The sequence below is a fragment of the Pantoea sp. SGAir0175 genome (genome assembly GCF_043547855.1).
The window spans coordinates 1,380,708-1,496,050 of sequence record NZ_CP028081.1 but is presented as its reverse complement, the minus strand read 5'-3'; the positions used below and the strand labels follow the sequence as shown (position 1 = coordinate 1,496,050).

Sequence of the window (115,343 nt, the reverse complement as noted above, 5' to 3'; positions counted from 1 at the left end):
ACATCTTTTATATTCAGGTCTCTTACAAACTTACTCATGAGCTATACTCCGCTATTGAAAACAATACTTACCTTGTCTCAAAAATAAATATATGGTCAATTGAAATATTTAGCATGAGTAATGATTCAAAGCATTTCACTAAAAATTAAAAAATTAACATGATTATAATTAATTCATTTATCTTAATTTAGTTTTTTATTTTGCAAAATTCAGAACAGTTGCTTTTACATCAAAGCCTCTTACCCCTTCTCTTTCTACGAGTTCCAGATGGCAAATTTGACAACATCGATTTTTCGTATTTAACCCTTTCTGCCTGATAGATTCCCTCAGCCTCCTGCTCGTTTTCAATCGCATAGTGAATGAGATACCTAAAGAAGTATGTTAGCTCATGCTCAAACCCTAAGGTATCAATGATACGCTTTGAGCTACATTTCAGTGCATTTGAAAGCATTGATATTATAGTAAAGCGATCAATTGTGCTGTTCATCTGATCGGGAAGATAGTATTTGATATAATAGCCTACGCAGAAGAGCCACATGTAACGCACAATTCTACTGTGATCAAAGCCAGACTGTTTTAATTTTTCAACATATAGTTGTAAAAGAAGAAGCAATTTCTCTTCTTTTGTAAGAGTATTATAATTTTTCATAGTTGCATCCTTGCAATAATCGTCGTCCTGACGATTAAAAAGTAACATAAAACTTTAACTAGTCAATAGGTGAAATCTATCAAGATTAGTTTAATATCATCTTTGTTTTACATCGCTCTCACGTATATTGTGTTTGCCACAAAAAAACAGTAGCTTATTTATATATTCTCTTTGAGCATCTATAGTTTTAGCACTGTCTTCGAGTTTCTTTTCAAGCCGTTCAATCCGCTCAGCAGCAACCTGGAGATTTCCTGGACGCACCTGGCACTTTAACTTTGATTTGATAACATCTTTCTTAACTTCAAATGCACCTACGATGTCTTTATGCATATATAGTGCTTGTCGAGTTGGACGTCTGCCAATCTTCTTGGTTACACTATCGCACAATCCTTCCCAAGTTATTTTATCTGATAAAGACCAGGAATTTATAGAATCAATTATTTTTCTTTTATCATTGTTTGTAAGTCTTCTTGCCATGTAAGCCGCCTATAATTTACAAGTTTTAAATATTAATTCCTCATTCGCCCACTTATCCGCACCGTAGACACCAGAACTACTATCTTTATCTGATGTTTTTATTAAATATTCAAATTTTTCTTTCAAAAATTTATTATTTTTATCAAACCCCGGATACTTTCCACATGGAGCCATTGCATAATCATGCTCACAATAACCATTGTCCATAATCATAAAAGCCCCGTGACTCTGATCAAAATCTAGGTCCGGTTCTTTCACACACTCCTCTTTATTATTTTTTAAGTCTAATAGAGTGTCATTCTCAGAAAGCCCCTCTGGTATATTCTCCATGAAATCCATAGCGTGTTCTTGTGAAACATGGTTATAACTATTATTTTGAGAAACATTTTTCCTTCCAGACCAGCGAGCTATATCAAAATCTGTCATTCCACCTAAATATGCAATTGTGTTTAATAAATGACGAGCCTGGTGAGAATTAACAAATAAACTTTTATTTTCTGAATCATAGTATTTGTGCCTAGCAAATATATTATTTTTGTTATAACATGAAATATCATTATTAAACTCAACTGCATTTGCAACTCTAAGAGAAAAATAGTCTGTTTTTCTCTTAGAACTAAAACAATACTTGTGCTGTAAGCATAACGCATTAAATTGCTCAGGTTTAAATCCTTTCGCCAGTCCATATTTAATGGCAGAGCTTTTGTTTTCGAAGTTATTACATTCTAACTCTTTTGCCAGCTTACGTGCATTCTCAGATAGTTTTTTTAAACGCATTATAGCTTTCTTAGCTATTGGAACCATAATGGTCGGTATCCATTTTATATTTGCTCCATATCCTTTTAGTGAGAACAACCGAAGTCCATATCTCATTACCCCATTGTGATCCTCTGAACAGAGTTCACAATCAAAAGGCAATGACAGTATCTCTGTTATACGTGAAGGTGCACACATGAGTAAAGCAAACACTGAACTTGTAAATAAATCTTGCTCACTTAAAAGGCAATCGTCTTTTGCAAAGATTGCAGCTAAAGCCTCTATTGATTTCAAACCAGACAATTTCCCTTCGGGACTTATCAGACACTCAAAACTTTCATACAGTTCAGGTGAAGGTTGTCTGGTTTTATTCTTCCAGCAAAAGTAGTGTTTATTTAGAAATCCCTTTTGAAAGATAATTTCAGAAATCTTTTCCAGATTAACTGATATCTGAAATACAGTATTCCTTTTATATAACTTCTTTGCTCTTTGATAAGCATAATCGAACACATCCTCGTTAATCAAGCAAACGTCTGCACAATTGCATTTCTTATTTAGAGAGAATTCTAAAAGCCTTAGAGCAGCTATCAAAGCTGTATAGCTCTTGGAGGGATTTAAAATGTGCTTGTGAATAATAATTGCTTTACTAAAGTCACAAAATTTTTCATTCATATATGTCAATTTATTGGGTTTTGAATCTTCATCTTTTAACGATTTAAAAGTACAGAATCCATTCCATTTGTTTTCTTCCCAATGGAATGGGAATTTGAAACGCTCAAATATTTTCTTGGCGTCAGTAATATAATTGTCCAACCTTTCTAATGGGTTGCGATTTTTATCAACGACATCAAAATTATTTTTCATTCTAGCCTCCATGGATTAAACCTTTTACAGCCATGGCAAGGGTTAGAAACCTTCTCGCTTTTGATATTTTTAAGAGAATCAGGCTTTAGAGCATTCATTAAAACGTCGCCACTAAAAGGCCTAATCCCCATAAAGACCTCCGCTATATCTTTAAGATAAGGAGTAACTGCTTTATCAATCACTTCAGCATTCCCAGGCTCATTTTTAACATATATTGCTGCACATGCTGTTGAGGTATGGTCTAATGCAACTGCTATTTCTTGAACACTAGCCCTATTCCTAGCCATTTTGGTACCCAATGTATATCTAAATCTATTAGAGTTCAGTTTAATAATTTTATTTGTTCTTTCTGAAATTACATTATGAACACTTGCAAATTTGTTTAATTTATAAATCAAGTTTGACTGCCCAATCGTCAACTGATTGAACGAGTGTTTTAAAGAATTATTCATTAGTAATTTTTTATTTAAAAACAACGGGGCCTTTCCAAGTTCACTTAAAGGAATATCCTTGAATCCATGCTTCTTTAAGAAATCAAGATTATCTCTTACATGCCTGTTAAGTTGATTACAAAGTTTTTTTGATACTTTGACTGTCCTGTACAACTCTCTTGAACCTGGTCTCTGTTTCGCCCTCTGTATACTTAGAATTCTCACTCCACCTTTTTTAGATATATCTTTCATTCTGAGGTTAAGTACTTGTGATATTCTTCTGCCGGTAGTTAATAGCAACTGAATTATTAGATAACATTCGTTATCTATACTTTTTTCCCTCCGTGCTTTTTTGGAAATAAGAGATATTTGCCTTATCTCCTTATCTGTAAATGGTCCTCTTTCAGGATCCATAGATCCAACTACTTGACCAGGTGGTTTCCCTTTTGATTTCATTTCCTTGAAGAAGGTATATGCTTCATCATTTACACCAGCTAATCCAAGATCGAACCATTTGATCATGAAAATTTTCGTATTTACTGTATATCTATAGTTTTTAATGTTAAGATTTGCTTTTAAATCCCATGCAAATTCTTTGTTAATTTCTTTTGGAGAAAAAAATTTAAAAACATAGAGTAAGCTTTGAAAAATACTTTTTAGGTATACCAAAGAATAATTTTCCGCATAAAAAATCAAAGTTTCAATCATTCCTGCCTGCAAATCAAAATGCACTTTTTCAAGCAAGCTTGTCACGTCCCTCTTAAGATAATTGCTCAAATAACTGATTTGTTCTGTAATCGCTTCGTTATTTTTATTATCGTCTTTAGACAGTTCCATTTTTCCTTTTAACTTATTCATTTACAAGCTCCTTTAATTCATTTTGAATTCTATCTTGAACTAACGATAAAATTCTGTTGGCTTGTTCTCGAACGTATGTAGCATTATAAACATTCGACATTTGTGAATAAGGGGTCCAGCCCATTGCATAAGATCTAATTAACTCTGTACTGAGACCATTCAACGAGAAGTTTAATTTTTCGATTTTCACTGAAAACTCATAGTTCCAGGTGTGTCTAAGCGAATGACCTGAAAATTCTTTCAAGATAGGGTCATGCTCTCTGATTTTTTGAATAGTTTTTTCATACGAACTAACGGACATAGGCAATCCCGCTTGTTTTCCACCCTTGTGACTTATAATTAAAAAATCATGCGGTTTCTTGCCAATATAATTTCTTCTCTCTGTTTGTATGTACTCAATAACTTTTCCAATGACCCATTCATTCACCTTCATTTTTCTACTCAATGTTTTAACTACGGGCTGATTAACCCTAGTATCAAATATATCCCCATGCCTTCTCATAATTGAAATGGTGCTTTTATCAAAATTAATATCGCTAATTCTTAAATTCAGCAACTCACCTTTTCTCATACCGAGTGAATAAAGCAAAATGATAATAAGCTCATTTCTTTTCCTGACGTTTTCACTATAAATATTGCTTGAAGAATTAGCGCCAACATATCTGAATAAAACTTTTTTCTGAGTACTGTCAATTGCTTTTCCATCGTCCATATAATAGGTATCTGCGATCTTCTTTCTGGGTGTATATCCATTCAACATTTTTAGAAATAGTCTTGCCTGACTGTCATTGTGAGCTTCGCTTCCTATTAAATACTCACATAACCATTTGATATATTTAAATGCTACTTTTACTCTATAGCATTTAGTCCCTGAACCTACCTCTCTGTGATTAAACTCGTATATATTACCTTTAGTTTTTCTTTTAGACATATAAGTAATAATGTCTTTTATGTCTTCTCTTGCCAGAAAACACTTGTCGTTGATTACCTTTTCAAGATCGATATTCTTTTTTTCAAAAAAATCTAATAACATTATTATGACTTTTGCTACTGCTAGTCTTGTAGAAGCGGTGTATTTGTCATTTACTATTTCACTTACCAGATACAAATTAGGATAAACTACAGGCTTTAAACTACTGTGTATTATTTGGCATGATCTCGTACCGTCATTCATTATAAAACTTTTAATTACATACTTATTCATTTCAACCTCCCGGTTTACGTTTTAATTAACTCCGGGAATCTATATTTTATTATTTTTAACTTTGCAAATTTTTTTCTTATTAAATTATCTCGAATTGCATTCTCATTGCTTTTTTCAAGTCTAATTTTACGTTTCATTATTCACTCAGATAAATATCACTTCTCCTGAGTAAATACCATAAATATCTTTAAACCCCTTGAGAATAAAGGATTCTTTTCTTGCATTTTGAAAATATGTAAATTTCAACATACTTAAAATGCTATTATTTACGTTTTATTTTTCAACCGAAAAAAAATTTTACATCGACCATTCGATTTTTATCATAGCTATATTTAAGTCAAATTTCTTTGTGTGCTTTTTGTACTAAACTTATAGTTGCTTTGTCCCTCAAACTTTTCATTAAACTTTTATAAGTAGGGAAGCCTATGAACATCTTCATTAGTTCACTGATATCTGGGTTTGAAGAAAATCGAATTGCAGTTAAACGAGCCATTTCGATTCTTGGTCATAAGCCTATCATGGCCGAGGATTTCGGTGCGCGTTCTGACTCTCCCCAAGTCACTTGCCTCAGAGGAGTCCGAGAAGCAGACGCTGTAATCTTGATACTCGGCTCTCGCTATGGAGCACCACAGCAAAAAGGTTTGTCTGCTACTCATGAAGAAGTACTAGAAGCTCGCACCACTAAGCCACTGATTATATTTCTCGAAGCAAATATTCATCCTGAGCCCGAACAAGAAAATTTGCTAAATGAAGTGAGTACCTGGGAAAAAGGACTATTCCGAGAGGAATTCAGTTCCGCAGAGGATCTGTTTGAGAAATCCCTTAAGGCCATTAGTCAGTTACAGCTTGCTCATGCACAATCACCAGTTGACCCAGAAGGGTTGAAAAAGCGAGCCATAACGAATTTACCTAAGGAAAATCAGAACTATTTCCATAGCTCAGTCAGACTCCAAATCTCCATAGCAGCAGGCCCTGACACGACAATTATCCGTCCAGCTCAAATGGGTTCCAAAGCACTGATCGACATCATGTCGCAGGAAGCTCTTTTTGGAAACAATTCGGGAATCGGACCAATTTTCGACAGGCAGTCTGGAGTTAACGATAGTTTAGATAGCGACTCGTTATGTATCAGCCAGAGTCAAAATCGCGACGTGCACAACTTGGTCAAGCTTTCCCCCTCAGGGGACATACTTCTGATCCTTTCCATGCCAATGCAATCAGGTGGTTTGCCGGTAATACTCGAGGAAACCGTACACGAAATCTTGTTAAAGGGCTTTGACTACGCCTCATGGCTTCTGGCAGAGATAGATAAAACGCAACGGCTGACTCATGTTGTTCCCGCCGTGAGCATAGCAGGAGCTTCCTCCGCTGGCTGGCGCGCCATTGCTGAACACCAGGCTAGTCCAAACTCAATGCAGTCTTTCGGTATGGGTCAAAGCAAGGAACCTGTGCTTTTAAGTCCTGCACACATTGTCAGACAGTCATTTGCTTTGTCGTCAGATCGGAATACTTACGTTGAAGACTTCGTAGCCCTTCTGAGACGTATGTGGAAAGAACAAAGGTATTAAGATTGCAGCCGACCCTATGTCTGAGGCGAGGAAAAATGCATGTCCGATCTTAAGGCCAAGTAATGGGCCTAGCGTCAGAAAATCAAAATTTGCATTTTCTGATATAAATCATTGATTTATTGAAACTAGCTCCAGTGATCTCGTGCCGACCAAAATCCCAAAGAAAGCAGCCTTTATGGCTGCTTTTTTATTTTCTGCTGTAAAATCGCGGTGTTAAGCACAGCGCGGTAATAAATCCTAACGCTTTCCTTCATTGCATAATGACCAATCCTTTCCAGGCTTAAACGGTTAATCACCAATGCAAGGAGGAAACATGCTTGATGAATATAAACGCTGCGTGGAGGCTTGTTATCTGTGCGCAGCCGCGTGCGACCACTGCGCAACATCCTGTCTGGATGAGGAAAATGTGGAGATGATGCGCGAATGCATCAGGCTGGATATGCAGTGCGCCAATACCTGTCGCCTCACGGCGCAGTTCATGGCGCTAAACAGTGCATCGGTGCAGCAGCTCTGTCAGTTCTGCGCCGACATCTGCCAGCAGTGCGCGCAGGCGTGCCAGCAGCATCAACACCAGCACTGCCAGCAATGCGCTCAGGCCTGTCAGCGCTGTGCAGAAGAGTGCCGTAAAATGGCGGCATGATGCCAGCCGGATTGAGATTCGCTGCGGCGAATCTCAATCGTTGACGCTGAGTGAAACCTCAGCCTCGCAGGGTTGCACCAGAATCAGTGGGCATTTCTTCACCTTACACGCCTGCGAATAAGCCAGCTCGCACACTTCGCAGATATCGCGTACGTCCGACTCATATTCATACTCCATGAAGTAGCGAAACGTACCGCTGCGCGTGTCACTGCGCCAGAAGCGTTGCGGTTCCAGTATTTCATCCAGCTGCCTGAAGGTCAGGGCTGAGGGGTTGTGAAAACCCACTCTTACACGATATTTAGTCATGCCCTGATAATTATCGAGTTTCCGCTGCGTTGCCAGCCGGAAACAATTCTCGCTGGGATAGGGAAAATCTTTGCTGTGGATAACGCATCGGGTGCCGCAACCAAACGCGCGACGATCGCGGCACAGATGAACGGCTAAACCGTCAGCGTTTGATTTTTAAATCATCATCCCAGCGGTCTGCCGCCGCGTGCGCGGGATCGTGATCCTGCAGCAAAAACTCGCCGTTTTGCTGGGCGATCTGCTCACCGGTATCGGTAATCGCGTTTTGAATAAATACCTTTGCCTGCGCGCCATTCACAAAGGTGAGCTGATGGAAGGCGGTTTTGTTGCCCCAGTCTTTTGACGGCGTTGAAATATAGCGGATGGTGTAACTCTGGTCCTCAACGCTGCCCTGCATCACGTAGAGGCCATAATGATTTTCGCCCTGCGACAGGATCTTATACACCCCGTTGCTGTAGTAATAAATCACCGCATCCGGGAACGGCTTTTCATCATAGAGTTTACGGTAGTGCAGTTTATGCACAAAGGTGGGTTTGCCGGGCACTACTTCAATATTGCCCTGCGCATTCTGGAAGCTGAGATCTGCTGCCTGTGCAGCGCCTACGCTCATGCAACCCAGTAACATTATGCCAGCCAGTTTTTGCATCGTTCGCTCCTTAGCCTCTTCGTCAGCCACCAGCATGTTACGCCCACGCTTTATCCCGCTTAAACGAAGCGGCTATCGATGTGTGATGGGCTTCATAATACAGCCACCACAGGAAGGATAGAGATGGAAAATGACGGCGCCATTACCGCGCCAGACGCGGCTATTCGTCACCACTGCGACAGACCCTGACCTTACTGTTTAGGGTGCAAAATCCTGCAGTATAATCTTGCATCACACTTCATTCATGCTGCGAATCAGGCACTTAACTGAAGTCAGCAAAGCCGACCGGGATCACGTTTTTACTGATTTGTGACAGCAATTCATTAAAGTGAAACAAAACTGTCACAGATTTCCCCTACCCTAAAGCTCCCGTTTATTTGATGGAATCTCGTTATGGTCATCAAAGCAAAAAACCTGCAGGATGCGGAAGAACTCCTGCACTCAGGCATCAGCAAAGTGGAGCTGGCGTATGATATTGGCAGCGATGATTTCTTCCGCCTGGCGAGCCACTGGTGTGACCGTGGTGCACGCATTACCAAAGGCCACCACCATTTTGTGGTGCAGATGAAGAGCTTCGCTATCCCGCCAAATCGCTAACCCGCAGCAGCCTTTTCGGCTTGCTCTGCCCGCGGCTGACTGGTAAAACACGCTTTTCCATCAGCCGTTACTCGTTATGTTCTCAGCCGAAACGCCCCTGCCGCTGCCCGCTTGTGGTTTTATCACCGCCGCTGGCCACACCGCTGAATCGCTATCGCTGGCGTGGTGCCGCTTTGATCGGCAACAGTGGCACGCCGCTTTACCTGCGCAGTGGCAACTGCCGCTGCCGTCCGCGCTACAGCAGGCAGCCAGCAAACGCAAAATTGAATATCTCGCCAGCCGCTGGCTGGTGCGGCAACAGCTGGCGCAGCTGGGAATCACTGATTTTGTGCTGCACAACGCGCCGGATCGCTCACCGTGCTGGCCGGCAGGCATCCGTGCTTCACTGTCGCACAGCCATGACTGCGTGGTGCTGGCCGCGACGCGTGAGGCATTGTATGTGGGCATTGATGTTGAGCAGGTGATGGCAGAGGAAACCGCGCAGGACACGGCGGAACTGCTGATGAACGCGCAGGAGCGCGCGCTGCTTGAGAGCCAGCCGCTGCCCTTTGCGCAGACGGCAACGCTGCTGTTTTCGCTGAAAGAGAGTCTTTATAAGGCGTTATGGCCGCGGCTGCATCAGCCCATGGCGTTTCATCAGGCTGAGCTGATCGAGCTCGACCTGCCGCAGCAGCGCGCCAGGCTGCAGCTGTGTCAGGATTTCAGCGCGGAATTTACCCGCAGCACCGTGCTGGACGCACGCTTCTGGCTGCAACCGGCGCGCGTGGTCACACTGCTCACTCACCCGGCCTGCACGCAATAAAAAACCGGCGCGGAATGAGCCCGGGCCGGTGACAACACAAGACGACAGAAGTGTTCCAGGGAGGCAGAGACGAGGATCTCTGCTGCCATTCACTGTATCCCGCTGACAACGTCTTGCCCAATAAGGGTTTTTGCTAAGCTTTGCCGCCAGCCGTCAATGGCCGGTATCGGTGCGTTTGACGGCATCCAGCGTGGCCATTTCGCGCTCGCGGCCGGTCAGCTCGCTTAACTGCCCATCGCGCATTTCCAGCAGCCGGTCGGCATGAATAAAGTAGTGATCGTCATGGCTGATGGCGAACACGGTTTTGCCGGATGCCTGAAGCCACGGCAGCAGCTCGCGGTAGAAGATGCGGCGGAAGTGCGGGTCCTGATCGGCCGCCCACTCATCGAGCAGCAGGATATCGCGCTCCTCTGCCGCCGCCAGCAGCAGAGCAAGCCGCTTGCTCTGCCCTTTCGACAGCTGCAGGTTGAGTACCCGGTTGCCTTCCAGCTTCAGCTTGTCCTGCATTTTCAGCCGCTCCAGCCACTGCTGCACCAGCGCCGGATTAGCCGGCTCACCACCGCGACGAATCAGGCGATCAAACAGGTGCACGTCAGTGAACACCGCCGAGAAGAGCTGGCGATAGGCATCAAGGTTATGCCAGTCCACCTCTTTACCGTCCAGCAGCAGGCGGCCTGAGTGCGGCTGATACAGGCCGGTCAGCAGCATCGCCAGCGTGGATTTACCGCTGCCGTTACCGCCAATCAGAAACACCAGTTCACCGCGGCGCAGCGTCAGGTTGATCGGCCCGACGGCAAAACCGTGCTCGCCATAATGGAAACAGACGTCGCGCAGCTCCAGCGTCTGCCAGTCGCTCACCGTCGGCAGCGCTTTGAAACCGGCGCTATAGGGGGCCAGATCGAAGGTATTAATTTTCCGCAATGCCACCTGTGCGCTGAGCAGCGTCGGCAGCGCGCCAACTGCCGCCAGCAGCGGCGTGCGCAGGAACAGCAGCGTCAGCGAATAGGTCGCGGCGACAGCGGTATTGGCCCAGCCCAGACCGTTGGCCATGAAGAACACAATACCAATCGCGCCGAGCATCATAATGTTCGACCAGTTCACCGCGCTGAGATGGAAGGTATCGGCGCGCACAATGTGACGACGATAGTCCGTGGCATTTTCCTGATACACGGTGTCGTAAATCAGCCGGGCGCGCTCGCGGTTAAGCTGCAGCTCTTTGCGCCCTTCAATGATGGTCTGAAAATCGCGGTACAGCTCGTCCTCGATGTCGCGCAGCTTCGCCATGTGCTGATAGACGCGCGACACCAGCAGCCAGCCGCCGATCAGCGTCACCACCAGCCATAGCGTGGTGATCAACAGCATTTGCGGTGACAGCCACGCCAGATAGATCGCAGAACCCAGCGTAATAATGATGCCCTGAATCAGCTCCGGCAGGCGCACAAACGCGATAGTGATGGCACGCACGTCGCTGGTCAGGCCGGCCAGCAGCTGAGCGTTACCAATCTGCTCAATGCGTTCAACCCGGGTATCCAGAATACGTTTGATAAACTCACCGCGCAGCCGCCAGACAAAATGGTGGCCGAGCTGAGTCAGCGCCAGCTGCGACGCCAGCGTAACCGCCATCAGCAGAAACAGCTGGGCGAGAAAGCCCGGCAGCACGGTGAGCGAGGTATTGACTGCTACGATCAGTTCATTATTGATGTAGGCGATTAGCCCGATACCCAGCGCGGCGCTGAGCAGCGTCAGCACAATCACGCCAATAAACGGCCAGCGGTACTGGCGAAAAACAACCTGAAGCAATGCCATTAAAAATTATCCAGAGGTCAACCAGGCAGCCTGCAGTTTAATGGCGCTTCGGGTGAAGGCAAGAATAATTCTCATCCGTTTTTACGGTTACTGGGCGCGGCGGAAGGTCAGGTTGTAACGGAACGCGCCAGCCTGCGGATGGATGCCCGCTTTTAGCGGCAAAATGCCGTGATAGCGCAGGCGCGACGGACCGCCCCACACCACGATATCGCCGTGCTCCAGCAGCACGCGCTGCGTCGCATCGCCGCGCTCAAAACCGCCAAACTGAAAAACGGCCGGCAGGCCAAGCGATACCGAGACAATCGGCTGGCGTAAGTCTTTCTCATCCTTATCCTGATGCAGCGTCAGTTTGGCACCGGGCTCATAGCGGTTAATCAGGCAGGCGTCCGGATTGAAACCGGCAAAGCCGGCCTCCTGCGCGGTCTGCTGCGCCAGCGCGCGGAACAGCGCGGGCATCGGCGGCCATTTACGGCCGCTGCTGACATCCTGTTCGGTGTACTGGTAACCGCGCGAATCGGTCGACCAGCCGAAATCGCCGCAGTTGGTCATGGCGACTGACATGCGATGTCCACCCGGCGTGATGCGATGGGCAAACGGGTTAAGGGCCGCGACGTCATGAATTGCCGCCAGCAGCGCATCGGCCTGCTCGCGCGCCCGGCGACGCAGAATCACCGCGCCCTCGGCCAGCGGCTCCTGCCATGGCGCGTCTTCACTAAATAGATCCAGCACAGTTACCTCCTGTCAGGTCAGGGCTGATCGATAAGAAACGATTTGAACTGTGGCGACATCCAGTGGCTGAAACCGTCGCCCTGCTTCGTAATCAGATACACCGCCAGATGCTGTTTCAGCGCCAGCGCTTTGGCACGCTCGGTGCCGAGCACCATCAGCCCGGTGTCCCAGCCGTCGGCTTCCAGCGCGGTGGTGGCAATCACCGTGGCTGAGACCAGCCGGTGATCGATGGGTCGGCCGCTGGCCGGATCGATCACGTGCGAGATGCGTTTGCCATCCAGTTCATAATAGTTGCGATAGCTGCCAGAGGTGCTGATTCCGTGCCCCTGCAGATCGACGCGTGCCTCCACCGCGTTCTCGCGATCGGTCGGTTTCTGGATGGCGACCCGCCACGGCTGCTGGCTGGCATTCAGGCCGCGACTCAGCACTGCCCCGCCCACCGACACCAGATAATTAGTGATGCCCTGCTGCTCCATCAGCCGCGCCAGGTGATCGGTGGCGTAGCCTTCGCCCATGGTGGAGAGATCGACATACAGGCCAGGCAGATCTTTCTGCAGCCACTGGCCGTTCACCGTTTCAATCACGCGCAGGTGCTGCAGGCCGGTCTGCGCTTTGGCGGCAGCGATGGCGGCATCCGATGGCGTATGCGCCGGCTGCTGCGCCGGGCCAAAGCCCCACAGATTCACCAGCGGTCCGACGGTAATGTCCATCGCGCCGCCGGTCAGCTGGCCGATGCGCAGCGCGCGGGTGACGATATCGGCCATATCGGCACTGACCGGCTGGGGATCCTGTCCCTGATACTGGTTGAAGCGCGACAGCACCGAGTCCTCTTTCCAGGTGGAGAGTTCGCCATCGTCGCGATCGAGCTGCTGCTGAATCGCCTGCTGCAGCGCGGCTTTACGCTGAGAATCCACGCCCGCCAGACTCACGCGCCACACCGTGCCCATGGTTTTGCCTTCCAGCACCAGCGCCTGCTGCGCCGGTTTTTGCTCGCACCCGCTCAGCAGCAGTGCTACCATGCCTGTCAGCAGAATGTTCTGAAAATTCATCAATTCCTCGTCTGTAACTCATTACTACAGCCTATTACAAAGCATAACTCGCTTGTAAAACCGTCTAAAGCTGCTTGAAGTTGATCGCTGGCTGGCACAGCATACTGCGTTCCTGCACGAGAATCCTTACAGGAGCGACAGATGATTTATATGATTCTTGCTATTACCGCCGGGTTATTTGCTTACGGAAGCTTCCGTTGCTGGCAGCACTATCGCCACCGCCTGATTCAGCACTATCCGTCGCGCCGACGTTAAGGCATTGCACCAGCGTCGTGCATCCTGCACCGCTTCAGCGCTGGCGCAGTGTAGCAAAGCGGCCACGGGGCGCGTGGCGCTGAGAGCGGTGGCATGGCATGAATTGTGCAGCGTTGATGGTGGGTTGAACATCAGCGAGGTGCAAGATGAGTAAGGCAACAGAACAACAGGATAAATGGCAGCGCTGGCTGAGCTTTTCCGCCTTCACGCTGGCGGGCGTGGCGCTGGAAGGCAGCCTGCCGCCTGCTACTACTTCCCCGCAGCAGGCGGCAAAGGCCAGACGCTGGCGCAACGCGCCGTAAATTACAGACCCAGCTCGCTCAGGCCCGGATGATCGTCCGGGCGTCTGCCAGCCGGCCAGTGAAACAGCCGCGCTTCAGCGCTAATCGGCAAATCGTTGATGCAGGCGAAGCGCTGAATCATCAGACCATCGGCACCAAAGTGCCAGTTTTCATTGCCGTAGCTGCGGAACCAGTTGCCGCTGTCATCGCGCCACTCATAGGCAAAACGCACCGCCAGCTTATCGTGGTGCCACGCCCATAACTCTTTAATCAACCGATAATCCAGCTCGCGGGCCCATTTGCGCTGCAGAAAGGTCACGACGTCCGCGCGGCCGTTAACGAATTCGCTGCGATTGCGCCAGCGGGTATCTTCACTGTAAACCTGCGACACGCGCTGCGGATCGCAGCTGTTCCAGGCATCTTCCGCCATACGCACTTTTTCTAAGGCACTTTGATGATCGAACGGGGGGATGAGCATTTTTTATCTCCTGATGATGTAGACAGGTCTGTCTACTTGATTCATCCTGCCGTATGTAGACAATTCTGTCTACCCCCGAAAACAGGAATTTTTTCTTATGCTCGCCCCCCTGCTGTTTGATGCCAGCGCCAGCGCGCGCGATCGCATCCTGCTCAGCGCGCAACAGCTGTTTTATGCGCAAGGCATCCGTGCTACCGGCATCGATAAAGTGATTGCCGCGGCTGGCGTGACCAAAGTGACCTTCTACCGCCACTTTCCAGCCAAAAATGACTTAATTCTGGCGTTTCTGCAGCAGCGCCATCAGCGCTGGATGAGCGGCTTTCGCAGCGCGCTGGCGCAGCAGCCTGCCATCAACGTGGCGCTGCCGGCTGCGTTACTGAGCTGGTTTCAGGAGGAGGATTTCCGCGGCTGTGCGTTTATTAATAGCGCGGCAGAACTGGCTGATACTCTGCCGGAAGCGAGCGCACTGATTCGCCAGCACAAGCGGGAGATGGCGGCCGCCATTGCCGAAAGACTCAGCGCGGCGCAGCAGGAAAAAACCGGGCAGATCGTGTTGCTGGTGGATGGTGCAATCGTGCAGGTTCAGATGGGGGAAGCGGCGCAGCAGGTGACGGCAACGCTGCAGGCGGCGCTGAACGCGCTGCTGGAGAGCAGAGCGTGACCCGCAGGCCACGCTCTCCGGCTTAGAACTGGTAAACCAGGCCCAGGGCAACGATGTCGTCGGTGTTGATACCGGCCGCATCGGTGAAGTTGTTGTCGTCCAGCAGGTTGATCTGGTAATCAACATAGGTCGACATGTTTTTGTTGAAGTAATAGGTCGCACCCACGTCGACATATTTTTTCAGGTTCTGGCTGCCGTAACCTTCGATATCGCTGCCGCGTGAGGAGACGAAGGCCAGCGACGGACGCAGACCGAAGTCAAACTGATACTGTGCCACCAGTTCCCAGTTGTCCGCTTTGTTGGCATAGCCGTACGCAGCGGAATTCACCGCGCCGAAGCGGGTTGCGTTGTAAGAACGGGTATACATCGCCGCCAGATACACGTTGTTAGCGTCATATTTCAGACCGCCGGTGTAGGCTTCGGCTTTATCACCGCGACCAAGAATGCCTGGCGCGTTGCCGTTCTGATTGTTGGTCCGGTCAGACTGGAACATCGCCGCACCCAGACCGAAGCCGGAGCCCAGATCGTAGGTGGTGCTCAGCCCCCAGCCGTCGCCGTTCTCACCCAGGACATCACGACCGGAAGAGGATTCGGTTGGGTTGTCGTTTTTGCCCTGATACTGCACGGCAAAGTTCCAGCCATCCACCAGGCCGAAGAAGTTGCTGTTGCGGTAAGTCGCCAGGCCGTTGCTGCGCTGGAACATGAAGTTGTCCGCGCCGTAGGTGTCACCACCAAACTCCGGCAGCACGTCAGTCCAGGCGCCGATGTCATACAGTACGCCGTAGTTACGGCCGTAGTCGAACGAGCCCGCATCACCGAATTTCAGACCGGCGAAGCCGACACGGGTGTAGCTGTTAGCGGTACCCTGCGATTCTGCGGTGTTCAGCGCAGCCTGGTACTCCCACTGACCGTAGCCGGTCAGCTGGTCGGTCACCTGAGTTTCACCTTTAAAACCAAAACGCAGGTAAGACTGGTCACCGTCCTGGCCATCGTTGTCCGAGAAATAGTGCAGGCCGTCTACTTTGCCGTAGAGGTCTAATTTGTTGCCATCTTTGTTATAAATTTCAGCTGCGCTTGCTGAGCCTGCCACCAGCAATGCAGGAATCATCAGGGAGAGAACGCGACGTTTCATTTTATTACCCTCTGTAATGTGCCTTTTATATGTGCCACTGCTAACTGAATGCTTAAAAAATCAGCCGGCAAGCCATTGTTATTTTATGGAGAGCAATAATCTATCACGAAAATGATACTAAATTTCCGAAAGTGTTTCATTGTATTAAATAGTTATTTCTAAATGTAAATTTCGCGGAACTAATAATCAGCACACATCGGCAAAAAATATCGCACTAATTGATAAACCGAATTTTATTCATTTAAATACATAGAGATAAGATGAGATAAGCTGCCGCACTGAATGATAAAACTTAACGCCACTCAGCGCATACAATTACTCCCGCTATCATCATTTATTTCATTATTACCTTCATTCACCCCGAATGAGAGATTTACCCTAATTCCCGCCGGACATGATTGTCCGGCATTTTTTTGCCTGCCATTTTTCTTCCGCTGTGTAATTTTATGTAAACCTGTTTACTGAGGTTAAATTAACCGCCACTCAGGACGCCATTATTTGTTCGTTTTCGCACTTTTTGTTCATTACTTAGCCATGATTGCACAATGTTAATTTCCGGGCGTAATAAAGTTGAACAGGAATATAGCCGATGCGTTTCCCCAACCGTTTGCGGAATATTCTTTACCACTATTCAGTCAGTTAGCGTTGCCGCAGTAATCGATTTTCACCCCAACTTAAGCCAAATTTTCACTGAATCTGTCGGTTTACTAAGAGCCAGAGAGCTTATGAAGTCCAGGAAATGTCTGGAAAAGCGCAGCGCCTGGCAAAAGATAGGTAATATGCTCGTTTCTGGCGACCATTTTTGCCCTGCTCTTCGCCTTCATTGAGCGGTGCCGCGCCAGCTTTAATGCTAAACTTCGTCGCTCGAACGACTTATGACAACGACACCTTTATGACAGCACTGGACGCCGCACAGCCCAACAAATTGCATCAGCGTGTCAATCTGGGAACACGCCTCGTTTTTCTCATCGCCGGTTTAAGCATGTCTGCGTGGGCACCGCTGGTGCCGTTTGCCAGCCAGCGTCTCCAGCTGACGGGCGCGTCGCTGGGCGGCCTGCTGCTGTGTCTCGGCATTGGTTCACTGGCGGCAATGCCGGTGACCGGTGCGCTGGTGGCACGCTTTGGCTGCCGCCGCGTTATGCTGTGCTCCACGCTGGTGGTGCTGGCAGTACTGCCGCTGCTGGCGACGCTGGATGTGATGTGGCTGATGGCCGCTACGCTGATGGTGTTCGGTGCCGGGCTCGGCATGCTGGATGTGGCCATGAATGTGCAGGCGGTTGAGGTTGAGAAAGCGGCGGCGAAGCCGATGATGTCCGGTTTCCACGGTTTCTTCAGCCTTGGCGGTATTCTCGGCGCCGGCGCGGTCAGCCTGTTACTTGGCGCGGGTCTGACACCGCTGCAGGCAGTCGGCGTTATCATGCTGCTGATGGTGCTGCTGTTGCTGTGCAGCCTGCCGACGCTGATGACAGAGCGCCTGCATCAGCCCGATCAACCCTGGCTGGTGATCCCGCGCGGCTGGGTCGCCTTCCTCGGTTGCCTGTGCTTTATTCTGTTCCTTGCGGAAGGCGCGGTACTCGACTGGAGCGCCCTGCTGCTGCTGCAGAGCCCGGGCATGAGCGTGGCGCACGCCGGTCTGGGGTACGCCATCTTCTCCATCGCCATGACCATAGGTCGTCTGACGGGCGATAAAGTGATTCAGCGCTTTGGCCGCTATCCGGTGATGCTGACCGGTGCGCTGGCGGCGGCAGCCGGCATGACGCTGGCGGTGCTGCTGCCGTGGCCGCAGGCGGCGCTGCTGGCCTTTTTGCTGGTGGGCTTTGGCCTGGCCAATACCGTGCCGATGCTGTTTAATGCCGCCGGTAATCAACAGGATATGCCGGCCAATCTGGCGATTTCCGCCATGACAACGCTCGGCTATGCGGGTATTCTTTCAGGCCCGGCTTTAATCGGCTTTATTTCCCAGTGGCTCAGCCTGAGCGGCGCGTTTTTACTTATCGCCCTGCTGCTGCTGGCGGTTGCCGCCAGCGCCCGGCTGGTCGCGCGTTAATTGCAGGATCCTGAGACACCTATGCTGCCTTATAAATTTCCGCTGACCTCCGGCAACGTAACGCGCTTTTTCGTGGTGTTTAACCTGGTGCTATTTCTCGCGCTCGGCGCCATGGTGCATAACAGTGTGAATGCGTGGATCATGGAAAAGCGCTACGCCATGACCGACCTGGCGCGCGCGATGCAAAAACGCATTGATGCTTACCGCTTTGCCACCTGGCAAATCTATGAAAATCTCGCCACCAGCGCCGCGGGCTCGACGCCGAGCAGTAGCCTGCAGGAGACGCGCCTGCGCCCGGATGTTTACTATCTGGAGAAAACCCGCCGCAAGACCGAAGCGCTGATTTTCGGCTCGCACGACAGCAGCACGCTGGATATGACGCTGCGCATGTCCAATTATCTCGATACGCTGTGGGGCGCTGAAAATCCGGCGTGGTCGATGTACTTCCTCAATGGTCAGGACAACAGCCTGATCATGATCTCGACCCTGCCGCTCAAGGATATGGCGACGCGCTATAAAGAGAGCGCGATCAATACGCTGGTGGACAGCCGCCGCGCCGAAATGCTGCAGCAGGCCAATGCGCTCGACGAACGCGAAAGCTTCTCGCCGCTGCGCCACTTTGCCTGGCAGAACGATCACTACTTCACGCTGCGCACCACGTTTAACCAGCCAGGTCATTTAGCCACGGTGGTGGCGTTCGATCTGCCGGTTAACGACTTGATACCGCGCAGTATGCCGCTGGAGAACTTCCAGCTGCGCCAGGATGCCAGCCAGCCCGGCAGCGCCACCAGCGATGACGCCAGCAGCGAAAGCACCGCGGTGACGCTGGTTAACCCGAACCTGGAGATTGCCGCCACGCTGCCCAGCACCTCGCTCCAGCTGGTGTACCGGGTGCCGCTCGCCAGCCTGGCGATGGATACCCTGCACAACCTGATGTGGCCGCTGCTGATCAATCTGTTGCTGTTCCTGCTGTCTATTGCCGGCATTACGCTGCTGCGCCAGCAGTCGCTGCGACCGAATGAGAACCAGAGCGCCGAGCTCGATTCGCTGCGTATGCTGAATGAGGAGATCGTCGCCAGCCTGCCGGTCGGGCTGCTGGTGTATGACTTTGGTACCAATCGCACCCTGTTGAGCAACAAAATCGCTGAGCATCTGCTGCCGCATCTCAATCTGCAGAAGATCATCAATATGTCCGATCAGCATCAGGGCGTGCTGCAGGCCACCATCAATAATGAAGTCTATGAGATTCGCCACGCGCGCAGCATGCTGTCGCCGCACACCCAGCTGTTTATGATGCGCGATCAGGATCGCGAGCTGCTGGTGAATAAGAAGCTGCAAAAAGCGCAGCAGGTGCTGGATCGCAACCACCAGATGCGCCAGCAGCTGATGCAGAATCTTGGCCATGCGCTTAATCGTCCGCTGCAGAGCATGGTGACGCAGCTGGTGCAGCTCAGCCAGCGCGATGACGACGAGAGCGTGCTGGATCTGCTGGATGAGAGCCAGGGTCTGGCGCGGCTGGTGGACGATATCGTCCTGCTCAACCGGCTGGAAGCCCACGACTGGTCGCCGGATGCGGGCGTGTTTAACCTGCAGGATCTGCTCGATGAGATTGCGCTGGAGAGCCTGCCGCTGCTGCGGCGCAAAGGGCTGACGCTGGTGGTCAACAATCAGCTGGCCAACGACGAGATGCGTTTTGGCGATCGCCGCGCGCTGCGTAAAGTCCTGACCACGCTGATGCACTACGCGCTCACCACCACGCAGTGGGGCAAGATTTCCCTTGATATCAAAGCCAGCGACAGCAAAGCCAACAGCGTGCTGTTTCAGCTGGTGGATACCGGCTCAGGCCTGACCGGCGACGAGCTGGCCAACGTTGATTTCCCTTACCTTGGCGAAACCACGCAGGACCGTTACGGTCAGGCGTCCGGCATGGCGTTTTTCCTGTGTAAGCAGCTGTGCAAACAGATGGGCGGCCAGCTGGAGATTATCGCCAAACCGGATATCGGCACGCGCTACAACATTCAGCTGCCGCTGGCGCTGGAACAGCAGAGCGAGCAGGAAGAGAAACTGCTGGAAGGCGTGACGGCGCTGGTGGATATCGCGGTTGAAGACGTACACAAAATTGTCTGCCGCCACCTCGAGAACTGGGGGGCAAACTGCCTGACCTCGGACGAACGCTTGTCCGGGCAGGAGCATGATGTGCTGGTGACGGACGATCCGGCGCGCCTGCACGGCTGGGCGCTGTTGCTGGCGGGCGACGAAATGGGGCATCACGCCCTCAACGACCAGCAATTCCGGGTCAATTTCAATCTCAGCAATGCGCTGCTTGATGCGCTGCTGGCCCTGATTGAGAAGCAACTGGCTCACGATTCGATAGAGGAGAGCGACGACGATGAGGCTGCCACGCCGCTGCTGAGCGGCGGCTATTTCCAGCTGTTTACGGAGACAGTACCGCCAGATGTGAAGAGACTGTATACTGAGTCGGCGGAGAAGGACTATCCCTCGCTTGCTCAGACAGCGCATCGCCTGAAAGGCGTGTTTGCCATGCTCAATTTACTGCCGGGTAAACAGCTTTGTGAAGAGTTAGAACAGCACATTAAACTGTGCGACGATTTAACCATTAAAAATACCACCAGTGAAATTGACGCGTACGTCAACCAACTGCTGCAGCAAGGTAACCAATAAGATGAATAACCTGAATGTAATTATTGCCGATGACCATCCAATCGTTCTGTTCGGTATCCGTAAATCTCTGGAACAGATCGAATGGGTGAATGTGGTAGGTGAGTTTGAAGACTCAACAGCACTGATCAATAGCTTGTCCAAACTGGATGCCAACGTCCTGATTACCGATCTGTCGATGCCGGGCGAAAAATACGGCGACGGCATCACGCTGATCAAGTACATCAAGCGTCACTATCCGGATCTCTCCATTATTGTTCTGACCATGAACAATAACCCGGCGATCCTGAGCGCGGTACTGGATCTGGATATCGAAGGCATCGTGCTGAAGCAGGGTGCACCAACTGACCTGCCAAAAGCGCTGGCAGCCCTGCAGAAAGGGAAAAAGTACACGCCAGAAAGCGTGGCCAAACTGCTGGAGAAAATCAGCGCCGGCGGCTACGGCGACAAACGTCTGTCACCGAAAGAGAGCGAAGTGCTGCGTCTGTTCGCCGAAGGTTTCCTCGTTACTGAGATCGCCAAGAAGCTGAACCGCAGTATCAAAACCATCAGTAGCCAGAAGAAATCAGCAATGATGAAGCTGGGCGTGGATAACGATATCGCACTGCTGAACTACCTCTCTTCCGTCAGCGCCACTCAGGTCGACAAAGAGTAATCCCTGCGGCGGTGCTTCGGCACCGCCTCTCCTCTGCCCTGCTTATCCTTCCCGGCTTTTGCGAACACGTTCGGCATACAGCGCCAGCGTGGTTTTCAGTACATCCAGCGTCACCGGTTTTGACAGGCAGTTATCCATGCCGGCATCCATACAGCGCTGTTTCTCTTCCGCCAGTGCGTTAGCGGTCACCCCAATCACCGGGAAAGCATGCCCCAGCTGGCGCAGACGCTGCGTCAGCCGGTAGCCGTCCATGTTTGGCATGTTGACGTCGCTCAGTACGATATCGATATGGTTACGGCTGAGCACGTTGAGCGCATCCACGCCGTCCTGCGCCGTTTTGGTCTGATAGCCCAGCGTGCCAAGCTGTTCAGACAGCAACATGCGGTTAATCGGATGGTCATCAACAATCAGCACCATGATGTCTTCATAGCTGGAGGCCTGCTGCGGCACCGGCAGTTCCAGCGTGGTCGCCGTTTCGCTGTCGATGGCAATGCGATAAATCCGGCCCAGTAGCAGCGGCAGATCGTGCAGCGTCGCGCTGCTGTGCACCCACTGTCCCGGCGTCGTTTCCTGCGGCATATCGATGTGTTCACCGCAGATACGGATGCGCGCGCGTACCGTCTGCGCTGGCGCGTCGTGGTGATCGCAGATCATCACATCGTCTGCCCCAGCCCGCCCCTGATAGTGCGCAACCTGGATGCCCTGCTGCTGGAGCAGACGCAGCAGGAAGGCCGCCAGATAGTCGTTGCGCAGGTCGAGCCAGATGGCTTTTTCCTGCAGACCATCCAGCAGCGGCGGCGCGGGTTGCTGTCCGGCGTAGATCGGAATACGCACCACGAACTGGCTGCCCATGCCCGGTTCAGAGTCGACTTCGATGTCGCCATCCATCATGTTGATGAGCTTTTCACAGATCGCCAGTCCCAGCCCGGTGCCCTGGAAATTACGCTGCACGCCGGAGCCGACCTGGAAGAACGGGTCGAACAGGCGCGTGATCTCTTTTGCCGGGATTCCCACGCCGGTGTCGCGCACGCGAAACGCCAGATACCCCTCTTTGACATAGGCGTGCAGGATAATGCAGCCGGTGTGGGTGAACTTGATGGCGTTGTTCAGCAGGTTGGAGATCACCTGCTGCAGGCGCAGCGGATCGCCATCCAGCGCCAGCGGCACATCGTTCTCGATAAACACATACAGCGTCAGGCGCTTGCGCACCACCAGCGACAGGTAGTTGCTGGCAATATGGTTGACCACCTCACGCGGCGAGAAGGGACGCGGCTCAATCTTCAGCTGCTCGGACTCGATCTTCGAGAAGTCGAGAATATCGCTGATGATTTTCAGCAACAGGCTGGATGAGTTGTTCATCGCCGTGACCAGCGAATCCACGCCCTTCGGCAGCGATTTGGTCTGCAGCAGATCGAGGTTACCGATAATGCCGTACAGCGGCGTCCGCAGTTCATGACTGACGGTGGCAAGAAACATCGACTTGGACTGGCTGGCCTGCTCGGCGGCGTGCGCCATCTCCTGCAGCGACTGCTCCATGCGCACGCGCGCCGAGACGTCGACCAGCACGCAAATCGCCACGTTCTCGTTGCGGTAGCGCGAATGCACAAAGCTGATTTGCAGGTTAGTGTTACTGCCGGTCAGCATATCGACAAAATTAACCTGCTGGCCGCCGATGATTTCGTTCAGCCGCAGGCGATCTTCCTGCGTCAGCAGCGTCAGATAGTTATGCGCCAGTTCATTACTGAGGATGTTGGTGCCATCGCTGGTACGCAAAATACAGATGCCGACCGGCGCTGACGCGACAATCTTGCGGTTGAACTGCTCGTGCTCCTCCAGCCGGTGGGCGTTGTCTTCCGCCGGCAGGAACATGCGGCGTTCAAACACCCACGCCAGGGTAAACAGAATCAGCGCGCTGAGGATATTGAGCAGCAACGCGTTGATCAGCATCAGCTTGAGCTGATCCATTAGCACATCGGTCGACAGCGACCACACCACATTGAGGCTGGACGGCGGCAGCGGCTTTTTCAGCACCAGCTGACGATAGCCGTCAAGATAACCAAACCAGGTGCTGTTATCCGGCAGATCGTCCAGCGAATAACCGGGTCCGCCGCGTCGTGAGCTGATCAGCGGGCGATAGTTTTCATCGGTGATGGTGGCCACCAGCGGCAGCCCGCCGGGCTGAATAAATTCATCCAGGCGAATGTTCTGTTCCACGCCGAGCAGCGCCTGCAGTTTGTTGGCGACGTAAACCGGCACCACCATGTAGAAGTTGCCGATGCCTGGCTGGCTGCTGTTGGTAATCCAGTACATCGGATTACGCCGCTCTTCCTCGTTGCCGCTGCGGTAGTGCAGCACGTTTTCGCGCAGCGCCTTCAGGCTGCGTTCGCGATCGACCGGATTATTGTTACCGATGGTGAAGTCTGCCAGGCACTGATTTTCGCCGCCGATAAAGAACACCCGATTGAGTTCATAGGCTGAGGCAAAATTGCTTTTCCAGTAGTTAATGAAATAGCTCAGGGAATCGAGCGAGTTACGCCAGGTGTTGCTCATTGACGTGCAGTCACCGTCGGTAAACAGCGGCGTAAACTGCGGCAGCGTGCTTTTGCCGCCCGGCATGCCGTTGAGCATATCCAGCCCGTTGACGCTGCTGCTCAGGCGATTCTCAGTGATGTACTTCAGCTCGCGCATCACATCCGCGGAGTGGCGCACATACCATTCGGCCTGACCATAATTGGTGGCAAACTCCTGGCGCACCGCGTTCTCTTTCTCGTGCAGCACATTGATGATGTAGAAAGTGGTCAACAGTGCACCCAGCGACCAGAGCAGCAGTGCCAGCGCACGAAACAGGTAGCGCGAGATGCGAAGCGTGGTGCGAAAGGAGACGAGATATTTCAAAAGAGACTCACTGGCGGCAAGGGTTATCGGGACGTTGAAAAGTTCTCATACACTAGCTTTATCAGGGCGAAAAAGCCAGTTGGCACGCGACTTTGGGAGTGAAAGTCAGACAAAAAAAACGGCAGGTCGGTTGCCCTGACCTGCCGCTTGTGACAGACAACGAACGGTTACTCTTCGTCGTCTGTTTCCGGTGCGTCGTCGTCGCTGTCGACTTCCGGCGCGATATCGTCTTCGCCTTCTGCCACGCTGCCGTCGATGGCGTCGAGTTCTTCCTCTTCCACCGGTTCAGCGACGCGCTGCAGGCCGACCACGTTTTCATCTTCTGCGGTACGAATCAGGATCACGCCCTGCGTATTACGGCCCACCACGCTGACTTCCGACACGCGGGTACGCACCAGCGTACCGGCATCGGTGATCATCATGATCTGATCGCTATCCACCACCTGTACCGCGCCAACCACTGGCCCGTTACGCTCGGTGACTTTAATCGAGATCACGCCCTGCGTGGCGCGCGATTTGGTCGGATACTCGCTGTTGGCAGTACGCTTGCCGTAGCCGTTCTGCGTTACGGTGAGAATCGCGCCCTCTTCACGTGGCACAATCAGCGACACCACTTTGTCGCCTTCGGCCAGCCTGATGCCGCGTACGCCCGAAGCCGAACGGCCCATGGCGCGCACCGCGCTCTCCGCGAAGCGCACCACTTTACCGGCGGCAGAGAACAGCATCGCTTCGTCGTTACCGTTGGTCAGCGCCACGCCAATCAGCTCATCGTCTTCACGCAGGTTGATGGCAATGATGCCGGCACTACGCGGACGGCTGAACTCCTGCAGCGCCGTTTTCTTCACAGTACCGTCTGCGGTCGCCATGAAGATGTTGAAGCCTTCGGTGTATTCGCGCACTGGCAGAATCGCGGTGATACGCTCGTTGGCTTCCAGCGGCAGCAGGTTGACGATTGGACGACCGCGCGCGCCACGGCTGGCTTCCGGCAGCTGATAGACCTTCATCCAGTAGAGGCGGCCACGGCTGGAGAAGCACAGAATGGTGTCGTGGGTGTTGGCCACCAGCAGACGATCGATAAAGTCTTCTTCTTTAATGCGCGCCGCCGATTTGCCCTTACCGCCGCGACGCTGGGCTTCATAGTCTGACAGCGGCTGGTACTTGACGTAGCCCTGATGCGACAGGGTGACCACCACATCTTCCTGGTTGATCAGGTCTTCGATGTTGATGTCAGCGCTGTTAGCGGTGATTTCCGTACGGCGCGCATCGCCAAACTGATCGCGCATCGCCACCAGCTCTTCACGGATCACTTCCATCAGGCGCTCGGCGCTCTGCAGGATGTGAATCAGTTCGGCGATCTGGTCCAGCAGCTCTTTGTACTCGTCGAGCAGTTTTTCATGCTCAAGGCCGGTCAGTTTCTGCAGACGCAGATCAAGAATGGCCTGTGCCTGCTGCTCAGTCAGGTAGTAGCGACCATCGCGAATACCAAACTCCGCTTCCAGCCACTCCGGACGCGCGGCGTCGTCACCGGCACGTTCCAGCATGGCGGCGACGTTGCCGAGATCCCACGACTGCGCCAGCAGGCCGCTTTTCGCTTCGGCTGGCGTCGGAGCCCGACGAATCAGCTCGATAATCGGATCGATGTTGGCCAGCGCAATTGCCAGACCTTCAAGGATGTGCGCACGATCGCGCGCTTTACGCAGTTCGAAGATGGTACGACGCGTCACCACTTCACGGCGGTGGCGAACGAAGGCTTCAATGATCTCCTTCAGCGTCATGATCTTCGGCTGGCCCTGATGCAGGGCAACCATGTTGATGCCGAAAGAGACCTGCAGCTGCGTCAGCGAGTAGAGGTTGTTGAGCACCACTTCGCCGACCGCATCGCGTTTCACTTCAATGACGATACGCATGCCGTCTTTGTCAGATTCGTCACGCAGGCCGCTGATGCCCTCAACGCGCTTCTCTTTCACCAGCTCGGCAATTTTCTCGATCAGGCGCGCTTTGTTCACCTGATACGGGATTTCATTGACGATGATGGTTTCACGACCGGTTTTGGCGTCGGTTTCGATCTCGCCGCGCGCGCGGATGTAAATTTTACCACGCCCGGTGCGGTAGGCTTCTTCAATGCCACGACGACCGTTGATAAAGGCGGCGGTCGGGAAATCCGGCCCGGTAATGTGCTCCATCAGCCCTTCGACGCTGATGTTTTCATCTTCGATGAACGCCAGGCAGCCGTTGATCACTTCCGTCAGGTTGTGAGGCGGAATGTTGGTCGCCATGCCGACGGCAATACCGGAGGAGCCGTTGATCAGCAGGTTAGGAATTTTGGTCGGCAGGACTTCTGGGATCTGCTCGGTGCCGTCATAGTTCGGCACAAAGTCGACCGTCTCTTTTTCCAGGTCAGCCAGCAGTTCAGAGGAGATCTTCGCCATGCGCACTTCGGTATAACGCATCGCTGCGGCGGAGTCGCCGTCGACCGAACCGAAGTTACCCTGACCGTCGACCAGCATGTAGCGCAGGGAGAACGGCTGGGCCATGCGCACGATACTTTCGTACACGGCGGAGTCACCGTGTGGGTGATATTTACCGATAACGTCACCGACCACACGGGCAGATTTTTTATAGGGTTTGTTCCAGTCGTTACCCAGTTCGCTCATGGCAAAAAGCACACGGCGATGCACCGGCTTCAGGCCATCACGTACATCGGGTAAGGCTCGGCCAACGATGACCGACATGGCGTAATCGAGGTAGGAGTTTTTCAACTCTTCTTCGATATTGACCGGTGTAATTTCTCTCGCAAGGTCGCTCATGGAGCCGCTATCCCTCTACATAATCCCGGATTTTAAAGGTGCGAAAGTATATCACATCGCTTGCGTGCGGTGAACGTAAAGCAGGGTTTTGTGGCGCTTTTCCTTTGCGCTGAGAGATGCCTCGCAGGGTTTATGCGTTTATACTGGTGGCATATTTTGTCAGGAGTCATGATTCAATGAATGAACAACCGCAGGAAAGCCGCCAGAACGTCGACCACGCCGAAATTGCTAAGTTTGAGGCGGTTGCATCACGCTGGTGGGATTTAGAGGGTGAGTTTAAGCCGTTGCACCGCATTAATCCCCTGCGTCTTGGCTGGATTGCCCAGCACAGCCATGGGCTGTTCGGTAAGAAAGTGCTGGATGTCGGCTGCGGCGGCGGCATTCTCGCCGAGAGCATGGCGCGTGAAGGGGCGGAAGTCACCGGCCTGGATATGGGCGCCGAGCCGCTGGAGATCGCGCGTCTGCACGCGCTGGAGAGCGGCGTGAGCGTCAATTACGTGCAGCAGACGGTTGAAGCGCATGCGGCCAGCCATGCCGGTCAGTACGACGTGGTGACCTGTATGGAGATGCTGGAACACGTGCCGGATCCGCGTTCCGTGGTGCTGGCCTGCGCGCAGCTGGTGAAACCGGGCGGCGAGGTGTTCTTCTCCACCATCAACCGTAACCCCAAAGCCTGGCTGCTGGCGGTGTTTGGTGCTGAATACGTGCTGCGCATGGTGCCGCGCGGTACCCATGACGTGAAAAAATTCATTCGTCCCGCCGAGCTGCTGAACTGGGTGGATGAGACCGCCCTGCGTGAACGCAATATGACTGGCCTGCACTACAATCCGCTGACTAACCAGTTCCGCCTTGGCCGCGGGGTGGACGTCAATTATATGGTGCACACCCACCGTCAGGCGTAAACGACCTGTTTCGCCTGCCTGCCCGTGGGCAGCGCTGTGGTAGCGGCGCGATGTATTACGCGAAAAATCGCGCCGCTATGGAATCTACGACCAGCAATTTACCCAACTGAACGGCATAACGCTCTACAAACTGCCAGTCCTCCTTTCACTTCCGACCGCACCCGTTTTATCACGCGCTGGCCCTATCCAGATCAATTTCCTTTTAGACGCTGCGATGCGCTTTTTGTAAGGTGAAAAGGTCATAAAAAATTCATAAGCAAACGCAGATAAGTTCGCTGCTGACGGAGCGGCGCGGGCTTTTTTCGCCTGGGAAATTTCCCGAATCGCAGCGGTTGAGCAATAAACACGCGCTCGATCAAAAATTGAAAAAAAACCTGTTATCCGTTGACACCAGGTGCAGGCCTTGTGGCGTGGGGATCCAGGATTTTCGCCACCCCCCAGGGCGTAAAATTTTGTGAAAATCAACTCTTGTGATGATCCGATTGCTGACTAGAATACTCACCATATTGTTGTTCAAACTTTCCGCACCCCCTATATATAGTGTTTATCCACAGGCTTACTCACAATGAGCCGCCTGTGAATAGACGGGGGATAATTTTGTATTTCATGGACAGGTAAACACGCGACATGAACCAAAGTCTGCTCGTTACGAAACGCGATGGCCGCCAGGAGCGCATCGACCTCGATAAGATTCACCGGGTGCTGGACTGGGCAGCTGAAGGGCTGAACAATGTCTCCGTCTCGCAGGTTGAGTTGCGTTCGCACATCCAGTTTTACGATGGCATCAAAACCTCGGACATTCACGAGACCATCATCAAAGCGGCTGCCGATTTGATCTCCCGTGACGCGCCTGATTACCAGTACCTGGCCGCGCGTCTGGCGATCTTCCACCTGCGTAAAAAAGCGTACGGTCAGTTTGAGCCACCGAAGCTGTACGACCAGGTAGTAAAAATGGTCGAGATGGGTAAATACGATCGCCATCTGCTGGAAGACTACAGCACCGAAGAGTTCGAGCAGATGGACGGCTTCATCGACCACTGGCGCGACATGAACTTCTCCTACGCGGCAGTGAAGCAGCTGGAAGGCAAATATCTGGTGCAGAACCGCGTCAGCGGTGAAATCTACGAGAGCGCCCAGTTCCTGTATATTCTGGTCGCCGCCTGCCTGTTCTCCGGCTATCCGCGCGATACGCGCATGGATTACATCAAGCGTTTCTACGATGCGATCTCCACGTTCAAGATCTCGCTGCCTACACCTATCATGTCCGGCGTGCGCACTCCGACCCGTCAGTTCAGCTCCTGCGTACTGATCGAATGCGGCGACAGCCTGGATTCCATTAACGCCACCTCCAGCGCTATTGTGAAATATGTGTCACAGCGTGCCGGCATCGGTATCAACGCGGGTCGCATTCGTGCGCTCGGCAGCCCGATCCGCGGTGGTGAAGCGTTCCACACCGGCTGTATCCCGTTCTATAAGCACTTCCAGACGGCGGTGAAATCCTGCTCGCAGGGCGGCGTGCGCGGCGGTGCGGCAACGCTGTTCTACCCGATGTGGCATCTGGAAGTGGAAAGCCTGCTGGTGTTGAAAAACAACCGCGGCGTCGAAGGCAACCGCGTACGTCATATGGATTACGGCGTGCAGATCAACAAGCTGATGTACACCCGCCTGCTGAAAGGCGAAGACATCACTCTGTTCAGCCCGTCCGACGTGCCAGGCCTGTATGACGCGTTCTTCGCCGATCAGGATGAGTTTGAGCGTCTGTATACCAAATATGAGAAGGACGACAGCATTCGCAAGCAGCGCGTGAAAGCCGTCGACCTGTTCTCGCTGATGATGCAGGAACGTGCTTCAACCGGCCGTATCTACGTGCAGAACGTTGACCACTGCAACACCCACAGCCCGTTCGATCCGGCCATTGCGCCAGTGCGTCAGTCTAACCTGTGCCTGGAAATTGCGCTGCCGACCAAACCGCTGGAAGACGTCAACGACGAAAGCGGCGAGATCGCGCTGTGCACCCTGTCCGCCTTTAACCTCGGCGCGATTGAAAGCCTGGACGATCTGGAAGAGCTGGCGACGCTGGCAGTACGCGCGCTGGATGCCCTGCTCGATTACCAGGACTACCCGATTCCGGCGGCAAAACGCGGTGCGATGGGCCGTCGTACCCTGGGTATTGGCGTGATCAACTACGCCTATTACCTGGCGAAACACGGTGTGCGCTACTCCGACGGCAGCGCCAACAACCTGACGCACAAAACCTTTGAAGCCATTCAGTACTGGCTGCTGAAAGCCTCCAACGAGCTGGCGAAAGAGCAAGGTGCCTGCCCGTGGTTTAAAGAGACCACTTATTCGCAGGGCATTCTGCCGATCGATACCTACAAAAAGGATCTCGACAGCGTATGCAATGAGCCGCTGCACCTTGACTGGGAAGCGCTGCGTGAGTCGATTAAAACCCACGGCCTGCGCAACTCTACACTGTCTGCACTGATGCCGTCTGAGACCTCTTCGCAGATTTCGAACGCCACCAACGGTATCGAGCCGCCGCGCGGTCACATCAGTATCAAAGCGTCGAAAGACGGGATTCTGCGCCAGGTGGTACCGGAGTATGAGCGTCTGAAAGATCAGTACGAACTGCTGTGGGAGATGCCATCAAACGATGGCTATCTGCAGCTGGTGGGCGTGATGCAGAAGTTTATCGATCAGGCGATTTCATCGAACACCAACTACGATCCAGGCCGTTTCGCCAATGGCAAAGTGCCGATGAAACAGCTGCTGAAAGATCTGCTGACCGCATACAAATTTGGCGTGAAGACCCTGTACTACCAAAACACCCGTGACGGTGCCGAGGATGCGCAGGACGATCTGGCGCCGTCTATTCAGGACGATGGCTGCGAAAGCGGCGCCTGTAAAATTTGATCGAAAGGCGCCTGCGGGCGCCTTATCGTGTCTGGGCCAGCAGCGGCTGGCCCGTTTCACTTTTGGACTTAGTCATGGCTTACACTACTTTCTCACAGAACAAAAATGACCAGCTGAAAGAGCCGATGTTCTTCGGCCAGTCAGTGAACGTTGCCCGTTTCGACCAGCAGAAATACGACATCTTTGAAAAGCTGATCGAAAAGCAGCTCTCTTTCTTCTGGCGTCCGGAAGAGGTTGACGTCTCGCGCGATCGAATCGACTATCAGGCGCTGCCGGAGCACGAGAAGCACATCTTTATCAGTAACCTGAAGTATCAGACGCTGCTGGATTCCATTCAGGGCCGCAGCCCGAACGTGGCGCTGCTGCCGCTGATCTCGATTCCCGAGCTGGAAACCTGGGTAGAAACCTGGGCGTTCTCCGAGACCATCCACTCACGCTCGTACACCCACATCATCCGTAATATCGTCAACGATCCGTCACTGGTGTTTGATGACATCGTGACTAACGAGCAGATTCTGGCGCGCGCGCAGGATATCTCGAAGTATTACGATGATCTGATCGAGATGACTAACTACTGGCATCTGCTGGGTGAAGGCACGCATCAGGTGGCGGGCAAGAGCGTGACCGTGAATCTGCGTGCGCTGAAGAAGCAGCTGTATATCTGCCTGATGAGCGTTAATGCTCTGGAAGCGATTCGCTTCTACGTCAGCTTTGCCTGCTCCTTCGCCTTCGCCGAGCGCGAACTGATGGAAGGCAATGCCAAGATTATTCGTCTGATCGCCCGTGACGAAGCGCTGCACCTGACCGGCACTCAGCATATGCTGAATCTGATGCGTACCGGTGAAGACGATCCTGAAATGAAAGAGATCGCCGCTGAGTGCCGCGACGAGTGCTTCGACCTGTTTAAGAAAGCGGCCGAGCAGGAAAAAGAGTGGGCTGAGTATCTGTTCAGCGGCGGCTCAATGATTGGTCTGAACAAGGACATTCTGTGCCAGTACATTGAGTACATCACCAATATCCGCATGCAGGCGGTGGGCCTTGATCTGCCGTTCCAGACGCGTTCTAACCCGATTCCATGGATTAACTCGTGGCTGGTGTCAGATAACGTGCAGGTGGCGCCGCAGGAAGTTGAAGTGAGCTCCTATCTGGTGGGTCAGATCGACTCCGAAGTAGGCGAAGACGACTTCAACGATTTCCAGTTGTAAGCATGAGCCGTTCCGTGGTAATCCTGCGCAGCTCCGGCTCCCGGCTGGAGTGCGCAGACGAACACCCTAATCTGCTGACGACGCTGGAAGCACATAATGTGTGCGTCGAGTTTCAGTGTCGCGAAGGCTACTGCGGCTCCTGCCGCATGCGTCTGCTGAAAGGCGAAGTGGATTATGCGGAAACCCCACTGGCGTTTATTCAGCAGGGCGAGATTCTGCCCTGCTGTTGTAAGGCCAGAGGGGAGATTGAGATCGAGCTGTAACCTGCCGCTACACCAAACCCAAAAGTCCTTTAATGCTGCAACATCCATACAGGTCGTCAGAGAGGTTGCCGCTTGCTGCACCGGCGTAAATCCATCCCTGGAGCCTGCCGCCGCGCCGTCCTGGCGCGGAGGCTGCTGCAAGCGGCAACCTCCCCCACGCCCTATCAGGCTTCTTCATTGCGGTAACAGAACGTCACCCTACAGCGACACCAATGCTAACGGGAAGAGGGGATGTTGAGCTAAGCCGGACGTCACGCGGCAAGGATGCCGCGTGTCGAGGCCCGCAGGGAGCGGGTTTTGCCGTTCCGGGCGTGCTCAACTTCCCCTCTGACCTTGCTGATGATGACCGCCAGCACAATCGGGTTAGCTCTTCACCGTCTCCAGGACATCAATCCAGCCGTGACCGGTACTGACTTCACTGCCGTGCAGCCAGCGGCGCAGCATATTCATCGCCATCATCGCTACCACTTTCTGCCGGGTTTCCAGATTGTGTCGCCCGTGGGTAAATTTCACCCGCTGGCCCCAGCTGGCTTCCGGTGTGTGCAGCGCAATCGACACTTCCCCTTCCTGCAGATCGCCAACCGACAAGGCCAGCACTGTACCCTGCTGAGCGGCTAACTGACGCGTGCGCGTAACCTGCGCTTCCAGCGACTCCTCACGTGCCGGCAGCAGCTCAGCGGCGCTAAGCGGCACCTGCGCGGCGGCCAGCTGCCAGTGCAGCAACCCGGCCGTGTATTGTTCGCTCAGAGCAAGGCGGAAGCCGCGATCGTACAGTTCCCGCGCCAGCACGGCCGGCAATCCTTCAAAGCCTTCAAAAATGGTGCACTCGGCCAGCAGTAACTTAACCTGCTGCCACACCTGCTCCATCGCCACGCGCTGGCTGGCCGGGCCGGTCAGTTTAATCTCAATGATGGGCATCGACGAACGGTAGCCCATCACCACGCCTTCCGGCAGCGGCAGCGGTTCAAGCTCGGCGGCGATATCGCTCTCGCCGCGGCCAAAGGTGGTCAGACGCAGGCACAGCGGGGGTTCTGGCAACGTAAAACGCGCCTTAAGACGCGGAATAATCTGCTGCTCAACCATCACTTTGAATTCTGACGGCACGCCGGGCGTAAAGAAAATCCAGCAGCGATTAAGCTGCAGGGCAAACCCACAGGCGGTGCCGACCGGGTTATCGATCAACTCGGCATTGGCCGGAATCTCCGCCTGCTTGCGATTACTGGGTGCCATGAGCCGCCCGCGGCTGGCAAACCAGGCTTCCATCTTCTCCAGCCACGCCTGTTGCAGCACCAGTTCGCTGCCGCTGGCGGTGGCCGCTGCCTGCGCGCTGAGATCGTCGCTGGTCGGCCCGAGACCGCCGTTCACGATCAGCACGTCGGCAATCTGACTGCGGCTCTGTAGCGCTTCAACCAGCGAGCTCATTGCATCGCCGACCGTGCTGCGACTGGTCATCGGCAGGCCGTGCTGAAACAGCATATCGGCCAGCCACGCGGCGTTGGTATCGACAATCTGCCCATGTAACACTTCATCGCCCGTTGAGAGCATTTCGACACGTATCACGATCTCTTCTCCTTATCCCTGTGGCTTTCACTGTAGGGAGCGCGCAGGCGAAACACAATCGCCGCCGGTGCGAAATAGCGGGTTAATCGCGATGCGGAAAGGAAACAGCGGCAAAGCAGGAATCGGGCGCGACGGACATCGCGCCCACGGGGATTAACGGCGCGCCAGCAGCAGGCCAACAAACAGACCGGCAGCCGCACCGATACCAATGCCCTGCCACGGTTTTTCATGCACGTAATCGTCGGCACGATACGCTGCCTGTTTGGCACGATAGTAATAGCTGTCGGACGCCTGGCTCACGCGATTCTTCACGTCTTCCAGCGCCTGCTCGGCTTTCTGCTTCAGTTCGATATATTTCTGGTCCGCCGGATCGCCCGAGGAGCGCAGCACTTCTTCCAGCGTTTCCGTCAGCAGCGCCAGATCGTCATCAAGACGGGTTTCAAATTGATCGGTAGATGACATGTTCACAATCCTCCATGTTTAAATGCGGTGTCGATTAACTATAGTCATAAATTGCGTTTTTGCGCCGCGCCGTCATCCGCTCACTACGCTTTTTGCCGCGCTGAACGCAAAGTTATGTCATCCGGGGCGTTGCACGCGGAATTGTGCTTCGTTTATTTGATTAATCTGATAAATTTTCAGCGGACTGAATTTTTTATTTTCGCCACTGTCGTAACCCCCTGTAGCCTGACGCTAAATGTCTTGCGACAGCCTCAATACACCCGAGCAGCTAAGGAAAAGATTTCCGGCATGAATCGTAGAAAATTTATGAAAGCGTCCATGGCCCTCTCTGCCGTTAGCGGCATGACCGGGCTCTCCTCGCTGTTTGCGCAGTCCGCCTGGGCCGATGATGGCATCGCCGACGGAACCGCCGTGCGCTTCGATTTCGATGTGCTGAAAAAGAAAGCCGCGGCGCTGGCCAAACAGCCCTGGGGCGGCGCGCCCGGCCCCCTGCCCGCGACCCTGGCCAATCTGACACCGCAGGCGTATAACGAAATTCAGTACGACGCTAACCACTCACTGTGGAACAACATCGCCGACCGCGAGCTGGATGTGCAGTTCTTCCACGTTGGCATGGGCTTTAAGCGCCGCATTCGCATGTTCTCCGTGGACGCCGCCAGCCGCGAGGCGCGGGAAATCCACTTCCGTCCGGAACTGTTTAATTATCACAACGCCAACGTGGATACCCAGCAGTTGGTGGGTAAAACCGACCTGGGCTTTGCCGGTTTCCGCGCCTTTAAAAAGCCGGAGCTGGCGCGACGCGACATCGTTTCTTTCCTCGGTGCCAGCTACTTCCGCGCGGTAGATGAAACCTACCAATATGGCCTGTCAGCCCGTGGCGTCGCGGTTAACACCTTCAGCAATGGCCAGGAAGAGTTTCCCGACTTCACTGCCTTCTGGTTCGAAACACCCAAAGCTGAAGACACCACCTTTGTGGTGTATGCACTGCTGGACGGGGCCAGCGTCACCGGTGCCTACAAGTTCACCATCCACTGCGAAGAAAAACGCGTAGTGATGGAGGTGGAAAACCACCTGTTTGCGCGCAACGAGATTCGTCAGCTCGGTATTGCGCCAATGACCAGCATGTTCAGCTGCGGTACCAACGAGCGCCGCATGTGCAATACCTATCATCCGCAGATTCATGACTCCGATCGACTGGCAATGTGGAGCGGTAGCGGCGAGTGGATTGCCCGTCCGCTGAATAACCCACAGCGCCTGCAGTTCAATGCCTATCAGGATGAAAACCCGCGCGGCTTCGGTCTGCTGCAGCTGAATCATGATTTCAAAGATTATCAGGATGTGATTGGCTGGTATGACAAACGCCCCAGCCTGTGGGTGGAGCCGATCGGTAAATGGGGTAAAGGCGCCATCAACCTGATGGAGATCCCGACGACCGGGGAAACGCTGGATAACATCGTTTGCTTCTGGCAGCCGGCCGAGCCGGTCAAAGCTGGCAGCGAATTTAATTTCCAGTACAAACTCTACTGGAGCCAGCTGCCGCCGGTACGCAGTGGTCTGGCCCGCGTTGATGCCACGCGCACCGGTATTGGTGGCTTCCCGGAAGGCTGGGCACCGGGCGAACACTTCCCGGACCAGTGGTGCCGCCGCTTTGCTATCGATTTCATTGGCGGCGACCTGCAGGCGGCCGCGCCGAAAGGCATCGAACCGGTAATCACCGTGTCGTCCGGCACCTTCAAACAGGTGGAGATTCTCTACGTCGAACCGCTGAAAGGGTACCGTATCCTGTTTGACTGGTATCCGAACAGCGACTCAACCAAACCGGTGGATATGCGCCTGTTCCTGCGCACCAAAGATGAGACGCTGAGCGAAACCTGGCTGTATCAGTACTTCCCGCCACCGCCCGATCAGCGCAAGTACACCGACGACCGGCAGATGACGCCGGGCTAACCTGCACGGCGAGGCCAACACCTCGCCGTTAGTTTTTCTGCATGCCGACGTGCGGAATATTATCTTCCAGATAAACGTCCGTGACCGCCCGGAAGCCCAGGCGACCATAAAAGCCTTCCAGATGCGCCTGCGCGGACAGATATACCGCCCGCTGCGGCCAGTGCTGTTCGCAGCTGTTCAGCGCCTGCTCCATCAGCCGATAGCCCAGTTTCAGGCCGCGCGCCTCTTCCGACACAATCACCCGACCAATGGTCACCGGCGAGGAAGCCAGCGCGGGCGTCAGCAGACGCGCATAGGCCAGCAGTTTGCCATCAAGAAAGCCCAGCAGATGGCGATTATCAGCCGTCAAATCCTGGCCATCTATATCCTGATACGGACAGGCCTGTTCGACGATAAACACCTGATTGCGCAGCGCCAGCACGGTATACAGCTGCTGCGCGGTCAGTTCACTGTGGTGGCAATCAAGCCATTGCATATCCATCGTGCTTCCTTGTCTGAGCGAAAAAAGTGATCTTCACAGCCTATCACAGCGCATGCGCTAAACGCAGTGGGCAGCACGTAACAGGGGCGGACACGCGAAGCAATGTGATCAAACTCTCAAATTGAAGGCAAAAAAATCAGGCCCGCAGGCCTGATTATGAAGATGACGCACTGTTTACATCAGCGGCTGAGCCAGCTGCACCAGCGTGATGAGCGGCTGCGGATAAACACCGAGCAGCAACACGAGGATGGCGGAGATCAGCACCACCACACCACCGGCGGTGAACGCCCAGTTGGCTGGAGTATCACGAGTGTGCAGTTCCGGCGGGCTGAGGTACAGGCTCACCGTAACGCGCAGGTAGTAATACAGACCAATGGCGCTACCGGCGACAACCGCCGCGGTCAGCCACCACAGATGCGCGTTAACACCGGACGCGATGACGTAAAACTTACCGATAAAGCCCAGCGTCATTGGGATACCGGCCAGCGACAGCATCATCACCGTCATCACGGCGGAGAGAATCGGACGATGCCAGAACAGACCACGATACGAGTAAAGCGTATCCGCATCCGGACCACGGTACGGGCTCGACATCAGGCTGACCACACCGAAGGCGCCGAGGCTGCTGAACAGGTAACCGGCCAGATAGACACCGGCGGTTTCCAGTGACAGCTGATGGGTTTTCACCGCAATCAGCGCCACCAGCAGATAGCCAAGATGCGCGATAGATGAATAGCCGAGCAGACGCTTGATGTTGCTCTGCGAAATCGCCATCAGGTTACCGAACAGAATCGAGACGAAGGCAATCACACCCAGCACGGTGCGCACCGCTTCACTGTCGGTTACCGGTGCGTACATGAACAGACGCATGATGACCGCAAAGATAGCGATTTTGCTGGCGGTGGCGAGGAAGGTCGAGACCGGAGCCGGCGCGCCCTGATAAACGTCTGGCGTCCACAGATGGAACGGCACCAGCGACAGCTTAAAGCCAAGACCGATGATCATCATGCCCAGCCCGACCAGCAGCAGCGGCTGCTGAATCATGCTGTCATTCAGACTCTTGCCGAGCTGCACAAAGCTCAGGCTGCCGGAATCGGCGTAGACCAGCGCAATACCGAAGATCAGGAACGAGGAGGCCGCAGCCGACAGAATCATGTACTTCAGCGCCGCTTCCAGCGAGCGCTTCTGACGGAAGGCGTAGCCGATGAGACCAAACAGCGGCAGCGACAGCAGTTCGATACCGATGAACAGCGCCGCCAGATGGTTGGCGCTGGCCAGCACGATCCCGCCCAGCGCCGCAATCAGCACCAGCAGATAGAACTCATCTTTGTTGTCCGGGAAACCGGCCAGCCACGGATAAGCAAAGGTGCAGGTTGCCAGACTCGCCAGCATCACCAGCGCGGTATAGAACATCGAGTAGCCATCCACGCGCAGCAGCGGCGTGACATCCATGGCGCCCACGTGGCCCACAAACCACAGCGACAGCAGCGCGAGGTTAAGACCGATGACCGTCAGCGTGGCATTAACAAAGTGGTTGCGTCGCCACGCAATGGACAGCATCACAACCACCACCGTCAATCCGACGATTAACAGCGGTAGCAACGCGATCAATTGTTGAGGAGTTATTGTCATGGCGAATTACGGCCTTGTAGTTGAAATTGAAGCGGTAAACCACTGCTGAATATTGCTCATCGCAGCATGGGACGTGTCGAGGATTGGCTGCGGATAAACGCCCAGCAGCACCAGCAGCACGACCAGTACACCGATGGTCAGGAATTCGCGCGGCGACATTCCAGCCAGCGGCTCTTTTGATTTGGCTTCGCCGTAGTAAGCGCGCTGCATCATGATCAGCGAGTACACCGAGGCAAATACCAGGCCGAAGGTGGCAATCACGATAATCAACGGCACCACCTGATAGCTGCCGGTCAGAATCATGAACTCACCCACAAAGTTACCGGTGCCCGGCATACCGAGGTTGGCCACGGCAAAGAACAGCGACAGGCCCGGAATCCACTTGATGCGCGACCACAGGCCGCCCATCTGGCGCATGTCACGGGTATGCAGACGCTCATACAGCTGACCGCACAGGATGAACAGCGCCGCGGCCGACAGGCCGTGCGCAATCATCTGCACCACCGCGCCCTGGAACGCCAGCTGGCTGCCGGTGTAGATGGCAATCAGCACGAAGCCCATGTGCGAAATCGAGGTGTAGGCGATCAGGCGTTTGATATCGGTCTGCGAGAACGCCATCCACGCGCCGTAGAAGATACCGATGATGCCGAGCCACATGGCGATCGGCGCGAACTCCGCCGACGCATTCGGGAACAGCGGCAGGCTAAAACGCAGCAGGCCGTAAGCCGCAGTTTTCAGCAGGATACCGGCAAGGTCAACCGAACCAGCGGTCGGTGCCTGGCTGTGGGCATCCGGCAGCCAGCCGTGCAGCGGCACCACCGGCATTTTCACCGCAAAGGCGATGAAGAAGCCGAGCATCAGCAGATACTCAACGGTGTGTGACATTGGCGTTTTCAGCAGCTCTTCATAGCTGAACGTCCAGACGCCAGTGGCGTTGTAGTGCACAAACACCAGCGCCAGAATGGCAATCAGCATCACCAGACCTGACGCCTGGGTATAGATGAAGAATTTGGTTGCCGCGCTGATACGGGTTTTCCCGTCAGACGCTTTGTGACCCCAGAGCGCGATGAGGAAGTACATCGGCACCAGCATCATTTCCCAGAAGAAGAAGAACAGGAACATGTCGATGGCGAGGAACACGCCGATCACGCCGCCGAGAATCCACATCAGGTTGAGGTGGAAGAAGCCCTGATACTTTTCGATTTCATTCCACGAGCAGAGAACCGCCATCAGACCCAGCAGGCCGGTCAGCACCACCATCAGCAGCGACAGGCCATCCAGCGCCAGATGGAAATTAATGCCAAAGCGTGGGATCCACGACACCAGGAAAGTCGACTGCCACTGCGGCAGGCCCGCAGCCTGCGTCAGCGAATAGCCGCCCTGCAGCCACAGCTGCAGGCCCAGCGCCAGCGTCAGCCCCATGGTGATCAGGGCAATCCAGCGCGGCACCTTCGCGCCAAGGCGCTCAGCCAGCCAGCAAAGCAAGCCCCCAACAAAGGGTATAATTATTAGCCAAGGTAATAACACGGCGTACATTCCCTATTTTCGTCTTCGTTCAGGCTATCGGACGCGCCTGTTTCGCCTCGCCCGCGCGGGCAACGTTCACGTATTACTACGCGCCGGTTGCTGCGCTGACGAACACCAAACTGACTGCGTTGATCTCACCCGTGCATCAGACAATTTTGAACATTCTTACGTGGGGCGCTAAACCATCGCGCGCCCCGCTCATCAATCGTTAAATCACCAGCATCAGCGCCAGCACCACCACGGCACCGACGCTCATCGACGCGATATACCAGCGCAGATAGCCGTTCTCACTCACCACCAGACCTTTATTACCGATGCGCGACAGCAGCGCCGGCAGGTTCATCAGTGAATTGAGCGGATCGCGCTGCAGCAGCCAGGCAATGCCAAGGTACGGTTTAACAAATACCTTGTCGTACAGCCAGTCGAAGCCCCAGGCCGCAAACCACCAGGTGCCGAAGAAACGGCCCGGCGCGCTGTTGGCGATGCGGGTGACCAGCTGACGTTTGCCCAGCCACAGCGCGGCGGCAATCAGGATTCCGATAATCGCCACGGCACCCGAGGTGATTTCCAGCGCCACTTTGCCGGTTTCACCAAACTCGTTCTGTGGCAGCACGCCCGCCAGCGGAGGCGTAATCAGCGCGCCAACGAAGGTCGAGAGTACCAGCAGCACAATCAGCGGCAGATGATGCGTAATGCCTTTACCGGCATGCGCATGAATTTTCTCTTCGCCGTGGAACACGATGAAGATCATGCGGAAGGTGTAGATTGAGGTAAGGAATGCACCCACCAGACCGGCGACCATCAGATTGATGTGACCGTTAGCCAGCGCACCGAACAGAATCTCGTCCTTACTGTAGAAGCCGGCGGTAATCAGCGGCAGCGCGGCCAGCGCGGCACCGCCCACCAGGAAGCAGACATACACCAGCGGGATGCTCTTACGCAGACCGCCCATTTTGAAAATGTTCTGCTCGTGATGACAGGCCAGAATCACGGAACCGGAAGAGAGGAACAGCAGCGCCTTGAAGAACGCATGGGTCATCAGGTGGAAAATCGCGGCGTCCCACGCCTGTACGCCCAGCGCCAGGAACATGTAGCCGATCTGACTCATGGTGGAGTAAGCCAGCACGCGTTTGATGTCGGTCTGCACCAGCGCGGCGAAGCCCGCCAGCACCAGCGTAATCGCACCAACGATACCCACCAGATGCAGCACTTCCGGCGTCAGCAGGAACAGACCGTGGGTGCGGGCAATCAGATAGACGCCTGCGGTTACCATGGTGGCAGCGTGGATCAGCGCGGAGACCGGCGTCGGACCGGCCATCGCATCGGCCAGCCACGTCTGCAGCGGCAGCTGAGCCGATTTACCCACGGCACCGCCCAGCAGCATCAGCGTCGCCCACTGCAGCATGTGGTTGTCCGCCGCGAAGTGCGCCGGGGCCAGCTCCATCAGCTCGCGGAAGTTCAGCGTACCCAGCTCGTTGTAGAGAATGAACAACGCAAAGGCGAGGAACACGTCACCGACACGGGTGATGATGAAGGCTTTCATCGCCGCTTTGCCGTTTTCCGGATTGCTGTAGTAGAAGCCAATCAGCAGGTAGGAACACAGCCCTACCCCTTCCCAGCCAAGGTACATCAGCATCAGGTTATCGGCCAGCACCAGCACCACCATGCTCGCGATGAACAGGTTGGTGTAGGCGAAGAAGCGTGAATAGCCCTCTTCACCGCGCATGTACCAGGAAGCGAACATGTGGATGAAAAAGCCGACGCCGGTAACCACCGACAGCATGGTCAGCGACAGACCGTCCAGCACCAGGTTCACTTTGATGTCAAAGTTACCCACGTGCATCCAGGTCCACAGCGCCTGGGTAAATGGCTGCTGGCCGTGACTGAAGAAGTCCACACCCACAAATACGGTGGTCAGCGCCGCAAGGCCCACTGAACCCATCCCCACCGCAGCCGACAGGTTCTCCGACCAGCGACCACGGGAAAACGCTAATAGCAGGAAGCCAATCAGCGGAAATAATACGGTTAAATAGAGAAGATTCATCCGCGCATCTCGCTCACTGTGTCAATGTTCAGCGTCTGACGACGACGATAGAGCTGGAGCAGCAGCGCCAGACCAATACTGGCTTCCGCCGCCGCGAGGCTGATTGCCAGGATGTACATCACCTGGCCGTCGGCTTGTCCCCAGTAGCTGCCTGCCACCACCAGCGCCAGCGCCGCGGCGTTGATCATGATCTCCAGACCGATCAGCATAAACAGCAGGTTGCGGCGCAGTACCAGCGAGGTCAGGCCGAGAACAAACAGCACAGCAGCCAGAATCAGGCCGTGTTGTAACGGGATCATGCGTGCTCCTCCTTATTGGCCGCCGCGTCTGACACGCGGTTGCTCAGCACTTCGCCCTGACGATCTTCACGTCCGATATGGAACGCCACCACCAGACCGGCCAGCAGCAGCATTGACGCCAGCTCAACCGCCAGAACATACGGGCCAAACAGACTGATGCCCACCGCTTTGGCATCGATGACGGTGCCATCAATACCCTGGTCGGTTGCGGTCAGGATGGCGTAGATCATCACCACCAGCAGCAGCAGCGAGACAATGCCCGGACCGATCCACAGCGACGGCTTCAGCCATTCGCGCTCCTGATCCTGCTGGGTTTTACCCAGGTTGAGCATCATCACCACGAACACAAACAGCACCATGATGGCACCGGCATAGACGATGATCTCCAGCGCACCGGCAAAATAGGCACCCATGGAGAAGAACACGCCGGCAATCGACAGCAGCGAAACAATCAGGTACAGCAGCGCATGTACCGGATTGGTGTGGGTGATGACGCGCAATGTCGTCAGCACCGCCACCAGTCCGCAAAGATAAAACGCAAATTCCATACCTGGCTCCTTAAGGTAATAAGCCTTTAACGTCGATCGGTTTGGCTTCGTTTTCCGCGTCGCCTTTGTCTTTACCGTCGATCGCCATACCTGCCATGCGGTAGAAGTTGTACTCCGGATATTTACCCGGGCCGGAAATCAGCAGGTCTTCCTTCTCATACACCAGATCCTGACGCTTGAACTCACCGAGTTCGAAGTCCGGCGTCAGCTGAATCGCGGTGGTCGGGCACGCTTCTTCACATAAACCACAGAAGATGCAGCGCGAGAAGTTGATGCGGAAAAATTCCGGATACCAGCGGCCATCCTGCATCTCCGCTTTCTGCAGCGAAATACAGCCGACCGGGCAGGCAACGGCGCACAGGTTACAGGCCACGCAGCGCTCTTCGCCGTCCGGATCGCGCGTCAGCACGATACGGCCACGGTAGCGCGGCGGCAGATAAACCGGCTCTTCCGGATACATCTGGGTTTCGCGCTTGGCGAAGGCATGCATGCCAATCATCCAGATACTGCGCACTGTCGTGCCGAAGCCAACGACAATATCTTTTAAAGTCATCTCAAAACCCCTTACTGCGCGTTGTACAGAATCACTGCGGCAGTGGCCAGCAGGTTCAATAACGTCAACGGCAGACATACTTTCCAGCCGAACGACAGCACCTGGTCATAGCGTGGACGCGGCAGCGCAGCACGAATCAGGATAAACATCACCATAAAGAACGCCGTTTTCAGGGCGAACCAGATGAACGGCGGCAGGAACGGACCGTGCCAGCCACCGAAGAACAGGGTGACGATCAGCGCCGATACGGTAGTAATGGCCACGTACTCACCGACAAAGAACAGGCCGAACTTCATCCCGGCATATTCGATGTGGTAACCGTCGGCCAGTTCCTGCTCCGCTTCCGGCTGGTCAAACGGATGACGGTGGCATACCGCGACACCGGCAATACAGAAGGTCACGAAGCCAAAGAACTGCGGGATGATGTTCCACAGGTGCGTCTGGCTCTCAACGATGGCGTTCAGGTTAAAGGAACCCGCCTGCGCCACCACGCCCATCAGTGACAGGCCGAGGAAAACTTCGTAGCTCAGGGTCTGCGCGGAGGCACGCATTGCACCGAGCAGCGAGTATTTGTTGTTACTCGACCAGCCCGCGAACAGTACGGCGTATACCGCCAGACCCGCCATCATCAGGAAGAACAGCAGACCGATGTTCAGATCGGTGACCATCCAGCTCGGCGAAACCGGCACAATCGCAAACGCCAGCAGCAGCGAAACGAAGGCGATGACCGGTGCCAGGGTAAAGATGAAGCGATCGGTAAACGGCGGAACCCAGTCCTCTTTAAAGAACATTTTGATCATGTCCGCTGCCAGCTGCAGCGAGCCGCCCCAGCCTACGCGGTTCGGTCCATAACGGTTCTGCCACAGGCCGAGCAGACGACGCTCGGCAAAGCTCATGAAGGCACCACAGGCCACCACCACCAACAGGATCACAATGGCTTTCACCACCTGCAGGATGATGTCAATAACGTCCGGTGTCAGCCAGCTCATTGCGCTGCCTCCTGCAGTTTGTCAATTTGCGCACCCGCGAGGAACGGCGGTACACCCGGCATGCCGAGCGGCAGACCCACCTGCCCCGCCTGCAGTGCCGCAGAGAAGCGCACCGGCAGACGCAGCGTTTCACCGGCGCAAACCAGCTCCACGGACGCACCGTTATTAACGCCCAGCTTCTCAGCATCTGCCGGGTTGATCACCAGCGTGGCCGCTGCCATGCGTTTCTGGAAGGTTGGCGAACGCTGAGTCATCTCTTCACTACCAAACAGCTGATAGTAAGGTGCCACGCGATACTGACTGCCGCCCACGAAGCGTGCCGGAACCTGGCTGAACCAGTCCAGTGCACTTTCGCTGGCTTCAAACAGACGCACGCCCGGATCGCCATGACGCAGTTTACCGCCCACTTCCGCCTGGAACTTGTTCCACGCCTGCGGTGAGTTCCAGCCTGGTGCCCAGGCAAAAGGAATCTGCGAACGCGGTGCCGACGGCTGGTTGTTACCTTCCATGGAGAAGGCAAACATAGTGTCTTTATCCTGCGGCTGACGCGGTTCGTGCACGCTGATGTTGGCGCGCGCGGCGGTACGGCCACTGGCACGATGCGGTGAACGCGCCAGTTTCTGACCACGGATGCGGAAGCTGGCGTCCGGCGCCGCGTCCTTAATCCCTTTCAGCTGCGGCAGCGCCACAATCGCGGCATCAATCACGTGATCGAGCTGCGTCCAGTCAATCTGGCGGCTCTCTACAGCGCTGTGCAGCGAATGCAGCCAGCGCCAGCTCTCCAGCATCACCACGCTATCGTCGTAATAGGCCGGATCGTAAACCTGGAAGAAGCGCTGGGCGCGACCTTCATGGTTGATGGAGGTGCCGTCGCTCTCGGCAAAGCTGGCGGTGGAGAGCACCAGACCGGCTTTCTCCAGCGTGGCGGTACGTTGATGGTCAACCACAATCACGTGCGCGGTGTTGTGCAGTGCCGCATCGACGGTGGCTTTCGGCGCGTGACGGTAGAGATCGTTCTCCAGCACCACCAGCGCTTCCGCTTCGCCTTTATCCAGCTGCTCCAGCGCGCTGTCCAGCGACTGGCCGCCCATCAGGCCGAGACCAAAGCTGTTGGCCGCGCCGGCGAGGAAGGTGATACCGACGTCGGCACCGCGCGCTTTCAGCGCTTTAGCCACGTTGGCTGCCGCTTCAATCATTGCCGTGCTGCCCGAGTGGGTACCGGAAATGATCAGCGGTTTTTTCGCGCCGGCCAGCGCCTGTACCACCACGTCCAGCTTGCCGTTCAGGCTGCTGTCAAAGTCGCTAACCGCCGGTGCGCTGTCATCCAGCGCGTGCGCGATGGCGAAGCCCAGGCGTGCCTGATCTTCCACCGGTGCGCGATAGCTCCACGCGGCAATATCATCGAGACGGGTTTCATCAACGTTAGTGACAAACAGCGGATGTTTGGCGTGCTGACCAATGTTGAGGATGGCGGCGATCTGCCAGTCCGCAACTTTCTGAGCGGCGGCCATTTCGCGAGCTTTGCCTTTAACGGCCTGACGCACCGACAGCGCCACGCGGGCACCGACCTGAGTCAGGTCTTCACCCAGCACCAGCACGGCGTCATAGCTTTCAATTTCACGCAGCGATGGCGTGTAGATGCCGCCCTGCTGCAACACTTTCAGCATCAGCTCAACCCGCGCCTGCTCAACTGCCGGCATACCGGTTGAGAAGTTTTCTGCGCCCACCAGTTCGCGCAGCGCGAAGTTGCTTTCGATACTGGCGCGTGGCGAACCGATACCGATCACCTTCTTCGCCTGACGCAGGATATCCGCGGCGGCATTAACCGCCTGTTCTGCGTTCAGCGTGATCCGGTCGCTGCCACGCAGCTGTTCCGGATGACGCGGACGATCTTTACGGTTTACGTAGCCATAGCCGAAACGGCCACGGTCGCACAGGAAGTAGTGGTTCACCGATCCGTTGTAGCGGTTTTCGATGCGACGCAGCTCGCCATAGCGCTCGCCCGGGCTGGTGTTACAACCCACGCTGCACTGCTGGCAGATGCTCGGCGCAAACTGCATATCCCACTTACGGTTATAGCGTTCAGAGTGGGTTTTATCGGTGAACACGCCGGTCGGGCAGATTTCTACCAGGTTACCGGAGAATTCGCTCTCCAGCGTGCCATCTTCCGGACGGCCAAAGTAGACGTTGTCATGCGCGCCGTACACGCCGAGATCTTTGCCATCGGCGTAATCTTTGTAGTAGCGCACGCAGCGGTAACAGGCGATACAGCGGTTCATCTCATGCGAGATAAACGGCCCGAGATCCTGATTCTGATGGGTACGCTTGGTAAAACGGTAGCGACGGAAGCTGTGTCCCGTCATTACCGTCATATCCTGCAGGTGACAGTTACCGCCCTCTTCGCACACCGGACAGTCGTGCGGGTGGTTGGTCATCAGCCACTCCACCACGCTTTCACGAAACTCTTTCGCTTCGCCATCGTCGATGGAGATAAAGGTGCCGTCAGACGCAGGCGTCATGCAGGACATGACGAGGCGACCACGGGTATCTTCGGCATTCTGGAATTGCTTCACCGCGCACTGGCGGCAGGCTCCCACGCTTCCCAGCGCCGGATGCCAGCAAAAATAAGGAATATCAAGGCCCAGAGACAGACACGCCTGCAGCAGGTTGTCCGCTCCGTTCACATCATATTCTTTACCGTCTACATGGATTGTAGCCATAGTGAACATGCTTCCGTAAGGCTCGTCCGCAGACGAGCGTTAAACATCTAATTCCTGCCCCGCAGCCTCAGGCCCGGGCGATTCCGTGCACGACGGCGGCTTACCAGCGCGCTTTCAGCAGGTTAGGCTGAATCCCGCCAATGGCGCGGGTATTGCCAAACACCTGCGGCGCAATGCCAGCTTCAAACTCATCACGGAAATATTTAATCGCGCTCTGCAGTGGCTCAACGGCACCCGGTGCGTGGGCGCAGAACGTCTTGCCCGGACCGAGCTGGCGGCACAGTTGCAGCAGGGTTTCGATATCCCCCGGCTGGCCTTTTTTCTGCTCCAGCGCACGCAGGATCTTCACGCTCCACGGCAGACCGTCACGGCACGGCGTACACCAGCCGCACGACTCGCGCGCAAAGAACTCTTCGAGGTTGCGTACCAGCGACACCATATTGATTTCGTGGTCGACCGCCATCGCCAGCGCGGTACCCAGACGGCTGCCGGCTTTGCCGATGCTGGCAAATTCCATCGGCAGGTCGAGGTGCTGCTCGGTCAGAAAGTCGGTACCGGCTCCGCCCGGCTGCCAGGCTTTGAACTTCAGGCCATCGCGCATTCCGCCGGCATAATCCTCGAGGATTTCACGCGCGGTGGTACCAAACGGCAGCTCCCACACGCCCGGATTTTTCACCCGACCGGAGAAGCCCATCATCTTGGTGCCAGTGTCTTCGCTGCTGGAGATGTTTTTGTACCACTCCACGCCATTCAGGAAGATCGCCGGGACGTTGGACAGCGTCTCAACGTTGTTAACGCAGGTCGGTTTGCCCCAGACGCCAGCACTGGCCGGGAACGGCGGCTTGGAACGCGGGTTAGCGCGGCGCCCTTCCAGCGAGTTGATCAGCGCGGTCTCTTCGCCGCAGATATAGCGGCCCGCACCGGTGTGAACAAACAGCTCGAAATCGAAGCCGGTACCAAGAATGTTTTTACCGAGATAGCCCGCGGCAGTGGCTTCGGCGATGGCACGACGCAGATTTTCCGCGGCTTCGATGTATTCACCGCGCAGGAAGATGTAGCCACGGTAGGCTTTCAGCGCAAACGCACTGATCAGCATGCCTTCCACCAGCTGGTGCGGCAACTGCTCCATCAGCAGGCGGTCTTTATAAGTGCCTGGTTCCATCTCATCAGCGTTACACAGCAGGTAACGGATGTTCATGGATTCATCTTTGGGCATCAGGCTCCACTTCAGACCGGTGCTGAAGCCCGCACCGCCGCGCCCTTTCAGACCGGAGTCCTTCACCGCGGCGACGATCTCGTCCTGGCTCATGCCCTTCAGCGCTTTATCGGCACCAACGTAGCCGTTTTTACTGCGGTATTCATCGAACCATACCGGCTGTTTGTCGTCACGCAGACGCCAGGTCAGCGGATGGGTTTCCGCAGTACGAATGATCTGTTTAATGGTCATTGATACTGCTCCAGCAGGTTGGCGATGCCTTCCGGCGTCAGGTGAACGTGGGTATCTTCATCCACCATCATGGTCGGGCCTTTGTCACAGTTGCCGAGGCAGCAGGTTGGCAGCAGCGTAAAGCGGCCATCCGGCGTGGTTTGTCCCGGCTTAATGTTCAGGTTCTGCTCCAGCGCCGCCTGAATGCCCTGGTAACCGGTGATGTGGCACACCACGCTGTCGCAGTAGCGAATCACGTGGCGGCCAACCGGCGTACGGTAGATCTGGCTGTAAAACGTCGCCACACCTTCTACGTCGCTGGCCGGAATGCCCAGTACCTCAGCAATCGCGTTGATGGCACCGTCCGGCACCCAGCCGCGCTGCTTCTGCACGATCTTCAGCGCTTCAATCGACGCCGCGCGCGCATCTTCGTAGTGATGTTTTTCATGCTCAATAGCGTGGTGCTCGGCCTCGCTCAGCACAAAGACCTCAGTCGGGTCGATGGTTTGAATGGCAATTTTTTGATCGTGCATAATTAGCGGTCCACGTCTGACATAACAAAATCGATACTACCGAGGTACACGATCAGGTCGGATACCAGGCTGCCGCGGATCACCGAAGGGATCTGCTGCAGATGCGGGAAGCTCGGCGTACGCACGCGGGTGCGGTAGCTCATGGTGCTGCCATCGCTGGTCAGGTAGTAGCTGTTAATCCCCTTCGTCGCTTCAATCATCTGGAACGATTCGTTGGCCGGCATTACCGGGCCCCACGAAACCTGCAGGAAGTGCGTGATCAGGGTTTCAATGTGCTGCAGCGTGCGCTCTTTCGGTGGCGGCGTGGTCAGCGGATGATCGGCCTTAAACGGCCCTTCCGGCATGTTTTTCAGACACTGCTCAAGGATACGCAGCGACTGCCACATCTCTTCCATCTTCAGCTGCACGCGGGTGTAAGCGTCGCTGATGCCGGCGCCGACCGGCACCTCGAAGTCGAAGTTTTCATAGCCGGAATAGGGACGCCATTTACGCACGTCGAAATCCAGACCGGTGGCGCGCAGACCGGCACCGGTGGTGCCCCACGCCAGCGCTTCGTCCATGTTATAAGCGGCCACGCCCTGCGAACGGCCCATCAGTACGGTGTTGCGCAGCGCAGCTTTGTCGTACTCTTTCAGACGCTTCGGCATCCAGTCGAGGAACTCGCGCAGCAGACGTTCCCAGCCTTTCGGCAGATCGTGCGCCACACCGCCGATGCGGAACCACGCCGGGTGCATACGGAAACCGGTGATCGCTTCCACTACGTCATAGATTTTCTGACGGTCGGTAAAGGCAAAGAACACCGGCGTCATGGCACCGACGTCCTGAATAAAGGTGGAGATGTACAGCAGGTGGCTGTTGATACGGAACAGCTCTGACAGCATCACGCGAATCACATTCACGCGATCCGGCACGGTGATGCCCGCCAGCTTTTCCACCGCCAGTACGTACGGCATTTCGTTTACGCAACCGCCGAGGTACTCGATACGGTCGGTATATGGAATATAGCTGTGCCACGACTGACGCTCGCCCATCTTCTCCGCGCCGCGATGGTGGTAACCCACGTCCGGCACGCAGTCGACGATCTCTTCGCCATCCAGCTGCAGAATGATGCGGAACGCACCGTGCGCTGAAGGGTGGTTCGGACCGAGGTTGAGGAACATGAAGTCCTCATTGGTGGTGCCACGCTTCATGCCCCAGTCTTCCGGCTTGAAGGTCAGTGACTCCATCTCCAGATCTTCTTTCTGCTTAGTCAGCGTGAAAGGATCGAACTCGGTGGCGCGCGCCGGGTAGTCTTTACGCAGCGGGTGCCCTTCCCAGGTCTGCGGCATCATGATGCGCGTCAGGTGTGGGTGGCCGTTGAAGGTGATACCAAACATCTCCCAGGTTTCGCGCTCGTACCAGTTGGCGTTGGCGAAAATTTTGGTGATGGTGGGCACATTCAGATCGTTTTCAGACAGCGCCACCTTGAGCATGATGTCGCGGTTGCGTTCAATCGACAGCAAGTGATAGAAAACGGAAAAATCCGCGGCGGGCAGACCGGCGCGGTGAGTACGTAAACGCTCATCGAAACCGTGCAGGTCATAGAGCATGACGTACGGCTTCGGCAGCTTACGCAGGAATTCAATGATTTCCAGTAGCTGTTCACGCTTCACCCAAACGACCGGAATGCCGGTGCGGGTGGCCTGAACGGTAAAGGCATCCGGCCCAAAACGGTTACGCAGCTCGCCGATCACCGGATCATCCAGGTGATCCCGGGTTTGCCATGCAGGCTGAGCGAGATCTTGCGTGGTTAAATCTGTCATACGTTACTCACCATTCCGGCCTGTAATCAGGCACTCAAAAGAAGGCGTCAGGATGGCGGCACACACTACGTTGTCATTATCTGCTGCGGCCGTGGCTCCATCCGTGTACGGGGTGCTTAAACTTCGTCTGGGGTTCTCAGGTTGGTGACGGCAATACGCTCACCACGCTTTCTTTCACGCTCAGACTGCATATTGGCGCGATACACGCCCTGATCGCCAACCACCCACGAGAGCGGACGACGTTCTTTGCCGATGGACTCACGCAGCAGCAGCAGCGCCTGCATGTAAGCTTCCGGACGTGGCGGACAACCCGGGATATACACATCAACCGGCAGGAATTTATCCACACCCTGCACCACCGAATAGATGTCATACATGCCGCCGGAATTGGCGCAGGCCCCCATCGAAATCACCCATTTTGGTTCCAGCATCTGGTCATACAAACGCTGAATCACCGGCGCCATTTTGGTAAACGGCGTACCGGCGATCACCATAAAGTCAGCCTGACGTGGCGAGGCGCGCATTACTTCCGCACCGAAACGCGCCACATCATGTACTGCGGTGAATGACGTGGTCATTTCCACGTAGCAACAGGAAAGGCCGAAGTTATACGGCCAGAGAGAGTTTTTACGACCCCAGTTCACCATGTCATGCAGGGCGTGCTCGAGCTTGCCCATATAGACGCTGCGATGAACGTGCTGCTCCAGAGGATCGGTAACAATCTCCTGTTTCTGCAGGGGATAACGGTCGTTATCGCCCCCGTTCGGGTCTACGCGTGTCAGCGTGTAGTCCATCTTATTGCCTCGCTTTTACTGCTTATGAGGGTTGGTGTGACTGTGGCTGACCGGGCTCGATTTGACGACTACGCGACGACGCGCAGGCGCCCAATCCAGCGCACCGATGCGCACCAGATAAACCAGGCCTGCCAGGAGCACCAAAATGAAAATTGCGGCTTCGACAAAGCCGACCCAGCCGCTTTCGCGAATGGAGGTCGACCATGCGTATAGATAGAGGGCTTCGACGTCGAAAATGACGAAAAACATCGCAACCAGATAGAATTTTGCCGAGAGGCGGATATGGGTATCACCGACGGATTCGATACCGGATTCAAACGGCGTGTCTTTATGACGCGCGCGTGCACGTCCACCTAACAACCAGCCACCGGTTAACATAAAGGCACACAGGCCAAACGCGATAACAATGAAAACAATAAACGCCCAGTGATGAGCGATGACTTCTGTGGTTGTTGACATACTCTTTGCTTACTCATCAAAAGTGGCGATGGCATCCTGCACTGTCGCAGCAAACACACCACATCGATTCAAGGGAAGGATAAAAAACCTTATAAACTTTGCTGTCTTTATCAATTAAGCAGCAATTTTATGGGGTTTTTTACTCCTTTCTATAACCTTTTGTCAACTTTGACAAAAGTATCCAAACATTAATTTACACCCGCATCATATTATTAACATATGCACCCCTGAGCGCCAGCTAAATCGCTTCAGTTTGTACGGTTAATTTCAGTGTAGCGGGTATTCACATGCATGGATCGTGCGTTTAACAATCATAGTTTGACAGGTCTTGCGCGGATTTCCCCCCCCTTATCGGGGGTATTTTTTTGATCCAGAACACATATTGACGTTTTTTGCTGGAAAAACCGGCAGGCGGTCTGACGAAAGACGGAGATAAAGTTGGCACGAAATGATAAATAAATTCCGCGCAGGATGAAAATGAAACACATTTCACTTTTCAGGAAGTTAGTGAAATTATCAGGTGCAAATCGTGCTAAAAAAGCGGAAATAACCGCCATAAAAAAAGCCTTAGCTGATTTTCATCAGGCTAAGGCTTTTTTCTCTAACTTTTAACAATTATCTGGCATGCCGGTTGTGCAGGATTACCAGTAACGGTCAACCTTACTCTTCATCATCCAGCAACAGCGTACCGTCCGGATTCGCGCTCAGATTGTAAGGATCGTTAGTGGACTGCATCGCGTTGAAGATGGCCAGCGCCAGCTCATTATCGCTGTCCGGATTACGGCACAGCAGATATTGCGTATCCGGCAGCACCGGCAGGCCTTCTGCCGCCCCCATCACGCGCAGTTCCGGGCTCATCATTTCAACCGGACGCGCGGTAACACCCAGCCCCGCTTTTACCGCCGCGCGTACCGCCGCCAACGTGGAAGCCACGTAGGAGATACGCCACGGGATACCCGCTTCGTTGAGATGATCGATCGCCATGTCACGGTACGGGCTTGGCTCATCCAGCAGCACCAGCGGAATGGCTTCACCACGCTGGAAAATATAGTCTGCCGCGCAGTACCACAGCGTTGGCGAGGTGCGCAGCACCTGGTAGGTGAAGTTACCCGGACTGGAGGTGGTCACCACCAGATCCACTTCGCCCTGGTTCAGCATCTCCATCATAAACGGATTACGCTTCACGCGGACATCGATTGCCAGTTTCGGATACACTGACGTTACGCGGTTAAGCAGAAACGGCAGAATGGTATCAGAGGTATCGTCAGACGCGCCAATCGTCAGCACGCCCTGGATATTGCTGTACATTAAAGAAGTGCAGGCTTCATCGTTGAAACGCAGGATCTTCCTGGCGTATCCAAGCAGCTGAATGCCATGCTCAGTCAGCAATTTGTTACGTCCATGTCTGGCAAACAGCTCTTTACCTACCAATTGTTCCAGACGTTGCATCTGCTGGCTTACGGCTGATTGCGTTCTGCATACTGCTGCAGCGGCGGCTGCAAAGGTATTCAGGTCAGCAACGGCGACAAAAGTACGCAGCAGATCGAGGTCGAGATTCAGTATCGGACGATTTGCATTAGTCATGTTATTTCTTCACTTATAAGATTTTTTGAAACTACTACCCTGGTGTATTACCATACTTATCAAAGAGATAAGTGGTAATGGTGCTTAATGATCGCCCTGTGTGAAGGCGCTCATGAAAAAATCGAGTCAGGCGGATGCCGACGAACACATCACCGCAAAACGGGCAATGGCGTCGTAAAAGTCAGAACAACTTCCTGGGCCAGGGACGTCAGTAGAACGTTGCTGGAAGCTGTGTAGTTGCCTGGTTTCCCGCCAAACTGTCCTGCGGGGCAAAAAGGAATAACATCTTGTTATGCTGATGCGAAGCGATAAAGTGCATCAAATAATAAATTATACTTAATCATTTTTACGCTATAAATGGAAATGTTTTTGTTCAAAACATCGTAATTTTTGACCAAAAGCCATTTCCGGCACATCCTGCCACAACGCTGCTGATTTTTTAACCCGCCTGGTTCTTAAACTGAATGATAAGCGTTAAAGTGACAGCGTAAATGCTATTTAAGCCGCTGCCACGCGGTTTTATCCCCGGCTGACGGGGCCTGGTTTCAACCGCTTCGCAAAGCAAATAACCATCGTCATCGCCTCATGCCAGATAGTGCTTAATCATTGCTGCACATTTTTTCGGCATCTAACAAGATTCCTTTAACTATTTCATCAAGTCGCTAACCATTCCTCAGACCGTAGTTAAATGAAAAATTGCTGAATGGCGCGGCGCGCGGCTGGATATCCCGGTTTACAGGCGACCCGATCAGCGCAAGCATTTAATGTTGACTCCTGCCATTTTAATAGATAATTAAACCAGTTTTAATAGTTAAAAATGCGTTTCGCGCCACTGAATCCGGCAAAGCCTGGCTATCGCGCCAAAACCCAGCGCTGCCCTTCTTTTGTTACGGTGAGAGGAGTAAATTGAGCAGGTTTGATTTTAGTGGCAGGTTAAAAGGACTCTGCCCATTAAGGCGGTAACGATGAATTTTCAAATTGATAAATCCGGCAAGCTGGAAAATGTCTGTTACGACATTCGTGGCCCGGTACTGAAAGAAGCTAAACGTCTCGAAGAAGAAGGCAACAAAGTTCTCAAACTCAACATCGGCAACCCTGCCCCGTTTGGTTTTGAAGCCCCTGATGAAATCCTGGTAGACGTGATTCGTAACCTGCCGAGCGCGCAAGGCTATTGCGACTCGAAAGGTCTCTATTCAGCACGTAAAGCCATCATGCAGCACTACCAGGCGCGCGACATGCGCGACGTTACGGTAGAAGATATCTATATTGGCAACGGTGTGTCTGAACTGATCGTGCAGGCGATGCAGGCGTTGCTGAACAGCGGCGATGAGATGCTGGTGCCCGCGCCAGATTATCCGCTGTGGACGGCGGCGGTTTCGCTGTCGAGCGGCAAAGCGGTGCACTATCTGTGCGACGAATCCGCGGGCTGGTTCCCGGATCTGGATGATATCCGCAGCAAAATCACACCGCGTACCCGCGGGATCGTGATCATCAACCCCAACAACCCGACCGGTGCGGTGTACAGCAAAGAGCTGCTGCTGGAGATCGTGGAGATCGCCCGCCAGCATAACCTGATCATCTTCGCCGACGAGATCTACGACAAGATTCTGTATGACGAAGCCCAGCATCATTCGATTGCCGCGCTGGCACCGGATCTGCTGACCGTGACCTTCAACGGGCTGTCCAAAACCTACCGCGTGGCCGGTTTCCGCCAGGGCTGGATGGTACTGAACGGACCGAAGAAGCACGCCAAAGGCTATATCGAAGGTCTGGAGATGCTGGCCTCGATGCGTCTGTGCGCTAACGTGCCAGCGCAGCATGCCATTCAGACTGCGCTGGGCGGCTATCAAAGCATCAGCGAGTTTATCGCGCCGGGTGGACGGCTGTTCGAGCAGCGCCAGCGCGCCTGGGAACTGATTAACGATATTCCCGGCGTCAGCTGCGTGAAGCCGCAGGGCGCGCTCTATATGTTCCCGCGCATCGATGCGAAGAAATTCAACATCATGGACGACCAGAAAATGGTGCTGGATTTCCTGCTGCAGGAAAAAGTGCTGCTGGTGCAGGGCACCGCCTTTAACTGGCCGTGGCCGGATCACGTGCGCATCGTTACCCTGCCGCGCGTGGACGACCTCGAGATGGCCATCAACAAGTTTGGTCGCTTCCTGCAAGGCTATCGCCAGTAATCTGTGACGCGTATACTGTTTGACTTTCGGGGAGCCGCACAAGCTCCCCGCCGTGCAACAGGAACCGTCCATGACCCGTAGCCACTTTTTCGCCCACCTCTCCCGCCTGAAACTCATCAACCGCTGGCCGCTGATGCGCAATGTGCGCACGGAAAATGTCTCCGAGCACAGTCTGCAGGTCGCCATGGTGGCGCACGCGCTGGCCATCATTAAAAACAAAAAATTTAACGGCAATCTGAATGCCGATCGCATCGCCATGCTGGCGCTGTATCACGATGCCAGCGAAGTTCTGACCGGCGATCTGCCCACGCCGGTGAAGTACTACAACGCGCAGATTGCCCATGAATACAAGAAGATCGAAAAGATTGCGCAGCACAAGCTGATTGAGATGCTGCCACCTGAGTTGCAGGACGCGTATCGTCCGCTGCTGGATGAGCACCTGCATAGCGAGAGCGAGCAGGCGGTGGTGAAACAGGCTGATGCGCTGTGCGCCTACCTTAAGTGCCTTGAAGAACTGTCGGCCGGCAACAACGAGTTTCTGCTGGCCAAAGCCCGTCTGGAGAAGACGCTGGCGCAGCGGCGATCGCCGGAGATGGATTACTTCGTTGAAGTCTTCATCCCCAGCTTCAGCCTGTCGCTGGATGAAATTTCCCAGGATACGCCGCTGTAATCTGCGCCGCTCAGCGTGGGCTGTTTCAGGCGCGGAGCGTCACGCTGAAATAACCGTCCGGCTGTTTACTGATGTGCAGCGGCTGCAGATTTTCCACCTGCAGCGCCACTTCGCTCAGGCGCGGCGCATCGGCCGGCGGATTGACCGCCACCACGGCGCTGCCCGCTTCCAGCCCGGCGATAATGCCCGCCGGTGCATCTTCCACCACCACGCATTCTGGCGCAGAAAGCCCGAGCCGCTCAGCACCCAGCAAATAAGGTTCAGGATTGGGCTTACCGAATTTAATGTCCTCGGCGGTAATAAACACCTCCGGCAGCGGTAAGCCGGCCGCTTTGTGGCGGGCGTGCGCCACCGGGATCGATCCCGAGGTCACAATCGCCCAGGGAATGTCGAGTGCGTTCAGGGTAGCCAGCAACGCGTGGGCACCAGCAATCGCCTGCACGCCTGCCGTGTCTTCTGCTTCCAGCTGCTCCAGCCAGCGAAATTCGGCCTGGATCGCCGCTTCAGACTGGCCCGCCATAAAGTGGCGCAGCGAGTTGATCGCCGGTTTGCCGTGAATGTAGTCCAGCACCTGCTGCGCGGCCAGGCCATGGCGCGCGCCCCAGCTTGACCAGGCGCGATTCACGGCCGGCAGTGAATCCACCAGCGTCCCGTCTAAATCAAACAGAAAACCCCTGTACTTCACACGTTGCTCCTTATTCAGGCATTGAGGATTTGCGCGATCTCATTCTCGCTGAGGTGATACTGACGCGGACAAGTGTGCCACACCGCCAGCATGCGTTGGTATTTTTCCCACATCGGGGTTTGCGCATTGAAGCCGTGGGTGCCGGAATCGAAATGGGTATAGCGCCCTTCCACGTTAACCATAAAGCGCACATAGCCGAGGTAACGCGCTTCGGTGGCCGCGTCGAAGCCGAGAAACGCCAGGCGACGCTCTTCAATGTTGCAGGGCGCTTTGTGATTGGACCAGGAAACATGCAGCGCATGATGCATTTCCATAATGTCGATCAGCGTACGGCAGGTCGCCTCGCTCAGCTCGCCAAACTCTTTGTCCAGCTCGCGCAATTGCAGTCCATAGCCGCGTTCAATAATGGTCTGATAGCGGCGATAGCGCTCGGCGTTATCCGGCTCAAGCATCGCCATCATCTGGTATTGATTAGAAAGAATCAGTCGCTGTGCATGGGTCATTTCCATGGTTTACTCCCGGGCCGCAGGGCCGCTTAAGATTTAAACAATGCAGAAATGATTACACAACGAAAGCGATGCGTGTATGTCCGCATCACTATTCTTTGATTTGAACCGGGATTGGGCGCAAATTCTCTGGCAGAGAAAAGCGCCAATTGATCAAAGATCGTCGAGGAAAGTACGGTCGAGCTGCTTAAAAGCACGCTTGAGCACATCCGCCAGCGCCTGGTAAGTCGGCTTGCCGTCGACGGGGGCGATGGCCTGTCCGGCCTCTTCCAGTTTGGCGCGCACTTCGTGGAACCAGTGCAGCAGCGTTGGCGGCAGCGGCGTGACGGAACGTTTACCCAGCCACCATAATCCCTGCATCGGCAGGCTACAGGCAAACAGCGCGGTGGCAATGGCTGGACCGAGCTGCCCGCCGAGCGCGATTTGCCACGTCAGCGTAAAAATGGCCAGCGGTGGCATAAAGCGAATCGCAAAGCGGGTTGCCGTCACCACACGGTTCTCAGGAAACACCGGCGCCAGACGTTTGTCGGCGGGCCAGGTTTTCATGTAGTGCTGGCCGCGCTGAAATAAGCCGAACCAGCCTGGATTGCCTGCGTCATTCGCCATGGTAGACCTCAACTATTACTGCAACATTTAAAAAAATTTTATAACTACACAACTTTACGTGACATCCTTCAAAAGATTTTGTCTTTGCGGGTCACAGTGGGTATTCTGACGCCGTTTTTGCAACATTACCGGAAGCCGCAGCTCAATAAAAGAGCGCGCTGGAGCCATGTTTCGCTTCGTGGATTTCAAAAATCTGCGTAAAATTACCGAAATTTTTTGCGTGTCGTTTCTTTTTTGACTAGCGCATGATGTTAATCATTAATCTACCAGCTTTCATAGGCTACGCTGTTAGTCTGATTGCGTTATTTTTAGCCACTATTTAACAAAATAGGTACTTCCATGTCGACGAAGTTAGTACTGGTCCTCAACTGCGGCAGCTCCTCTCTTAAGTTTGCCATTCTCAATCCAGCCAGCGGTGACGAATACCTTTCCGGTCTGGCGGAGTGTTTCCACCTGCCGGAAGCGCGCATCAAGTGGAAACTGGACGGCAGCAAACAGGAAGCCCCGCTCGGCGCGGGCGCAGCGCACAGCGAAGCGCTGAACTTCATCGTTAAAACTATTCTGGCACAAAAACCAGAGCTTTCGGCACAAATCGCTGCAATCGGCCATCGTATCGTTCACGGCGGCGAGCAGCTGACGCAATCGGTGGTGATTGACGAGTCCGTTATTCAGGGCATCAAAGATGCGTCGTCCTTCGCGCCACTGCACAATCCGGCGCACCTGATCGGCATCGACGAAGCCATGAAAAACTTCCCGCACCTGTCGGATAAAAATGTCGCCGTTTTCGACACCGCCTTCCATCAGACTATGCCGGAAGAGTCCTATCTCTATGCCCTGCCGTACAACCTGTATAAAGAGCACGGCGTGCGCCGCTACGGCGCGCACGGCACCAGTCACTACTATGTGACGCAGGAAGCCGCCAAAATGCTGAACAAGCCGGTCAGCGAGCTGAACATCATCACCTGCCATCTCGGCAACGGTGGTTCTGTGGCGGCCATCCGTAACGGCCAGTGCGTAGATACCTCAATGGGTCTGACGCCGCTGGAAGGTCTGGTGATGGGCACCCGCAGCGGTGACATCGATCCGGCTATCGTCTTCTTCCTGCACGATACGCTGGGCATGAGCGTGGATGCGATCAACAAACTGCTGACCAAAGAGTCCGGCCTGCTCGGCCTGACCGAAGTCACCAGCGATTGCCGTTACGTAGAAGACAACTACGCCACCAAAGACGATGCCAAACGCGCGATGGATGTGTTCTGTCACCGCCTGGCGAAGTATATCGGCAGCTATACCGCGCTGATGGAAGGCCGTCTGGATGCGGTGGTGTTTACCGGCGGTATCGGTGAAAACGCGGCGATGGTACGTGAGCTGGCGCTGGACAAACTGGGTCTGCTTGGCTTCGAGGTTGACCACGAGCGCAACCTGGCTGCACGCTTCGGCAAATCCGGCTTCATCAATAAAGAGGGTACCCGCCCGGCAGTGGTGATTCCAACCAATGAAGAGTGGGTCATCGCCCAGGACGCCGCGCGCCTCACCGCGTAATGTTTCTCTCCGTCAGCTTCGGCTGACGGTGTTGTTTTTGACACCCTGTAACACCGCGAGGTTTCTATAGTGTCACGTACAATTATGCTTATTCCTACCGGCACCAGCGTCGGCCTGACCAGCGTCAGCCTTGGCGTGATTCGTGCCATGGAGCGCAAAGGCGTGCGCCTGAGCGTGTTCAAACCGATCGCCCAGCCGCGCGCTGGCGGCGATGCGCCAGACCAGACCACCACCATCATTCGCAAAAACTCCGCTATTCCGGCCGCGGTTCCGCTGCCAATGTCTCGCGTTGAGTCGCTGCTGGGTTCTAACCAGCAGGATGTGCTGATGGAAGAGATCATCGCCAACTACCACGCCAACGCCAAAGATGCGGAAGTGGTGCTGGTGGAAGGCCTGGTTCCGACGCGCAAACATCAGTTTGCCTCGGCGCTGAACTATGAAATTGCCAAAACGCTGAACGCGGAGATCGTCTTTGTCATGTCGCTGGGTAACGACTCACCGGCACAGCTGAAAGAGCGCATCGAACTGACGCAGAGCAGCTTCGGCGGCAGCAAAAACAAAAACATCACCGGCGTCATCATCAACAAACTCAACGCGCCAGTAGATGAGCAGGGCCGTACCCGTCCGGATCTGTCAGAAATTTTCGACGACTCCTCGAAAGCCAGCATCGCCAACATCGATCCTAAGCAACTGTTCGCCAACAGCCCGCTGCCGGTGCTGGGCTGCGTGCCGTGGAGCTTTGATCTGATCGCGACGCGCGCCATTGATATGTGCCGCCATCTCAACGCGGAGATCATCAACGAAGGTGAAATCCACACGCGTCGCGTCAAATCCGTCACCTTCTGCGCGCGCAGCATCCCGCATATGCTGGAGCACTTCCGTCCGGGCTCGCTACTGGTGACCTCAGCCGACCGTCCTGACGTGCTGGTGGCGGCCTGTCTGGCGGCGATGAATGGCATCGAAATTGGTGCGGTGCTGCTGACCGGCGGCTATCAGATTGAAGCGCCGATCGCCCGTCTGTGCGAACGCGCCTTCCAGACCGGCCTGCCGGTGTTCATGGTAAAAACCAACACCTGGCAAACCTCGCTCAGCCTGCAGAGCTTTAACCTGGAAGTGCCGGCTGACGACACGCAGCGCATCGAAAAAGTGCAGGAGTATGTGGCCGGCTTTATCAATGCTGACTGGGTTGAATCACTGACCGCCACATCCGAACGCAGCCGTCGTCTGTCACCGCCGGCATTCCGCTATCAGCTCACCGAACTGGCGCGTAAAGCCGGCAAGCGCATCGTCCTGCCGGAAGGCGACGAACCGCGTACCGTTAAAGCGGCGGCGATTTGTGCCGAGCGCGGCATCGCCACCTGTGTGCTGCTGGGCAATCCGGATGAGATTCAGCGCGTGGCCGCAGCGCAGGGCGTTGAGCTCGGTAAAGGCATTGAAATTGTCGATCCGCAGGTGGTGCGTGACAACTACGTGCCGCGCCTGGTTGAGCTGCGTAAGAGCAAAGGCATGACCGAAGTGGTCGCGCAGGAGCAGCTGGAAGATAACGTGGTGCTGGGCACCATGATGCTGGAAAGCGGCGAAGTTGACGGTCTGGTCTCGGGCGCGGTTCACACCACCGCCAACACCATTCGTCCGCCGTTGCAGCTGATCAAAACCGCGCCGAACAGCTCGCTGGTCTCCTCGGTGTTCTTCATGCTGCTGCCAGAACAGGTGCTGGTGTACGGCGACTGCGCCATCAACCCGGATCCTAATCCGGAACAGCTGGCCGAGATCGCGATTCAGTCCGCCGACTCCGCCAAAGCCTTCGGCATCGATCCACGCGTAGCGATGATCTCCTACTCTACCGGTAACTCCGGTGCCGGTAGTGACGTAGAGAAAGTGCGTGAAGCAACGCGCATTGCGCAGGAAAAACGCCCGGATCTGGTGATTGATGGCCCGCTGCAGTACGACGCCGCAATCATGGAAGACGTCGCCAAGTCTAAAGCACCGAACTCAGCGGTGGCCGGACGTGCGACGGTATTTATCTTCCCGGATCTCAACACCGGTAACACCACTTACAAAGCGGTGCAGCGTTCTGCCGACCTGATCTCCATCGGGCCGATGCTGCAGGGCATGCGCAAACCGGTTAACGACCTGTCACGCGGTGCGCTGGTCGATGATATTGTCTACACCATTGCGCTGACGGCGATTCAGTCGCAGCAGGCTGAAGGCTAATCCCCTTCCCCGCTCCGCATCAGCACGCCCGCCCGGGCGTGCTTTTTTTTATCCTGCGCCACAACCCTGCCCGTATAAACGCACTGGCAAAATCCCGCCTGCGCGCTAACACTGATTACACTCTCCCGCGACTTACGAGGTCAGCAATGAGCAACAGTGATGTGCACAGCCGTCGGTTACAGGCCACGCCGCGTGGCGTGGGCGTGATGTGTGATTTCTTTGCGGCGAAAGCCGAAAACGCCACGCTGTGGGACCAGCAGGGGCGCGAATATATTGATTTCGCCGCCGGCATTGCGGTGCTCAATACCGGCCACCGGCATCCCAAAGTGCTGGCGGCAGTACAGCAGCAGCTGACGTGCTTCACCCATACCGCGTTTCAAATCGTGCCGTATGAGAACTACATTCACCTTGCGGAGCGTCTGAATGCGCTGGTGCCGATTGAAGGCGCCGTGAAAACCACCTTCTTCTCTACCGGCGCCGAGGCGGTCGAGAACGCGGTGAAAATCGCGCGCGCAGCCACCGGCCGCCCGGGGATTATCGCCTTCAGCGGCGCGTTCCACGGTCGCACCAATATGACCATGGCGCTGACCGGCAAAGTTCTGCCTTACAAAACCGGCTTCGGCCCGTTTGCCAGCCCGGTGTTTCATGCGCGTTACCCCAATGCGCTGCATAACGTCAGCGTGCACGATGCCCTCGACAGTCTGGAGATGATTTTCCGCAGCGATATTGCGCCACAGCAGGTGGCGGCCATCATCTTTGAACCGGTTCAGGGCGAAGGCGGATTCTATGTCGCGCCCCCAGAGTTTGTGACGGCGCTGCGCCAGCTGTGCGATCGCCACGGCATCCTGCTGATCGCCGATGAAGTACAGAGCGGTTTTGCGCGCACCGGCAGGCTGTTTGCCAGCGAATATTATGAGGTGCAGCCGGATCTGATCACACTGGCGAAAAGTCTGGCAGGCGGGTTTCTGCTGTCGGCGGTGAGCGGCCGGGCCGCGGTGATGGATGCACCGGAGCCGGGCGGTCTGGGCGGCACTTATGCTGGCCATCCGCCGGCAATTGCCGCCGCGCATGCGGTGCTGGATATTATCAGTGAGGAAAACTTGTGCGAGCGTGCGCAATGGCTCGGTACGCAGCTGGCGGAAGCGTTGAACGGCGCCGGCTGCCGTGCGCTGGCCGAGGTACGCGGCTATGGCTCAATGATGGCGGCGGAGTTTCATGACGCCAGCGGCCGGCCCTCGGCGGAAATCGCCAAAGCGATTCAGCAGCAGGCGCTGGCCGAAGGATTGATTCTGCTGACCTGCGGCGTGCACAGCAACGTGATCCGCTTTCTTTATCCGCTAACCATTCCGGACGCCCAGTTCAGCACAGCGCTGAATATTCTCACCCGTATTCTCAGCCAGCATTAAACACAAAAGGCACCCTTAGGGTGCCTTAATGCGGAAGCGCAGGAATCAGGCTTCGCTGCTTTGCTTACTGCGCACCGCGTCACTGTTGCGGCTCAGCCACAGCGACAGGGCTTTGAGTGAATCATCGGTGAATTCATCACAGCGGGCGGTGATCTCTTCCGGCGTCATCCAGAACACTTCATCCACTTCCTCTTCCTGCATGGCAAACGGACCGTGCGACACGCAGCTGAACAGTCCACCCCATACGCGGCAGTGCTGATCTTCGAAGTAGAATTTGCCGTGCTCGGCGAACGGGACATCGGCGATGCCGAGCTCCTCTTCCGCTTCACGACGGGCGGATTCCAGCAGGTCTTCACCGCTTTGCACCACGCCGCCCGCAGTGGCATCCAGCATACCCGGCATGAAATCTTTGCTCTCGGTACGGCGTTGCACCAGAATCTTGCCCATGCCGTCGTGCACCACAATATAGGTAGCGCGATGGCGCAGACATTGCGCACGCATCTGCGCACGGCTGGCCTGCGCAATCACTTCGTTTTCTTCGCTAACGATATCCACCCACTCGATACCGTCACCTGCCGTTTGATCCACCATCCGGTAACCCTTTCTCTGTTTTCGGCGTGCCCAGCACGCGCCTGTTTGCGATGCTTTATTAGAATGAGCGCTAAGGTAAAGCGTTCTTTTCGCCGCCGCAAGGTTTTAGCGTGCTTTACCCGACTCGGCCAGCCACAGCTGCACTGAGGCGCGCTGCCACTGGAATTCTGCATAGTGCTGCAGCTTCACCGGCAGCGGATCGCCGTGCAGCGCCAGCCGGTTAATCATCACCGCCAGGTCGGTGTCGGCAATCGACCACTCGCCAAACAGGTTCTGCTGGCCGTCCGGCAGCAGGCGCTGCACCGCGGCAATCAGTTTACTGGCGGCCTGTTCGCCAGCGGGCGTGAGCGGAGCAAAGCGTTCAGCAGCAAACAGCACTTCAGTGGGTCGCTCCGTGCGCAGCGCCAGTAAATCGCTGCGCAGCCACGCCTGCACTTCGCGCGCGTGAGCACGTTTTTCGCGATCGCGCGGATAGAGGCGCTCAAACTCCGGCGCCGGAAAACGCTCTTCGAGATATTCGGCGATGGCCGAGGATTCATTCAGGCTGACATCATCAATTTGCAGCGTGGGCACACGGCAGGTCAGCGACAGGCCGCGGTATTCCTCGTCAAGCTGTGCATTGCGCGACAGGTCAACGCGCCTGACGGTAAAGGGAATGCCCTTCTCGGTAAGCGCAACATAAACTGACATGGCATACGGGCTAAAAAAACAGGAATCGGACCACAAGGTAATGGCGGGATAGTTCATCAGCTGCCTCGGCTAAGCGTCAGGTGTGCATCATGTTTACCGATTTTTGCCGGCTAAGGCAATGGCGCGCTGGTCCGATGTTTTGCCGCAGGACCACGGCAAACTGGCGGTTTTTCATCATAAGCGTAAGCGCTGTCACGCCGCAGCGGCACTTCTCTTCTATGCTCAATTCAGAGCAGATAATTAATGACAGGGAGACTAAACATGCACCTGCTTATTACCGGTGGTACCGGCTTGATAGGTCGCCATTTAATTCCGCGCCTGCTGCAGCTCGGCCATCAGGTGAATGTGGTAACGCGTGACGTGGCGGCCGCGCGGGAAAAACTCGATGCGCGCGTGATGCTGTGGTCGGGCATTAACCAGCAGTCCGATCTCAATGCTATTGACGGCGTCATCAATCTGGCGGGAGAACCGATTGCCGACAAGCGCTGGACCGAGCAGCAGAAGCAGCGCCTGTGCGAAAGCCGCTGGCAAATCACTGAACAGATCGTCTCGCTGATCCACGCCAGCAGCAATCCGCCGCGCCTGTTGATTTCCGGCTCGGCCACCGGCTTTTACGGTGATACCGGCGATGTGGTGGTGACCGAGGACGATCCGGGCCACGAGGAGTTTACTCACACCCTGTGCGCCCGCTGGGAGCAGCTGGCGCTGAAGGCGCAAAGCGAGCACACCCGCGTGTGCCTGCTGCGCACCGGCGTGGTGCTGGCGCGCGAAGGTGGCGCGCTGAGCAAAATGAAGCTGCCGTTCAAACTTGGCGTCGGCGGACCGATTGGCAGCGGCAAACAGTATCTGCCGTGGATCCACGTGGACGATCTGGTCAACGCCATCCTGTGGTTGATCGATAACGATCAGTTGCAGGGCCCGTTCAACATGGTGGCGCCTTACGCGGTGCGCAACGAGCAGTTCGCCGCCACGCTGGGCCAGGTGATGCATCGTCCGGCCTTTATGCGCACCCCGGCCAGCGCCATCAAACTGATGATGGGAGAATCCGCCGTGCTGGTGCTGGGCGGGCAGCACGTGCTGCCGAAGCGGCTGGAGGAGTCCGGCTTTGGTTTCCGCTGGTACGATTTGCAGGAAGCGCTGCAGGATGTCGCCGGCTGACGCATCTCCGCTCAGGCTTACCGCGGCGCCACGGCGGGCGTGTGGCAAAGCTGCTGCAGAAAACGCGCCGTTAACGGTCGGGTATCCTGCCTGCGCCAGACGGCATACAGCACGATCTCCAGCGCCAGATCGGGTAGCGGCATCAGCACAACGTTATCCGGTACGATGCGCGCCAGGCTATGCTGGATCAGGGTGAAACCCAGCCCGGCTTCGACACAGGCAAGCGCGGCCAGCGGACCATTCACTTCAAAACGAATATCCGGCTGGAAGCCGGCGCGCTGGCAGGCTGCCAGCAATCGCGCCCGCGCGGCAGGATTGAGATTTTCCTGGTCGGCAATCCACGCCCGGCCGTGCAAATCAGCCGCCACGGGCGCGGTCAGCGCACTGGATGCCGGCATCGCCAGCAGCACCGGTTCGGTCGCGATCTTCTTATGCACAAAATCCGCGTCATCGTGCGGCAGCGTATGCACAATGGCAATATCGATCGCCCCCGCCTCTAACCGGGCAATTTGCTGTGCAGAACGTAACGCATGCAGCCGGACATCAATGCCCGCCCCCGGTGCCAGCCGCGCCAGCGCCGCGGGCAGCAGGCGCGAGTGAATAGCCGCCTCCACATATCCAATATCCAGCCGCCCAACGTCACCCTGCTGCAGATGCTGCGCATACTCTTTTAGCCGTTCGTGATGCTGCAAAAAGGGCGTCACCTCGGTGAGAAAGCGCTTACCCTCGTCCGTCAGGCGCAGACGTTTCTTTTCACGGTGAAACAGCACCATGCCCAGTTCGCTTTCCAGCTGCTGAATTTGCCGGCTAAGCGGAGACGGCGAAATATGTAACCGTTCCGCAGCCTGACCAATATGCTCCAGCGCCGCGACAGTGGCAAAGGCGCGCAAAATTTTTATGTCCATGACAATCCGGGTCTCAACTCTGTCAAAAATGACACTGGTCACCTTAACGGTGTTAGCGTCATTATCGCGCTAACAGCCACTGACGCAGCATTATCATCGCGCTAATCCGCCGCGAAAATTGCCGCGTTATTTTGTTTAACGTGAACGAATAAATTAGCGCACAGAGATCATTATGAGCCAGGCAATATTTTCATACACCACAGGGAAATATCAGGTCAGCGCCATCAGCGACGGCACTATGCAAGCCAGTCTGAGTTTATTAACGGATATTCACCACGACGATGCGGTCGATCTGCAACGTCAGGCAGGCATAGCACAGCCGGGCGACATCCATGTGTTTTGTTATCTGATTCGCGGTCAGGGACGCGTGATTCTGGTGGATACCGGCATGGGAAAACGCGATGCGCAGAGCGGCAAATTACTGCCTCATCTGCAGCTGGCCGGGGTAACGCCGGACGACATCGATACCCTGTTATTAACCCATGCGCACCCCGATCATATTGGCGGCTTGCTGGACAGCGCGGGTCAGCCGGTCTTTCGCCATGCCCGGCTCTGCCTCAGCCACAGCGAAGCCGCCTTCTGGCAGGATGATGCGGCGATCAGCCAGCTGAGTGAACGCGCGCAGTTAAACGCGGCGCTGGTGCGGCGCACCCTGCAGGCTTATGGCCCGCGGCTGCAGCTAATGGCGGATGAGGAGATCAGCCCGGGAATCCGTGCGCTGGCGTTGCCCGGTCATACCCCGGGGCATTGCGGGTTTCGCATTGATTCAGACGGCGAGCGTTTATTGATTTGGGGTGATATTGTGCATTACCCGCCTGTTCAGCTGGCCTGCCCGCAGGTTTCCATCGCCTTCGATATCGATCCCGTCATGGCCAGAGAGACGCGCCGGCGTATTTTGCAGCAGGTGGCAGCGGAAAATACGGTGATTGCCGGTATGCATTTTGGCGCGTCTGGCTTTGCCAGAGTCGTGGCGTTAGCGAACGGCGGTTATACGGCCAGCTATATGTCAGCAAGTGACGATGGCGAAGCGAGTGAGCCATGACCGACTAACAGGCGGATTGGCGGTGACAGTACACCTGACCCTCCGCCTGTTATCACTTACGCCTGTTTCGGCTGGCCGTTCGACGCCGTCAGACCGCCATCGACCGGCAGGTTAACGCCGGTGATGTAACGCGCGTCGTCGCTGGCGATGAAAGCAATCGCGCTGGCGATATCTTCCGGTTCACCGGCGCGGCCCAGCGGAATACGGTCATAGAAGCGTGCAAGCAGCGCCTCATCGTTTTTCATCTCTTCGGTGAGATCGGTAAAGGTAAAACCCGGGCATACGGCGTTAACGCGCACGCCGTCGGTGCCATAATCCATCGCCAGCGCGCGGGTGAAATTGGTCACCGCGCCCTTGGCGGCGTTGTAGACACTCATGCCCCAGTCGCCGCCCAGTCCGGATACCGACGAGGTATTCACTACGTTGCCTTTACTGTTGAGCAGCGCGGGCATAAAGAAGTGGGTGCAGTAAAATACACCGTCGAGGTCAGTGCTCATCAGCGACTTCCAGTCCGCTATCGACACTTCGTGAATTTTGCCCTGCACAATGCTGCCGGCGTTATTCACCAGTACATCCACGCGCCCATACTGCTGCTGCACCTGCTCTGCCAGCTGTTTAACCTGATCCGCATCGCCGACGTCGCAGGGTGCCACCAGATGCTTCTCGCCGCTCAGCGTGCTCAGCACCTGTTCCAGCTTGTCGCGGGTTCTGCCCACCAGCACCACCTGAGCGCCTTCACTGGCGAAACGCTGCGCCGCTGCGGCACCAATGCCGGATCCGGCTCCGGTAATAACCACCACTTTCTCTGCAAAGCGCGACATATTTCCTCCTGGTTATTTCGTGGTTGAAACGGTTAAGCCTGGCAGCCAGCGCGCTGAGTTCAAGCGAAGCCTGCAGATTTAACGTGGCGCTTAGTTCAGAAAAAAACCGGCGGATTATCAAATAGTGCACTTTTTTGTACGGTTATTGGTCGCCACCACGCAGCCCGTCTACAGTTAACATTCGCGATAAAAATTTACAAAAACTGAAGATTCCGGCCCGTTGTGCCGCTGCGCACGCCGGCCGGTTACGCCTTATCTTGTTACTCTGTCTGGAAGCGATGATGAAAAAACGAGCCAAAACCCTGCCCGGTGTCACACGACGCCAGGTACTGACCTGGTCGACGCTGGGCGTTGCCGCTGGCGTCACCCGCGCCGCCGATGCCGTCTCCCTTAAGGGCGCTCCCGGCTGGACCCCCTTCGCCGATAACCCACCGGAACAGTTCCAGGCTCAGGGCTGGCTGTTCTTCACCGAGGAAGAAGCGCGCACCGTGGAAGCCATGGTTGACCGCATTATTCCGGCGGACGAGCTGAGCGTGGGCGGCAAAGAAGCCGGCTGCGCTGTCTTTATCGACCGCCAGCTGCACGGCTTTTATGGCACCTTTGAACGCCTCTACATGCAGGGCCCGTTTCAGCAGGGCACCACCGAGCAGGGCGACCAGTCGCCGCTGGTGCCGCAACAGCGCTATCGCCAGGGGCTGGCGGCGCTCAACCGCTACGTGCAGCAAACTTCGCAAAAGAACTTTGTCGATCTGACGCCAGCGCAGCAGGACGCGCTGCTGGCAGACATGGAAGCCGGAAAGGTGCATTTCAGCGGCTTTGATGCGCAGTCGCTGTTTCTTGAGGTGCTGAACAACACCATGGAAGGCTTCTTTGCCGATCCGATCTACGGCGGCAACAAAGACATGGTGTCGTGGAAGATGCTGGGCTTTCCCGGCGCGCGCTACGACTATCGCGAATACGTTGAGCGCCACAACGAAAATCTGGGCTTAGAGCCGATCAGCATTGCGCAATGGAAAGCACGGGGATAGATGATGAAGAAATTACCGAAAACCGATGTGGTGGTGATTGGTCTCGGCTGGGCCGGATCGATTATCGCCAATGAACTGGCCGACGAAGGCCTGGAAGTGATCGGCATTGAGCGCGGCCCGTGGCGCGACACCGCGCGCGACTTCAATATTGGCACCGTCACCGACGAGCTGCGCTACGTGATGCGCGAAGAGCTGATGCTACGCACGCGGCAGAACACCTGCACCATGCGCAACAATCCGTCGCAAACCGCCCTGCCGATGCGTACCTGGGGCTCGTTCCATCCGGGCAACGGCACCGGCGGCGCGGGCAACCACTGGGCCGGCATTACCTTTCGCTTTCAGCCGGAAGAGTTTCGCCTGAAAAGCCACCTGACCGAACGCTACGGTGCCAGTGCCATTCCGGATGAGCTGGTGCTGCAGGACTGGGGCACCAGCTGGGAAGAGATGGAGCCGCACTACATGCAGTTTGAGCGCGTGGCCGGCACTTCGGGTTACGCCGGCAATATTCAGGGAGAGAAACGGGCGGGCGGCAATCCGTTCGAAGGTGCCCGTTCGGCCGACTATCCGACGCCGCCGCTGCGCCAGCCCTATGGTCCGACGCTGTTTGCCGAAGCAGCAAAAAATCTCGGCTACCAGCCGTTTCCGGTGCCCTCCTCGCTGGTCTCCGAGGCGTACACCAATCCCTATGGCGTCACCATGGGTCCCTGCACCTTCTGCGGCTTCTGCACCAACTACGGCTGCGCCAACTACTCGAAAGCCAGCGCCATCACCACCGTGCTGCCGGCGCTGATGCGCAAAGAGAACTTTACCGCGTACACCAACTGCGAAGTGCTGGAAGTGCTGACCGATGCCAGCGGCAAACAGGCCACCGGCGTCACCTACATTGACTCCTCCGGCGATAAGTGGGAACAGCCGGCCGATCTGGTAATCGTCGCCGCCTTTACCTTTGAAAACGTGCGCCTGATGCTGCTCTCCGGCATTGGCCAGGCCTATGATCCGGTCACCAACAAAGGCACCACCGGCCGCAATTACGCCTATCAGACCGCCAACGGCGTCACGCTGTTTTTTGACAACAAAAACTTTAACCCGTTTATCGGTGCCGGCGCGGTGGGCATGGGCATTGATGAATTCAATAACGATAATTTTGACCACAGCGGTCTGGGCTTCTTCGGCGGCGGCAGCATCCGCGTGACGCCCATCGGCTCGGCACCGATTGGCTACCGGCCGCTGCCGCCCAACACGCCCAAATGGGGCTCGAAGTGGAAGCGCGCGCTGAAAGACAACTACCTCAGCACCATGTCAATTGGCTGCGAGGCCAGCAGCTACACCACGCGCACCAACTATCTGTCGCTCGATCCCAACTACAAAGATCCGCACGGCCGACCGCTGCTACGCATCACTTTCGACTTTGCGGCGAACGATCTGAAAATGGCGCAGTACTGCACGGGTAAAGTGGCGGAAATCGCTAAGTCGATGAACCCGCGCGAGATGATTGTCAAACCGATGACCGGCCACTGGAGCAGCGTGCCGTATCAGTCGTCGCACGTGGTTGGCGGCTTTATCATGGGCAGCGATCCCTCAACCAGCTCGGTCAATAAACATCTGCAGGTGTGGGATGTACCGAACCTGTTCGTGGTGGGCGCATCAGCCTTTCCGCAAAACCCGGGCTATAACCCGACCGGCACCGTCGGCGCGCTGGCATTCAAAGCGGCGCATGCGATTCGTCACTACTATCTGCAACGTCCCGGGGAGATGATTACCGCATGAAAACACGCCTCTCTCTGTGCGCTGCCGCGCTGCTGCTCACCAGCTTTGTGTCTCACGCCCAGCCGGAATACGATCAGTACGCGCGCGGCAGCTATATAGCCACGCTGGCGGACTGCACCGCCTGCCACACCGCCGATCCGCAGCAGCCGTTTGCCGGGGGCGTCAGGATGCAGACGCCGTTTGGTACGCTGGTCGGCGCTAACATCACGCCGGATCGCGAAACCGGCATCGGCAACTGGCGCTATGAAGATTTCCGCCGCGCCATGACCGAGGGCATCGGCCACGGCGGCAAGCGGCTGTACGGCGCGATGCCGTTCACCGCGTACACCAAAATGTCGGATAAGGATCTGCAGGATTTGTGGGCATGGATGCAGACGCTGCAGCCGATACACCACCCGGTCGAGACCAATCAGCTGCCCTTTCCTTTCAATATCCGCACCAGCCTGATGGTGTGGAACTGGATCAACTTTGACCGTGGCGCGTTCCAGCCGGACGCCAGTCAATCCGCTGAGTGGAATCGCGGTGCGTATCTGGTGCAGGGCGCGGGCCACTGCGGCACCTGCCACACGCCAAAAAATCTGCTCGGCGGCGATAAAAACGGCGCGTTCCTGCGTGGTGAAGTGGTCGAAGGCTGGATGGCGCCGGACATCACCGCGAACCCGCACAGCGGGCTGGGCAAGTGGAGCCAGCAGGATATCGTCAGCTACCTGCGTACCGGCGTGAACCGTTTCGATATCGCTTCCGGTCCGATGGCCGACGCGGTGCGTCACTCCACGCAGCACTGGCGCGATGAAGATCTGCAGGCGGTGGCGGTGTACCTGAAAAGCGGTGAATCGCGTGATGAGCAAGCGCCCGCCGCACTTGCCGCGACGGACGATCGCATGAAGCTGGGCGCGCAAATCTATGCGGCGAAGTGTTCAGCCTGCCACAGCCCGGGCGGCCGCGGTGAGAAGAATATCTTCCCGCAGCTGGCGGACAATCCGTTGCTCAATCAGGAGGATGCCACCTCGCTGATTCGGGTGGTCGCCGCCGGCAGTCGCGGTGTCGATACCGATGCCCGCCCGACGGCACCGGCAATGCCGGCCTTTGCCGGCACGCTGGGTGATGAGGAGATCGCCGCAGTGGTGAGCTACATCCGCAACAGCTGGGGAAATGCCGCCGCACCGGTCAGCGCTGACGACGTGAAGAAAGTGAAACAGAAGCTGGAATAGGGCCGTGTCAGCACCGGCAGCGGCGGCTGCCGGTGCGACAGGCTCAGCGTTAGCTGCGCTGCTGCACCACCGACGACTTCACCGCTGACGCTTCCCGCGTGTGTCCCGGCTGCGGCACGCGAATGATAAAGGTCAGCACGCCGGCGAAAAGGTAGAGCGCGGTATAGGCCCACACCACCCCGACGATATCGAAGAACGGCAGCAGCAGTGAAGCAATCGCCGGGGCAACAAAGTTACTCAGCCCGGCCGACAGATTGTAAATCGATACCGCTGCGCCCTTATGATGCGGTTCCAGCGTCGGGAACACCGCGGTCATTGGCACAAAGGCAGCGACAAAGATCCCCAGCATGATCGCCGGAATCAGCGCCACCCAGAAATTATGCCCGGCATACAGCGGCAGGTAGTAAAACGCCAGGCTGGAGATCGCCATACCGAGACAGCCGAACCAGCGCACCTGACGGATCCAGCCCAGCTTCTCACCGGTAATGCCCCAGAAAATATTGGTAAAGATGGTGACGAAGAAGAACACCGCCCAAATCTGCAGCCATTCGGAGATGGTAAAGCCGAGCCGATCGACAAACAGCAGCGGCATGATAATAACAAAACCAAACAGCGACAGCGTATTAATGATGCGAATCAGGCAGGCATAAAACACATGCTGGTTGGTGAACAGAATGGTCACGGCACGCGACATCTCCGTCATCTTATCGCGCAGCGGCAGATTAACGCGGGAACGATCCACCGGCACGTTGCGCAGGCTGAAGTAGGCCAGCACGCCGCCGCACGCCACCCAGACAATTGCCAGCCATAAGGTGCCGGTTTCGCCCAGCATCGGGATGGTCAGGCTCGGCAGGTAGCTGCCCACCACGCCAATCCCTACGGAGTACATCGCCCAGAACCAGCCGGTGGCGGCGGCCAGCTTGTCACGCGGCAGCACCTGCACCAGCATCATCATGAACGAGTAGATAAACAGCGGATAGGCCAGGCCGCGAATGCCGTAAAACAGCACCATCAGCGGATAGTTACGCAGCCCAAGCCCCAGCGACATAAACAGCGCATGCATGACGATCCACAGCACAAAGCCAATCATCATGGCGCGCTGCGGCGTAATCAGCTCCGCCACCACGCCGGAGGCCCACGCCGCCAGCGCGGCGGCCAGGCCGTAAAACGTAAACACCACCGCCGACTGGGCCGGCGAAAAGCCCATGTCAGTGATGTGGCGCGAGAGAAACGCCATTTCGAAGCCGTCGCCGGCCATGAAAATGGCGATGGCCAGAAAGCCCCAGAACATCTTTTTCGGTAAGCCAAACCAGTATGCGTTCGATTGCATGACAATCTTCCTTCCGTTCGCTAATCCGATCAGGCAGGCAGCAACGCGCGCGCCTGCTGTTGTTGTACATAGAGTTCACGGAACAGGCGCAGCCGCTGCTGCAGCACGGCCCCGCGCGCCGCATCGGGCAGATAGCGCGCCTGCACCGGCGGCTTCAGGCACACGTCGGCTTCACTGCCGCCGTCGGCCAGCCACGCCAGTCGCGCCGCACCCAGCGCGCCGGAGGCGCTGGCCGGATGGGTCACTATCGGCAGTTGCAGCACGTCGGCAATCAGCTGCGCCCACAGCGTGCTGCGCGCACCGCCGCCGGTCAGGCTGCACTGCTGAATCTGCTGCTGCGTATCGCCCAGCACCGCCAGACCATCCGCCAGGCCAAACGCTACGCCCTCAATCACCGCATAGCCGAGCAGCGCGCGCGGCGTTTCGTGGCGTAAATGGAAAAATGCCCCGGTCGCCTGCGGATCGTTATGCGGCGTGCGTTCGCCGGAGAGATACGGCAGAAACAGCGGTGCCTGACGCAGCTGTTCCGCGCTGAGCTGTGCCATCTCGTCCATCAGCTGGCTTTCGGTGACCGACAGCAGATTGCACAGCCAGCGCAGACAGCTGGCGGCGCTGAGCATCACGCTCATCTGGTGCCAGCGTCCCGGCAGCGCATGGCAGAAAGCGTGCACGCCGGATTGCGGATCGGCACGCAGCCGATCGTTAACCACAAAAATCACGCCTGACGTGCCGAGCGAGATAAAGGCATCGCCCGCATTAACCGCACCGACGCCCACCGCCGACGCGGCATTATCACCGCCGCCGCCGGCCACGCTCACCGTGGCGGCTAAGCCCCATTCGCTGGCCAGATCGGCGCGCAGCGTGGCGCTGACCGCGCTGCCCTCAACCAGTTCGGGCATCTGTGCGCGCGTCAGCCCGCTAATTGCCAGCAGTGCGTCAGACCAGTCGCGCTGCGCCACGTCGAGCCACAGCGTACCGGCGGCGTCCGACGGCTCGCTGACAAAGCGCCCGGTCAGACGCCAGCGCAGGTAGTCCTTCGGCAGCAGCACCTTGTCGATGCGGCGGAAGATTTCGGGCTCATGTTCCGCCACCCAGTGCAGTTTCGGCGCGGTAAAGCCGGGCATAATCAGGTTGGCGGCGATTTCCATCATCTGCGGATGCTGCTGGCGCAGCGCATCACACTGCGCCGCGCTGCGCGTGTCGTTCCACAATATGCACGGCCGCAGCACCTCACCGGCGGCATCCAGCAGCACGGCGCCGTGCATCTGACCGGAGAGACCGATGGCGCGGATCGCGGCCCACGCGTCCGGTGCCTGCTGGCGCAGCCCGGCGATCGCCTGACCACACGCCTGCCACCAGCGCTCGGGATCCTGCTCCGCCCAGTGCGGATGCGGGCGCTGCACGCTGAGCGTGGCGTGATTCGACGCCACAATTTCGCCCTGCGGGTTAACGATCAGCGCTTTGAGTTCAGAGGTGCCAATATCAATGCCGAGATACATGCTGTGCGCTCCTTACACCGTCGCCGGCTGCAGCAGTTGCTGCTCAATGGCGTCTACGCTGCGCGTCACCAGCGCATGAAAAGCGCGGTCATCGGCCAGTTCGGCAAACAGCGCGCGGTCGCTGAGGAAGGTTTGTAGCGCATTCTCGCCGCTCAGCTGCTGGCGCAGCGCGTCAGCATTGAGCACGCCATCCTGATACGCATACGGCAGCTGGTTGCTGGCCCAGCGTTGCAGGAACAGGTAGAACAGCGCCGGCAGCACGGCGGTAGCGGTCGGTTCTGCGCCGCGCTGATAGCATTCGCGCAGCGTTGGCGTCACCATGCCGGGGATTTTCGATAGCCCATCGGCACCAACGCGCTGGTTGGTATCTTTGATATAGGGATTGCTAAAGCGCGCCAGCACCACGTCGCGGTAATCCGCCAGATCGAGCGGGCTGGGCGACAGTGATGGGATCACGTCCTGCGTGATGTAGTCGTACGCCAGCTGATAGATCGCGGGCTGACGCGTGCTGTCATCAATGTAGTCACGGCCGGTGAGCGTGCCGGCCCAGGCAATCGCCGCGTGCGTGGCGTTGAGGATGCGGATTTTCGCCTCTTCCCACGGCAGCACCGACGCCACCAGCTCCACGCCCACCTTTTCCAGCGCCGGGCGTCCGGCGATGAAATCATCTTCAATCACCCACTGGATAAATGATTCCGCCATCACCGCCGCGCCATCGTCTTTGCCGGTGGCCGCTTTGACGCGTTCGGCGACATCCGGCGTGGGGCGCGGCGTGATGCGATCCACCATGGTGTTTGGCGAAGTGGTGTTATCGCGCACCCAGCTGGCCAGCGCGTGGTCGCCCTGCGCAGCAAGAAACGCCAGCATGCCGTGACGGAAACGTTCGCCGTTGTGACGCAGGTTGTCGCAGTTGAGCAGCGTGACCGGCGCACCGCCGCTGGCCACGCGCTGGCGCAGAATGCGGGTCAGCGCGCCGTAAATAGTGAGCGCCTCACCACGGAGATCGGCCTGAATATCCGCCTGGCTGAGATCGAGTTCATGCGCCGGCGTCAGGTAGTAACCCGCTTCGGTCACGGTAAAACCGATCACTTTTGTCTCAGCGCTGGCGCCCTGTGCCACCAGCGCGCTGATCTCCGCGTCCCACGGCAGGATGGTGCGCAGCGAAGTAATGGTTTCATACGCGCGCTCGCCCTCCGGCGTCACGGTTTCCAGTACGTACTCGCCGTTTTGCGCCTGCAGCTGGTTGAGCAGCGCTACCGCATCGCCGCGGATGTTGCCGAGCGCGATGCTCCAGCTGTCATCGCCCTGCTGGTGCAGCTGGTGCAGATACCACGCCTGATGCGCGCGGTGAAAAGAACCTGCGCCGATATGCATCCACACTGATTTCGTCGTCATAGTCGCCTCGAAATAAACATTTGCCACAATTTAGGGCATTTGCCCGATGAGGCGTAGCATAGTCGCCGCCGGGGCGATCGTTCTGCGAGATCCATCACATTTAATACATTTGCTCTTTTTTAGGGCTTTTGCTCAGTTAACGCTTCAGGGGCAAGACGCGATAAACTGGCGCATCGGAATTTGACGGAACAAGGCGATGAGCAGAGACGAGAAGAAGCAGGAGCTGGCAGCGCGGGCAGCGTGGATGTATTACGTGGCAGGCGTCACGCAGCAGGAGATTGCGCGCGCGCTGGGCTTATCGCGGCAGGTGGCGCAGCGGCTGGTCTCCAGCGCGCGTGAAATGGGCATGGTCAGCGTGAAGATCGACCATCCGGTCACGCACTGCCTGCATCTGGCGCGCGAGATCGAACAAAAGTTTGGCCTGACGCTGTGCCGCGTGGTGCCGTCAGCCGGGCTGGATGATGAGGCGATTCAGCAAATGCTGGCGGTTGAAGGTGCGGCGGTGATGGCGCAGTTTATCAACGAAGAGACGCCGCAGGTGTTTGGCATCGGTTCCGGCAAAACGCTGCGCTCAATGATTGATGCGCTGCCGTGGGTTGAACGGCCACAGCATCAGTGTGTGTCGATGATCGGCGCGATTGCGCGTGACGATTCCGGTACCCGCTACGACGTACCGCTGAAAATGGCGGAGAAGATGCAGGGCAAATATTTCTTCATTCCGGCGCCGCTGTATGCTGACACGCCGCAGGATAAGACGATGTGGGTGCAGCATCAGGTCTATCAGCGCGTCACCCAGCGTGCGCTGCAGGCGAACGTGGCGTTTGTCGGCATTGGCGAAGTGATGCCGGGCTGCCCGCTCAATGCCGAAGGCTTTATCACCGATGCGCAGGTAGAAGCGCTCAACGCGCGCGGCGTGGTGGGTGAAATGCTGGGGCATTTTTTCAATCAGCAGGGAGAGCGGGTGTACGGCGAAACCGACGAGCTGCTGACCAGCGTGCTGCTGGAGAGCCAGACGCAGCGCAATATCATCGGCTTTGCCGGCAGCGCGCGAAAATACGCAGCGATTAACGCCGCGCTGCACGGCGGCTGGATTTCCGGGCTGGTGACGGATGAAGACACCGCGCTGAAACTGCTGCATGATTAATTAAATATTTCTGTGATTCGTCGCGGCGCGATGTATCGCGTGGATTTGTCCGCCGCATCGCCGGGAAACGCGCAGTACATTGCGCCGCTACGGTTCAGAAACCTATTTCAACGATCCCTTCAAAAACTGCTGCAGGCGCGGGCTTTTCGGGTTGCCGAACAGTTCGTCTGGCGCGCCCTGCTCTTCGATTTTGCCCTGATGCAGGAAAATCACGTGGCTGGATACGTGACGGGCGAACTCCATCTCGTGCGTCACTACCACCATGGTTTTGCCCTCTTCGGCCAGCTTCTGCATGATGCGCAGCACTTCGCCTACCAGCTCCGGATCGAGCGCCGAGGTGGGTTCGTCAAACAGCAACACTTCCGGCTCCATCGCCAGCGCGCGGGCAATCGAGACACGCTGCTGCTGGCCGCCTGACAGATGCACCGGGTATTTGGCACGCGCGCGTGCATCAATACCGACTTTATCGAGGTATTTAATTGCCCGCTCGCGCGCTTCGGCTTTGCTCAGCCCCAGCACCTGAATCGGTGCTTCAGTGACGTTATCCAGCACCGTCATGTGGCTCCACAAATTGAAGTGCTGGAACACCATGGTCAGCCGGGTACGCAGCGAACGCAGCTGCTCCTTGTTGGCCACTTTCAGCTGGCCATCGGTGTCGCGCACCAGGTTTATCGCCTCGTTGTTAACCGCGATGGTGCCTTCACTCGGCTTTTCGAGGAAGTTGATGCAGCGTAAAAAGGTACTTTTCCCGGAACCGGACGAGCCAATAATGCTGATCACATCGCCGGCGTTGGCCTGCAGCGACACGCCCTTCAGAACTTCATGTTCACCGTAACGCTTATGCAGTTCGGTAACGCTTAATTTATTTTCAGCCATAGTCATACTCAGTGCGACGAAGAGGGTTTCACATGCGCGAGGAAGCGGCGCTCCGCGAGGCGGAACAGGCTAATCAGCACGTAAGAGATAATCAGGTACAGCACCGCAGCGATGCCGAACGCGGTGAACGGCTGATAGGTCGCCGAGTTGATATCGCGCGCGATTTTTAGCAAATCCGGCACGGTGGCGGTGAACGCCAGCGCGGTGGAGTGCAGCATCAGAATCACTTCATTGCTGTAGGCGGGCAGCGCGGTGCGCAGCGCCGACGGCAGAATGATGCAGCGGTAAAGTTTAAACGGCGAGAAACCATAGGCGCGCGCGGCTTCGATTTCACCGTGTGGCACGGCGCGAATGGCACCGGCAAAAATCTCGGTGGTATAAGCACAGGTGTTCAGGGTAAATGCCAGCAGCGTACAGTTCAGGCCGCTGCGGAAGAAGGCGTTCAGCAGCTCGGAGCCTTTCACCACCTCCAGCGTGTACATGCCGGAATAGAACACCAGCAGCTGCACATACAGCGGCGTGCCGCGAAACACATAGGTAAACAGCCACACCGGCGTGGAGATATAGCGATTGGGTGAGACGCGCGCGATGGCCAGCAGCACCGCAAGGCTGCCGCCAATCACCACGGACAAAATCAGCAGCCACAGCGTGATGGCCACGCCGGTAAAACGGTAACCGTCGGTCCAGAGCAGTTGTTTCCAGTACTCCTGAATAATCTCGATCATAACTCAGCCCTTTTCACCCCTACCGAGTAGCGGCGTTCAAGCCACCACAGCACGCCGTTGGACAGCGTGGTAAACACCAGATAAATCACCCCGGCAACAATCGCGAAGTAGAACGGTTGCCAGGTACTTTTGCCGGCCAGCTGCGTGGCTTTAACCACATCTTCAAGGCCGAGCAGCGACACCAGCGCGGTGGCTTTGAGGATCACCTGCCAGTTGTTGCCGATGCCGGGCAGCGCAAAGCGCATCATCGCCGGGAACAGAATGCGACGGAAAGTTTGCGAACCGGTAAAGCCGAAGGCGGTGGCGGCTTCAATCTGCCCTTTCGGCACCGCGAGAAACGCGCCACGGAAGGTTTCAGTGAAATAAGCACCGTAGATGAAGCCGAGCGTAATAATACCGGCCACCATCGGGTCGATATCAAACTGCGCCATGCCGAGCGCATCGGTCACGGCGTTGAGGGCAATCTGCAGACCGTAAAAGATCAGCAGCATCAGCACCAGGTCGGGCACGCCACGGATTAGCGTGGTGTAGCCTTCAAAAATCATCGCCAGCGGGCGATTGCGGGAGAGTTTGGCGCCGGCCCCTATCAGGCCCAGCACCACGGCCAGCACCACCGAGCTGAGCGCCAGCTCAAGGGTCACCAGCGTGCCTTTGAGAATTACTTCAGAATAGCCATACAACATGGGTTCGATCCTGTCGTGAGGGAAATAAACAAACGCTGTCCAACAACACACGGACAGTCCTGACCAGGATGTGAATCACGGAAGGATGGTGGCAAGCGTATGAACTCCGGGAGTTTACATAAGTAAGCGCCCGGAGTGAATAGTTATGACCCACGTTAGCGTGACTCAATACACCCGTTCAGGAACAGGAGTCTTAATCGCCGTAAACGTTGAAATCAAAGTACTTCTTCGCAATCTTGTCGTAGGTACCGTCTTTGCGCATGTCATTAAAGGCTTTGTCGATAGCAGCTTTCAGATCGGCGTCATCTTTACGCAGGCCCATACCGGTGCCGACGCCAAAGATTTTGTCATCTTTCACCGCCGGACCGGCGAACGCGTAGTTTTTCCCGACCGGCTGCTTAAGGAAGCCTTCACTCGCCTGCACTTCATCCTGGAACGCCGCATCAATACGACCAGCGTTCAGGTCCTGATACACCAGATCCTGGTTGGCATACGGCGTGACGGTCACCCCTTTTGGACGCCAGTATTCATTGGCGTAGGTTTCCTGTGTGGTGCCCTGCAGCAGGCCGATGTTTTTGCCCTTCAGCGACTCGATGGTCGGCTGCAGTTTAGACCCCTTCGGCGCCACTAAACGCGCGTTCGCTGCATACAGTTTTTCCGAGAAGGCGATCTCTTCCTGACGTTTCTCGGTGATTGAGAGTGAAGAGATGATGGCGTCGATCTTCTTCGCTTTCAGCGACGGGATCAGCGCATCGAAATCACTTTCCACATAAGTACATTTGGTCTTGATACGCTTACAGATCTCGTTGGCCAGGTCGATATCAAAGCCAACCAGCTGGCCCTGCGCGTTCTTGGACTCAAACGGCGGGTAAGTTGGATCGGTCCCGATGCGCAGCGACTGCGGTACCGCTGCGAACACGCTCGCAGCGCCGGACATAGCCAGCATCAGAGAAAGAGCCAGAACTCGCTTTTTCATAGGTAACCCTCAAGTGAAGTGCTTATTGTTATGTGGTGCGTGATGTGTTTGCGCTGAATGTTTTGCAGGTTTCATGCCAGTTGTGCAAATCGGCGAAACTGTGCGCAGGCGCACTAAATACCGCGTCCATCTGGGACGCAAGCACTTAGTTTGTGAGGGAAATATAACAGCGGTGTGAGGAAGAAAAAGTGAGATTGTTAACTTTTGGTGCACAAGATGCACGAACAGTGATCGGCCCCGCGCTTTTGCACGCATTCAGTGCATTATTGCACCATCATGCACCCTGCCAGCGGGTAAACAGATCTTCCGGCAGCTCGATATCAAACTGATCCAGCACGCGGTTGACCGTCTGATCAATCAAATCGTCGATGTGCTGCGGGCGGTGATAAAACGCCGGCACCGGCGGCATAATCAGCGCGCCGAGTTCGGCAGCGGTGGTCATCATGCGCAGATGACCGAGATGCAGCGGGGTTTCCCGCACGCACAGCACCAGCCGGCGCTGCTCTTTCAGCACCACGTCGGCGGCGCGCGTCAGCAGACTGTCGCTGTAGCTGTGCACAATGCCCGACAGGGTTTTCATGGAACATGGCAGAATTGCCATACCCAGCGTTTTGAACGAGCCGGACGAGATGCTGGCGGCGATATCGCGCACATCGTGCACCACATCGGCCAGCGCCTGCACGTCACGCAGGCTGTAATCGGTCTCCAGCGCCAGCGTTTGCCGCGCCGCCGGGCTCATCACCAGATGGGTTTCCACTTCGGCTAACGGTTGCAGCACCTGCAGCATACGCACGCCGTAGATCGCGCCGCTGGCGCCGGAAATACCAATGATGAGTCGTTTCATAATTCTGCCTTGCTGCAAAAGAGTGCGCCAATAATAGCCGCTCCGCCGCCATAAATACAAAAACAAACAGGGCGGGATTGCGCCCGCCCTGTTTCGTCTGCCTGAGACTGACCTTAACCTTCGTTATGCAGTTCCAGGTTCTCCACTTCGTTCTGACGCGCAATCGCTTTAGCATCGTCGTTACGCAGCGACTGCAGATATTCCAGATACTGCAGGTCAACGTCTTTGGTGACGTAGATGCCGTTGAACACCGAGCATTCGAACTGGGCAATATCCGGGTTCTCTTCACGCACCGCGTCGATCAGATCCTGCAGATCCTGGAAAATCAGCGCATCGGCTTTAATCAGCTGACGAATCTCTTCCACTTCACGGCCGTGCGCAATCAGCTCGGTAGCGCTCGGCATATCGATGCCGTAGACGTTAGGGAAGCGAATTTCCGGTGCCGCCGACGCCAGATAGACGCGCTTCGCGCCCGCTTCACGCGCCATCTCGATAATCTGTTCAGAGGTGGTGCCGCGCACAATCGAGTCATCCACCAGCAGCACGTTTTTATCGCGGAACTCAGCGCGGTTAGCGTTGAGCTTACGGCGCACCGCACTGCGGCGCAGCTGCTGGCCCGGCATAATAAAGGTACGGCCCACGTAGCGGTTTTTCACAAAACCCTGGCGGTACGGCTTATCAAGAATACGGGCGATCTCCAGCGCAGTATCGGTCGAGGTTTCCGGAATCGGGATCACCACGTCAATATCGAGATCTTCCCACTCGCGGGCAATTTTCTCGCCCAGCTTGGTGCCCATGCGCACGCGTGCGCTGTAGACGGAGATCTTGTCGAGGAACGAGTCCGGACGCGCAAAGTAAACGTACTCGAACAGGCACGGATTGCTTTTCGGGTTCTCTGCGCACTGGCGCGTCGAGAGCTGACCCTGCTCGGTGATGTACACCGCTTCGCCTGGCGCAACGTCACGAATAAACTCGAAGCCGAGCGTATCCAGCGCCACGCTCTCTGAGGCCACCATGTATTCGGTGCGGCCATCGGCCAGCTCACGCTTGCCCAGTACCAGCGGACGGATACCGTTAGGATCGCGGAACGCAACCATGCCGTGACCGATAATCATCGCCACCACGGCGTAAGCACCGCGCACCTGCTGATGCACCGCCGCCACGGCAGCAAAAATGTTGTCAGCTTCCAGCGGATAGTGCTGAAAACGATCCAGCTCCTGAGCAAAGATGTTGAGCAGGATTTCGGAGTCTGAGGTGGTATTCACATGACGGCGACCGACTTCGAACAGCTGCTTGCGCAGTTCATGGGCGTTGGTCAGGTTACCGTTGTGAGCCAGCGTGATGCCGTACGGCGAGTTCACGTAGAAGGGCTGCGCTTCAGAGGCGCTGGAGCTGCCGGCAGTCGGATAACGCACGTGGCCGATACCCATATTTCCCTGCAAACGCTGCATGTGGCGCGCTTCAAATACGTCGCTGACCAGGCCATTGGCCTTACGCAGACGGAAGCAGTTCAGCGCATCGATGGTACAAATGCCGGCGGCATCCTGCCCGCGGTGCTGCAGCACCGTTAACGCGTCATAGATCGACTGGTTTACTGGCATAAAACCGGTGATACCAACAATACCGCACATGTTGTCATTTCCTCATTAGCCGCACTCCCGGTGTTACCGGGGTAAAAAACTCGACGTGCTTTTCAGGTAATCGAAAAACCACCTGATGATGTAACTGAACTGGGGAATGAGTTGAGACTGTTGCCAGTCCGGACTTTTTGAAAAGCCGGTGAATGTATCAAGGAAGAAAAGAATGGCGGATACAATCAGCACGCCACGCAACGCCCCGAAACAGACCCCCAACACCCTGTCGGTTCCCGACAAGCCGGTTTTCTCAACCAGCGAGCCGATCACATAGTTCACGATGGCACCCACAATCAGGGTGGCAACGAATAACACCGCGATGGCGATGCCGTTGCGAACCAGTTCGTCGTCAAAACCTGTAAACCAGACTGCAAGGTAGGCGTAGTAATGACTGGCGACAAAAAACGCGCATCCCCAGGTAACAAGAGATAAGGCTTCCCGGACAAACCCGCGAATCAGGCTGACCAGAGCCGAAAAACCAACTACCGCAATAATGACGTAATCAATCCAGATCATGAACGCTTCCAGTACAGTGCATTTGCACCCCTGCATCCAGTTCGGGGCGCATTCTAACAGAAAAAGAAAACGTTTGCGTAGGGTTTTCCGGTTCTGTCCCGAGAAAAAGGGCGATGAAAAAAACTTTCCTCGCCCTTATTGATGTCAGCCATTTAACCTGCTGATATTCCATAAATTTTAAGAAACGCTTCGCTAAAAAATACGCCAAAAGCCGCGCCTGTTTCTGCTATCGGCGCGGCTTATCAGTTGATCAGCGTGTGCTGTACGGCTTCACAACACCGCCGAGGCCGGAGATGCCTTTCAGCTCGCCGAGTGCGCCCTGCAGTTTCGCTTTGGACGCATCCGGCCCGACGTAAATGCGGGTGATCTGCCCCTGCACCGGCGTCGACGGCACGGTAAAGGCACGATAGCCGGAGAGCCGCAGCTGCGCCACGATCTCATTCACTTTGGCGGCGTTCTTCAGGGCACCAAGCTGCACCACATACGCCTGTCCTGCTGGTGCGACCGGCTCGCTCTGCTTCGGCGTTTCCGCCGCTTTGGGCTGCTCTGTGGCTTTGGGCTGTTCTGTCGCTTTCGGTTGTTCTGCCGGCTTCGGTTTCGGCTGCTCCACCGGTTTAGGCTTCGGCTGCTCGACCGGCTTCGGCTTCACCTGCTCTGCCGGTTTCTGCTGCTGGTGCACCGGCGGCGGCGTCACGACGCTGGGCTGGCTGTTTTGCGCTGGCTGCGTGCTGCCGCTGGCGGCACTGTTTTGCGTTGCGCTGCTGGCGGGCGCCTGCTGCGCCGCGCTCGCACCTTCCGGCGGCTGCGACGGCAGCGGCTGCGTCACTGGCGGCACCATTTCGCTGTCCTGCTGATCGTCAGGCTTTGGCACCAGCGGAATCGCCGCGAACTCCTCTTTATAATGCTTTTTCTTACCGTCCAGCAGACCCGGTAACACGATGACGCCAATCGCCACCAGAATCACCGTACCCACTAAACGATTCTGAAACTTACTTGCCACTGCCGTTCTCCGCTGCCATCGATTGCATTACCTGCGCCACGGTGTGGAACGAGCCGCACACCAGAATCACATCGTCGGGCTGAGCCTGCTGCCGCGCCGCCTGCCACGCGGCTTCAACGCTCTGCCAGGCGCTGCCGCCCTGCAGATGCGCCATCAGCTCATCAGCGGACGCGCCGCGCGGGCCGTCGAGCGGCGCGCAGTACCAGCGTTTGACCTGCGGTGCCAGCGCAGCCAGCGTCCCGGCGATATCCTTGTCGTGCAGCATGCCAACCACCGCATGCACCGTGCCGTGTGCCGGCAGCTCAGCGAGACGTGAAGCCAGATAATAAGCCGCATGCGGATTGTGTGCCACATCAAGGATCACGCGCGGCGCGGTGCTGACCGTCTGGAAACGTCCCGGCAGAATCGCCAGCGGCAGATGCTGATGAATCAGCGCCTCGCTCACCGTCAGGCCGGAAGCGCGCAGCGCCGCAATCGCGGTGGCCGCGTTAGGGAGCGGCACCTGGGGCAGCGGCAGATCGCGCAGTTCACCCTGGGCATCCTGCAGCGTCCAAGTGTCGCCCTCGCGCTGCCACTGCCAGTCGCGGTTAATTTGTAACAGCTGCGCACCCTTCTCCGCGGCCACCTGGGCAATGGTGTCGGGCATATCGGCCTCGCCGACCACCGCCGGTTTACCGCCGCGAAATACGCCGGCCTTCTCGCGGCCGATGCTGGCGCGATCCGGCCCCAGCCAGTCGGTGTGGTCCAGCGCAATGCTGGTGATCACCGCCACGTCGGCGTCGACAATGTTCGTCGCATCCAGCCGGCCGCCCAGCCCCACTTCCAGAATCACGACATCCAGCTGCGCTTCACGGAACAGATTGAGCGCGGACAGCGTGCCAAACTCAAAGTAGGTGAGCGAAATATCGCCGCGTCCGGCCTCGATGGCGGCAAAGCTGGCGCTGTGCCGGGCTTCATCCAGCTCAGCGCCCTGCACGCGCACGCGTTCGGTGTAACGCACCAGATGCGGCGAGCTGTAGACGCCAACACGATAGCCTGCGGCCATCAGCAGGGTTTCCAGCGTACGGCAGGTGGTGCCTTTGCCGTTGGTGCCGGCGACGGTGAAGACAAACGGAGCGGGTTTAAGCAGGTCGAGGCGTGCGGCGACGCGCTGAATACGGTCCAGGCCCAGATCGATAGCCTGAGAATGCAGATGCTCAAGATAATGAAGCCACGTGGCCAGAGGCGACGTGGCTTGCGGGAGGTGAAGAGTGTCCATGTGCCCTGTTAGCTCTTTACGATGTGGTGCGTGAATAAAAAGGCGCATTGATATGCGCCTTTCGGTTGCCTGTCAGGCTTCGTTGCTCTCCGGCTCAGCCGCAGTCGGGCGATCACCATCCTGCAGCGGTGCCGGCAGGTTCATCATTTTCGCCAGCAGGCTGGCCAGCTTAAAGCGCATTTCCGGACGACGGATGATCATGTCGATCGCGCCTTTTTCGATCAGGAACTCACTGCGCTGGAAGCCCGGCGGCAGCTTTTCACGTACCGTCTGTTCAATTACGCGTGGGCCGGCAAAGCCGATCAGCGCTTTTGGCTCAGCGACGTTCAAATCGCCCAGCATCGCGAAGCTGGCGGAGACGCCACCCATGGTCGGGTCGGTCAGTACCGAAATATACGGCAGACCGCGCTCCTGCATTTTTGCCAGCGCCGCACTGGTTTTCGCCATCTGCATCAGCGACTGCAGCGCTTCCTGCATACGCGCACCGCCAGAGGCGGAGAAGCAGATCAGCGGGCAGTTGTCTTCCAGCGCCTGCTCAACCGCACGCACGAAACGGGCGCCGACCACCGAGCCCATTGAGCCGCCCATAAAGGAGAACTCAAACGCGGCAGCCACCACCGGCATACCGTGCAGCTGGCCTTTCATTACCACCAGCGCATCTTTCTCGCCGGTCTCTTTCTGTGCCGCAACCAGACGATCTTTGTACTTCTTCGAGTCGCGGAACTTGAGCAGGTCTTTCGGTTCCAGCTCGCTACCCAGCTCTGTCATCGAACCTTCATCCATCAGGCTATGCAGACGCTCGCGCGCGTGCATACGCATGTGGTGGTCGCACTTCGGGCAGACTTCAAGGTTGCGCTCCAGCTCGGCGCGGTACAGCACCTGACCACAGCTATCGCATTTGGTCCACACCCCTTCCGGGATGCTGGCTTTGCGCGAAGGCGTGGTAGTGCTTTTATTCAGTATGCGTTCAATCCAGCTCATTGATGACCTTTCTGTTTAATGCTGACCTGGTCCAGTCTTGTCGTTACTGCTGAAATCACCTTCAGCAGGCCGTAAATGTCGCTCATTAAACCACAACCCGTTCACGCTGTGGATAAAAATCTGGTAACAGGCTTACTGCGACTTGTGCTGACGCGCCTGGCGGCGGTGACGCCACACTTCAATCACGCCTGGCAGTACCGAGACAATGATGATGCCGACAATCAGCAACTTAAGGTTTTCCTGCACCACCGGCAGGTCACCAAACAGGTAACCGGCATAGGAGAATAGCAGGACCCACAGCAGCGCGCCTGTCACGTTAAAGAGCGCGAAGTGGCGATAAGACATGTGTCCCATTCCCGCCACAAAGGGGGCAAAGGTTCGCACGATTGGCACAAAGCGCGCAAGTATAATGGTTTTGCCGCCGTGGCGATCGTAAAACGCGTGGGTTTTGTCGAGGTAGCTGCGGCGGAAAATTTTCGAGTTCGGGTTGCTGAACAGCTTCTCGCCAAACAGCCGGCCAATGGTGTAGTTAACCGCGTCGCCGAGGATCGCGGCAATCACCAGCAGCGTCACCATCAGGTGCACGTTGAGGTCGTTGCCCGGCAGCGCCGCCAGCGCACCGGCGACAAACAGCAGCGAATCACCCGGCAGGAACGGCGTGACCACCAGCCCGGTTTCACAGAACAGAATCAGGAACAAAATGGCGTAAATCCAGATGCCGTACTGCGCCACCAGCTCGGCCAGATGCACGTCAATGTGCAGAATGAAATCGACGATAAAGTGGATAAACTCCATAACAGCTAACTCCCTGACACTTTCCGATTAAAATGAATCCGCGAGGAACAACGGTCCCAGCGCAGGCTGAGGTAACGCAAACTGAGCAGGGTAATCCACCGCCACCAGATACAGCCCTTCGGCTTTCGCCGTTGCCGCCGCCAGCGTGCGATCTTTTGCCGCCAGCAGCGTGGCCATCCACGTTTCCGGCTGATTGCCGCAGCCAATCTCCAGCAGACTGCCGACGATATTGCGCACCATGTGATGCACGAAGGCGTTGGCTTTGATATCCACAATCACGTACGGCCCCAGGCGCGTGACGTTGAGATGCATCACGTTGCGCCACGGCGTGCGCGACTGGCACTGCACCGCACGGAACGAAGTAAAATCGTTCTCGCCCAGTAAAGCCTGGGCGGCGCGGTGCATCTTTTCCGCATCCAGCGGATGGTAAAAATGGGTAATGCCGTTGCCGAGAATCGCCGGGCGCAGCCGCTGGTTGTAGATCACGTAGCGATAACGGCGCGCGGTGGCGCTGAAGCGCGCATGAAAGCTTTCCGGCACCGCTTTCACCCAGCGCACCGCAATATCGTCCGGCAGGTTAGCGTTCACGCCCAGCGTCCAGGCGCTGTCGGCACGCGAGGAGGTGGTCTCAAAATGCACCACCTGGCCGGTGCCGTGCACGCCCGCGTCGGTGCGTCCGGCGCAGAACACGTTCACCGGGTGATTGGCCACTTTGGCCAGCGCTTTTTCCAGCTTTTCCTGCACGCTGCGTACTTCATTCTGGCGCTGCCAGCCGTAGTAACGGCTGCCGTCATACTCAATGCCGAGCGCCAGCTTAAACGGGGTCGCGTCTTCCAGCATTAATACAGATACTCCTGCACCAGCTTCTCTGCAGTTTTCACCGCCATCAGCGCGCCGCCGAAGCGGATGTTGTCGGCCACCGACCAGAACTGCAGCAGCTCCGGGATGCCGTAGTCGTTGCGCACGCTGCCGATGCTCAGTGCTTCACTGCCGGAGGCGTCGCTGACCGGCGTCGGGTAATCACCGTCGTCGCTCAGGCTGATATCGTCGGCGCGCGCCAGTTCGTCACGCGCTTCCTCCGCCGACAGCGGCCGCAGGTTTTCGATATAGACGATCTGCGCGTTGCCGTAGAACACCGGCGCCTGCACGCTGCTCACCGCAATCGGTAATCCTTCGTCCTGCAGCACTTTACGCACCTGATCGACCAGCCGGCGCTCGCTCGCCACGCTGCCGGCACTGTCCGCCTGCTGCGGCAGCAGGTTGAACGCCAGCTGGCGGCCAAAATAGTGCTCATCGGCCGGTACGCCGTTCAGCAGCCGCGCGCTCTCACCGGCCAGGCCGTCTACCGCCGCTTTGCCGTGGCTGGAGACCGACACCAGGTTGGTCACCTGCAGACGGCCTAAACCAGCGGTATCCACCAGCGGTTTGATGGCGCTTAACAGCTGGCTCACCAGCGCATCGGCCACGGTAATGATGTTGCGATTGCGGTAATCCGCCAGCACCTGTGGATTGACATCCGGCACCACCAGCGGCACGTCCGGCTCCAGCGCGAACAGGTCGCTGCTGTCGATTACCAGGCAACCCTGGCTGGCGGCTTCTTCGGCATAACGCGCCGACGCCTCGCGACCGGCGGTAAAGAACGCCAACTGCGCCTGCGACCAGTCAAATTCCGCCGCGTCCTGCACGCGCAGCGAGCGGCCGTCAAAGCGCACGCTTTCGCCGGCGCTGTTTTCACTCGCCAGCAGATACAACTCACCAACCGGGAACTGGCGTTCCGCCAGCAGTTCCAGTACAGCGTTCCCTACTGCGCCTGTCGCGCCCAGTAGCGCAATATTCCAGCCGTCAGACATGTTGGTTTACTCCAGACAATGACATAAAAAAGAGAGGCGATGACATGCATCGCCCATTAATTCAGAAAAATCAGAGATTAGTGATTCGCCTGCAGCGTGGCGCTGAAGCCAAGCTGATTGAGCAGCGCCGCACTCTCCGCCTCATCACAGATCACCTGCAGCGAAGACCACTCGCGGCGCTCGACATACTGCTTGCGCAGGCGATCAAATTCGCCCGGCTGCGCGGCCACTTTGCGCAGCGGCGCATCGTCGCGGCGCACATCATACACCAGATGTACCAGGCGTTTCAGCGTCGGCTGATCGAGCTTGCCGTGCAGCGTAAGGGTGCCAAACTCGGGGCGCGGCAGCAGCGTGTCCAGCGCCACCTGCTGCGGCTGACCAATAAATTTGCTCCACGCCTCAAACACCTGGGTGGTGCCGCGCGCTTTCCCTTCAAGGGTATAACCGGCGATATGCGCGGTGGCGATATCGACCTTATCCAGCAGATCGAGGTTGAGATCCGGCTCCGGTTCCCAGACGTCCAGCACCACGCTGAGATCGTTACGCAGCCGGAGCACCTCCAGCAGCGCGGCGTTATCCACCACCGGACCCCGGCAGGCATTGATCAGAATGGTGTTGGGGCGCAGCGCCATCAGCAGCGCGGCATCCGCCAGATGCCAGCTTTTGTAGCGGCCGTCCTTAAACAGCGGCGTGTGAAAGGTCAGGATATCGGCCTGGGCCACCAGCGCGTCGAGCGAGTGGAAATCTTCATCATCGCCGCGATCGGCGCGCGGCGGATCGCACAGCAGGGTTTTTACTCCCCACGCGGCGAGGCGTTTAGCCAGCCGTCCGCCCACGTTACCGACGCCGACGATACCAACGGTGCGATCGCGCAGATCAAAGCCGTCGCGTTCGGCCAGCAGCAGCAGCGCGGAGAACACATATTCCACCACCGCAATCGCGTTACAGCCCGGCGCGGCCGAGAAGCCGATACCGGCCGCCGCCAGCGAGGCATCATCGACATGATCGGTGCCAGCAGTGGCGGTGCCGACAAACTTCACCGGCGTGCCGGCCAGCAGCGCGGCATCCACTTTGGTGACGGAGCGCACCATCAGCGCGCTGGCATCCTGCAGTTCGGCTGCCGGCAGCGGGCGGCCCGGCACCGCCACCACCTCTCCGGTGCGGCTGAACAGTTCACGGGCGTAGGGCATATTTTCATCGACGAGAATTTTCACGGCGGCGGTCCTGTCTGCTTGAAATAAACGGGGCATATCATGGCACAAAGCCGGGGATTAACCTAACCGACTGCGATAGCGATCCGGCGTGGTGCCCGCCTGCTGCTGAAACATCACGATCAGCGCAGAGGCGGAGCTGTAACCCAGCTCGTGGGCGATGCCCTGCACGCTGCAGCCCTGCTCCAGCAGCGCAATCGCGCGCAAAAAGCGTAAACGCTGGCGCCACTCGCTGAATGACATCTGCAGCTGCTGCTGACAGCGCCGCGCCAGCGTACGCTCGGTGGTAAACACGCGCTTCGCCCATTGTGCCAGCGTGGTGTTATCACCCGGGTTCTCTTCCAGCGCGCGCAGAATCGGCGCGAGGAATTTATCGTCGGACATCGGCAGATAGCTGGTGTTCACCGGTGCAAGACGCAGCCGATCAATCAGCACTTCGCACAGCCGCCAGTCGGCGTCGCTGTGCGGCTGCTCCAGCGCGCGGCGGGCAAAATCATTCATGATGGCGTGCACGATGGCGTCCACGCTCAGCAGGCAGGCTTTCTCCGGCATGCCGGCGCATAAATCAGCGGCAAGGTTGAAGGTGCGAAACTGCGCCTGACAGTGGTTGTAGCTGCTGTGGCGCTGGCCGGGCGGGATCCAGATCGGCATCTCGGCCGGCGTCAGCAGCCGCTCGCCCTCCACTTCCATCTCCAGCACGTGGCTGGTGACAAATATCGCCTGGCCCCAGTCGTGCTGGTGCGGCAGGTATTCGGTTTTGGCGTTGGTTTGCTCATAGCGCATGAAAAAACGCAGCAGCGGCGCGTCGCGCGGTGGCTGATACTCAACCTGAAGATTCATTCTGTCCGGTCACTAACGAATTTTGTCCGATTTTAACTATCTGCTTTAAACCGGTCAAACGTAAGCTAGTCGCGATTTACATTTGGAGCCGTACTATGAACTTATTGTTACCGCTGGTGGCAGTGCTGATCTGGTCGATCAACACCATCGTCAGCAAGCTGTCTGCCGGCAGTATCGATCCTGCTGCCATCTCTTTTTACCGCTGGCTGCTGGCGCTGCTGGTGCTCACGCCGTTCTGCCTGTCGGGTGTATGGCGCCATCGTCACACCATCAAAACCCAGCTGTGGCGCTTGCTGGTGCTGGGCCTGCTCGGCATGGTGCTGTACCAGAGCCTCGCCTATTATGCGGCACACAGCGTTTCGGCGGTGATGATGGGGATTCTCGGCGCCACCATTCCGCTGCTGACCATCCTGCTCAGCCTGGTGGTATTGCGCCTTGCGCCGACGCGCGGCATTCTGATTGGCGGCCTGCTGTCGTTTGCCGGGCTGGTGTGGCTGGTGAGCGCCGGCAACCCGGCGCAGCTGCTGAGTCAGCGCCTCGGCAACGGCGAGCTGATGATGCTGGCAGCCTCAACCTCCTACGCGCTGTACGGCGTACTGACGAAGCGCTGGGCAATCCCGCTGCCGACATGGCAAAGCCTGTACGTGCAAATCTTCTTCGGCGTGCTGTTGCTGCTGCCCGGCTTCTGGCACGCGCCGGAGGTGGCGCTGAACGCCGACAATATTCCGCTGGTGCTGTTCGCCGGGCTGTTTGCCTCGATTGTGGCGCCGTTCCTGTGGATCCTTGGCGTGCAGCGCCTCGGCGCCAGCACCACCAGTATTTTCATGAACTTCGTGCCGGTGTTTACCGCCATCATTGCCGTGCTGTTCCTGCACGAACAGTTGCATGCTTATCACTGGATTGGCGGCGGTCTGACGCTGGTCGGGGTGATTCTGGCGCAGCGGCTGAAAACCCCGCTGCGTAAAGCGCGCGCGATGACTCCGCCGATCAGCGAAAGCTAACCGTCACCCGCAGGCCGCCCAGCTGCGGGCTGCGGTCCAGCTGCAGCTGCGCGCCGTGCCAGGCGCAGATATCCTGCACCAGCGCCAGTCCAATGCCCGCCCCGGGCTGGCTGGCGTGATCGAGCCGGCCAAACGGCTGCAGCGCCTGCCGCTGCTGATCCGCCGCGATGCCCGGCCCGCTGTCTTCAATCTCCAGCACCTTTTGCCGCAGCCGCGCGGTCACCGTGCCGCCGTGTGGCGTGTATTTGATAGCGTTGTCCAGCAGATTGGCGCACAGCTCGGCCAGCAGCAGCGCATCGCCCTGCACCTGGCTCGCCGTCTGCTCTTCAAACCCCAGGTCGATCTGTTTACGCCGCGCCGCCGCATAACCACTGAAACAGGCCTGCTGCACGATGTCGCTCAGGTTAACCTCACTGAAAGGCTTGTCTTCGCCGTGGCGCGCCTTGATTTGCGCCAGCTGCAGCAGGCGATCGGTGAGCTGGACGGTGTCGTCCAGCGTGTGGCGCATGCCCTGCAGGCTTTCGCGCCACTGCTGCGGATCGTCGCTGCTGAGCGCGACGCCCACCTGGGTTTTCAGAATGGTGAGCGGCGTGCGCAGCTGGTGCGATACATCGGCGCTAAAGCGTTCCTGCCGCGCCAGCAGCCCGCGCAGCCGCTCCAGATGGCGGTTGAAGGCGACGATCAGCGGCTGCAGTTCGGACCACGGCAGCAGCGACGGCAGCGGCGTCAGTTCGTCCGGCGCGCGGCGCAGCATCATGCGTGACAGCCGGCGCAGCGGGCGCAGCACTTTCCGCAGCAGCAGCCCGGCCAGCAGCAGCGTGATCAGCACCAGAAAACTCTGGCTGATCAGCGCGGTGCGCAGCAGACTGTCGGCAAAGGCGTGGCGTGAGTTAAGCGTTTCCGCCACCAGTACCAGCGCCATGCCCTGCACGCCTTCCTCGTTCACCGGCTGCCACAGCGCGGCCACGCGAATCGGCTGCTTGCGGTAGTGCGCATCGTAGAAATGCACCAGCGCCGGATAGACATCGGACAGCGGCGCGTTGCCCGGCACCAGCGGTAAATCAGGGTAGCCGGACAGCGTGTGCCCTTCAGGCGAAATCACCTGGTAGAACAGCTGATCGTTCATGTTGCGCTCAAAGCTGTCCAGCACCACCCATGGCACATCTACCTCCAGCCGCTGATGACGTACCACCAGCCGCTCGGCCACGGTGCGCGTCGAGGCCAGCAGCGAGCGATCGTAGGCCTGATTTGCCGCCTGCAACGCGCTCTGATAGTGGGTGTAGACCGATAATCCCCACAGCAGCAGCAGCGGCACCCCCAGCCATGCCAGCAATTCGCCGCGCAGCGAGTGAATCAGTCGCACGGCTGGCACTCCAGGCTATAACCGAGGCCGCGCAGCGTGATGATCGCCACGTCGCTGCCCGCCAGCTTTTTGCGTACCCGATGCACATACAGCTCGATGCTCTCCGGGCTGGCCTCATCCGCCAGCGTGAAGGTCTGCTCGTACAGATGCTGGCGCGACACCGGCCGCCCCGGACGCTGCATCAGCGTCGATAGCACGCTGGCCTCGCGCGGCGTCAGCGGCAGCGGTTTGTGATTCAGCAGGAAATAGCCTTCCGCATCGCGCTCCAGCTGGCCGAGGCTTTGCGTCTGCGTGGCCTGGCCCTGACTGCGGCGCAGCAGCGCGCGCAGCCGCGCGTCCAGCTCGTCCAGCTCAAACGGCTTGGTGAGGTAATCATCGGCGCCGGCATTCAGCCCCTGCACGCGCTGTTGCAGCGCGCTCTGTGCGGTGAGCAGCAGCACCGGCACGCGTTGCCCGCGCTTGCGCAGGCGCGCCAGCACCGCCAGGCCATCGAGCCGCGGCAGCGACACATCCAGCACCACCAGCGCATAGTCTTCGCTTTGCAGCACATGATCCGCCGCCACGCCGTCGGCTACCCAGTCCACGGCGAAGCCTTTTTGCGTCAGCGCTTTCTGCAGCCAGTTGGCCAGCTCGACGGTATCTTCCACCAGTAAGAGACGCATATCACATCCTGTTAGTTTTGCCGATGGCTGAAAGGTAAATGAAAGGTTGCTGTTTTAACAATTCAGCAACCCCGAATGTTCGGTGGCAATCACACTCTGGAAGAAACAATGGAGCGACAGATGAAAAAAACAATGCGCACCGCCTTCGCCACGACCCTGCTGGCTTTCTCTCTTTCTGCGGCACAGGCTGCGGCACCCGAGCGGACCGAATGTATCGCCCCGGCCAAACCCGGCGGCGGTTTTGATCTGACCTGTAAACTGATCCAGGTTTCCCTGCAGGAAACCGGGCAGATCACCACGCCGATGCGCGTGACCTACATGCCCGGCGGCGTCGGTGCCGTGGCATATAACGCCATCATTGCGCAGCGGCCCGCCGAAGCAGGCACGCTGGTGGCCTTCTCCGGCGGGTCGCTGCTGAACCTGTCACAGGGCAAGTTTGGTCGTTACTCAGTGGATGACGTGAAGTGGCTGGCGGCCATTGGCACGGACTACGGCATGGTCGCCGTGCGCGCTGATGCGCCGTGGAAAACGCTGGGCGAACTGCTGGAGGCGATGAAACAGGATCCGACCAAAGTGGTGGTCGGCGCCGGCGCGTCGATCGGCAGCCAGGACTGGATGAAAACCGCGCTACTGGCGCGGGAAGCCGGTATCGATCCGCGCAAAATGCGCTATGTGGCGTTTGAAGGCGGCGGCGAACCGGTTACCGCGCTGCTCGGCAACCACATCCAGGTGGTATCAGGCGACATGAGTGAAATGGTGCCGCACCTGCAGGGTGGCAAGATGCGCGTGCTGGCGGTAATGAGCGATAAACGTCTGCCGGGCGAACTGGCTGACATCCCGACCGCCAAAGAGCAGGGCTTCAACGTCGAGTGGCCAATCATTCGCGGCTATTACCTCGGCCCCAAAGTCAGCGATGCCGATTATCAGTGGTGGGAACAGACGTTTAAAAAACTGGTGACCACCAAAGAGTTTCAGCAGCAGCGCGATCTGCGCGGCCTGTTTGAGTTCAACCTGTTCGGTAGCGAGCTGGACGCCTACGTCAAGAAACAGGTGGCAGATTACCGTGAACAGGCGAAATCGTTCGGCCTGGCGAAATAACGGAGGCACAGATGAGCGATCGTATCTTTGCGGCGGTGTGGCTGGTGCTCTGCATCGTCGGGATGGTTATCGCCTGGCAGATTCAAAGCGAGTACAGCTACGAGCCGGTTGGCCCGCGCCCTTTCCCGCTGCTGCTGCTCGGTCTGATGGCGATCTGCGCGGTGATGATGCTGCTGCGCAAGCCGGACGCCGTACAGTGGCCGGTGGCGGCAACGCTGAAAAAGCTGCTGGCGTTGTGCGTGATGCTGATGGTGTACGGCTGGCTGTTTGAGAAGCTGGGTTTTGCCCTGTGTACCACGCTGCTGACCTTCGGCATCGGCATGCTGTTTGGCGCACGCTGGTGGGCAGCCGTCCTCTCCGGTGTGGTAATGGGTGTGGCGCTGTTTTACGCCTTCGATCGTCTGCTGGACGTTACGCTGCCGGTCGGCAGCTGGTTCAGTTAACAGGAGTCAATTATGGATACCTGGTCTTTTCTGATGCAGGGTTTCGCCGTCGCCATGACGCCGGAAAACCTGATGATCGCCCTGATTGGCTGCTTTATCGGCACCATCGTCGGCCTGCTGCCGGGGCTTGGGCCGATTAACGGCGTCGCGATCCTGATGCCGCTGGCGTTTGCGCTGCACTTACCGGCGGAATCCGCGCTGATCCTGCTGGCAACGGTGTACATCGGCTGCGAATATGGCGGGCGCATCTCGTCGATTCTGCTTAACGTGCCGGGGGATGCCGGCGCGATCATGACCGCGCTGGATGGCTATCCGATGGCGCAGCAGGGCAAAGCCGGCGTGGCGCTGTCGATCTCGGCGGTCAGCTCATTCATCGGCTCAACCATCGCCATCATCGGCATCATTCTGTTTGCGCCAATCCTCGCTAACTGGTCGCTGGCGTTTGGTCCGGCAGAGTACTTCGCGCTGATGGTGTTCGCGATTGCCTGTCTCGGCAGCATGATGAGCCACAACCCCCTGAAGTCGTTTCTTGCTGCGCTGATCGGCCTCGGCATGGCGACGGTGGGCGTTGATGCCAACACCGGCGTCTATCGCTTTACCTTCGACAGCGTGCATCTCTCGGACGGCATTCAGTTTGTGGTGGTGGTCATCGGCCTGTTCTCGGTGAGCGAAATTCTGCTGATGCTGGAATCCACCAGCAGCGGCCAGAAAATGGTGCGCGCCAGCGGCCGCATGCTGTTCAATATGAAAGAGGCGGCGCAGGCTACCGGCGCAACGCTGCGCTCCTCGTTCATTGGTTTCTTTGTCGGCGTGCTGCCAGGTGCCGGTGCCACCATCGCCAGCGCCATTGCCTATATGAGTGAGAAGAAAATCAGCGGCAGCGATCAGTTTGGCAAGGGCGACATTCGCGGCGTGGCAGCGCCGGAAGCGGCGAACAACGCCTCAGCCTGCGGATCGTTTATCCCGATGCTAACGCTGGGCATTCCCGGCTCCGGCACCACGGCGGTGATGGTCGGCGCGCTGACGCTGTACAACATCACGCCCGGTCCGGCGATGTTTACCGAGCAGCCGGACATCGTCTGGGGCCTGATCGCCGCGCTGCTGATCGGTAACGTGATGCTGCTGATCATGAACATCCCGATGATCAACATCTTTGCGCGCATGCTGACCATTCCGCTGTGGTTCCTGGTACCGGCAATTGCCGCGATTTCGGCGGTGGGCGTGTATGCGGTGCACAGCACTACGTTTGACCTGCTGCTGATGGTCGGGCTGGGCATTTTCGGCTATATCCTGCGTAAGATGGATTTCCCGATGTCGCCGCTGATTCTCGGCTTTGTGCTGGGCGAAATGCTGGAGCAGAACCTGCGCCGCGCGCTGTCAATCAGCAACGGCAACCTGCCGATTCTGTGGGAAAGCCTGATCTGTAAAGTGCTGCTGGTGCTGGCTGTCGCCGTGCTGGTGGTGCCGCCGCTGTGGAAGCGCTGGCGTCGCAAGCGCATGAAGCTGGCCGCCGCCGAATAAATCCGTGTCTTATTGTTTTTCTCCCTGCCGCCCCCGTGGATTTCCCGGGGGCTTTTGCTATCATGTGCCATCGTTTTTCCGGCGCACCCGGATCTGACTCGTTTTCAAGGATTCCGCCATGCAACCTCTCAGCGGTCCCGGTGTGCCCGCGGGCGATCGTTCATCTGTTAACCCGGCTAACGGCGCAGGCCGCCCCGGCGCTGCGGCAGGTGAACAGCCGCTCTCCCCGGCCCAGCGCACCACGCTGGAACGCCTGATCGTCCGTATCATGTCACTCAGCACGCTGAAAGCGCCCGAACTGTGGGCTGGCATCCGTCATGAAGTGGGCGTAAAAAATGACGCCGAACTGCAGTCGCGCCACTTTCCGGCGGCCGAGCAGCATCTTAACAGCCGTCTGACCCAGGTGCAGAACAGCCACGCCACGCGCCAGCTGTTGCAGCAGCTGCTGGAAAAACTGCCGCAGGGCAACAATCGTCAGGCGGTGAGCGACTTTATCCGTCAGCAGTTTAATCAGACGGTATTGAGCGCGCTGAGCCAGGATCAGCTGCGTCAGGTGCTGACCATGCTGCAGAACGGTCAGATGGCAATCCCGCAGCCGCAGCAGACGCGCACTACCGATCGCACCCTGTTACCGGCCGAACAGCAGGCGCTCAACCAGCAGGTCACGCGCCTTGCCGCCGCGACCGGGGAATCGCCGGTAAAAGTGCTGGCCGACACGCTGAAACTGGTCAATCTGAAGAGCGGCGACCCGGTTCCGTCACGCCACTTCCCGCTGCTGACGCAGTTTTTACAGGTGCGCCAGACGCTGAGCCAGCACAGCGCGCCGACGCTGCAGCTGCTGGAAAGCTCGCTCAAACAGCCGCTGAGCCACGACGAGCAGCGCATGCTGGAGGATTACAGCCTGCAGCGCTTCCAGGCCACGCCGCAGACGTTGCTGACGCCGGCGCAGAGCCAGGATCTGCTGATGCTGCTGTTCAGCCGCCGCGCCGAGCGCAACAGCGAAACGCCGCTGGCCGACAGCGAGCTGCGTCCGCAGCCAATCTGGGCACCGTTTGTCGAAATTCTGCCGCGTCCACTGGCGCAGCGCCCGGCGCTGACGCTGGTGCTCGGCCTGGCGCTGTTCTTCTTTTTGCTCTGGCTGCTGCTGTAGTTAAGCCATCGCACTCAGCAGCCGCACTCCGCCGCGGGTGCCGCGGCGGGCCACTCGCCTGCCGCCGCGCCCCACGCCATCGGGTGGCCGTCGCGCTTCCAGAAATCCAGCCCGCCAATCAGCTCTTTAACCTGAAACCCCAGCTCAGCCAGCTTTAGCGCCGCTTTGGTCGAACCGTTGCAGCCGATGCCGTCGCAGTAAGTCACGTAGACGCGGTGACGATCGAGCCGCGCGGTGCTGGCTGCATCCATCTCGCGATGCGGCAACGACAGCGCACCGCAGATATGTCCGGCCTGATACGCGTCGCGGCTGCGGGCATCAATCACCACAATCTGCGTGACGCCCTGCGCCAAATCCGCCGCCAGATCCCAGGCATCGGTGTAATAGCTGAGTTTGTGCTGCAAATAAGCCACGCTGTGCTGCGGGCTGGCGGGCGGATAAAACAAAACGGCTGACATGGCATTCTCCTGTTGTGATGTCCCTGCAGTGTACGGCAAAGTGGTCTGCATCCTGATACCACATTGACCGGAACAATAAGACCATTATGCACCACGCCTTTTTGCCGCTGTTTCGCCATCAGACGCAGGGCGGCTTACGTCAGCGGCTGTGCGCCACGCTGCGCCAGGCCATTGTCAGCGGCCATTTGCGCTTCGGGCAGAAGCTGCCTTCGAGCCGCCAGCTGGCTGCCGATCTGGCGCTGTCACGCGTGACGGTTGAAGCCGCTTACAGCCAGCTGGAGAGCGAAGGCTACGTGCAGCGGCACAGCGGACGCGGCACCTTCGTCGCTATCGCCCTGCCGCCACCGGCGGAAAAGGCGACAGCGCAGCGCGCACCGCGCTTTTCGCAGCGCGGCACGCAGGTGCTGGCGACCGGTGGCTGCCAGGATCCCCCTTTTCCCCTTGCCTTTGCCGCCGGATCACCGGAACTGCGCGCGTTTCCGCACCGCCAGTGGCAGCGGCTGAGCCACAGCGTACAGCGCGCGCTGGGCAGTCAGGTGATGGGCTATGGCGATCCGCTCGGTTATGCGCCGCTGCGCCAGGCGGTGGCGGATTATCTGGCGCTGTCGCGCGGCGTGCGCTGTACGGCTGAGCAGGTCATCATGCTCACCAGTTCACAGCAGGCGCTGCAGCTGCTGGCGCTGATGTTTCTGGATGCAGAGGATGAAGTGTGGCTGGAGGAGCCGGGCTACCGTGGCGCGCGGAACGCCTTTCTCGCCGCCGGTGCCCGCTGCCGCGCCATGCCGCTGGACGATCAGGGCGCGCTACCACTCAGCGGCCGGGCGCAACTGGTGTATCTGACGCCCGGCCACCAGTATCCGACCGGCACACCGATGAGCCTCGCGCGGCGGCTGCAGTGGCTGGCGTGGGCACGTCAGCACGATAGCTGGCTGATCGAGGATGACTACGACAGTGAATTTCATTATGACGGTCGCCCGGCGCCGGCGCTGCAGGGCATGGAAGCCGATAGCCGGGTCATCAGCCTGGGGACTTTTTCCAAAACCCTGTTTCCATCGCTGCGGCTGGCGTGGATGGTGGTGCCCGCGGCGCTGGTGACGGCGCTGGGTCGCGCACGCAGCGTACTGGACGGCCACAGCGCCCTGCTGCCGCAGGCGATCACCGCCGAATTTATCCAGCAAGGCTATTTCGCCAGCCACCTGCGGCTGATGCGTCAGCTCTATCATAGCCGGCGCGATCGGCTGCTGACACAGATCGAACAGCATCTGCAGCCGTGGCTGCGGCCGATGCCGGCGACAGGCGGGTTACAATTGACGGTTGAGTTATTACAGGGAGATGAGGCGCGGCTCACGCAGCAGGCGCAGGCCGACGGTCTGCTGCTGCCGCGGCTTTCGCCCCTTTACGCCGGCGCATCGCCACAGCAGGGCTGGATACTTGGCTTTGCGGCGTTGACGCCCGGCGAAATTGACCGCGCCTGCGCGAAGCTGGTAAGGCTGCTGGCAACCTGAATCCGTCAGCGACAAAAACAACAAAGGCCGGATTAACCGGCCTTTGAGCATTAGCGTAAGCGTTACGCCTGGTATTTACGCAGGGTCAGCGTGGCGTTGGTGCCACCGAAGCCGAAGCTGTTGGACATCACCGTGGTCAGCGCTTTTTCGGTTGGCTGCGTCACAATGTTCATGCCCTTCGCTGCGTCATCCAGCTGTTCCACGTTAATGCTTGGCGCGATGAAGCTGTGCTCCAGCATCAGCAGAGTGTAAATCGCTTCCTGCACACCTGCCGCACCCAGCGAGTGACCGGTCATGGCTTTGGTCGCAGAGATGTATGGCGTGTTGTCGCCAAACACTTCGCGAATCGCGCCCAGCTCTTTCACGTCGCCGACTGGCGTTGACGTGCCGTGAGTGTTGAGGTAGTCGATTGGCGTATCCAGACCCTGCATCGCCATCTTCATGCAACGCACCGCGCCTTCGCCTGACGGTGCCACCATGTCAGCGCCGTCAGAGGTTGCGCCGTAGCCGACGATCTCAGCGTAGATGTGGGCACCACGCGCCAGCGCATGCTCCAGCTCTTCCACTACCACCATACCGCCGCCGCCGGCGATCACGAAACCGTCACGGCTGGCATCGTAAGTACGCGACGCTTTTTCCGGGGTTTCGTTGTATTTAGTCGAGAGCGCGCCCATGGCGTCGAACTCACAGGCCATTTCCCAGCTCAGCTCTTCGCCGCCGCCAGCAAATACCACATCCTGTTTGCCCAGCTGAATCTGCTCCACCGCGTTACCGATGCAGTGTGCTGACGTCGCGCACGCCGAGCTGATGGAGTAGTTAACGCCGTGGATTTTGAACGGCGTGGCCAGGCAGGCAGAGACGCCGGACGCCATCGCTTTGGTCACCACGTACGGGCCAACGCCTTTCAAGCCGCGCGGGCCACGCATTGCGTCGGCACCGAACACCTGATAACGCGGGGAACCGCCACCGGAACCGGCAATCAGACCGACGCGCGGATTGTTCTGGTACTGCTCATCCGTCAGGCCGGAATCTTTGATTGCTTCTGCCATCGACAGATAGGCATAGATTGAGGCATCACTCATGAAACGCACGATTTTGCGATCGATGAGCCCGTTAGTGTCCAGTTTGACGTTACCCCATACATGGCTGCGCATGCCGGCATCTTTCATCTCTTCGGAGAAAGTGATTCCGGAACGGCCTTCACGCAGGGAAGCCAGCACTTCCTGCTGGTTATTACCAATACTGGAAACGATACCCAGGCCAGTAATCACTGCACGTTTCATTCAATAGTCCTCATTCCACTTCTTTTGGATTGACGTGCACTCTAGCTTACAGTTGTACGCCGAACAAGTCCGATCAGCCATTTCCTTTTGTAAATTTGCGTCATGTGACGCCACTCGCTAAAATCGCGCCACTGCCTGAAAAATGAGCCTTTCCCGTGAAGTTATCCCCGGTTGAACACGCGCAATTAAACTGGAACGATCAGGGTACACCTGTTTCCCGAGCGTTCGACGACGTCTATTTCTCCAACGACAACGGACTGGAGGAGACGCGCTATGTGTTCCTCGACGGTAACCATCTTCCACAGCGATTTGCCGCCCATCCGCGCGATCTGTTCATCGTTGCCGAGAGCGGTTTTGGCACCGGACTCAACTTTCTTACCCTGTGGCAGGCGTTCGATCGCTTCCGCGCCGCCCATCCGCAAGCCGGCTTGCGCCGCCTGCACTTCATCAGCTGCGAAAAATACCCGCTGACCCACGCCGATCTGGTGAGCGCGCACGCGCACTGGCCGGAACTGGCCCCGTGGGCCGGACAGTTACAGCAGCAGTGGCCGCTGGCCCTGCCCGGCTGTCAGCGCCTGCTGTTCAATGGCGGCGAGGTGACGCTGGATCTGTGGCTGGGTGATATTAACGCGCTGATTAATACTTTTGATGACAGCCTCAACGGCCAGGTCGACGCGTGGTTTTTAGATGGCTTCGCGCCGGCGAAAAACCCGGAGATGTGGACACCGGCACTGTTCGCCGCCATGGCGCGGCTGGCGCGTCCCGGCGGCACCTTCGCCACCTTTACCTCGGCGGGCTTTGTGCGGCGGGGCTTACAGCAGACCGGGTTCAGCGTGGCGAAGCGCAAAGGCTTCGGCCACAAGCGTGAAATGCTGACCGGCGTGTTGGACAGCGCCCCCGGGCAGCAACCGGCTCAGCCGTGGTATGCGCGTCCGCAGGCCACCAGCCGCGAGGTGGCGCTGATTGGCGGCGGCGTGGCCAGCGCGGTGCTGGCGCTGGCGCTGCTGCGGCGTGGCTGGCAGGTTACGCTGTACTGCGCCGATGCCGCCCCAGCGCTCGGCGCATCGGGTAACCGTCAGGGCGCGCTCTATCCGCTGCTTAACCAGCACGATCCGGCGCTCGCCACTTTTTTCCCGGCGGCATTCAGCTTTGCCCGCCGCCTGTACGATGCGCTGCCGGTGATGTTCGAACATCAGTGGAGCGGCGTGCTGCAGCTCGGCTGGGATGCCAAAAGCGCAGAGAAGATCGCGCAGATGCTGAGCATGGATCTGCCGCACGAGCTGGCGCACGGCGTCAGCCCGCAGCAGGCGCAGCAGCTGGCCGGCGTCGATCTCGACTGCGGCGGCATTTTCTATCCACAGGGCGGCTGGCTGTCGCCGTCACAGCTCACCAGCAATCTGCTGGAGTATGCCCAGACTCAGGGGCTGCGCATGCACTGGCTGCATCGCGTGACGCAGCTGGTCCGCCAGCAGGCAGGCTGGACGCTGCAGTTCGCCCAACAGCCTGCGGTAAGCCATCAGCAGGTGGTGCTGGCCAACGGCCATGCGCTGCAGGCGATCGGGCAAAGCCGCGATTTGCCGGTGTATGCGGTGGCCGGTCAGGTCAGCCATGTGCCGACCAACGCGGCGCTGAACCCGCTGCGCACCGTGCTGTGTTACGACGGCTATCTCACCCCGGTCAGCCCGAACTTTGCCACGCACTGCATCGGTGCCAGCTACCATCGCGGTGAGACGGTAACCGCTTTCCGCGCCGACGATCAGCAGGAGAATCGCCAGCGGCTGATTAACTGTCTGCCGCAGGTCAGCTGGCCGACGCAGGTTGACGTCAGCGCTGATGAAGCGCGCAGCGGCGTGCGCTGCGCCACGCGCGATCACCTGCCGATGAGCGGCAGCGTGCCGGATTACGCGGCAACGCTCAGTGAGTATGCGGATTTACCGGCGCAGCGCGCGCGCGGCGAGCATATTGCGGAAGCGCCGGTGCATCCCGGCCTGTTCGTGCTCGGCGCGCTGGGTTCGCGCGGACTGTGCAGCGCGCCGCTGGCGGCAGAAGTGCTGGCGGCACAAATGAGTGGCGAGCCGCAGCCGCTGGACAGCAGCACGCTGGCGGCGCTGCATCCCAACCGTTACTGGGTGCGCAAATTGCTTAAAGGGAAAAAGGCAGGACGCTAAAGCGCGGGGCGAGCGATCGCCCCGGCCAGTCAGGCAGTGAGGCGCGCCTGGGTAAACAGGTTATCCCACATGCCCACCACCAGCGCCTGGTCGCGCGGCGACAGCTCACCGGCGGCGATGGCGTTTTGCAGGCTGTTGGTGACCTGAATTTGCAGCGCTTCCGGCGTGTGTTCGCCGCTCTGCTCAATTTCCGCTACTGCCAGCGTCAGATGGCCACGCAGATAACCGCTGGCAAACAGTTCGTCGTCGCTGGCGTGTTCGACCATATCGTCAATCAGCGCCAGAATGCGGGACTCGAATTCTACGATCATCTTCTCATCATCCTTCATTTATCGGAGTGCGGCTCACAGATCTTCCGGCCACGGAAACTGTGCCGCCGTCAGTGCAGGCGTACCATAATAGCTGGCTAACGCATCAATAAAGCGCGCCGGACGCGCCGGAATGCCATGCTGCAGATAATGCATCACCTGCGTATGCACCTTGCGCTGAAACGCGATGCGATCCGGTTCACAATCGCCGTCGAGATTGTCACAGCTGACGTTGAAGGGAAAGCCGGCTGCCACACAGAACAGCCACTCCAGCGCCTGCGGCTTAATCTCCACCGCTTCAAACTGGCCCTGCGTTTGCGCATCGCGCCCGTCCGGGCAGTACCAGTAACCAAAATCCACCAGCTTGCGCCGCGCTTCACCGGCAATGCACCAGTGCGAAATTTCGTGTAGCGCGCTGGCGTAAAAGCCATGGGCAAACACCACGCGGTGCCACGGTGAGGTGTCATCCGCTGGAAGATAAATAGGTTCATCATCGCCTTTAATTAGACGCGTCTGAAAATCGTCAGCAAAGCAGCTGTCAAAAATCTCCACCAGCTGCTGATAATGGTGCTCTTTACTCATAATATTTTAATCTTTAAACAAACCGCCGCCATTGTCGCACTGGCGGCCGGTTTTGACGAGTGCGGATTACAGTGCGGCAAACCAGGCGAGAATGACACTGCCGTGGCTGTCCCACAACAGCTTAGCGCTCATGACAGCAGACACCGTCACCACCATCGGGCGAATCAGCTTCTGACCGCGGCTCAGCACCAGCCTGGCGCCGAGGCGTGCGCCAATAAACGCCCCCAGCAGCATAATCACGCCGGTGCCCCACACCACCTTGCCGCCGAACATAAAGAACAGCAGACTGGCGAAGTTGGAGGTGAAATTTAGGATTTTGGCGTGGGCGGTGGCTTTCGCCAGATTGAAGCCGCAAAGCGTGACGAAGGCCAGCGCATAGAACGAGCCTGCACCCGGGCCGAAGAAGCCATCGTAAAAGCCAACGCAGCCGCCGCCCACCAGCGCAAACGCCAGGCCGTGCAGACGCTGCTCGCGATCGGCCTCGCCAAGACGTGGCATCAGCAGGAACCACAGCCCGATGCTGATCAGCAGCAGCGGCAGTATCTGGCGCAGTATCTCAGCCTGAATATGCTGAATCAGCAGCGTTCCGCCAATCGCGCCGAGAAAGGTCATGGCGATATTCAGCCGCTGCTCGCGCAGTTTCACCGCGCCGCGCCGCACAAAATAGAGGCTGGCCGAGAAGGAGCCGCCGACCGATTGCAGCTTGTTGGTCGCCAGCGCCTGCGCCGGCGAAAGACCGGCCGCCAGCAGCGACGGCACGGTCAGGAGACCGCCACCGCCAGCGATGGAATCAATAAAGGCCGCCAGCACCGCGACCAGAAACAGCACGCCAAGCACCACCGGGCTGACAACAAACAGATCCATCTCAGGTTCCTACAGTAGATGCTTATCAAGTAATGCCTGGCAGGAAGGCGGCAACGGCGGCGGCGACTTCTTCACCGGCGGCGTAGTGCCCGGCTTCTTCGGCAGGAACCAGCTCTCCAGCTCTGCGCCGCAGCCATCGCCCGGCGGTGGTGGCGCCTGATCTTCACACTCCAGGCTGCCCGGCGGACAGCGCAGGCGCACGTGCATGTGTGCCCGATGGGCAAACCACGGCCGCACTTTGTTGAGCCACGCACGATCGCTACCGGCATCGGCACAAAGCTGCTTTTTAATCGCCGGATTGACGAAGATGCGCGTGACGTCGTCATCTTTCGCCGCCAGCTTGATCAGGCTGTCGATCTGCGGCTGCCAGTGACGCGCGATCACCTGGCGGTCGTCCGGCCCAACCAGATCGAGCGGCTGCGGCTTCAGCAGCTGCTGTGCCGTCCAGCGGCTCTGCGGCAGCTGCAGCCAGATATCCACGTCGAGGCCGGTCTGATGGCTGGCGTGGCCGCTGCTGAAACGTCCGCCGGCGGCCATGCCCATATCACCAATCAGCACCTGGCCCAGCTGCAGCTGATGCGCCTGGGTGCTGAGGCGCTGGATAAAGGCGATCAGGTCCGGATGCCCGTAATAACGACGCTGATCCTGACGCATCACCTGATAGTTGGGCGAGTTGAGCGGCAGCTGCTGCGCCCCGACGATACAGCCGTTAGCAAAGCCGCCGATGGACTGCGGGCTGCCGGCAATCGGTTGATGGATTTGCTGCCACGGCGTGGCAGCCAGGCTGACCGCACTGCACAGCAGCGCGGCAAGGGAGATAAGCAGGCGGCGTATCATGCGGCTTACCAGCGCGGGACGCTGCTGTTGACGTCAGCGTTCTGCCCACGCTGGCGCAGCAGGTGATCCATCAGCACAATCGCCATCATCGCTTCCGCGATCGGTACCGCGCGGATGCCAACACAGGGATCGTGACGGCCTTTGGTGATCATCTCCACTTCCGCGCCGTCGCGGGTGATGGTGTTGCCCGGCACGGTGATGCTGGAAGTGGGCTTCATCGCCAGGTTGGCGCTGATGGTCTGGCCGCTGCTGATCCCGCCGAGAATGCCACCGGCATGGTTGCTTTGAAAACCGTTGCTGCGGATTTCATCACGGTGCTGACTGCCGCGCTGGTTGATTACCGCGAAACCATCACCGATCTCCACCCCTTTCACCGCGTTGATGCTCATCAGCGCGTGGGCCAGGTCGGCGTCAAGGCGATCGAACACCGGCTCACCGAGGCCCGGCGGCACGTTTTCGGCCATCACCGTGACTTTGGCACCGATGGAGTCGCCCTCTTTTTTCAGCGCGCGCATCAGTTCGTCCAGCGCATCGAGTTGGTCGGCATCGGGGCAGAAAAATGGGTTATCTTCCACGATACTCCAGTCTTTCAGTTCGCAGGCGATGTCGCCAATCTGCGCCAGATAGCCGCGCACCACGATGCCGTGCTTCATCTGCAGGTACTTTTTAGCAATGGCACCGGCCGCCACGCGCATGGCGGTTTCGCGGGCCGAGGAGCGGCCGCCGCCGCGATAGTCGCGCAGGCCATATTTCTGTTCGTAGGTGTAATCCGCATGGCCGGGACGGAACAGATCTTTAATCGCGCTGTAATCCTGCGAACGCTGGTCGGTGTTTTCAATCAGCAGACCGATGGAGGTGCCGGTGGTGAGGCCTTCAAACACGCCGGACAAAATCTTCACCTGATCCGGCTCGCGGCGCTGGGTGGTATAGCGCGAAGTGCCGGGACGACGACGATCGAGATCGTGCTGAATATCGGCTTCGGTCAGCGGGATGCCGGGCGGCACGCCATCAACAATGCAGCCAAGCGCAATACCGTGCGACTCGCCAAAGGTGGTAACGCGAAAAAGTTGTCCGATGCTGTTTCCGGCCATGGGGGTTCCTTGTTGCGATGTTGCGGGCGAGCGCTCGCCCCGATTTTTAGTCTTTATAGAATGAGAAGTGCGACTGCGCCGCGACGATTTGGTCGCGCGTCAGCATGAACACGCCGTCACCGCCGTTATCAAACTCCAGCCAGGTAAAAGGCACGTCCGGATACTGCTCCATCATGTGCACCATGCTGTTACCGACTTCGCAAATCAGCACGCCCTGCTCGCTGAGGTAGTCCGGCGCGCAGGCCAGGATGCGGCGCACCAGCTTCAGGCCGTCACTGCCCGCGGCCAGACCGAGCTCCGGCTCGTGGCGATATTCGTTCGGCAGGTCGTCCATGTCTTCGGCATCGACGTACGGCGGGTTGGTGACGATCAGATCATATTTAACCTGCGGCAGATTGCGGAACAGGTCGGCGCGAATCGGCGTGACGTGATGCAGCAGCCCGTGCTCTTCAATATTCTGTTCAGCCACGGCCAGCGCGTCGGTGGAGATATCCACGGCATCCACTTCCGCTTCCGGGAAGGCGTACGCACAGGCGATGGCGATGCAGCCGCTGCCGGTGCACATGTCGAGAATATGGCGCGGCGCGCCGTCGATCAGGCCGGCAAAGCGGTTTTCGATCAGCTCGCCAATCGGTGAACGCGGCACCAGCACGCGCTCATCGACATAGAATTCATGGCCGCAGAACCAGGCTTTGTTGGTGAGGTAGGCCACCGGAATGCGCTCGTTAACGCGACGGATTACGCGTTCCACGATGCGGTGACGTTCGCTGGCGGTCAGGCGCGCGTGGCGCATGTCTTCCGGAATATCCAGCGGCAGCCACAGCGTCGGCAGCACCAGTTGGACCGCTTCGTCCCAGGGATTGTCCGTGCCGTGGCCGTACCAGATGCCCGCCGCCGAAAAGCGGCTTACTGCCCAGCGCAGCATATCCTGAATGGTGTGCAGTTCGTTCACTGCCTCATCGACGAAAATCTTGTCCACGTAGCCCTCCGCAGGCCATAAAATCAATCGGCCGATAGTGTGCCATGAAGCCGGGCAGAATTCAGCGCAGCGAGGTGAAAAAGCTGACATTTGTTGACGCTTAGCGGTAAGGTAACGGCCAGACACCCGCCATTTCTGATGATTCACTGAGACATGAGTAAAAAGACGCCGCTAAGCCAGGACGACCAGGCGCTGTTCCGCCAGCTAATGAGCGGTACGCGCCAGCTGAAACAGGATACGATTGTGCACAAACCGGCAGTGAAAAGCCGTGAAGTGCCGCTGAAGCGGCTGCTGTCTGAGCAGGCCGATAACAGCCATTATTTCTCCGACGAGTTTCAGCCCCTGCTCTCCAGCGACGGGCCGACGCGCTATGTACGCGCCGACGTCAGCCATTACGAGCTGAAAAAATTACGGCGTGGCGATTACACGCCAGAGATTTTTCTCGATCTGCACGGGTTAACCCAGCTTCAGGCGAAACAGGAACTCGGCGCGCTGATTGCCGCCTGCCGCCGCGAGCATATTTTCTGTGCCAGCGTGATGACCGGCCACGGCAAGCACATTCTCAAGCAGCAAACCCCGCTGTGGCTGGCACAGCATCCGCACGTGATGGCGTTTCACCAGGCACCCAAACTGTTTGGCGGCGACGCCGCGCTGCTGGTGTTGATTGAAGTCGAAGAGTGGCAGCCGCCGGAATTACCCTGACCGGCCAGGTATTTACTCAGCGGCGGTTCAGGAATATTACGCACATCATTCCCCAAAATAATTCAGGTTGCAGCAAGGCGGCAAGGAAATGAATCCCCGGGAGCTTACATTAGTAAGTGACTGGGGTGAATTGACGCAGCCAACGCCGCTGCGGCCTGAAATATGACGGGGAATCCCCAGGAGCTTATGTGAATAAGTGACTGGGGTGAATTGACGCAGCCAACGCAGCTGCGGTTTGAACGCACATCATTCCCCAAAATAATTCAGGTTGCAGCAAGGCGGCAAGGAAATGAATCCCCAGGAGCTTACATTTGTAAGTGACTGGGGTGAATTGACGCAGCCAACGCCGCTGCGGCCTGAAATATGACGGGGAATCCCCAGGAGCTTACATCAGTAAGTGACTGGGGTGAATTGACGCAGCCAACGCAGCTGCAGCCTGAAGTATGAAGGGGAATTACATGGCTTTGGCTAATTTGGCCGGACTCACCTGCCACGCCAGCTTGCCTTCGCAGGCGTCGGCATCGAACTCCACGCAGGCAATGGCGGAGGTGGCGAACATCGGTGGCGCTTCCTGCGGGCAGAGTTCAGATACCAGATAACCCACCAGCGGCAGATGCGAAATCACCAGCACTGCGTGCGCACCCTGCACCGCCAGCGCCTGTAAATGACAGGCGACCATGCCCGGATCGCCGCCTGGCGTCAGTTCTGGCAGCACTTCCTGCCCTTCCGGCAGTTTCAGCGCTTCACGTACCGTGGCAAGCGTTTGCCCGGCGCGCAGATAAGGGCTGACCAGCACCTTATCGATTCCCGGCGTCTGACCATTCAGCCAGCTCGCCATCTGACGTGATTCGTCGCAGCCACACAGGGTGAGAGGACGAACCGCATCACTCGCTGCTTCCAGAGCTGCGTCGCCGTGACGCATGATAAAAACTTGCATAAAGCACCGCTGTTGTTTGTCGATATCGCCGGGTACCACAGCACCAGACGCTTCATTCTGCGAATGAACGCTGTGTTTTACCCCAATGGCTTGAGTATAGTCAACCGGTTGTTTATTAAATAAGCACATCTCAGAATGGTGCCGCGCCAGGCACTGCGCGGCCCCGATTCTAACCCGCTGAATCCGTGCGGCTATTCATGAATGTGCAGAAGTGTAAAAATTCGTTTTCCCTTCTGACATTGCCACTAACGCGTCACAGGGCGTAAAACGCTCGCCGTATTGCTGCATTAATGTACGTAATGTATTGACGATCTCGCCCGCACCACGCTGGTCAATATAGCGGAACGGCCCGCCGAGAAACGGCGGAAACCCGATGCCAAACACTGCCGCGATGTCGCCGTCGCGGGCGCTGCGGATCACCGCTTCGTCGAGACAACGTACCGCCTCGTTAAGCATCAGCATCACACAGCGCGTGGCGATCTGCTGCTCGCTCTGTTTCGCCTGGGGTTTTAACTGCAGCAGGCGGTACAGACTGGCATCGGCCTGACGTTTGCGCGGCCAGCGCGTGCGCTGATAATCATAAAAACCTTTCTGGTTTTTGCGCCCTTTGCGATCGTCGGCCAGGATAGCGCTCACCGCCTGCGGCGCGCTGAAGCGTGAACCGTAGGCCTGTTCGAGAATCGGGCTGATTTTGCTGCCGACATCAATACCGACTTCATCCAGCAGCTGCAGCGGGCCGACCGGGAAACCAAATTTCACCAGTGCGCTATCAATGTGTTCAATGGGCTCGCCCTCCAGCAGACAGCGCATGGCTTCATTTATATAGGGCGCGAGAATGCGGTTAACATAAAAGCCGGGACGGTCAGCCACCACCACGGCGGTTTTGCCCTGACGACGCGCCAGATCCACCGTGGTGGCCAGCGTCTGTGCTGAAGTGCCGCTATGCGGAATCACCTCGACCAGCGGCATCTTGTCTACCGGACTGAAGAAGTGCAGGCCGATAACATTCTCCGGGCGCTGCGCGCCGGCGGCGATCTGCGCAATCGGCAGCGAGGAGGTGTTAGACGCAAAGATAGTGTGCGGCTGACAGTGTTCTTCAATCTCGGCCACCATTTGCTGCTTCAGCGCCAGATCCTCAAACACCGCTTCGATCACCAGATCGCGCTGGCGGAAGCCCTGATAATCGGTGCCGCCGCTGATGCGCGCCATCTGCTGCTGGCGTTCCGCCGGCTTGAGCTGGCGACGTTTTACCTTTTTGCTCAGCAAATCCCAGCTGTACTGCAGCGCGTGGTTAACGCCGTTAAGGTTGATATCGCGGATTCGCACCGGCAGACCGGCTTTCAGCGCGGTGACGCTGGCAATCCCGCCGCCCATCAGCCCGCCGCCCAGCACGCCAATCTGCTGCAGCGGGCGCGGCGGCGCATCCGCCATCGGCTCTTTCTTCAGGGCGGTGGAAGCAAAAAACAGGCTGCGCAGTGCGGCCGACTGCGCGGTCATCGCCAGCTCGCCAAACGCACGCGCTTCCGCGGCGTGACCGGCGGCGCTGCCCTGCTCCAGCCCGATGCGCACCACCTGCAAAATGCGGTCGGTGGCCGGATAGTTACCGTGGGTTTTACCATCGGTCTGGCGTTTGGCCAGCGTAAACAGCAGCGGACGCGCCAGCGGCCCCTGCAGCAGGCGATCGCGGCGCGACAGGCTGCATGCGGCGTGCTTTCCTTTATGTACACGTGCCACGGCGGTTGCCAGCAGAATCGCCTGCGGTACGGCATCATCCACCAGGCCAAGCTTTAGCGCCTGCTTAGCGCGCAACTGTTTGCCGCTGAGGATCAGCGGCAGCGCCTGCTGCACACCTATCAGACGCGGCAACCGCTGGGTGCCGCCGGAACCGGGCAGCAGGCCGAGCTGCACCTCCGGCAGGCCGAGACGGGTTTTCTCATCCAGCGAGCAGATGCGCGCATCGCAGGCCAGCGCCAGCTCCAGCCCGCCGCCAAGACAGGCTCCATGAATGGCGGCGACCACCGGGAACGGCAGCGCGGCGATCTCCGCCATCACTTCCTGTCCCTGCCGCGCCAGCGCTTCAGCCTGCTGCGCCGTTTCACAACTGGCGATCATGCTGATGTCCGCACCGGCGACGAAGTTGTCGTGTTTGCCCGAAATCAGCACGATGCCCGCCAGCTGCGCATCGCTGCGCGCCTCCGCCAGCACCGCGCGGATTTGCGGCACAAACTCCGCTTTCAGGGTGTTCATCTTTTCGCCCGGAACATCAATGGTGATCACCGCAACGTGATCCGGACGCATCTGTAAATGGAATGCAGATTCACTCATTATTCGGCCTCCAGAACCATCGCGCTGCCTAATCCGCCAGCGGCACAGGCGGTCACCAGCCCTAAGCCGCCGCCGCGCCGCCGCAGCTCATGCAGCGTTTGCGTGATCATGCGCGCGCCGGTGGCGGCGAACGGATGACCGTAGGCGATGGAACCGCCCAGCACGTTGAAACGCGTCTCGTCGACTTCGCCCAGCGCGCGATCGCGCTTCAGCACCTCGCGCGCAAAACGTTCATCGTTAAACAGTTTGAGGTTAGCCAGCGTTTGCGCGGCAAAGGCTTCATGCATGTCGATCAGCGTCAGATCGCTTAGAGTGATGCCGGCGCGTTCCAGCGCCAGCGGCGACGCGTAGGCCGGTCCGAGCAACATGTCCTGCCAGACATCAATCGCGGCAAACGCATAGCTGCGCAGGTAACCGAGCGGTGTAATGCCCAGCTCACGCGCGCGCCCTTCGCGCATCAGAATCAGCGCCGCCGCGCCATCGGTCAGCGGCGTGCTGTTGGCCGCGGTGACCGAGCCGTGGCGACGGTCAAACGCCGGACGCAGCTTTGCATAATCCGCCGCACTGGCGTTAAAACGAATATTGTTGTCCTGCTCAATCGGTGCTTTCCACGGCGGCACAAATGCCGGCATCACTTCCTGCGCCAGCACGCCGGATTGCCAGGCCTGCGCCGCACGCTGGTGCGAGCGCAGCGCCAGCGCGTCCTGCTGCTCACGCGTGATGCCGTGCGTTTTGGCCATCTGCTCGGCGGTGTCGCCCATGCGTAAACCGGTGGAGTATTCCGCCACTGCCGGCGGCACCGGCAACAAATCGCGTGGGCGCAGGCGGCGTAAGATGTGTAATTTTTTGCTCAGGGTGCGGGCTTTGTTGAGATCAACCAGCGCGCGCGCCAGCGTTTTGCTGACGCCAATCGGCAGCACCGAGGAGGAGTCGGCGCCACCGGCAATACCTGCATCAATGGTCCCGGCCATCAGGCTTTCCGCCACGTTGGCCACCGCCTGAAAGCTGGTGGCGCAGGCGCGGCTCACGCTGTAGGCATCGGTGTGCACGCTCAGTCCGCTGCTTAGCACGATTTCACGCGCGATGTTGGGGGCTTCCGGCATCTGCACCACCTGGCCGAACACCAGCTGATCGATCACCTCCACCGGCAATTCGCTGCGCGCCATTAATTCGCTGACCACCATGCGCCCCAGCTCCAGCGCCGGAATGCCGTGAAAGTCGCTTGCCTGGCGGGCAAACGGGGTGCGTAATCCGTGGGTAATGGCGATACGTTCGCCCTGACGCGTCAGCAGCGGCTGCGCTTTGCTCATTGCACTCACCTGTAATTTACGACCTGAGCATCATTGCCCAACAGGTCTGACCTGATCATCAGTGTTAACCAGGTGTTGCTAAGTCGCCAATAACAGAAGAAAAAAAGTGCGAGGAGTAACACGAAAAAGAGGCAACGCTGCCGAAAAAGCGGGTCGGCAGCGGCGGGATTAGCGTAAGCCGAGCTGGAAAATCAGGGTTTCGGCCTGGCAGGCAAAGGTGAAATCGACGTCCAGGCGCACGCCGTCTGCTTCGTCGGTA

The 115,343-nt window shown here is 57.3% G+C and carries 104 protein-coding genes and 1 pseudogene (2 of these 105 cut by a window edge); 34 read left to right on the top strand and 71 right to left on the bottom strand.

Features of this window, described 5'->3' with window-relative positions; all coding sequences use genetic code 11:
- From C1N56_RS06815 to C1N56_RS06790, 6 genes are all read right to left on the bottom strand, one after another.
- On the bottom strand, window positions 1–38 hold the 5' end (the start) of the coding sequence (locus tag C1N56_RS06815) for a hypothetical protein (protein ID WP_394517301.1). 700 nt of this gene lie to the left of the window's left edge; the window shows 38 of its 738 coding nt (coding positions 1–38); the start codon lies at window positions 36–38; the stop codon falls past the left edge of the window.
- Window positions 39–229: 191 nt separating this feature from the next.
- Window positions 230–649, bottom strand: a complete 420-nt coding sequence (locus C1N56_RS06810; protein WP_394517300.1) for a hypothetical protein — start codon at window positions 647–649, stop codon at window positions 230–232.
- Between the two features lie 96 nt (window positions 650–745).
- Window positions 746–1,126, bottom strand: a complete 381-nt coding sequence (locus C1N56_RS06805) for a hypothetical protein (RefSeq protein WP_394517299.1) — start codon at window positions 1,124–1,126, stop codon at window positions 746–748.
- A 9-nt stretch (window positions 1,127–1,135) separates the two neighbouring features.
- Window positions 1,136–2,746, bottom strand: a complete 1,611-nt coding sequence (locus C1N56_RS06800) for a hypothetical protein (RefSeq protein WP_394517298.1) — start codon at window positions 2,744–2,746, stop codon at window positions 1,136–1,138.
- Entirely contained in the window at window positions 2,743–4,035 is a 1,293-nt protein-coding gene (locus tag C1N56_RS06795; RefSeq protein ID WP_394517297.1) for a tyrosine-type recombinase/integrase, read from the bottom strand. Before C1N56_RS06795 ends, C1N56_RS06800 begins: the two co-directional genes overlap by 4 nt.
- The gene (locus C1N56_RS06790; RefSeq protein WP_394517296.1) at window positions 4,028–5,239 is read right to left on the bottom strand and encodes a tyrosine-type recombinase/integrase; all 1,212 of its coding nucleotides are present in this window, start codon (window positions 5,237–5,239) and stop codon (window positions 4,028–4,030) included. Before C1N56_RS06790 ends, C1N56_RS06795 begins: the two co-directional genes overlap by 8 nt.
- 425 nt (window positions 5,240–5,664) lie before the next feature.
- On the opposite strand from C1N56_RS06790, the gene C1N56_RS06785 reads away from it, so the two are divergent.
- Entirely contained in the window at window positions 5,665–6,807 is a 1,143-nt protein-coding gene (locus C1N56_RS06785) for a DUF4062 domain-containing protein (RefSeq protein ID WP_275220935.1), read from the top strand.
- 313 nt (window positions 6,808–7,120) lie between these two features.
- Window positions 7,121–7,447: a four-helix bundle copper-binding protein gene (locus C1N56_RS06780; RefSeq protein ID WP_159378540.1), complete on the top strand. Its 327-nt coding sequence runs from the start codon at window positions 7,121–7,123 to the stop codon at window positions 7,445–7,447.
- A gap of 33 nt (window positions 7,448–7,480) precedes the next feature.
- Here C1N56_RS06780 and C1N56_RS06775 read toward each other — a convergent pair whose 3' ends face one another.
- Together C1N56_RS06775 and C1N56_RS06770 are read right to left on the bottom strand one after the other, a co-directional pair.
- Window positions 7,481–7,753, bottom strand: a complete 273-nt coding sequence (locus C1N56_RS06775) for a hypothetical protein (RefSeq protein ID WP_031280046.1) — start codon at window positions 7,751–7,753, stop codon at window positions 7,481–7,483.
- A 142-nt stretch (window positions 7,754–7,895) separates the two neighbouring features.
- Window positions 7,896–8,399 carry a hypothetical protein gene (locus tag C1N56_RS06770; RefSeq protein WP_394517295.1) on the bottom strand — a complete coding sequence of 168 codons (504 nt, stop codon included), beginning with the start codon at window positions 8,397–8,399 and terminating at the stop codon, window positions 7,896–7,898.
- Between the two features lie 393 nt (window positions 8,400–8,792).
- Here C1N56_RS06770 and C1N56_RS06765 point away from each other — a divergent pair, with 393 nt between their 5' ends.
- Both C1N56_RS06765 and C1N56_RS06760 read left to right on the top strand, forming a co-directional pair.
- A complete protein-coding gene (locus C1N56_RS06765) occupies window positions 8,793–8,996 on the top strand; it encodes a hypothetical protein (protein WP_010618078.1) in 204 nt (67 codons plus the stop codon).
- Window positions 8,997–9,072: 76 nt separating this feature from the next.
- A complete protein-coding gene (locus C1N56_RS06760) occupies window positions 9,073–9,798 on the top strand; it encodes a 4'-phosphopantetheinyl transferase family protein (protein ID WP_336698115.1) in 726 nt (241 codons plus the stop codon).
- A 153-nt stretch (window positions 9,799–9,951) separates the two neighbouring features.
- On the opposite strand, the gene C1N56_RS06755 is transcribed toward C1N56_RS06760, so the two are convergent.
- From C1N56_RS06755 to apbE, 3 genes are all read right to left on the bottom strand, one after another.
- Complete coding sequence (locus tag C1N56_RS06755) at window positions 9,952–11,604, bottom strand: multidrug ABC transporter permease/ATP-binding protein (protein ID WP_336698113.1); 1,653 nt, start codon at window positions 11,602–11,604, stop codon at window positions 9,952–9,954.
- Between the two features lie 87 nt (window positions 11,605–11,691).
- The gene (gene alkB / locus C1N56_RS06750; RefSeq protein WP_132465044.1) at window positions 11,692–12,333 is read right to left on the bottom strand and encodes a DNA oxidative demethylase AlkB; all 642 of its coding nucleotides are present in this window, start codon (window positions 12,331–12,333) and stop codon (window positions 11,692–11,694) included.
- Window positions 12,334–12,350: 17 nt separating this feature from the next.
- A complete protein-coding gene (apbE, locus tag C1N56_RS06745; protein ID WP_394517294.1) occupies window positions 12,351–13,382 on the bottom strand; it encodes an FAD:protein FMN transferase ApbE in 1,032 nt (343 codons plus the stop codon).
- Window positions 13,383–13,783: 401 nt separating this feature from the next.
- On the opposite strand from apbE, the gene C1N56_RS06740 reads away from it, so the two are divergent.
- Window positions 13,784–13,939: a hypothetical protein gene (locus C1N56_RS06740; RefSeq protein ID WP_164861051.1), complete on the top strand. Its 156-nt coding sequence runs from the start codon at window positions 13,784–13,786 to the stop codon at window positions 13,937–13,939.
- 1 nt (window position 13,940) lies between these two features.
- Here C1N56_RS06740 and C1N56_RS06735 read toward each other — a convergent pair whose 3' ends face one another.
- Window positions 13,941–14,396 (bottom strand): nuclear transport factor 2 family protein, encoded by a 456-nt coding sequence (locus C1N56_RS06735; protein WP_058758444.1) that lies wholly within the window; start codon window positions 14,394–14,396, stop codon window positions 13,941–13,943.
- A 97-nt stretch (window positions 14,397–14,493) separates the two neighbouring features.
- Here C1N56_RS06735 and C1N56_RS06730 point away from each other — a divergent pair, with 97 nt between their 5' ends.
- The gene (locus C1N56_RS06730) at window positions 14,494–15,057 is read left to right on the top strand and encodes a TetR/AcrR family transcriptional regulator (protein WP_058758443.1); all 564 of its coding nucleotides are present in this window, start codon (window positions 14,494–14,496) and stop codon (window positions 15,055–15,057) included.
- Between the two features lie 22 nt (window positions 15,058–15,079).
- Here C1N56_RS06730 and ompC read toward each other — a convergent pair whose 3' ends face one another.
- Window positions 15,080–16,189 (bottom strand): porin OmpC, encoded by a 1,110-nt coding sequence (gene ompC / locus C1N56_RS06725; protein ID WP_336698112.1) that lies wholly within the window; start codon window positions 16,187–16,189, stop codon window positions 15,080–15,082.
- Window positions 16,190–17,081: 892 nt separating this feature from the next.
- On the opposite strand from ompC, the gene C1N56_RS06720 reads away from it, so the two are divergent.
- Genes C1N56_RS06720 through rcsB form a run of 3 tightly spaced genes read left to right on the top strand, consistent with a single transcriptional unit; the run spans window position 17,082 to window position 21,570 of the window.
- Entirely contained in the window at window positions 17,082–18,236 is a 1,155-nt protein-coding gene (locus C1N56_RS06720) for an MFS transporter (protein WP_058775802.1), read from the top strand.
- 24 nt (window positions 18,237–18,260) lie between these two features.
- The gene (gene rcsD, locus C1N56_RS06715) at window positions 18,261–20,918 is read left to right on the top strand and encodes a phosphotransferase RcsD (protein ID WP_159378651.1); all 2,658 of its coding nucleotides are present in this window, start codon (window positions 18,261–18,263) and stop codon (window positions 20,916–20,918) included.
- A 1-nt stretch (window position 20,919) separates the two neighbouring features.
- The gene (gene rcsB, locus C1N56_RS06710) at window positions 20,920–21,570 is read left to right on the top strand and encodes a response regulator transcription factor RcsB (RefSeq protein WP_013509853.1); all 651 of its coding nucleotides are present in this window, start codon (window positions 20,920–20,922) and stop codon (window positions 21,568–21,570) included.
- 42 nt (window positions 21,571–21,612) lie between these two features.
- Here the strand turns inward: rcsB and rcsC are convergent, their stop codons facing one another.
- A complete protein-coding gene (gene rcsC / locus C1N56_RS06705) occupies window positions 21,613–24,465 on the bottom strand; it encodes a two-component system sensor histidine kinase RcsC (protein WP_021509234.1) in 2,853 nt (950 codons plus the stop codon).
- Between the two features lie 167 nt (window positions 24,466–24,632).
- Entirely contained in the window at window positions 24,633–27,272 is a 2,640-nt protein-coding gene (gene gyrA, locus C1N56_RS06700) for a DNA topoisomerase (ATP-hydrolyzing) subunit A (protein WP_021509233.1), read from the bottom strand.
- A 176-nt stretch (window positions 27,273–27,448) separates the two neighbouring features.
- On the opposite strand from gyrA, the gene ubiG reads away from it, so the two are divergent.
- The 4 genes from ubiG (at window position 27,449) to yfaE (ending at window position 32,555) form a co-directional block, all read left to right on the top strand.
- Window positions 27,449–28,174: a bifunctional 2-polyprenyl-6-hydroxyphenol methylase/3-demethylubiquinol 3-O-methyltransferase UbiG gene (gene ubiG / locus C1N56_RS06695; RefSeq protein ID WP_021509232.1), complete on the top strand. Its 726-nt coding sequence runs from the start codon at window positions 27,449–27,451 to the stop codon at window positions 28,172–28,174.
- Window positions 28,175–28,801: 627 nt separating this feature from the next.
- Window positions 28,802–31,087 carry a class 1a ribonucleoside-diphosphate reductase subunit alpha gene (gene nrdA / locus C1N56_RS06690; RefSeq protein ID WP_021509231.1) on the top strand — a complete coding sequence of 762 codons (2,286 nt, stop codon included), beginning with the start codon at window positions 28,802–28,804 and terminating at the stop codon, window positions 31,085–31,087.
- A gap of 74 nt (window positions 31,088–31,161) precedes the next feature.
- Complete coding sequence (nrdB, locus tag C1N56_RS06685; protein ID WP_021509230.1) at window positions 31,162–32,292, top strand: class Ia ribonucleoside-diphosphate reductase subunit beta; 1,131 nt, start codon at window positions 31,162–31,164, stop codon at window positions 32,290–32,292.
- A 2-nt stretch (window positions 32,293–32,294) separates the two neighbouring features.
- A complete protein-coding gene (yfaE, locus tag C1N56_RS06680; RefSeq protein ID WP_021509229.1) occupies window positions 32,295–32,555 on the top strand; it encodes a class I ribonucleotide reductase maintenance protein YfaE in 261 nt (86 codons plus the stop codon).
- A gap of 363 nt (window positions 32,556–32,918) precedes the next feature.
- Here yfaE and C1N56_RS06675 read toward each other — a convergent pair whose 3' ends face one another.
- Window positions 32,919–34,115, bottom strand: coding sequence for a nicotinamide mononucleotide deamidase-related protein YfaY (locus C1N56_RS06675; protein ID WP_394517293.1), 1,197 nt, complete (start codon window positions 34,113–34,115; stop codon window positions 32,919–32,921).
- A 153-nt stretch (window positions 34,116–34,268) separates the two neighbouring features.
- Window positions 34,269–34,577: a stress response protein ElaB gene (gene elaB, locus C1N56_RS06670; protein ID WP_021509227.1), complete on the bottom strand. Its 309-nt coding sequence runs from the start codon at window positions 34,575–34,577 to the stop codon at window positions 34,269–34,271.
- 288 nt (window positions 34,578–34,865) lie between these two features.
- Here elaB and C1N56_RS06665 point away from each other — a divergent pair, with 288 nt between their 5' ends.
- Window positions 34,866–36,524, top strand: coding sequence for a glucan biosynthesis protein D (locus C1N56_RS06665; protein WP_031280040.1), 1,659 nt, complete (start codon window positions 34,866–34,868; stop codon window positions 36,522–36,524).
- Between the two features lie 28 nt (window positions 36,525–36,552).
- On the opposite strand, the gene C1N56_RS06660 is transcribed toward C1N56_RS06665, so the two are convergent.
- The 14 genes and pseudogenes from C1N56_RS06660 to C1N56_RS06595 form a co-directional block, all read right to left on the bottom strand.
- Window positions 36,553–37,005 carry a GNAT family N-acetyltransferase gene (locus C1N56_RS06660; RefSeq protein WP_021509225.1) on the bottom strand — a complete coding sequence of 151 codons (453 nt, stop codon included), beginning with the start codon at window positions 37,003–37,005 and terminating at the stop codon, window positions 36,553–36,555.
- A 174-nt stretch (window positions 37,006–37,179) separates the two neighbouring features.
- The gene (gene nuoN / locus C1N56_RS06655; protein WP_031280039.1) at window positions 37,180–38,637 is read right to left on the bottom strand and encodes an NADH-quinone oxidoreductase subunit NuoN; all 1,458 of its coding nucleotides are present in this window, start codon (window positions 38,635–38,637) and stop codon (window positions 37,180–37,182) included.
- 6 nt (window positions 38,638–38,643) lie between these two features.
- Window positions 38,644–40,164 carry an NADH-quinone oxidoreductase subunit M gene (gene nuoM, locus C1N56_RS06650; RefSeq protein WP_031280038.1) on the bottom strand — a complete coding sequence of 507 codons (1,521 nt, stop codon included), beginning with the start codon at window positions 40,162–40,164 and terminating at the stop codon, window positions 38,644–38,646.
- Between the two features lie 208 nt (window positions 40,165–40,372).
- On the bottom strand, window positions 40,373–42,208 hold the full coding sequence (gene nuoL / locus C1N56_RS06645) for an NADH-quinone oxidoreductase subunit L (RefSeq protein ID WP_058775806.1): 1,836 nt from the start codon (window positions 42,206–42,208) through the stop codon (window positions 40,373–40,375).
- Window positions 42,205–42,507 (bottom strand): NADH-quinone oxidoreductase subunit NuoK, encoded by a 303-nt coding sequence (gene nuoK, locus C1N56_RS06640; RefSeq protein ID WP_013509877.1) that lies wholly within the window; start codon window positions 42,505–42,507, stop codon window positions 42,205–42,207. Before nuoK ends, nuoL begins: the two co-directional genes overlap by 4 nt.
- Window positions 42,504–43,055, bottom strand: coding sequence for an NADH-quinone oxidoreductase subunit J (nuoJ, locus tag C1N56_RS06635; protein ID WP_021509221.1), 552 nt, complete (start codon window positions 43,053–43,055; stop codon window positions 42,504–42,506). The genes nuoK and nuoJ overlap by 4 nt, the downstream gene beginning before the upstream one ends.
- 10 nt (window positions 43,056–43,065) lie before the next feature.
- Window positions 43,066–43,608 (bottom strand): NADH-quinone oxidoreductase subunit NuoI, encoded by a 543-nt coding sequence (gene nuoI / locus C1N56_RS06630; RefSeq protein WP_021509220.1) that lies wholly within the window; start codon window positions 43,606–43,608, stop codon window positions 43,066–43,068.
- An 11-nt stretch (window positions 43,609–43,619) separates the two neighbouring features.
- Window positions 43,620–44,597: an NADH-quinone oxidoreductase subunit NuoH gene (nuoH, locus tag C1N56_RS06625; RefSeq protein WP_021509219.1), complete on the bottom strand. Its 978-nt coding sequence runs from the start codon at window positions 44,595–44,597 to the stop codon at window positions 43,620–43,622.
- Window positions 44,594–47,317 carry an NADH-quinone oxidoreductase subunit NuoG gene (gene nuoG, locus C1N56_RS06620; RefSeq protein WP_394517292.1) on the bottom strand — a complete coding sequence of 908 codons (2,724 nt, stop codon included), beginning with the start codon at window positions 47,315–47,317 and terminating at the stop codon, window positions 44,594–44,596. Before nuoG ends, nuoH begins: the two co-directional genes overlap by 4 nt.
- Window positions 47,318–47,417: 100 nt before the next feature.
- A complete protein-coding gene (nuoF, locus tag C1N56_RS06615; protein ID WP_031280037.1) occupies window positions 47,418–48,758 on the bottom strand; it encodes an NADH-quinone oxidoreductase subunit NuoF in 1,341 nt (446 codons plus the stop codon).
- Window positions 48,759–48,760: 2 nt separating this feature from the next.
- Window positions 48,761–49,304: pseudogene (nuoE, locus tag C1N56_RS06610) on the bottom strand (NADH-quinone oxidoreductase subunit NuoE).
- Window positions 49,279–51,078, bottom strand: a complete 1,800-nt coding sequence (nuoC, locus tag C1N56_RS06605; RefSeq protein ID WP_031280036.1) for an NADH-quinone oxidoreductase subunit C/D — start codon at window positions 51,076–51,078, stop codon at window positions 49,279–49,281. Before nuoC ends, nuoE begins: the two are co-directional and overlap by 26 nt.
- Before the next feature lie 116 nt (window positions 51,079–51,194).
- Complete coding sequence (locus tag C1N56_RS06600; protein WP_021509214.1) at window positions 51,195–51,872, bottom strand: NuoB/complex I 20 kDa subunit family protein; 678 nt, start codon at window positions 51,870–51,872, stop codon at window positions 51,195–51,197.
- 15 nt (window positions 51,873–51,887) lie between these two features.
- Window positions 51,888–52,331 carry an NADH-quinone oxidoreductase subunit A gene (locus tag C1N56_RS06595; RefSeq protein ID WP_021509213.1) on the bottom strand — a complete coding sequence of 148 codons (444 nt, stop codon included), beginning with the start codon at window positions 52,329–52,331 and terminating at the stop codon, window positions 51,888–51,890.
- A gap of 477 nt (window positions 52,332–52,808) precedes the next feature.
- On the opposite strand from C1N56_RS06595, the gene C1N56_RS06590 reads away from it, so the two are divergent.
- Window positions 52,809–52,943, top strand: coding sequence for a hypothetical protein (locus C1N56_RS06590; protein WP_254919513.1), 135 nt, complete (start codon window positions 52,809–52,811; stop codon window positions 52,941–52,943).
- A gap of 48 nt (window positions 52,944–52,991) precedes the next feature.
- Here C1N56_RS06590 and lrhA read toward each other — a convergent pair whose 3' ends face one another.
- Window positions 52,992–53,915, bottom strand: coding sequence for a transcriptional regulator LrhA (gene lrhA, locus C1N56_RS06585; protein ID WP_021509211.1), 924 nt, complete (start codon window positions 53,913–53,915; stop codon window positions 52,992–52,994).
- Window positions 53,916–54,880: 965 nt separating this feature from the next.
- Here lrhA and C1N56_RS06580 point away from each other — a divergent pair.
- Both C1N56_RS06580 and yfbR read left to right on the top strand, forming a co-directional pair.
- Window positions 54,881–56,098, top strand: coding sequence for a pyridoxal phosphate-dependent aminotransferase (locus tag C1N56_RS06580; RefSeq protein WP_021509208.1), 1,218 nt, complete (start codon window positions 54,881–54,883; stop codon window positions 56,096–56,098).
- 70 nt (window positions 56,099–56,168) lie between these two features.
- Window positions 56,169–56,768, top strand: coding sequence for a 5'-deoxynucleotidase (yfbR, locus tag C1N56_RS06575; RefSeq protein WP_021509207.1), 600 nt, complete (start codon window positions 56,169–56,171; stop codon window positions 56,766–56,768).
- A gap of 25 nt (window positions 56,769–56,793) precedes the next feature.
- On the opposite strand, the gene C1N56_RS06570 is transcribed toward yfbR, so the two are convergent.
- The 3 genes from C1N56_RS06570 to yfbV form a co-directional block, all read right to left on the bottom strand.
- Window positions 56,794–57,453 carry a sugar phosphatase gene (locus C1N56_RS06570; RefSeq protein WP_021509206.1) on the bottom strand — a complete coding sequence of 220 codons (660 nt, stop codon included), beginning with the start codon at window positions 57,451–57,453 and terminating at the stop codon, window positions 56,794–56,796.
- Between the two features lie 14 nt (window positions 57,454–57,467).
- The gene (locus tag C1N56_RS06565) at window positions 57,468–57,962 is read right to left on the bottom strand and encodes a YfbU family protein (protein ID WP_021509205.1); all 495 of its coding nucleotides are present in this window, start codon (window positions 57,960–57,962) and stop codon (window positions 57,468–57,470) included.
- 150 nt (window positions 57,963–58,112) lie between these two features.
- On the bottom strand, window positions 58,113–58,565 hold the full coding sequence (yfbV, locus tag C1N56_RS06560; protein WP_021509204.1) for a terminus macrodomain insulation protein YfbV: 453 nt from the start codon (window positions 58,563–58,565) through the stop codon (window positions 58,113–58,115).
- A 339-nt stretch (window positions 58,566–58,904) separates the two neighbouring features.
- On the opposite strand from yfbV, the gene ackA reads away from it, so the two are divergent.
- From ackA to C1N56_RS06545, 3 genes are all read left to right on the top strand, one after another.
- Window positions 58,905–60,107: an acetate kinase gene (gene ackA, locus C1N56_RS06555; RefSeq protein WP_021509203.1), complete on the top strand. Its 1,203-nt coding sequence runs from the start codon at window positions 58,905–58,907 to the stop codon at window positions 60,105–60,107.
- Window positions 60,108–60,176: 69 nt separating this feature from the next.
- Window positions 60,177–62,321 carry a phosphate acetyltransferase gene (pta, locus tag C1N56_RS06550; protein ID WP_176428128.1) on the top strand — a complete coding sequence of 715 codons (2,145 nt, stop codon included), beginning with the start codon at window positions 60,177–60,179 and terminating at the stop codon, window positions 62,319–62,321.
- Window positions 62,322–62,467: 146 nt separating this feature from the next.
- On the top strand, window positions 62,468–63,727 hold the full coding sequence (locus tag C1N56_RS06545) for a 4-aminobutyrate--2-oxoglutarate transaminase (RefSeq protein ID WP_394517291.1): 1,260 nt from the start codon (window positions 62,468–62,470) through the stop codon (window positions 63,725–63,727).
- Between the two features lie 45 nt (window positions 63,728–63,772).
- Here the strand turns inward: C1N56_RS06545 and yfcD are convergent, their stop codons facing one another.
- The gene (gene yfcD, locus C1N56_RS06540) at window positions 63,773–64,318 is read right to left on the bottom strand and encodes an NUDIX hydrolase YfcD (RefSeq protein ID WP_021509200.1); all 546 of its coding nucleotides are present in this window, start codon (window positions 64,316–64,318) and stop codon (window positions 63,773–63,775) included.
- A 105-nt stretch (window positions 64,319–64,423) separates the two neighbouring features.
- Entirely contained in the window at window positions 64,424–65,065 is a 642-nt protein-coding gene (yfcF, locus tag C1N56_RS06535) for a glutathione transferase (protein WP_058758433.1), read from the bottom strand.
- A 204-nt stretch (window positions 65,066–65,269) separates the two neighbouring features.
- On the opposite strand from yfcF, the gene C1N56_RS06530 reads away from it, so the two are divergent.
- Window positions 65,270–66,166, top strand: coding sequence for a TIGR01777 family oxidoreductase (locus C1N56_RS06530; RefSeq protein WP_211725181.1), 897 nt, complete (start codon window positions 65,270–65,272; stop codon window positions 66,164–66,166).
- A gap of 17 nt (window positions 66,167–66,183) precedes the next feature.
- Here C1N56_RS06530 and C1N56_RS06525 read toward each other — a convergent pair whose 3' ends face one another.
- Window positions 66,184–67,071 carry a LysR family transcriptional regulator gene (locus tag C1N56_RS06525; protein WP_211725180.1) on the bottom strand — a complete coding sequence of 296 codons (888 nt, stop codon included), beginning with the start codon at window positions 67,069–67,071 and terminating at the stop codon, window positions 66,184–66,186.
- A gap of 169 nt (window positions 67,072–67,240) precedes the next feature.
- Here C1N56_RS06525 and C1N56_RS06520 point away from each other — a divergent pair, with 169 nt between their 5' ends.
- Window positions 67,241–68,113, top strand: coding sequence for an MBL fold metallo-hydrolase (locus C1N56_RS06520; protein ID WP_394517458.1), 873 nt, complete (start codon window positions 67,241–67,243; stop codon window positions 68,111–68,113).
- A 56-nt stretch (window positions 68,114–68,169) separates the two neighbouring features.
- Here C1N56_RS06520 and C1N56_RS06515 read toward each other — a convergent pair whose 3' ends face one another.
- Complete coding sequence (locus C1N56_RS06515) at window positions 68,170–68,934, bottom strand: meso-2,3-butanediol dehydrogenase (protein WP_021509195.1); 765 nt, start codon at window positions 68,932–68,934, stop codon at window positions 68,170–68,172.
- A gap of 281 nt (window positions 68,935–69,215) precedes the next feature.
- On the opposite strand from C1N56_RS06515, the gene C1N56_RS06510 reads away from it, so the two are divergent.
- The 3 genes from C1N56_RS06510 to C1N56_RS06500 are packed head-to-tail and all read left to right on the top strand — an operon-like array spanning window position 69,216 to window position 72,940.
- The gene (locus C1N56_RS06510; RefSeq protein ID WP_021509194.1) at window positions 69,216–69,962 is read left to right on the top strand and encodes a gluconate 2-dehydrogenase subunit 3 family protein; all 747 of its coding nucleotides are present in this window, start codon (window positions 69,216–69,218) and stop codon (window positions 69,960–69,962) included.
- Entirely contained in the window at window positions 69,963–71,729 is a 1,767-nt protein-coding gene (locus C1N56_RS06505) for a GMC family oxidoreductase (protein WP_104188552.1), read from the top strand.
- Window positions 71,726–72,940, top strand: coding sequence for a c-type cytochrome (locus tag C1N56_RS06500; protein WP_394517290.1), 1,215 nt, complete (start codon window positions 71,726–71,728; stop codon window positions 72,938–72,940). Before C1N56_RS06505 ends, C1N56_RS06500 begins: the two co-directional genes overlap by 4 nt.
- Window positions 72,941–72,989: 49 nt before the next feature.
- Here the strand turns inward: C1N56_RS06500 and C1N56_RS06495 are convergent, their stop codons facing one another.
- Genes C1N56_RS06495 through dalD form a run of 3 tightly spaced genes read right to left on the bottom strand, consistent with a single transcriptional unit; the run spans window position 72,990 to window position 77,164 of the window.
- Window positions 72,990–74,270, bottom strand: a complete 1,281-nt coding sequence (locus C1N56_RS06495; protein WP_394517289.1) for an MFS transporter — start codon at window positions 74,268–74,270, stop codon at window positions 72,990–72,992.
- A gap of 29 nt (window positions 74,271–74,299) precedes the next feature.
- Window positions 74,300–75,769, bottom strand: coding sequence for a xylulokinase (gene xylB, locus C1N56_RS06490; protein ID WP_394517288.1), 1,470 nt, complete (start codon window positions 75,767–75,769; stop codon window positions 74,300–74,302).
- A gap of 12 nt (window positions 75,770–75,781) precedes the next feature.
- Window positions 75,782–77,164 (bottom strand): D-arabinitol 4-dehydrogenase, encoded by a 1,383-nt coding sequence (gene dalD / locus C1N56_RS06485; protein ID WP_394517287.1) that lies wholly within the window; start codon window positions 77,162–77,164, stop codon window positions 75,782–75,784.
- A 196-nt stretch (window positions 77,165–77,360) separates the two neighbouring features.
- Here dalD and C1N56_RS06480 point away from each other — a divergent pair, with 196 nt between their 5' ends.
- Entirely contained in the window at window positions 77,361–78,308 is a 948-nt protein-coding gene (locus C1N56_RS06480; RefSeq protein WP_394517286.1) for a sugar-binding transcriptional regulator, read from the top strand.
- A gap of 102 nt (window positions 78,309–78,410) precedes the next feature.
- Here the strand turns inward: C1N56_RS06480 and hisP are convergent, their stop codons facing one another.
- The 15 genes from hisP to C1N56_RS06405 all read right to left on the bottom strand — a co-directional run bounded on the left by hisP (window position 78,411) and on the right by C1N56_RS06405 (window position 92,497).
- Window positions 78,411–79,184, bottom strand: a complete 774-nt coding sequence (hisP, locus tag C1N56_RS06475) for a histidine ABC transporter ATP-binding protein HisP (protein WP_021509187.1) — start codon at window positions 79,182–79,184, stop codon at window positions 78,411–78,413.
- An 8-nt stretch (window positions 79,185–79,192) separates the two neighbouring features.
- Window positions 79,193–79,909, bottom strand: coding sequence for an ABC transporter permease (locus tag C1N56_RS06470; protein ID WP_021509186.1), 717 nt, complete (start codon window positions 79,907–79,909; stop codon window positions 79,193–79,195).
- Window positions 79,906–80,592, bottom strand: coding sequence for a histidine ABC transporter permease HisQ (locus C1N56_RS06465; protein ID WP_021509185.1), 687 nt, complete (start codon window positions 80,590–80,592; stop codon window positions 79,906–79,908). The genes C1N56_RS06470 and C1N56_RS06465 overlap by 4 nt, the downstream gene beginning before the upstream one ends.
- A gap of 193 nt (window positions 80,593–80,785) precedes the next feature.
- On the bottom strand, window positions 80,786–81,568 hold the full coding sequence (gene argT, locus C1N56_RS06460; protein WP_031280032.1) for a lysine/arginine/ornithine ABC transporter substrate-binding protein ArgT: 783 nt from the start codon (window positions 81,566–81,568) through the stop codon (window positions 80,786–80,788).
- 274 nt (window positions 81,569–81,842) lie between these two features.
- Window positions 81,843–82,412: a UbiX family flavin prenyltransferase gene (locus tag C1N56_RS06455; protein ID WP_394517285.1), complete on the bottom strand. Its 570-nt coding sequence runs from the start codon at window positions 82,410–82,412 to the stop codon at window positions 81,843–81,845.
- Between the two features lie 113 nt (window positions 82,413–82,525).
- Complete coding sequence (purF, locus tag C1N56_RS06450; protein ID WP_021509182.1) at window positions 82,526–84,043, bottom strand: amidophosphoribosyltransferase; 1,518 nt, start codon at window positions 84,041–84,043, stop codon at window positions 82,526–82,528.
- Between the two features lie 33 nt (window positions 84,044–84,076).
- Window positions 84,077–84,562 (bottom strand): colicin V production protein, encoded by a 486-nt coding sequence (gene cvpA / locus C1N56_RS06445; RefSeq protein ID WP_021509181.1) that lies wholly within the window; start codon window positions 84,560–84,562, stop codon window positions 84,077–84,079.
- A gap of 250 nt (window positions 84,563–84,812) precedes the next feature.
- Window positions 84,813–85,562 (bottom strand): cell division protein DedD, encoded by a 750-nt coding sequence (dedD, locus tag C1N56_RS06440; RefSeq protein ID WP_394517284.1) that lies wholly within the window; start codon window positions 85,560–85,562, stop codon window positions 84,813–84,815.
- Window positions 85,552–86,820, bottom strand: a complete 1,269-nt coding sequence (gene folC, locus C1N56_RS06435) for a bifunctional tetrahydrofolate synthase/dihydrofolate synthase (protein WP_278427109.1) — start codon at window positions 86,818–86,820, stop codon at window positions 85,552–85,554. The genes dedD and folC overlap by 11 nt, the downstream gene beginning before the upstream one ends.
- Window positions 86,821–86,892: 72 nt before the next feature.
- Complete coding sequence (accD, locus tag C1N56_RS06430) at window positions 86,893–87,801, bottom strand: acetyl-CoA carboxylase, carboxyltransferase subunit beta (RefSeq protein ID WP_021509178.1); 909 nt, start codon at window positions 87,799–87,801, stop codon at window positions 86,893–86,895.
- A gap of 132 nt (window positions 87,802–87,933) precedes the next feature.
- Window positions 87,934–88,596, bottom strand: coding sequence for a DedA family protein (locus tag C1N56_RS06425; protein WP_010617492.1), 663 nt, complete (start codon window positions 88,594–88,596; stop codon window positions 87,934–87,936).
- A gap of 27 nt (window positions 88,597–88,623) precedes the next feature.
- Entirely contained in the window at window positions 88,624–89,436 is an 813-nt protein-coding gene (truA, locus tag C1N56_RS06420) for a tRNA pseudouridine(38-40) synthase TruA (RefSeq protein WP_058758421.1), read from the bottom strand.
- The gene (locus C1N56_RS06415; protein WP_058775824.1) at window positions 89,436–90,446 is read right to left on the bottom strand and encodes an aspartate-semialdehyde dehydrogenase; all 1,011 of its coding nucleotides are present in this window, start codon (window positions 90,444–90,446) and stop codon (window positions 89,436–89,438) included. The genes truA and C1N56_RS06415 overlap by 1 nt, the downstream gene beginning before the upstream one ends.
- A gap of 77 nt (window positions 90,447–90,523) precedes the next feature.
- Complete coding sequence (gene pdxB, locus C1N56_RS06410) at window positions 90,524–91,660, bottom strand: 4-phosphoerythronate dehydrogenase PdxB (RefSeq protein ID WP_394517283.1); 1,137 nt, start codon at window positions 91,658–91,660, stop codon at window positions 90,524–90,526.
- 57 nt (window positions 91,661–91,717) lie between these two features.
- Window positions 91,718–92,497, bottom strand: coding sequence for an AraC family transcriptional regulator (locus C1N56_RS06405; protein WP_241798275.1), 780 nt, complete (start codon window positions 92,495–92,497; stop codon window positions 91,718–91,720).
- A 95-nt stretch (window positions 92,498–92,592) separates the two neighbouring features.
- Between C1N56_RS06405 and C1N56_RS06400 the strand changes: the two genes are divergently transcribed.
- A complete protein-coding gene (locus C1N56_RS06400; protein ID WP_394517282.1) occupies window positions 92,593–93,498 on the top strand; it encodes a DMT family transporter in 906 nt (301 codons plus the stop codon).
- Here C1N56_RS06400 and C1N56_RS06395 read toward each other — a convergent pair.
- Together C1N56_RS06395 and tctD are read right to left on the bottom strand one after the other, a co-directional pair.
- A complete protein-coding gene (locus tag C1N56_RS06395) occupies window positions 93,485–94,861 on the bottom strand; it encodes a sensor histidine kinase (RefSeq protein WP_394517281.1) in 1,377 nt (458 codons plus the stop codon). The genes C1N56_RS06400 and C1N56_RS06395 overlap by 14 nt on opposite strands.
- A complete protein-coding gene (tctD, locus tag C1N56_RS06390) occupies window positions 94,852–95,523 on the bottom strand; it encodes a transcriptional regulator TctD (RefSeq protein ID WP_394517280.1) in 672 nt (223 codons plus the stop codon). Before tctD ends, C1N56_RS06395 begins: the two co-directional genes overlap by 10 nt.
- Window positions 95,524–95,643: 120 nt before the next feature.
- Here tctD and C1N56_RS06385 point away from each other — a divergent pair, with 120 nt between their 5' ends.
- From C1N56_RS06385 to flk, 4 genes are all read left to right on the top strand, one after another.
- Window positions 95,644–96,621, top strand: coding sequence for a Bug family tripartite tricarboxylate transporter substrate binding protein (locus tag C1N56_RS06385; protein ID WP_058769888.1), 978 nt, complete (start codon window positions 95,644–95,646; stop codon window positions 96,619–96,621).
- A gap of 11 nt (window positions 96,622–96,632) precedes the next feature.
- The gene (locus C1N56_RS06380) at window positions 96,633–97,064 is read left to right on the top strand and encodes a tripartite tricarboxylate transporter TctB family protein (protein ID WP_058769887.1); all 432 of its coding nucleotides are present in this window, start codon (window positions 96,633–96,635) and stop codon (window positions 97,062–97,064) included.
- A 12-nt stretch (window positions 97,065–97,076) separates the two neighbouring features.
- Window positions 97,077–98,585 carry a tripartite tricarboxylate transporter permease gene (locus C1N56_RS06375; RefSeq protein WP_058782030.1) on the top strand — a complete coding sequence of 503 codons (1,509 nt, stop codon included), beginning with the start codon at window positions 97,077–97,079 and terminating at the stop codon, window positions 98,583–98,585.
- A gap of 118 nt (window positions 98,586–98,703) precedes the next feature.
- Window positions 98,704–99,735 carry a flagella biosynthesis regulator Flk gene (flk, locus tag C1N56_RS06370; RefSeq protein ID WP_059009109.1) on the top strand — a complete coding sequence of 344 codons (1,032 nt, stop codon included), beginning with the start codon at window positions 98,704–98,706 and terminating at the stop codon, window positions 99,733–99,735.
- Between the two features lie 14 nt (window positions 99,736–99,749).
- Here the strand turns inward: flk and C1N56_RS06365 are convergent, their stop codons facing one another.
- Window positions 99,750–100,193: a rhodanese-like domain-containing protein gene (locus C1N56_RS06365; RefSeq protein WP_058769886.1), complete on the bottom strand. Its 444-nt coding sequence runs from the start codon at window positions 100,191–100,193 to the stop codon at window positions 99,750–99,752.
- Between the two features lie 86 nt (window positions 100,194–100,279).
- Between C1N56_RS06365 and C1N56_RS06360 the strand changes: the two genes are divergently transcribed.
- A complete protein-coding gene (locus C1N56_RS06360) occupies window positions 100,280–101,698 on the top strand; it encodes a MocR-like pyridoxine biosynthesis transcription factor PdxR (protein WP_394517279.1) in 1,419 nt (472 codons plus the stop codon).
- 62 nt (window positions 101,699–101,760) lie between these two features.
- Here the strand turns inward: C1N56_RS06360 and fabB are convergent, their stop codons facing one another.
- Window positions 101,761–102,981, bottom strand: coding sequence for a beta-ketoacyl-ACP synthase I (fabB, locus tag C1N56_RS06355; RefSeq protein ID WP_021509164.1), 1,221 nt, complete (start codon window positions 102,979–102,981; stop codon window positions 101,761–101,763).
- 155 nt (window positions 102,982–103,136) lie between these two features.
- Between fabB and mnmC the strand changes: the two genes are divergently transcribed.
- The gene (gene mnmC, locus C1N56_RS06350; protein WP_275028276.1) at window positions 103,137–105,149 is read left to right on the top strand and encodes a bifunctional tRNA (5-methylaminomethyl-2-thiouridine)(34)-methyltransferase MnmD/FAD-dependent 5-carboxymethylaminomethyl-2-thiouridine(34) oxidoreductase MnmC; all 2,013 of its coding nucleotides are present in this window, start codon (window positions 103,137–103,139) and stop codon (window positions 105,147–105,149) included.
- A gap of 29 nt (window positions 105,150–105,178) precedes the next feature.
- Here mnmC and C1N56_RS06345 read toward each other — a convergent pair whose 3' ends face one another.
- The 6 genes from C1N56_RS06345 to prmB all read right to left on the bottom strand — a co-directional run bounded on the left by C1N56_RS06345 (window position 105,179) and on the right by prmB (window position 109,810).
- Window positions 105,179–105,460, bottom strand: coding sequence for a YfcL family protein (locus tag C1N56_RS06345; protein ID WP_010617478.1), 282 nt, complete (start codon window positions 105,458–105,460; stop codon window positions 105,179–105,181).
- Window positions 105,461–105,493: 33 nt separating this feature from the next.
- Window positions 105,494–106,039 carry an elongation factor P hydroxylase gene (locus tag C1N56_RS06340; protein WP_394517278.1) on the bottom strand — a complete coding sequence of 182 codons (546 nt, stop codon included), beginning with the start codon at window positions 106,037–106,039 and terminating at the stop codon, window positions 105,494–105,496.
- A 66-nt stretch (window positions 106,040–106,105) separates the two neighbouring features.
- Complete coding sequence (locus tag C1N56_RS06335) at window positions 106,106–106,903, bottom strand: sulfite exporter TauE/SafE family protein (RefSeq protein ID WP_058758411.1); 798 nt, start codon at window positions 106,901–106,903, stop codon at window positions 106,106–106,108.
- 9 nt (window positions 106,904–106,912) lie between these two features.
- Window positions 106,913–107,740, bottom strand: a complete 828-nt coding sequence (mepA, locus tag C1N56_RS06330; RefSeq protein WP_394517277.1) for a penicillin-insensitive murein endopeptidase — start codon at window positions 107,738–107,740, stop codon at window positions 106,913–106,915.
- A gap of 5 nt (window positions 107,741–107,745) precedes the next feature.
- Window positions 107,746–108,831 (bottom strand): chorismate synthase, encoded by a 1,086-nt coding sequence (aroC, locus tag C1N56_RS06325; protein ID WP_166711784.1) that lies wholly within the window; start codon window positions 108,829–108,831, stop codon window positions 107,746–107,748.
- A 46-nt stretch (window positions 108,832–108,877) separates the two neighbouring features.
- Complete coding sequence (prmB, locus tag C1N56_RS06320; RefSeq protein ID WP_021509157.1) at window positions 108,878–109,810, bottom strand: 50S ribosomal protein L3 N(5)-glutamine methyltransferase; 933 nt, start codon at window positions 109,808–109,810, stop codon at window positions 108,878–108,880.
- A 153-nt stretch (window positions 109,811–109,963) separates the two neighbouring features.
- Between prmB and smrB the strand changes: the two genes are divergently transcribed.
- Complete coding sequence (smrB, locus tag C1N56_RS06315; protein ID WP_021509156.1) at window positions 109,964–110,512, top strand: endonuclease SmrB; 549 nt, start codon at window positions 109,964–109,966, stop codon at window positions 110,510–110,512.
- Window positions 110,513–110,966: 454 nt separating this feature from the next.
- On the opposite strand, the gene sixA is transcribed toward smrB, so the two are convergent.
- From sixA to C1N56_RS06295, 4 genes are all read right to left on the bottom strand, one after another.
- A complete protein-coding gene (gene sixA / locus C1N56_RS06310; protein ID WP_021509155.1) occupies window positions 110,967–111,449 on the bottom strand; it encodes a phosphohistidine phosphatase SixA in 483 nt (160 codons plus the stop codon).
- Between the two features lie 195 nt (window positions 111,450–111,644).
- Window positions 111,645–113,774, bottom strand: a complete 2,130-nt coding sequence (fadJ, locus tag C1N56_RS06305) for a fatty acid oxidation complex subunit alpha FadJ (RefSeq protein WP_394517276.1) — start codon at window positions 113,772–113,774, stop codon at window positions 111,645–111,647.
- A complete protein-coding gene (gene fadI / locus C1N56_RS06300; RefSeq protein WP_394517275.1) occupies window positions 113,774–115,084 on the bottom strand; it encodes an acetyl-CoA C-acyltransferase FadI in 1,311 nt (436 codons plus the stop codon). The genes fadJ and fadI overlap by 1 nt, the downstream gene beginning before the upstream one ends.
- Window positions 115,085–115,252: 168 nt before the next feature.
- Window positions 115,253–115,343: the end of a YfcZ/YiiS family protein gene (locus C1N56_RS06295; RefSeq protein ID WP_282954625.1), read on the bottom strand. 206 nt of this gene lie beyond the right edge of the window; 91 of the gene's 297 nt are visible here — the last part of the coding sequence; the start codon falls outside the window, past its right edge; it ends in the stop codon at window positions 115,253–115,255.

Coding starts and splice junctions, on each gene's coding strand:
- yfbR (WP_021509207.1), top strand. CDS start 56,169: ATGACCCGTAGCCACTTTTTCGCCCACCTCTCCCGCCTGAAACTCATC.
- C1N56_RS06530 (WP_211725181.1), top strand. CDS start 65,270: ATGCACCTGCTTATTACCGGTGGTACCGGCTTGATAGGTCGCCATTTA.
- C1N56_RS06810 (WP_394517300.1), bottom strand. CDS start 649: ATGAAAAATTATAATACTCTTACAAAAGAAGAGAAATTGCTTCTTCTT.
- C1N56_RS06455 (WP_394517285.1), bottom strand. CDS start 82,412: ATGAAACGACTCATCATTGGTATTTCCGGCGCCAGCGGCGCGATCTAC.
- C1N56_RS06470 (WP_021509186.1), bottom strand. CDS start 79,909: ATGATCGAGATTATTCAGGAGTACTGGAAACAACTGCTCTGGACCGAC.
- C1N56_RS06590 (WP_254919513.1), top strand. CDS start 52,809: ATGAAACACATTTCACTTTTCAGGAAGTTAGTGAAATTATCAGGTGCA.
- smrB (WP_021509156.1), top strand. CDS start 109,964: ATGAGTAAAAAGACGCCGCTAAGCCAGGACGACCAGGCGCTGTTCCGC.
- C1N56_RS06660 (WP_021509225.1), bottom strand. CDS start 37,005: ATGGATATGCAATGGCTTGATTGCCACCACAGTGAACTGACCGCGCAG.
- yfbV (WP_021509204.1), bottom strand. CDS start 58,565: ATGGCGAATGACGCAGGCAATCCAGGCTGGTTCGGCTTATTTCAGCGC.
- C1N56_RS06770 (WP_394517295.1), bottom strand. CDS start 8,399: ATGCAAAAACTGGCTGGCATAATGTTACTGGGTTGCATGAGCGTAGGC.
- C1N56_RS06800 (WP_394517298.1), bottom strand. CDS start 2,746: ATGAAAAATAATTTTGATGTCGTTGATAAAAATCGCAACCCATTAGAA.
- elaB (WP_021509227.1), bottom strand. CDS start 34,577: ATGTCATCTACCGATCAATTTGAAACCCGTCTTGATGACGATCTGGCG.
- C1N56_RS06580 (WP_021509208.1), top strand. CDS start 54,881: ATGAATTTTCAAATTGATAAATCCGGCAAGCTGGAAAATGTCTGTTAC.
- nrdB (WP_021509230.1), top strand. CDS start 31,162: ATGGCTTACACTACTTTCTCACAGAACAAAAATGACCAGCTGAAAGAG.
- C1N56_RS06340 (WP_394517278.1), bottom strand. CDS start 106,039: ATGAGTAAAGAGCACCATTATCAGCAGCTGGTGGAGATTTTTGACAGC.
- yfcD (WP_021509200.1), bottom strand. CDS start 64,318: ATGGTGGATCAAACGGCAGGTGACGGTATCGAGTGGGTGGATATCGTT.
- C1N56_RS06505 (WP_104188552.1), top strand. CDS start 69,963: ATGATGAAGAAATTACCGAAAACCGATGTGGTGGTGATTGGTCTCGGC.
- purF (WP_021509182.1), bottom strand. CDS start 84,043: ATGTGCGGTATTGTTGGTATCACCGGTTTTATGCCAGTAAACCAGTCG.
- nuoI (WP_021509220.1), bottom strand. CDS start 43,608: ATGACTTTAAAAGATATTGTCGTTGGCTTCGGCACGACAGTGCGCAGT.
- C1N56_RS06335 (WP_058758411.1), bottom strand. CDS start 106,903: ATGGATCTGTTTGTTGTCAGCCCGGTGGTGCTTGGCGTGCTGTTTCTG.
- dalD (WP_394517287.1), bottom strand. CDS start 77,164: ATGACGACGAAATCAGTGTGGATGCATATCGGCGCAGGTTCTTTTCAC.
- C1N56_RS06730 (WP_058758443.1), top strand. CDS start 14,494: ATGCTCGCCCCCCTGCTGTTTGATGCCAGCGCCAGCGCGCGCGATCGC.
- ompC (WP_336698112.1), bottom strand. CDS start 16,189: ATGAAACGTCGCGTTCTCTCCCTGATGATTCCTGCATTGCTGGTGGCA.
- C1N56_RS06500 (WP_394517290.1), top strand. CDS start 71,726: ATGAAAACACGCCTCTCTCTGTGCGCTGCCGCGCTGCTGCTCACCAGC.
- ackA (WP_021509203.1), top strand. CDS start 58,905: ATGTCGACGAAGTTAGTACTGGTCCTCAACTGCGGCAGCTCCTCTCTT.
- truA (WP_058758421.1), bottom strand. CDS start 89,436: ATGCTGGAAGACGCGACCCCGTTTAAGCTGGCGCTCGGCATTGAGTAT.
- C1N56_RS06600 (WP_021509214.1), bottom strand. CDS start 51,872: ATGGACTACACGCTGACACGCGTAGACCCGAACGGGGGCGATAACGAC.
- C1N56_RS06385 (WP_058769888.1), top strand. CDS start 95,644: ATGAAAAAAACAATGCGCACCGCCTTCGCCACGACCCTGCTGGCTTTC.
- C1N56_RS06780 (WP_159378540.1), top strand. CDS start 7,121: ATGCTTGATGAATATAAACGCTGCGTGGAGGCTTGTTATCTGTGCGCA.
- C1N56_RS06665 (WP_031280040.1), top strand. CDS start 34,866: ATGAATCGTAGAAAATTTATGAAAGCGTCCATGGCCCTCTCTGCCGTT.
- C1N56_RS06795 (WP_394517297.1), bottom strand. CDS start 4,035: ATGAATAAGTTAAAAGGAAAAATGGAACTGTCTAAAGACGATAATAAA.
- C1N56_RS06345 (WP_010617478.1), bottom strand. CDS start 105,460: ATGATCGTAGAATTCGAGTCCCGCATTCTGGCGCTGATTGACGATATG.
- fadI (WP_394517275.1), bottom strand. CDS start 115,084: ATGAGCAAAGCGCAGCCGCTGCTGACGCGTCAGGGCGAACGTATCGCC.
- C1N56_RS06545 (WP_394517291.1), top strand. CDS start 62,468: ATGAGCAACAGTGATGTGCACAGCCGTCGGTTACAGGCCACGCCGCGT.
- C1N56_RS06375 (WP_058782030.1), top strand. CDS start 97,077: ATGGATACCTGGTCTTTTCTGATGCAGGGTTTCGCCGTCGCCATGACG.
- cvpA (WP_021509181.1), bottom strand. CDS start 84,562: ATGATCTGGATTGATTACGTCATTATTGCGGTAGTTGGTTTTTCGGCT.
- hisP (WP_021509187.1), bottom strand. CDS start 79,184: ATGGCTGAAAATAAATTAAGCGTTACCGAACTGCATAAGCGTTACGGT.
- C1N56_RS06400 (WP_394517282.1), top strand. CDS start 92,593: ATGAACTTATTGTTACCGCTGGTGGCAGTGCTGATCTGGTCGATCAAC.
- nuoG (WP_394517292.1), bottom strand. CDS start 47,317: ATGGCTACAATCCATGTAGACGGTAAAGAATATGATGTGAACGGAGCG.
- C1N56_RS06595 (WP_021509213.1), bottom strand. CDS start 52,331: ATGTCAACAACCACAGAAGTCATCGCTCATCACTGGGCGTTTATTGTT.
- mepA (WP_394517277.1), bottom strand. CDS start 107,740: ATGATACGCCGCCTGCTTATCTCCCTTGCCGCGCTGCTGTGCAGTGCG.
- nuoH (WP_021509219.1), bottom strand. CDS start 44,597: ATGAGCTGGCTGACACCGGACGTTATTGACATCATCCTGCAGGTGGTG.
- accD (WP_021509178.1), bottom strand. CDS start 87,801: ATGAGCTGGATTGAACGCATACTGAATAAAAGCACTACCACGCCTTCG.
- lrhA (WP_021509211.1), bottom strand. CDS start 53,915: ATGACTAATGCAAATCGTCCGATACTGAATCTCGACCTCGATCTGCTG.
- nuoC (WP_031280036.1), bottom strand. CDS start 51,078: ATGACAGATTTAACCACGCAAGATCTCGCTCAGCCTGCATGGCAAACC.
- xylB (WP_394517288.1), bottom strand. CDS start 75,769: ATGTATCTCGGCATTGATATTGGCACCTCTGAACTCAAAGCGCTGATC.
- C1N56_RS06760 (WP_336698115.1), top strand. CDS start 9,073: ATGTTCTCAGCCGAAACGCCCCTGCCGCTGCCCGCTTGTGGTTTTATC.
- nuoL (WP_058775806.1), bottom strand. CDS start 42,208: ATGAATCTTCTCTATTTAACCGTATTATTTCCGCTGATTGGCTTCCTG.
- C1N56_RS06380 (WP_058769887.1), top strand. CDS start 96,633: ATGAGCGATCGTATCTTTGCGGCGGTGTGGCTGGTGCTCTGCATCGTC.
- C1N56_RS06565 (WP_021509205.1), bottom strand. CDS start 57,962: ATGGAAATGACCCATGCACAGCGACTGATTCTTTCTAATCAATACCAG.
- C1N56_RS06525 (WP_211725180.1), bottom strand. CDS start 67,071: ATGGACATAAAAATTTTGCGCGCCTTTGCCACTGTCGCGGCGCTGGAG.
- apbE (WP_394517294.1), bottom strand. CDS start 13,382: ATGAATTTTCAGAACATTCTGCTGACAGGCATGGTAGCACTGCTGCTG.
- C1N56_RS06765 (WP_010618078.1), top strand. CDS start 8,793: ATGGTCATCAAAGCAAAAAACCTGCAGGATGCGGAAGAACTCCTGCAC.
- C1N56_RS06720 (WP_058775802.1), top strand. CDS start 17,082: ATGACAGCACTGGACGCCGCACAGCCCAACAAATTGCATCAGCGTGTC.
- sixA (WP_021509155.1), bottom strand. CDS start 111,449: ATGCAAGTTTTTATCATGCGTCACGGCGACGCAGCTCTGGAAGCAGCG.
- gyrA (WP_021509233.1), bottom strand. CDS start 27,272: ATGAGCGACCTTGCGAGAGAAATTACACCGGTCAATATCGAAGAAGAG.
- C1N56_RS06515 (WP_021509195.1), bottom strand. CDS start 68,934: ATGTCGCGCTTTGCAGAGAAAGTGGTGGTTATTACCGGAGCCGGATCC.
- C1N56_RS06805 (WP_394517299.1), bottom strand. CDS start 1,126: ATGGCAAGAAGACTTACAAACAATGATAAAAGAAAAATAATTGATTCT.
- C1N56_RS06785 (WP_275220935.1), top strand. CDS start 5,665: ATGAACATCTTCATTAGTTCACTGATATCTGGGTTTGAAGAAAATCGA.
- nuoK (WP_013509877.1), bottom strand. CDS start 42,507: ATGATCCCGTTACAACACGGCCTGATTCTGGCTGCTGTGCTGTTTGTT.
- C1N56_RS06425 (WP_010617492.1), bottom strand. CDS start 88,596: ATGGAGTTTATCCACTTTATCGTCGATTTCATTCTGCACATTGACGTG.
- rcsB (WP_013509853.1), top strand. CDS start 20,920: ATGAATAACCTGAATGTAATTATTGCCGATGACCATCCAATCGTTCTG.
- folC (WP_278427109.1), bottom strand. CDS start 86,820: ATGGACACTCTTCACCTCCCGCAAGCCACGTCGCCTCTGGCCACGTGG.
- yfcF (WP_058758433.1), bottom strand. CDS start 65,065: ATGAACTATCCCGCCATTACCTTGTGGTCCGATTCCTGTTTTTTTAGC.
- tctD (WP_394517280.1), bottom strand. CDS start 95,523: ATGCGTCTCTTACTGGTGGAAGATACCGTCGAGCTGGCCAACTGGCTG.
- C1N56_RS06495 (WP_394517289.1), bottom strand. CDS start 74,270: ATGCAATCGAACGCATACTGGTTTGGCTTACCGAAAAAGATGTTCTGG.
- ubiG (WP_021509232.1), top strand. CDS start 27,449: ATGAATGAACAACCGCAGGAAAGCCGCCAGAACGTCGACCACGCCGAA.
- C1N56_RS06405 (WP_241798275.1), bottom strand. CDS start 92,497: ATGAATCTTCAGGTTGAGTATCAGCCACCGCGCGACGCGCCGCTGCTG.
- C1N56_RS06510 (WP_021509194.1), top strand. CDS start 69,216: ATGAAAAAACGAGCCAAAACCCTGCCCGGTGTCACACGACGCCAGGTA.
- C1N56_RS06735 (WP_058758444.1), bottom strand. CDS start 14,396: ATGCTCATCCCCCCGTTCGATCATCAAAGTGCCTTAGAAAAAGTGCGT.
- C1N56_RS06775 (WP_031280046.1), bottom strand. CDS start 7,753: ATGACTAAATATCGTGTAAGAGTGGGTTTTCACAACCCCTCAGCCCTG.
- nrdA (WP_021509231.1), top strand. CDS start 28,802: ATGAACCAAAGTCTGCTCGTTACGAAACGCGATGGCCGCCAGGAGCGC.
- C1N56_RS06740 (WP_164861051.1), top strand. CDS start 13,784: ATGAGTAAGGCAACAGAACAACAGGATAAATGGCAGCGCTGGCTGAGC.
- C1N56_RS06755 (WP_336698113.1), bottom strand. CDS start 11,604: ATGGCATTGCTTCAGGTTGTTTTTCGCCAGTACCGCTGGCCGTTTATT.
- C1N56_RS06465 (WP_021509185.1), bottom strand. CDS start 80,592: ATGTTGTATGGCTATTCTGAAGTAATTCTCAAAGGCACGCTGGTGACC.
- C1N56_RS06415 (WP_058775824.1), bottom strand. CDS start 90,446: ATGTCTGACGGCTGGAATATTGCGCTACTGGGCGCGACAGGCGCAGTA.
- fadJ (WP_394517276.1), bottom strand. CDS start 113,774: ATGAGTGAATCTGCATTCCATTTACAGATGCGTCCGGATCACGTTGCG.
- C1N56_RS06360 (WP_394517279.1), top strand. CDS start 100,280: ATGCACCACGCCTTTTTGCCGCTGTTTCGCCATCAGACGCAGGGCGGC.
- fabB (WP_021509164.1), bottom strand. CDS start 102,981: ATGAAACGTGCAGTGATTACTGGCCTGGGTATCGTTTCCAGTATTGGT.
- C1N56_RS06790 (WP_394517296.1), bottom strand. CDS start 5,239: ATGAATAAGTATGTAATTAAAAGTTTTATAATGAATGACGGTACGAGA.
- argT (WP_031280032.1), bottom strand. CDS start 81,568: ATGAAAAAGCGAGTTCTGGCTCTTTCTCTGATGCTGGCTATGTCCGGC.
- yfaE (WP_021509229.1), top strand. CDS start 32,295: ATGAGCCGTTCCGTGGTAATCCTGCGCAGCTCCGGCTCCCGGCTGGAG.
- nuoJ (WP_021509221.1), bottom strand. CDS start 43,055: ATGGAATTTGCGTTTTATCTTTGCGGACTGGTGGCGGTGCTGACGACA.
- aroC (WP_166711784.1), bottom strand. CDS start 108,831: ATGGCCGGAAACAGCATCGGACAACTTTTTCGCGTTACCACCTTTGGC.
- C1N56_RS06365 (WP_058769886.1), bottom strand. CDS start 100,193: ATGTCAGCCGTTTTGTTTTATCCGCCCGCCAGCCCGCAGCACAGCGTG.
- flk (WP_059009109.1), top strand. CDS start 98,704: ATGCAACCTCTCAGCGGTCCCGGTGTGCCCGCGGGCGATCGTTCATCT.
- nuoN (WP_031280039.1), bottom strand. CDS start 38,637: ATGACAATAACTCCTCAACAATTGATCGCGTTGCTACCGCTGTTAATC.
- C1N56_RS06480 (WP_394517286.1), top strand. CDS start 77,361: ATGAGCAGAGACGAGAAGAAGCAGGAGCTGGCAGCGCGGGCAGCGTGG.